The sequence below is a fragment of the Maritimibacter sp. 55A14 genome (assembly GCF_003122205.1).
Lineage (GTDB): Bacteria > Pseudomonadota > Alphaproteobacteria > Rhodobacterales > Rhodobacteraceae > QEYE01.
Map to the genome: position 1 here is coordinate 50686 of NZ_QEYE01000008.1, position 110182 is coordinate 160867.

Annotated in this window: 120 protein-coding genes and 1 riboswitch (1 of these 121 cut by a window edge); of the genes, 67 read left to right on the forward strand and 53 right to left on the reverse strand. The window is 66.3% G+C overall.

The window, feature by feature from the left end; translation table 11 throughout:
• The 35 genes from DDZ14_RS08435 to DDZ14_RS08605 all read left to right on the forward strand — a co-directional run.
• A protein-coding gene (locus tag DDZ14_RS08435; protein WP_109424522.1) for a hypothetical protein crosses the window boundary here: on the forward strand, positions 1-1035 show its 3' portion. Its footprint begins 27 nt before the window's first position; only the last 1035 of its 1062 coding nucleotides appear in the window; the start codon falls outside the window, past its left edge; the stop codon is at positions 1033-1035.
• Entirely contained in the window at positions 1032-1310 is a 279-nt protein-coding gene (locus DDZ14_RS08440) for a hypothetical protein (RefSeq protein WP_109424523.1), read from the forward strand. The genes DDZ14_RS08435 and DDZ14_RS08440 overlap by 4 nt, the downstream gene beginning before the upstream one ends.
• Positions 1307-1945, forward strand: a complete 639-nt coding sequence (locus DDZ14_RS08445; protein WP_109424524.1) for a hypothetical protein — start codon at positions 1307-1309, stop codon at positions 1943-1945. Before DDZ14_RS08440 ends, DDZ14_RS08445 begins: the two co-directional genes overlap by 4 nt.
• 172 nt (positions 1946-2117) lie before the next feature.
• The gene (locus DDZ14_RS08450; protein WP_109424525.1) at positions 2118-2699 is read left to right on the forward strand and encodes a hypothetical protein; all 582 of its coding nucleotides are present in this window, start codon (positions 2118-2120) and stop codon (positions 2697-2699) included.
• On the forward strand, positions 2696-3430 hold the full coding sequence (locus DDZ14_RS08455) for a hypothetical protein (RefSeq protein WP_109424526.1): 735 nt from the start codon (positions 2696-2698) through the stop codon (positions 3428-3430). Before DDZ14_RS08450 ends, DDZ14_RS08455 begins: the two co-directional genes overlap by 4 nt.
• Positions 3431-3740: 310 nt before the next feature.
• Positions 3741-4364, forward strand: a complete 624-nt coding sequence (locus tag DDZ14_RS08460) for a hypothetical protein (RefSeq protein ID WP_233252530.1) — start codon at positions 3741-3743, stop codon at positions 4362-4364.
• Positions 4364-6349: a phage terminase large subunit family protein gene (locus DDZ14_RS08465; protein WP_109424527.1), complete on the forward strand. Its 1986-nt coding sequence runs from the start codon at positions 4364-4366 to the stop codon at positions 6347-6349. The genes DDZ14_RS08460 and DDZ14_RS08465 overlap by 1 nt, the downstream gene beginning before the upstream one ends.
• On the forward strand, positions 6342-6563 hold the full coding sequence (gpW, locus tag DDZ14_RS08470) for a gpW family head-tail joining protein (RefSeq protein WP_109424528.1): 222 nt from the start codon (positions 6342-6344) through the stop codon (positions 6561-6563). Before DDZ14_RS08465 ends, gpW begins: the two co-directional genes overlap by 8 nt.
• Positions 6560-8158 (forward strand): phage portal protein, encoded by a 1599-nt coding sequence (locus tag DDZ14_RS08475; RefSeq protein ID WP_109424529.1) that lies wholly within the window; start codon positions 6560-6562, stop codon positions 8156-8158. Before gpW ends, DDZ14_RS08475 begins: the two co-directional genes overlap by 4 nt.
• Position 8159: 1 nt before the next feature.
• Entirely contained in the window at positions 8160-9827 is a 1668-nt protein-coding gene (locus tag DDZ14_RS08480) for a S49 family peptidase (protein WP_109424530.1), read from the forward strand.
• A gap of 72 nt (positions 9828-9899) precedes the next feature.
• Positions 9900-10274 carry a head decoration protein gene (locus tag DDZ14_RS08485; RefSeq protein WP_109424531.1) on the forward strand — a complete coding sequence of 125 codons (375 nt, stop codon included), beginning with the start codon at positions 9900-9902 and terminating at the stop codon, positions 10272-10274.
• Between the two features lie 63 nt (positions 10275-10337).
• Positions 10338-11369 (forward strand): major capsid protein, encoded by a 1032-nt coding sequence (locus tag DDZ14_RS08490; RefSeq protein WP_109424532.1) that lies wholly within the window; start codon positions 10338-10340, stop codon positions 11367-11369.
• Between the two features lie 80 nt (positions 11370-11449).
• Entirely contained in the window at positions 11450-11713 is a 264-nt protein-coding gene (locus tag DDZ14_RS08495; protein WP_109424533.1) for a hypothetical protein, read from the forward strand.
• A 12-nt stretch (positions 11714-11725) separates the two neighbouring features.
• A complete protein-coding gene (locus DDZ14_RS08500) occupies positions 11726-12046 on the forward strand; it encodes a hypothetical protein (protein WP_146193118.1) in 321 nt (106 codons plus the stop codon).
• Entirely contained in the window at positions 12043-12699 is a 657-nt protein-coding gene (locus tag DDZ14_RS08505; protein ID WP_109424535.1) for a DUF6441 family protein, read from the forward strand. Before DDZ14_RS08500 ends, DDZ14_RS08505 begins: the two co-directional genes overlap by 4 nt.
• Positions 12696-13133 carry an acyl-CoA transferase gene (locus DDZ14_RS08510; RefSeq protein ID WP_109424536.1) on the forward strand — a complete coding sequence of 146 codons (438 nt, stop codon included), beginning with the start codon at positions 12696-12698 and terminating at the stop codon, positions 13131-13133. The genes DDZ14_RS08505 and DDZ14_RS08510 overlap by 4 nt, the downstream gene beginning before the upstream one ends.
• A gap of 31 nt (positions 13134-13164) precedes the next feature.
• Complete coding sequence (locus DDZ14_RS08515; RefSeq protein ID WP_109424537.1) at positions 13165-14103, forward strand: phage tail tube protein; 939 nt, start codon at positions 13165-13167, stop codon at positions 14101-14103.
• On the forward strand, positions 14103-14552 hold the full coding sequence (locus tag DDZ14_RS08520) for a hypothetical protein (RefSeq protein WP_109424538.1): 450 nt from the start codon (positions 14103-14105) through the stop codon (positions 14550-14552). The genes DDZ14_RS08515 and DDZ14_RS08520 overlap by 1 nt, the downstream gene beginning before the upstream one ends.
• A gap of 83 nt (positions 14553-14635) precedes the next feature.
• A complete protein-coding gene (locus DDZ14_RS08525) occupies positions 14636-14857 on the forward strand; it encodes a hypothetical protein (protein ID WP_109424539.1) in 222 nt (73 codons plus the stop codon).
• A 2-nt stretch (positions 14858-14859) separates the two neighbouring features.
• The gene (locus DDZ14_RS08530) at positions 14860-16968 is read left to right on the forward strand and encodes a phage tail tape-measure protein (protein ID WP_109424540.1); all 2109 of its coding nucleotides are present in this window, start codon (positions 14860-14862) and stop codon (positions 16966-16968) included.
• On the forward strand, positions 16965-17825 hold the full coding sequence (locus DDZ14_RS08535) for a hypothetical protein (RefSeq protein WP_109424541.1): 861 nt from the start codon (positions 16965-16967) through the stop codon (positions 17823-17825). The genes DDZ14_RS08530 and DDZ14_RS08535 overlap by 4 nt, the downstream gene beginning before the upstream one ends.
• Positions 17822-18325 carry a DUF1833 family protein gene (locus tag DDZ14_RS08540; RefSeq protein ID WP_109424542.1) on the forward strand — a complete coding sequence of 168 codons (504 nt, stop codon included), beginning with the start codon at positions 17822-17824 and terminating at the stop codon, positions 18323-18325. The genes DDZ14_RS08535 and DDZ14_RS08540 overlap by 4 nt, the downstream gene beginning before the upstream one ends.
• Positions 18322-18765, forward strand: a complete 444-nt coding sequence (locus DDZ14_RS08545; RefSeq protein WP_109424543.1) for an NlpC/P60 family protein — start codon at positions 18322-18324, stop codon at positions 18763-18765. Before DDZ14_RS08540 ends, DDZ14_RS08545 begins: the two co-directional genes overlap by 4 nt.
• On the forward strand, positions 18762-21437 hold the full coding sequence (locus DDZ14_RS08550; RefSeq protein WP_109424544.1) for a phage tail protein: 2676 nt from the start codon (positions 18762-18764) through the stop codon (positions 21435-21437). The genes DDZ14_RS08545 and DDZ14_RS08550 overlap by 4 nt, the downstream gene beginning before the upstream one ends.
• Positions 21434-22408: a hypothetical protein gene (locus tag DDZ14_RS08555; protein ID WP_109424545.1), complete on the forward strand. Its 975-nt coding sequence runs from the start codon at positions 21434-21436 to the stop codon at positions 22406-22408. Before DDZ14_RS08550 ends, DDZ14_RS08555 begins: the two co-directional genes overlap by 4 nt.
• Positions 22405-22827 carry a hypothetical protein gene (locus tag DDZ14_RS08560; protein ID WP_109424546.1) on the forward strand — a complete coding sequence of 141 codons (423 nt, stop codon included), beginning with the start codon at positions 22405-22407 and terminating at the stop codon, positions 22825-22827. The genes DDZ14_RS08555 and DDZ14_RS08560 overlap by 4 nt, the downstream gene beginning before the upstream one ends.
• A gap of 27 nt (positions 22828-22854) precedes the next feature.
• On the forward strand, positions 22855-23262 hold the full coding sequence (locus DDZ14_RS08565; RefSeq protein WP_109424547.1) for a hypothetical protein: 408 nt from the start codon (positions 22855-22857) through the stop codon (positions 23260-23262).
• Between the two features lie 64 nt (positions 23263-23326).
• A complete protein-coding gene (locus tag DDZ14_RS08570; RefSeq protein ID WP_146193119.1) occupies positions 23327-24772 on the forward strand; it encodes a hypothetical protein in 1446 nt (481 codons plus the stop codon).
• The gene (locus DDZ14_RS08575; protein WP_109424549.1) at positions 24769-25077 is read left to right on the forward strand and encodes a hypothetical protein; all 309 of its coding nucleotides are present in this window, start codon (positions 24769-24771) and stop codon (positions 25075-25077) included. Before DDZ14_RS08570 ends, DDZ14_RS08575 begins: the two co-directional genes overlap by 4 nt.
• A gap of 16 nt (positions 25078-25093) precedes the next feature.
• Complete coding sequence (locus DDZ14_RS19870; protein ID WP_109424550.1) at positions 25094-26515, forward strand: hypothetical protein; 1422 nt, start codon at positions 25094-25096, stop codon at positions 26513-26515.
• A 56-nt stretch (positions 26516-26571) separates the two neighbouring features.
• Positions 26572-26949, forward strand: a complete 378-nt coding sequence (locus tag DDZ14_RS08585; protein ID WP_109424551.1) for a hypothetical protein — start codon at positions 26572-26574, stop codon at positions 26947-26949.
• Between the two features lie 120 nt (positions 26950-27069).
• Positions 27070-27576: a D-Ala-D-Ala carboxypeptidase family metallohydrolase gene (locus tag DDZ14_RS08590; RefSeq protein WP_199221315.1), complete on the forward strand. Its 507-nt coding sequence runs from the start codon at positions 27070-27072 to the stop codon at positions 27574-27576.
• A 144-nt stretch (positions 27577-27720) separates the two neighbouring features.
• The gene (locus tag DDZ14_RS08595; RefSeq protein WP_146193120.1) at positions 27721-27996 is read left to right on the forward strand and encodes a hypothetical protein; all 276 of its coding nucleotides are present in this window, start codon (positions 27721-27723) and stop codon (positions 27994-27996) included.
• Positions 27996-28319, forward strand: coding sequence for a hypothetical protein (locus DDZ14_RS08600; protein ID WP_109424553.1), 324 nt, complete (start codon positions 27996-27998; stop codon positions 28317-28319). The genes DDZ14_RS08595 and DDZ14_RS08600 overlap by 1 nt, the downstream gene beginning before the upstream one ends.
• Positions 28255-28488, forward strand: coding sequence for a hypothetical protein (locus DDZ14_RS08605; protein ID WP_109424554.1), 234 nt, complete (start codon positions 28255-28257; stop codon positions 28486-28488). Before DDZ14_RS08600 ends, DDZ14_RS08605 begins: the two co-directional genes overlap by 65 nt.
• A gap of 289 nt (positions 28489-28777) precedes the next feature.
• Here DDZ14_RS08605 and DDZ14_RS08610 read toward each other — a convergent pair whose 3' ends face one another.
• The 4 genes from DDZ14_RS08610 to DDZ14_RS08625 all read right to left on the reverse strand — a co-directional run bounded on the left by DDZ14_RS08610 (position 28778) and on the right by DDZ14_RS08625 (position 30043).
• Complete coding sequence (locus tag DDZ14_RS08610; protein ID WP_109424555.1) at positions 28778-29023, reverse strand: hypothetical protein; 246 nt, start codon at positions 29021-29023, stop codon at positions 28778-28780.
• 15 nt (positions 29024-29038) lie between these two features.
• Positions 29039-29314: a hypothetical protein gene (locus DDZ14_RS08615; protein WP_199221316.1), complete on the reverse strand. Its 276-nt coding sequence runs from the start codon at positions 29312-29314 to the stop codon at positions 29039-29041.
• A 13-nt stretch (positions 29315-29327) separates the two neighbouring features.
• The gene (locus DDZ14_RS08620) at positions 29328-29714 is read right to left on the reverse strand and encodes a hypothetical protein (RefSeq protein WP_146193121.1); all 387 of its coding nucleotides are present in this window, start codon (positions 29712-29714) and stop codon (positions 29328-29330) included.
• 77 nt (positions 29715-29791) lie between these two features.
• Entirely contained in the window at positions 29792-30043 is a 252-nt protein-coding gene (locus tag DDZ14_RS08625) for a hypothetical protein (protein WP_109424557.1), read from the reverse strand.
• 131 nt (positions 30044-30174) lie between these two features.
• Between DDZ14_RS08625 and DDZ14_RS08630 the strand changes: the two genes are divergently transcribed.
• The 4 genes from DDZ14_RS08630 to DDZ14_RS08645 all read left to right on the forward strand — a co-directional run bounded on the left by DDZ14_RS08630 (position 30175) and on the right by DDZ14_RS08645 (position 32306).
• Positions 30175-30789 carry a recombinase family protein gene (locus DDZ14_RS08630; RefSeq protein ID WP_255417496.1) on the forward strand — a complete coding sequence of 205 codons (615 nt, stop codon included), beginning with the start codon at positions 30175-30177 and terminating at the stop codon, positions 30787-30789.
• A gap of 9 nt (positions 30790-30798) precedes the next feature.
• Positions 30799-31032, forward strand: coding sequence for a hypothetical protein (locus tag DDZ14_RS08635; protein WP_109424559.1), 234 nt, complete (start codon positions 30799-30801; stop codon positions 31030-31032).
• Positions 31033-31500: 468 nt separating this feature from the next.
• Positions 31501-31842, forward strand: coding sequence for a metalloregulator ArsR/SmtB family transcription factor (locus tag DDZ14_RS08640; protein WP_109424560.1), 342 nt, complete (start codon positions 31501-31503; stop codon positions 31840-31842).
• The gene (locus DDZ14_RS08645; RefSeq protein ID WP_109424561.1) at positions 31839-32306 is read left to right on the forward strand and encodes an SRPBCC family protein; all 468 of its coding nucleotides are present in this window, start codon (positions 31839-31841) and stop codon (positions 32304-32306) included. The genes DDZ14_RS08640 and DDZ14_RS08645 overlap by 4 nt, the downstream gene beginning before the upstream one ends.
• Positions 32307-32470: 164 nt before the next feature.
• Here the strand turns inward: DDZ14_RS08645 and DDZ14_RS08650 are convergent, their stop codons facing one another.
• The 11 genes from DDZ14_RS08650 to thiD are packed head-to-tail and all read right to left on the reverse strand — an operon-like array spanning position 32471 to position 40558.
• Positions 32471-33214 carry an ABC transporter permease gene (locus tag DDZ14_RS08650; RefSeq protein WP_109424562.1) on the reverse strand — a complete coding sequence of 248 codons (744 nt, stop codon included), beginning with the start codon at positions 33212-33214 and terminating at the stop codon, positions 32471-32473.
• Positions 33211-33870 carry a TenA family protein gene (locus DDZ14_RS08655; protein ID WP_109424563.1) on the reverse strand — a complete coding sequence of 220 codons (660 nt, stop codon included), beginning with the start codon at positions 33868-33870 and terminating at the stop codon, positions 33211-33213. Before DDZ14_RS08655 ends, DDZ14_RS08650 begins: the two co-directional genes overlap by 4 nt.
• Positions 33871-33884: 14 nt before the next feature.
• The gene (locus tag DDZ14_RS08660) at positions 33885-34613 is read right to left on the reverse strand and encodes an ABC transporter ATP-binding protein (protein ID WP_109424564.1); all 729 of its coding nucleotides are present in this window, start codon (positions 34611-34613) and stop codon (positions 33885-33887) included.
• Entirely contained in the window at positions 34610-35290 is a 681-nt protein-coding gene (locus tag DDZ14_RS08665) for a TenA family protein (protein ID WP_109424565.1), read from the reverse strand. Before DDZ14_RS08665 ends, DDZ14_RS08660 begins: the two co-directional genes overlap by 4 nt.
• A complete protein-coding gene (locus DDZ14_RS08670) occupies positions 35287-36228 on the reverse strand; it encodes an ABC transporter substrate-binding protein (protein ID WP_109424566.1) in 942 nt (313 codons plus the stop codon). Before DDZ14_RS08670 ends, DDZ14_RS08665 begins: the two co-directional genes overlap by 4 nt.
• Positions 36229-36239: 11 nt before the next feature.
• Positions 36240-37226 (reverse strand): HesA/MoeB/ThiF family protein, encoded by a 987-nt coding sequence (locus tag DDZ14_RS08675; RefSeq protein WP_233252532.1) that lies wholly within the window; start codon positions 37224-37226, stop codon positions 36240-36242.
• Positions 37223-37819, reverse strand: coding sequence for a thiamine phosphate synthase (locus tag DDZ14_RS08680; RefSeq protein ID WP_109424568.1), 597 nt, complete (start codon positions 37817-37819; stop codon positions 37223-37225). Before DDZ14_RS08680 ends, DDZ14_RS08675 begins: the two co-directional genes overlap by 4 nt.
• Positions 37816-38589, reverse strand: coding sequence for a thiazole synthase (locus DDZ14_RS08685; protein WP_109424569.1), 774 nt, complete (start codon positions 38587-38589; stop codon positions 37816-37818). The genes DDZ14_RS08680 and DDZ14_RS08685 overlap by 4 nt, the downstream gene beginning before the upstream one ends.
• A gap of 1 nt (position 38590) precedes the next feature.
• Positions 38591-38788, reverse strand: a complete 198-nt coding sequence (gene thiS, locus DDZ14_RS08690; RefSeq protein ID WP_109424570.1) for a sulfur carrier protein ThiS — start codon at positions 38786-38788, stop codon at positions 38591-38593.
• A complete protein-coding gene (locus DDZ14_RS08695; protein WP_109424571.1) occupies positions 38772-39758 on the reverse strand; it encodes an FAD-dependent oxidoreductase in 987 nt (328 codons plus the stop codon). Before DDZ14_RS08695 ends, thiS begins: the two co-directional genes overlap by 17 nt.
• Positions 39755-40558: a bifunctional hydroxymethylpyrimidine kinase/phosphomethylpyrimidine kinase gene (gene thiD, locus DDZ14_RS08700; protein WP_233252533.1), complete on the reverse strand. Its 804-nt coding sequence runs from the start codon at positions 40556-40558 to the stop codon at positions 39755-39757. Before thiD ends, DDZ14_RS08695 begins: the two co-directional genes overlap by 4 nt.
• 54 nt (positions 40559-40612) lie before the next feature.
• Positions 40613-40715: riboswitch (TPP riboswitch) on the reverse strand.
• A gap of 86 nt (positions 40716-40801) precedes the next feature.
• Between thiD and mnmH the strand changes: the two genes are divergently transcribed.
• Complete coding sequence (gene mnmH, locus DDZ14_RS08705; RefSeq protein WP_109424573.1) at positions 40802-41860, forward strand: tRNA 2-selenouridine(34) synthase MnmH; 1059 nt, start codon at positions 40802-40804, stop codon at positions 41858-41860.
• 19 nt (positions 41861-41879) lie between these two features.
• On the opposite strand, the gene selD is transcribed toward mnmH, so the two are convergent.
• The 8 genes from selD to DDZ14_RS08745 all read right to left on the reverse strand — a co-directional run bounded on the left by selD (position 41880) and on the right by DDZ14_RS08745 (position 53325).
• Complete coding sequence (gene selD / locus DDZ14_RS08710) at positions 41880-44069, reverse strand: selenide, water dikinase SelD (RefSeq protein WP_109424574.1); 2190 nt, start codon at positions 44067-44069, stop codon at positions 41880-41882.
• A 100-nt stretch (positions 44070-44169) separates the two neighbouring features.
• Positions 44170-45000, reverse strand: a complete 831-nt coding sequence (locus tag DDZ14_RS08715; protein ID WP_109424575.1) for a PaaX family transcriptional regulator C-terminal domain-containing protein — start codon at positions 44998-45000, stop codon at positions 44170-44172.
• Between the two features lie 46 nt (positions 45001-45046).
• The gene (paaZ, locus tag DDZ14_RS08720; RefSeq protein ID WP_109424576.1) at positions 45047-47077 is read right to left on the reverse strand and encodes a phenylacetic acid degradation bifunctional protein PaaZ; all 2031 of its coding nucleotides are present in this window, start codon (positions 47075-47077) and stop codon (positions 45047-45049) included.
• A 22-nt stretch (positions 47078-47099) separates the two neighbouring features.
• Positions 47100-48296 (reverse strand): cytochrome P450, encoded by a 1197-nt coding sequence (locus DDZ14_RS08725; protein ID WP_109424577.1) that lies wholly within the window; start codon positions 48294-48296, stop codon positions 47100-47102.
• 3 nt (positions 48297-48299) lie between these two features.
• Positions 48300-49640, reverse strand: a complete 1341-nt coding sequence (locus DDZ14_RS08730; protein ID WP_109424578.1) for a TRAP transporter large permease — start codon at positions 49638-49640, stop codon at positions 48300-48302.
• Positions 49637-50140 carry a TRAP transporter small permease gene (locus DDZ14_RS08735; protein WP_109424579.1) on the reverse strand — a complete coding sequence of 168 codons (504 nt, stop codon included), beginning with the start codon at positions 50138-50140 and terminating at the stop codon, positions 49637-49639. Before DDZ14_RS08735 ends, DDZ14_RS08730 begins: the two co-directional genes overlap by 4 nt.
• A gap of 60 nt (positions 50141-50200) precedes the next feature.
• On the reverse strand, positions 50201-51223 hold the full coding sequence (locus DDZ14_RS08740) for a TRAP transporter substrate-binding protein (protein WP_109424580.1): 1023 nt from the start codon (positions 51221-51223) through the stop codon (positions 50201-50203).
• A 65-nt stretch (positions 51224-51288) separates the two neighbouring features.
• Positions 51289-53325, reverse strand: a complete 2037-nt coding sequence (locus tag DDZ14_RS08745) for an FAD-dependent oxidoreductase (protein ID WP_109424581.1) — start codon at positions 53323-53325, stop codon at positions 51289-51291.
• Between the two features lie 130 nt (positions 53326-53455).
• Between DDZ14_RS08745 and paaG the strand changes: the two genes are divergently transcribed.
• From paaG to glnT, 9 genes are all read left to right on the forward strand, one after another.
• Positions 53456-54247, forward strand: a complete 792-nt coding sequence (paaG, locus tag DDZ14_RS08750) for a 2-(1,2-epoxy-1,2-dihydrophenyl)acetyl-CoA isomerase PaaG (protein ID WP_109424582.1) — start codon at positions 53456-53458, stop codon at positions 54245-54247.
• Positions 54244-54687, forward strand: a complete 444-nt coding sequence (gene paaI, locus DDZ14_RS08755) for a hydroxyphenylacetyl-CoA thioesterase PaaI (protein WP_109424583.1) — start codon at positions 54244-54246, stop codon at positions 54685-54687. Before paaG ends, paaI begins: the two co-directional genes overlap by 4 nt.
• Complete coding sequence (gene paaK / locus DDZ14_RS08760) at positions 54684-55994, forward strand: phenylacetate--CoA ligase PaaK (RefSeq protein WP_109424584.1); 1311 nt, start codon at positions 54684-54686, stop codon at positions 55992-55994. Before paaI ends, paaK begins: the two co-directional genes overlap by 4 nt.
• Positions 55995-55999: 5 nt before the next feature.
• On the forward strand, positions 56000-56596 hold the full coding sequence (locus DDZ14_RS08765; protein WP_109424585.1) for a TetR/AcrR family transcriptional regulator: 597 nt from the start codon (positions 56000-56002) through the stop codon (positions 56594-56596).
• A gap of 69 nt (positions 56597-56665) precedes the next feature.
• Positions 56666-57325: an XRE family transcriptional regulator gene (locus tag DDZ14_RS08770; RefSeq protein ID WP_109424586.1), complete on the forward strand. Its 660-nt coding sequence runs from the start codon at positions 56666-56668 to the stop codon at positions 57323-57325.
• A 129-nt stretch (positions 57326-57454) separates the two neighbouring features.
• Entirely contained in the window at positions 57455-58351 is an 897-nt protein-coding gene (locus tag DDZ14_RS08775) for a glutamine amidotransferase family protein (RefSeq protein ID WP_109424587.1), read from the forward strand.
• 2 nt (positions 58352-58353) lie between these two features.
• Positions 58354-59037, forward strand: coding sequence for a GXGXG domain-containing protein (locus tag DDZ14_RS08780; protein ID WP_109424588.1), 684 nt, complete (start codon positions 58354-58356; stop codon positions 59035-59037).
• Between the two features lie 11 nt (positions 59038-59048).
• A complete protein-coding gene (locus DDZ14_RS08785; protein ID WP_109424589.1) occupies positions 59049-60386 on the forward strand; it encodes an FMN-binding glutamate synthase family protein in 1338 nt (445 codons plus the stop codon).
• Positions 60387-60448: 62 nt separating this feature from the next.
• Positions 60449-61780 (forward strand): type III glutamate--ammonia ligase, encoded by a 1332-nt coding sequence (gene glnT, locus DDZ14_RS08790; RefSeq protein ID WP_109424644.1) that lies wholly within the window; start codon positions 60449-60451, stop codon positions 61778-61780.
• Between the two features lie 32 nt (positions 61781-61812).
• Here the strand turns inward: glnT and DDZ14_RS08795 are convergent, their stop codons facing one another.
• From DDZ14_RS08795 to pcaF, 7 genes are read right to left on the reverse strand one after another with little or no spacing between them, the layout of a single operon-like run.
• Positions 61813-62574, reverse strand: a complete 762-nt coding sequence (locus DDZ14_RS08795; RefSeq protein ID WP_109424590.1) for a Phenylacetic acid catabolic protein — start codon at positions 62572-62574, stop codon at positions 61813-61815.
• Positions 62575-62584: 10 nt separating this feature from the next.
• Positions 62585-63655, reverse strand: a complete 1071-nt coding sequence (locus tag DDZ14_RS08800) for a 2Fe-2S iron-sulfur cluster-binding protein (RefSeq protein WP_109424591.1) — start codon at positions 63653-63655, stop codon at positions 62585-62587.
• Positions 63656-63665: 10 nt separating this feature from the next.
• Entirely contained in the window at positions 63666-64133 is a 468-nt protein-coding gene (gene paaD / locus DDZ14_RS08805) for a 1,2-phenylacetyl-CoA epoxidase subunit PaaD (protein WP_109424645.1), read from the reverse strand.
• Positions 64130-64888 (reverse strand): 1,2-phenylacetyl-CoA epoxidase subunit PaaC, encoded by a 759-nt coding sequence (paaC, locus tag DDZ14_RS08810; RefSeq protein WP_109424592.1) that lies wholly within the window; start codon positions 64886-64888, stop codon positions 64130-64132. The genes paaD and paaC overlap by 4 nt, the downstream gene beginning before the upstream one ends.
• Positions 64888-65172 (reverse strand): 1,2-phenylacetyl-CoA epoxidase subunit PaaB, encoded by a 285-nt coding sequence (paaB, locus tag DDZ14_RS08815; RefSeq protein ID WP_109424593.1) that lies wholly within the window; start codon positions 65170-65172, stop codon positions 64888-64890. The genes paaC and paaB overlap by 1 nt, the downstream gene beginning before the upstream one ends.
• Before the next feature lie 12 nt (positions 65173-65184).
• Complete coding sequence (paaA, locus tag DDZ14_RS08820; protein ID WP_109424594.1) at positions 65185-66174, reverse strand: 1,2-phenylacetyl-CoA epoxidase subunit PaaA; 990 nt, start codon at positions 66172-66174, stop codon at positions 65185-65187.
• A 17-nt stretch (positions 66175-66191) separates the two neighbouring features.
• Positions 66192-67394 carry a 3-oxoadipyl-CoA thiolase gene (gene pcaF, locus DDZ14_RS08825; RefSeq protein WP_109424595.1) on the reverse strand — a complete coding sequence of 401 codons (1203 nt, stop codon included), beginning with the start codon at positions 67392-67394 and terminating at the stop codon, positions 66192-66194.
• 223 nt (positions 67395-67617) lie between these two features.
• Here pcaF and DDZ14_RS08830 point away from each other — a divergent pair, with 223 nt between their 5' ends.
• Both DDZ14_RS08830 and preA read left to right on the forward strand, forming a co-directional pair.
• Positions 67618-68952 carry an NAD(P)-dependent oxidoreductase gene (locus tag DDZ14_RS08830; protein WP_109424646.1) on the forward strand — a complete coding sequence of 445 codons (1335 nt, stop codon included), beginning with the start codon at positions 67618-67620 and terminating at the stop codon, positions 68950-68952.
• Between the two features lie 72 nt (positions 68953-69024).
• Positions 69025-70326 carry an NAD-dependent dihydropyrimidine dehydrogenase subunit PreA gene (preA, locus tag DDZ14_RS08835; RefSeq protein ID WP_109424596.1) on the forward strand — a complete coding sequence of 434 codons (1302 nt, stop codon included), beginning with the start codon at positions 69025-69027 and terminating at the stop codon, positions 70324-70326.
• A 77-nt stretch (positions 70327-70403) separates the two neighbouring features.
• Here preA and DDZ14_RS08840 read toward each other — a convergent pair whose 3' ends face one another.
• Positions 70404-71027 carry a TetR family transcriptional regulator C-terminal domain-containing protein gene (locus tag DDZ14_RS08840; RefSeq protein WP_109424597.1) on the reverse strand — a complete coding sequence of 208 codons (624 nt, stop codon included), beginning with the start codon at positions 71025-71027 and terminating at the stop codon, positions 70404-70406.
• Between the two features lie 322 nt (positions 71028-71349).
• Between DDZ14_RS08840 and DDZ14_RS08845 the strand changes: the two genes are divergently transcribed.
• The 7 genes from DDZ14_RS08845 to DDZ14_RS08870 all read left to right on the forward strand — a co-directional run bounded on the left by DDZ14_RS08845 (position 71350) and on the right by DDZ14_RS08870 (position 78487).
• On the forward strand, positions 71350-72600 hold the full coding sequence (locus tag DDZ14_RS08845; RefSeq protein ID WP_109424647.1) for a Zn-dependent hydrolase: 1251 nt from the start codon (positions 71350-71352) through the stop codon (positions 72598-72600).
• A gap of 132 nt (positions 72601-72732) precedes the next feature.
• Positions 72733-73266, forward strand: a complete 534-nt coding sequence (locus tag DDZ14_RS19370; protein WP_146193122.1) for a hypothetical protein — start codon at positions 72733-72735, stop codon at positions 73264-73266.
• Entirely contained in the window at positions 73263-74726 is a 1464-nt protein-coding gene (hydA, locus tag DDZ14_RS08850) for a dihydropyrimidinase (protein WP_109424598.1), read from the forward strand. The genes DDZ14_RS19370 and hydA overlap by 4 nt, the downstream gene beginning before the upstream one ends.
• 15 nt (positions 74727-74741) lie before the next feature.
• The gene (locus DDZ14_RS08855) at positions 74742-75527 is read left to right on the forward strand and encodes an ABC transporter ATP-binding protein (RefSeq protein ID WP_109424599.1); all 786 of its coding nucleotides are present in this window, start codon (positions 74742-74744) and stop codon (positions 75525-75527) included.
• Between the two features lie 234 nt (positions 75528-75761).
• Positions 75762-76625 (forward strand): ABC transporter permease, encoded by an 864-nt coding sequence (locus DDZ14_RS08860; RefSeq protein ID WP_109424600.1) that lies wholly within the window; start codon positions 75762-75764, stop codon positions 76623-76625.
• On the forward strand, positions 76622-77461 hold the full coding sequence (locus DDZ14_RS08865; RefSeq protein ID WP_109424601.1) for an ABC transporter permease: 840 nt from the start codon (positions 76622-76624) through the stop codon (positions 77459-77461). Before DDZ14_RS08860 ends, DDZ14_RS08865 begins: the two co-directional genes overlap by 4 nt.
• Positions 77462-77494: 33 nt before the next feature.
• Positions 77495-78487: an ABC transporter substrate-binding protein gene (locus DDZ14_RS08870; protein WP_109424602.1), complete on the forward strand. Its 993-nt coding sequence runs from the start codon at positions 77495-77497 to the stop codon at positions 78485-78487.
• Between the two features lie 716 nt (positions 78488-79203).
• Here the strand turns inward: DDZ14_RS08870 and typA are convergent.
• Entirely contained in the window at positions 79204-81024 is a 1821-nt protein-coding gene (gene typA / locus DDZ14_RS08880) for a translational GTPase TypA (protein WP_109424604.1), read from the reverse strand.
• A 150-nt stretch (positions 81025-81174) separates the two neighbouring features.
• The gene (locus DDZ14_RS08885) at positions 81175-81831 is read right to left on the reverse strand and encodes a helix-turn-helix domain-containing protein (RefSeq protein WP_109424605.1); all 657 of its coding nucleotides are present in this window, start codon (positions 81829-81831) and stop codon (positions 81175-81177) included.
• Between the two features lie 103 nt (positions 81832-81934).
• Between DDZ14_RS08885 and DDZ14_RS08890 the strand changes: the two genes are divergently transcribed.
• The 3 genes from DDZ14_RS08890 (at position 81935) to DDZ14_RS08900 (ending at position 83894) form a co-directional block, all read left to right on the forward strand.
• Positions 81935-82642 carry a DUF1428 domain-containing protein gene (locus tag DDZ14_RS08890; RefSeq protein ID WP_109424606.1) on the forward strand — a complete coding sequence of 236 codons (708 nt, stop codon included), beginning with the start codon at positions 81935-81937 and terminating at the stop codon, positions 82640-82642.
• A complete protein-coding gene (locus DDZ14_RS08895) occupies positions 82639-83310 on the forward strand; it encodes a glutathione S-transferase family protein (protein WP_109424607.1) in 672 nt (223 codons plus the stop codon). The genes DDZ14_RS08890 and DDZ14_RS08895 overlap by 4 nt, the downstream gene beginning before the upstream one ends.
• Before the next feature lie 101 nt (positions 83311-83411).
• Positions 83412-83894 carry a VOC family protein gene (locus tag DDZ14_RS08900; protein ID WP_109424608.1) on the forward strand — a complete coding sequence of 161 codons (483 nt, stop codon included), beginning with the start codon at positions 83412-83414 and terminating at the stop codon, positions 83892-83894.
• A gap of 271 nt (positions 83895-84165) precedes the next feature.
• Here the strand turns inward: DDZ14_RS08900 and merA are convergent, their stop codons facing one another.
• On the reverse strand, positions 84166-85590 hold the full coding sequence (gene merA, locus DDZ14_RS08905) for a mercury(II) reductase (RefSeq protein WP_109424609.1): 1425 nt from the start codon (positions 85588-85590) through the stop codon (positions 84166-84168).
• Between the two features lies 1 nt (position 85591).
• Entirely contained in the window at positions 85592-85840 is a 249-nt protein-coding gene (merF, locus tag DDZ14_RS08910; RefSeq protein WP_199221318.1) for a mercury resistance system transport protein MerF, read from the reverse strand.
• A 115-nt stretch (positions 85841-85955) separates the two neighbouring features.
• Here merF and DDZ14_RS08915 point away from each other — a divergent pair, with 115 nt between their 5' ends.
• The gene (locus DDZ14_RS08915; protein ID WP_109424610.1) at positions 85956-86369 is read left to right on the forward strand and encodes a helix-turn-helix domain-containing protein; all 414 of its coding nucleotides are present in this window, start codon (positions 85956-85958) and stop codon (positions 86367-86369) included.
• Between the two features lie 294 nt (positions 86370-86663).
• On the opposite strand, the gene DDZ14_RS08920 is transcribed toward DDZ14_RS08915, so the two are convergent.
• The 9 genes from DDZ14_RS08920 to DDZ14_RS08960 form a co-directional block, all read right to left on the reverse strand.
• Entirely contained in the window at positions 86664-86888 is a 225-nt protein-coding gene (locus tag DDZ14_RS08920) for a formate dehydrogenase subunit delta (protein ID WP_109424611.1), read from the reverse strand.
• On the reverse strand, positions 86878-87705 hold the full coding sequence (fdhD, locus tag DDZ14_RS08925) for a formate dehydrogenase accessory sulfurtransferase FdhD (RefSeq protein WP_109424612.1): 828 nt from the start codon (positions 87703-87705) through the stop codon (positions 86878-86880). The genes DDZ14_RS08920 and fdhD overlap by 11 nt, the downstream gene beginning before the upstream one ends.
• Positions 87705-90599, reverse strand: a complete 2895-nt coding sequence (fdhF, locus tag DDZ14_RS08930) for a formate dehydrogenase subunit alpha (protein ID WP_109424613.1) — start codon at positions 90597-90599, stop codon at positions 87705-87707. The genes fdhD and fdhF overlap by 1 nt, the downstream gene beginning before the upstream one ends.
• Positions 90596-92116, reverse strand: a complete 1521-nt coding sequence (locus DDZ14_RS08935) for an NADH-quinone oxidoreductase subunit NuoF (RefSeq protein ID WP_109424614.1) — start codon at positions 92114-92116, stop codon at positions 90596-90598. The genes fdhF and DDZ14_RS08935 overlap by 4 nt, the downstream gene beginning before the upstream one ends.
• Positions 92113-92583 (reverse strand): formate dehydrogenase subunit gamma, encoded by a 471-nt coding sequence (locus DDZ14_RS08940; RefSeq protein ID WP_109424615.1) that lies wholly within the window; start codon positions 92581-92583, stop codon positions 92113-92115. Before DDZ14_RS08940 ends, DDZ14_RS08935 begins: the two co-directional genes overlap by 4 nt.
• A gap of 91 nt (positions 92584-92674) precedes the next feature.
• Positions 92675-93562 (reverse strand): LysR family transcriptional regulator, encoded by an 888-nt coding sequence (locus tag DDZ14_RS08945; protein ID WP_109424616.1) that lies wholly within the window; start codon positions 93560-93562, stop codon positions 92675-92677.
• Positions 93563-94070: 508 nt separating this feature from the next.
• Positions 94071-94865 carry a DUF2182 domain-containing protein gene (locus tag DDZ14_RS08950; RefSeq protein WP_109424617.1) on the reverse strand — a complete coding sequence of 265 codons (795 nt, stop codon included), beginning with the start codon at positions 94863-94865 and terminating at the stop codon, positions 94071-94073.
• Between the two features lie 3 nt (positions 94866-94868).
• Positions 94869-95471 (reverse strand): DUF1326 domain-containing protein, encoded by a 603-nt coding sequence (locus DDZ14_RS08955; RefSeq protein ID WP_109424618.1) that lies wholly within the window; start codon positions 95469-95471, stop codon positions 94869-94871.
• 22 nt (positions 95472-95493) lie between these two features.
• On the reverse strand, positions 95494-96360 hold the full coding sequence (locus DDZ14_RS08960; protein ID WP_109424619.1) for a class I SAM-dependent methyltransferase: 867 nt from the start codon (positions 96358-96360) through the stop codon (positions 95494-95496).
• 256 nt (positions 96361-96616) lie between these two features.
• Between DDZ14_RS08960 and DDZ14_RS08965 the strand changes: the two genes are divergently transcribed.
• A complete protein-coding gene (locus tag DDZ14_RS08965; protein ID WP_199221319.1) occupies positions 96617-97600 on the forward strand; it encodes a GlxA family transcriptional regulator in 984 nt (327 codons plus the stop codon).
• Here the strand turns inward: DDZ14_RS08965 and DDZ14_RS08970 are convergent.
• The 5 genes from DDZ14_RS08970 to DDZ14_RS08990 form a co-directional block, all read right to left on the reverse strand.
• Positions 97571-97918, reverse strand: coding sequence for a GNAT family N-acetyltransferase (locus DDZ14_RS08970; RefSeq protein WP_158275492.1), 348 nt, complete (start codon positions 97916-97918; stop codon positions 97571-97573). The genes DDZ14_RS08965 and DDZ14_RS08970 overlap by 30 nt on opposite strands.
• A 30-nt stretch (positions 97919-97948) precedes the next feature.
• Complete coding sequence (locus DDZ14_RS08975) at positions 97949-98461, reverse strand: SDR family NAD(P)-dependent oxidoreductase (RefSeq protein WP_109424622.1); 513 nt, start codon at positions 98459-98461, stop codon at positions 97949-97951.
• Positions 98458-99114, reverse strand: a complete 657-nt coding sequence (locus DDZ14_RS08980; RefSeq protein WP_109424623.1) for a pyridoxamine 5'-phosphate oxidase family protein — start codon at positions 99112-99114, stop codon at positions 98458-98460. The genes DDZ14_RS08975 and DDZ14_RS08980 overlap by 4 nt, the downstream gene beginning before the upstream one ends.
• 143 nt (positions 99115-99257) lie before the next feature.
• Positions 99258-100220, reverse strand: a complete 963-nt coding sequence (locus tag DDZ14_RS08985; RefSeq protein WP_109424624.1) for an MBL fold metallo-hydrolase — start codon at positions 100218-100220, stop codon at positions 99258-99260.
• 58 nt (positions 100221-100278) lie between these two features.
• The gene (locus DDZ14_RS08990; RefSeq protein ID WP_109424625.1) at positions 100279-100824 is read right to left on the reverse strand and encodes a carboxymuconolactone decarboxylase family protein; all 546 of its coding nucleotides are present in this window, start codon (positions 100822-100824) and stop codon (positions 100279-100281) included.
• A gap of 127 nt (positions 100825-100951) precedes the next feature.
• On the opposite strand from DDZ14_RS08990, the gene DDZ14_RS08995 reads away from it, so the two are divergent.
• A complete protein-coding gene (locus DDZ14_RS08995) occupies positions 100952-101854 on the forward strand; it encodes a LysR family transcriptional regulator (protein WP_109424626.1) in 903 nt (300 codons plus the stop codon).
• 363 nt (positions 101855-102217) lie between these two features.
• On the opposite strand, the gene DDZ14_RS09000 is transcribed toward DDZ14_RS08995, so the two are convergent.
• Entirely contained in the window at positions 102218-103162 is a 945-nt protein-coding gene (locus DDZ14_RS09000; RefSeq protein ID WP_109424627.1) for a site-specific integrase, read from the reverse strand.
• Between the two features lie 260 nt (positions 103163-103422).
• Here DDZ14_RS09000 and DDZ14_RS09005 point away from each other — a divergent pair, with 260 nt between their 5' ends.
• Positions 103423-104112, forward strand: coding sequence for a hypothetical protein (locus DDZ14_RS09005; protein ID WP_146193123.1), 690 nt, complete (start codon positions 103423-103425; stop codon positions 104110-104112).
• A 104-nt stretch (positions 104113-104216) separates the two neighbouring features.
• On the opposite strand, the gene ycaC is transcribed toward DDZ14_RS09005, so the two are convergent.
• Positions 104217-104840: an isochorismate family cysteine hydrolase YcaC gene (ycaC, locus tag DDZ14_RS09010; protein WP_109424629.1), complete on the reverse strand. Its 624-nt coding sequence runs from the start codon at positions 104838-104840 to the stop codon at positions 104217-104219.
• A 246-nt stretch (positions 104841-105086) separates the two neighbouring features.
• A complete protein-coding gene (locus DDZ14_RS09015; RefSeq protein WP_109424630.1) occupies positions 105087-105986 on the reverse strand; it encodes a LysR family transcriptional regulator in 900 nt (299 codons plus the stop codon).
• Positions 105987-106264: 278 nt separating this feature from the next.
• Between DDZ14_RS09015 and DDZ14_RS09020 the strand changes: the two genes are divergently transcribed.
• The gene (locus DDZ14_RS09020; protein WP_109424631.1) at positions 106265-107122 is read left to right on the forward strand and encodes a pirin family protein; all 858 of its coding nucleotides are present in this window, start codon (positions 106265-106267) and stop codon (positions 107120-107122) included.
• A 36-nt stretch (positions 107123-107158) separates the two neighbouring features.
• Here DDZ14_RS09020 and DDZ14_RS09025 read toward each other — a convergent pair whose 3' ends face one another.
• Positions 107159-108679, reverse strand: a complete 1521-nt coding sequence (locus tag DDZ14_RS09025) for a VOC family protein (protein WP_109424632.1) — start codon at positions 108677-108679, stop codon at positions 107159-107161.
• 163 nt (positions 108680-108842) lie between these two features.
• Here DDZ14_RS09025 and DDZ14_RS09030 point away from each other — a divergent pair, with 163 nt between their 5' ends.
• Positions 108843-109781 (forward strand): pirin family protein, encoded by a 939-nt coding sequence (locus DDZ14_RS09030; protein ID WP_109424649.1) that lies wholly within the window; start codon positions 108843-108845, stop codon positions 109779-109781.
• The last annotated feature ends 401 nt before the right edge of the window (positions 109782-110182 follow it).

The window sequence follows — 110182 nt, forward strand, 5'->3', positions numbered from 1 at the left end:
CGTCAGGCGCGCGAGCGGTGGGAGCTGATCTGCGAGGCGGTCCGGGCGACCGGGTCGGTCTACGCGGCGGCCGAGGCCATCAGCCTCGATGCCGGCGTCTTCTACCGCGAAATGCGCAAGATGGGCGTGACCGCTGACGAGATAATGGCCGGTGGCGACCAGAGCAGGGGCGGGGACATGGGCAAGGTGACATCGCGCTTGACGGATGCGGAGATCGAGGCCGCACGAGAGCGCCTGTCCGGGCTGATTGCGGACGGGCACAGTCGCCGCGATCTTGAGCATGCGATGGGCTGGACGCGCACCGTCGTGGACCGCGCGCTGCGGCATCTGGGCCTTTCCACGCGCCGCTCGGCGGTCGATTGGCGGCCGTTTCTGGAGGATGCCGCCGCGCGGGGCCTCTCGGCCACGGCGCTGAGCGAGGAAAGCGGCGTGGATTTTGCCGCGATCTGCAACGCGTCGTCGCGATTCAAGATCAAGCTGCCGCGGGCTCGCACCCGACGTGTGAAGGGCCGGCGCCTGCCCGACCAGGCGTTCGTCGATGCCGCCGCGCGCGGACTGTCCATGACCGAGGCGGCGCGCGAGATCGGGTGCATGCGCAGCACCGTGCGCAGCCGGGGTCGTGTTCTGGGGCTGGAGTTTGCCGCGCAGCGGGTCGGCCAGGCTGCACGTCACGAGGACAAGGAATTCATCGACGCCGCGCCCAGGGCCGGAAATTGGGCTGACATGGCCCGCATTGTGGGCTGCGCGGTGACCACTGCCGCGCGCCGTGGCCGTGCCTTGGGCCTTGAGCCCGGCGCATCCGCCCCGCCCGCGAAATCGCATAAGCGGCCTTCGATGCAGCGCAGCCTCCCGCGGTGCGCGCGGCGCGCGGCCAAGACCAAGCCGCCAGTGGCAACCGCACCCGCGCCCATGCGGATCATCGCGCCGGTCTTCGCCAATGGGGCGCGGGTGACGCCGCAGGTCGAGGAAGCCTGCGGGCACCGCATGTACCGGGAGGCCATGAAGGAACGCAAGGCGCGGAGGGCTCACGCATGAGCCGGGTCAGGCTGCATTTCGAGGCGCTGTCGCACGGGATGGTGCGCATGTACGTGGTGGACGCGCAGGAGCGCACGTTGGGTGCCTTCGAGTATCTGCCGCATCCGGATTGGGATGAGACTTTCGCGCGTGATGCGTTTGCCTGCGCAGCGCAGGCCTGCGCCGAGGGCGTCCAGGTGACCGCCAATTGGCCTGTCGAGGGCGACAGGGCGCAGGCCTTCCTGACCGTCCGCATCCGCAAGGTGCTCGACCAGCGCCCGGAGGTGGCCGCATGACGATGACCAGTCCCTTGCGCCCGCGCCCGGTCGATACCGACACGCTGCCGGAGTACCCGCTGACGCGCTCGGACCGGCTGGACAGCCATTATTTCATGATCTGGGAGAGGCGGCGCTGGCTGAACTCGGAGATGCGCCTGAAAGGGACGCCCGAGTGCCGGGCAATCTATTTCGATCTGATCAATGTCGCGTTCGACCAGTCGCCCATCGGCACGCTGCCCGACGACATCGAGCTGTTGTCGAAGCTGGCCCTGGTTGAGCGCGGACATCTCCAGGCGCTCTGCGCCATGCCGTATGGGCCGCTCCACCGCTGGGAGCCGTGCCTGTGCGAGGCAGAGGTGCGGCTCATGCATCCGATGGTCCTGAGCACGATCAGCGAAGCGATCTCGCGCAAGGCCGACAACCGCGCGCGCAACGACGCGGCCAATGCCAAGAAGCGCCGTCAGCGGTTGCGCTCGGCGGTGGCGGGCTATCACCCCGATCTCGCGAAGAACGACGCGGCGATATTGTGGATGGACGAATGGCTCGATCGCGAGGGCTGCGAGTACCGCGCCGCCAGCTGGATCGAGCGCGCCATATCGGGCTGGAGCGATCACATGCTTGCGCTGACGCGTGGGCGTCGCGTCAACGAATAAAACTGTCCCACACTGTCCCGGGGACACTTCAGGACAGTCTCGGACAGTCTCAGAGTGTCCCGCACGATAGGGAAAAGACAGGGAAATGAAAAAGACAGAGACAGTGTCGCCCCAATGAGACGGCGGCGCGAGGCGGAAAAAACAGCAAAAGTGCAGAGAAAAGGAAACAGGCATGGACAGCGAGGCGCAGGCAGACGGCGAAAAGCGGGTCAGGAGGGCGTTGATAGAGACGCTGGACAGGCGGGGGCTGATGAAGCCGGGCGGCATGACGACAGGTCAGTTCGAGGCCATGCGGGACGATCTGGCGCGGCGGCTGGCCTACATGAGCAGTGAGAGCCTGGCGGCGCTGGAAGAGGTCGCGGCGGCCCATCCCGGCGGCAAGGAGCGCGACCGCTTCCCGATCGCCAACGACATCCTGAAGTGGGCGGCCGAGATCGAGGCGCCGCGCGACGACGGCTCGCCGCTGATGCGCCGGGTCTTCTCGCTGCCGATGGGGCAGGACGCCATCGCCGAGGGCTGGGCGCCGGAGCTGCTGGCGCATCTGCGAAAGTACCACAAGTTCCCGTCCGCCTTCCTCGCCAGCCAGATCAGGGGCGGGGCCGGGGATGCCGTGCGCCGCATGACCGTGCTGGAAGAGCGGATGGCGCGCGGCGAGACGCTGTCGCCCGAGGATGTGGCCTTTCGCCAGCGCCGCCTGACGGCGACAGAGAAGTGCCGGCGCATCGCCGCCTTGGCGCAGGGGGTGGACGCATGAGCGTTGCACGTCTGAGCCGGGAAGATCGCGACCGGGTGGCTAGGGACGAGGCGATGCGGCTGGCCGCGTTGGCACGGGACGGATCGGCGCCTGCCGTATGCGGGCCCGCGTTGGTGCGGATCGCGCCCGCGCGCGGATTGCTGATCCCGTGGATGCCGCGCGCCCAGCACCAGGGCGCGGATGGTGAGCACCGGGCCGTGGATGACGGGTTCGACGGCCGCCATGCCGCACGGGTGGGCGATGCGTTCGATCGGATGCAGGACGCGGCCGACCGGGCGGCGGGCAAGGGCCGCGTGGCGACGCCGCTCTTCACGCCGGGGCAGGTGGCGATGGGGCGCTACTACCGCACCTTGAAGGAGCGCCACGCCTCGGCCGGGGTCAGGGGGCAGTCGCTTGAGACGGTCTCGGGCGGCGGTGGCTCGGGGGGCGAGTTCATCGACGCGGTGCTGATGGACCGCCAGCGGATCGCCGCCATCGAGGCGCGCGTGGGCAGCGGCATGGCGATGGTGATGCGACGGATGCGGCCTTCGGATCGGGGCAGCCGGGCAGCCATCCCGGACATGCGCTTGGTGGCGATGGTGTGCTTGGAGGATCAGTCCATCGGCGATGTGCTGCGCGCCTTCGGATGGTCGATCAAGGCAGAGACGCGGGCCAAGGCTCGGGCGGCTCTATGTAGTGCGCTCGACAGGATGCAGGGGTACGTGGAAGCGCGGCCACAACATCGGGCTTGACAGCTAAGTCCGCTGGTGGCACCTTCTCTGGCATCATCAGGAACTGCGCCCGCCGGGGGACACCCGCGCGGGCGCTTCGCGTTGCAGCCTTGGAGAATGAGCATGCACAAGGCCGGTCAACCCCGGCCCCGGCGGCGCCCTGCGGGGCGTCTGCCCGTGCTCCAGATATTTCCACGGGTCCTTCCCAGCCCCAAAAACGTATACGGGGCGGCTGAGCGCGGGTGTTTCGACGCTCTAAACTTAAACGAAAGCCTAAACCAGTGCCGGGTTTAGTCCGGGGGCTGGAGGGGTGTGGCCAGACCGGGAGATCATGGAACTCACAGCGACCGCGCTCGCGCAGCAGCTCAACCTGTCGAAGGGGCGCATCAGCCAGTACGTGGCGGAAGGCAAGCTCGACGGGTGTTTCGAGGGCAGCGGCCGCCAGCGCCGGTTCGACCTGGAAAAGGTCGCCGACGCGCTGGGGCGAAAGCTCGATCCCGGACAGATGATGGGCAACGGCGCGACGACACAGAAGGCGTTGCAGGGGCTCGACGGGTCCGAAGCCGCAAAGCCTGCGGGCAAGAAGCATCCTGGCGGTGCGACGCGGCTCGCCGACGATGACGGCGACGGCTACCAGCTGGCCCGCACGCTCAAGGCGCAGGAAGAGGCGCGGCGGCTGCGGCGCCAGAACGCCGAGGCGGAAGGACGCTTCGTGCTGGCCAGCGAGGTCAGCCTGCAGGTGCAGAAGATGATCGGCCAGGAGGTGGCGGAGTTCGAGACGCTGCTGCGCGAGGCCGCGCGGCGCCTGGCCGACGACCACGCGCTGGACTTCAAGACGGTGCGCAAGACGCTGATCGACATGTGGCGCGCGCACCGCGCCGGCCGAGCCGGGAAGCTGGGTGCTGTGGCGAAGACGGCCGAGATGACGGCCAAGGAAAAGGACGCAGACATCTGATGGGATTCCTCGCCCCGGCAAGCGGCGTGGTCGCGATGGCGCTGAGCCATGCGATGACCCCGCCGCCGCCGCCGGACATCACGCGCTGGTGCGTCGAGAACATCGTCTTCGACGCCCGGTCGTCGGAGGCGGGCCGGTTCAATATCGAGCGCTTCGCCTTCCTGCGCGAGATCCACGAGGTCCTGTCGCCCGAGCATCCCTGCCGTGAGGTGACGATCCGGGCCAGCGCGCAGATCGGCAAGACGGTGTCCGTGATTCAGCCCACGATCGGCGCCTGGCACGAGGCGACGCCACTCGATTCGCTGGTCGTGCATCCGACGATGCAGTCGGCCAAGGAATGGGTCGACAACAAGTGGATGCCCATGCGCCGACAGGTGGGGGTGTTGAGGGACACGTTTGGAGACGGCCGCGGCGAGAACCGCGACAACATCCTGAACCAGGAGACGCTGCGGCGCGATGGCTCGCTCAAGGTCGCCTCGGCAGGATCGCCGGCCGATCTGACCGGCACCAGCCGACGCCTGGTGATCATGGACGACCTGTCGAAGTTCGCGATGACCGACCATGGCGATCCGGAATACCTGGCCGTCGGCCGGGCGTCTGCCTTCGAGGATGCCAAGATCGTGCGCGTCTCGGTTCCGGGGCTGACCGGAAGCTGCCGGATCACGCGGGCCTACAAGAACAGCGACCAGCGGCAATATCACGTCGCCTGTCCCCATTGCGGCGAATACGCGCCGCTGACATGGGAGAACTTCCGGCAGAACCTCGATCCCGAGCGCCTGCATGCAGCCTGCTTTTCCTGCGAGACCTGCGGCGGGGTGATCGAGCACAAGCACAAGGCGGAGATGATCCGCACCGGGCGCTGGGTTGCCCACAACCCGAACGGCGATCATCCGGGGTTTCACCTGTGGCGGGCCTATTCGCCGTTCCGCGACTGGGCCTCGATCGCGCGGGAATACGCCCAGGTGATGGGCTGGACCCGAATCGAGGGCAAGTCCGAAGACGAGGCCGGGCCGAAAAGCCAGGTCGAGGCGGAGACCGAGCAGGTCTTCTGGAGCGACGTGCTGGGCCAGCCCTACGACCAGGCGACCGACGCGCCGGACTGGGAGGGGCTGCGCGACCGTGCGGAGAACGCAGCCGACGGCGACGTTCTGCCGCGCGGCGTCGTGCCGGGATGCGGCGTCCTGCTGACCGCCGGCGTCGACTGCCAGGACGACCGAATGGAGGTGACGCTCGCCGCCTATGGCCGCCAGCGCCAGCGCTGGACGGTCGACTACGTGGTGATTCCGCACCACATCAGCGACGAGGACGGGCGCACCGCGCTCAACGCGGTGTTGAAACAGACGTGGAAAACGCAGCTCGGGCTGCCGATCCGCATCGACATGCTGGCGATCGACGGCGGCACCTATACCGATGACGTGTGGAGCTGGGCGAAGACGCATCCCTGGAACCGGGTGATCATCGTCAAGGGCGGCTCGAACCAGAACGGCCCGGTGCTGGCGCCGATGAAGTTCGAGCGGCGCCAGGACGGCCGCGCCAAGCGGCGCCAGAAACGCGCCTTCATGGTGAATGTCAGCCAGCTCAAGGGCGACTTCTTCACCTGGCTGAAAAAGGAAGACCCGGCGGAGCGGGGATATTGCCAGTTCGCGCGCGGCCTGGGCGACGAGTATTACCGGCAGGTCACGGCCGAGATTTGCGTGCTCAAGCGCCAGCGCAGCGGCGTGGTCACCCGGCAATGGCAGCTGGTCGAGCCGACGCGCCGCAACGAGGGCCTGGACACGATGATCTATTCGGAGGCCGCCGCCCGCCGCAAGGGCTGGACCTCGATGACCGACGACCAGTGGGACCAGATGGAAGCCGAGCGCGGCGTGCCGCCGAAAGACGGGCAGGCCGATCTCTTCGACGCAGCACTTGCTGCGGTCCCCGAGAAGCCTGCGAAGACGAAACCCGCGCGCAAAAAGCGCCTGTCGGAGATTCTGAATGGTTGACACGGCCACGCTGACCCTGCGGCTGACCGAGGCCGAGGACGCCCTCCACGCGCTGATGATGGGCGAGCAGGCCGTGAAGGTCTCGACCGGCGACGGCAAGTCGATCGAATACACGCGGTCGAGCGAGGCCAACCTGCGTCGCTACATCGCCAGCCTGCAGCGCCAGCTGGGCACCGACACGAAGACCCGCTCAAGGACGGTGTATTTCAAATGAAGCAGAGCTATCCCCGCCTGCGCGCCGGCAGCGTGCGGATGAAGCCGCGCGCGAGCGGCTTCGGTGGCACGCCCTACCAGGCGGGCAGCAGCACCGGCGAGACGATGCTGAACTTCCATCCGCCGTTTCGGCCGTCAGATGGCGAGGTGCTGCCCGATCGCGACAAGATCGTGGCGCGTGCCCGTGACCTGACGCGCAACAACGGCTGGGCTGCGGGCGGCGTGGCCAAGGAGGTCGACAGCGTCATCGGCGCCAACTTCCGGCCGCTGATGAAGCCGGACTGGAAGGCGCTGGGGCTCGACAGCGCGTGGGCCGCCGAGTTCAAGCTGGCCGTCGAGGCGCGTTGGCGCAGCTACGCGGACGATCCGCGCAAGCTGGCCGACATCACGCGGTCGCAGACCGTGTCGCAGATGTTTGGCATGGCCTATCGCAACTACCTGATGGAAGGCGATGCCGTCGGTCTGGTCGCGTGGAAAGAGAACCGGCCGACCCATACCTGCCTGCGCATCGTGGATCCGGACCTGCTGTCCAACCCCGGCGACCAGCCCGACGGCGAGAAGCTGCGCGGCGGCGTGGAGAAGGATGCCGACGGCGCGGCGCGGGCCTACCATTTCCGCCAGGCCCACAAGGCGGCGATCTACGCCTCGGCCGCGTCCTTCACCTGGAAGCGGGTGATGCGTGAGCGGGCATGGGGCCGCCCGAACGTGCTGCACTTCTTCGACAAGACCCGCGACGGGCAGTCGCGCGGCGTCTCTCGCCTGGCCCCGGTGATCGAGAAGCTGCGCATGGAAGACCATTACGCGCGGGTCGAGCTGCAGGCGGCGGTGATCAACGCGGTCCTGGCGGCCTTCATCAAGAGCCCGCTGGGTCCGGAGACGATGGATGACCTTTTCGGCGAGGGCGAGGGCACGCCGCTGCACGACTATCAAATAGACCGGGCGCAGTACTACAAGGACCGGGACGGTGTGACGCTGGGCGGGGCGCGGGTGACGCAGCTCTATCCCAACGACGAGATCGGCGTGGTGCCGACGGCCCGGCCGGCGGCGCAGTTCGGAGATTTCGAGAGCGCGGTCCTGCGCAACATTGCGGCGGGGCTGGGACAGTCCTACGAGCAGCTGGCGGCCGACTGGTCGAAGACGAACTATTCCAGTGCGCGGGCCGCGCTGATCGAGGTCTGGCGCGGCTGGACGAGCCGCCGGATCGCGTTCGCGCAGGGCTTCTGCCAGCCCTACCTGATGGCTTGGCTGGAAGAGCAGGTGATGGACGGGCATGTGCCGCTGCCGCGCGGCGCGCCGGATTTCCACGCGCACTGGCCGGCCTATGCGCGGGCGAAGTGGATCGGGCCGGGCAAGGGCTTTGTCGATCCGGTCAAGGAGGCGCAGGCGGCCGCGATGCGCGTGTCGCTGGGTCTCTCGACGCTGGAGGAAGAGGCGGCCGAGCTGACCGGCAGCGACCACATGGAGAACATGGAGCAGGTCGAGCGCGAGATCGCCGCCATGCCCGAGGGCGTTCTGCATCCGTCGCAGGAAAGCTTCGCCAAGCTGATCGGGCCGGGCGGCGCCACGGCCACGGATTTCGAGAACGGGAACAGGTGACATGAAAAATCCGCTGATCGCGGCGCGCGTCTTCAACACGCCGCTGCTCATCCACGATGCCAAGGCGGCCGCGTTCCTGCGCGGCTTCGGCCATCGGCTGGTGGGCGACTTCGAGCCCGGCCCGGAGCTGCGCGCCACCGACGATCCGTTGCGCGCGGCCACGCCCTTTGCCTCGGTGCTGGACGGTGCGCAGTCGCGCGACCTGGTGGCGCGCGAGCGCGGCGGTCTGATGGTCAGCTCCGGCGTGGCGGTGATCCCGGTCACCGGCGTGCTGGTGCATCGCGGCGCCTGGCTGGGCGAGTCGAGCGGACAGACATCCTACGAGGGGCTGCGCGCGCAGATCGACGCCGCGGCCGGAGATCCGGAAGTGCGCGCCGTCGCGCTGGAGATCGACAGCCATGGCGGCGAGGTCGCGGGCATCTTCGATCTGGCGGACCGCATCCGAGCGGTGCGCCAGGACAAGCCCGTGCACGCCTATGTCGCGGACCACGCGCTGTCGGCGGCCTACGCGATCGCCTCGCAGGCCGACCGGATCGTGATGTCGCGCACCGCTCTCGTGGGCTCGATCGGCGTGATCATGCTGCACGCGGACTTCAGCGGCGCGCTGGAGCGCGAGGGCGTGGCCGTGACGCTGATCCGGTCGGGCGCCCACAAGGCGGCCGGCAATCCCTACGAGGCGCTGCCCGAGGGCGTGCTGGCCAAGCTGACCGGGCAGGCCGACGAGCTGCGCGACCTCTTCGCGGAGACCGTCGGCCGGGGACGCGGCGCGCGGCTCGGTGCGGCGGCGGCGCTCAAGACCGAGGCGGATGTCTTCTCGCCCGCCCGCGCCATCGAGATGGGGCTGGCCGACGAGGTGGCCGACCCGCGCGCGGCCTTCGCCGCGTTCGTCGCAAAGGTTTCGGGCGGTGCTTCGCCCAGCCAGGGGCGCCGATCCGCCCGCGCATCCGCGCGGCGCCGTGCGTCGAAACTCAATCAGAGCAGGAGGTCTGCAATGGCCAATACTTCCAAGACGAAGACGAGCCCCGCCGCCAAGGCCGGGCGCAGCTGCCCGATCACGCCCCAGGCGGGCGAGAACCTGGGCAATGTTCTCAACACCGCGATCGACGAGCAGGCGACCGAGGATCGCGATCGCGCGGCGATCATCCAGGAGATGGGTGACGCCGCCGGCATCGAGGCCAGCACCGTGAACCAGATCCTCGCGGGCGAGATCAACTGCCCGCCGCTGGAGCGCCTGGACGCGTTTGCCGGCGTGCTCGAGCTGGATGTCGACGACCTGGTCGCCGCCGCCGAGGAAGATGGCTGCGACTACTCGGACGGTGAAGGCGAGGCAGAGGCCGAGAGCGAGGGCGGTGAGGCGACCGCGAACACGCCGGTGCCCGCGCCCGCCGCCGCGGCGTCCGGCACGTCGGCGGAGCGGGAACGCATCTCGGCCATCCTGACGGCGCCTGCCGCCGAGGGCCGCATGAAGCTGGCCCAGCATCTGGCCTTCAAGACCGACATGAGTGCCGAGGACGCGGTCGCCGCACTGGCGGCTGACGACCGCAAGGCCGGCGCGGGTGCGCTGTCGGCGGCGATGGCCGGCGCGGACACGACGATTTCAGAGCCTCCGGCGGACGTGCCGCCGGAAAACCCGGTCCTGGCAGCGGTCGACAAGCGCTACCGGAACTGACCCCGCGGGCAGCGCCCGCGACAACCCGTAAGGCCGCGGGTGCGGCCCTGACGCGAGACCAAGGAGAAACCGATGACCACACTGACCGAGGGCAACACCGGTGGCGATTTCCTGCTTTTCGAGGAAGATGGCCACTACAGCCGCGACGAGGTGACGATCGCCGCGGGCGCCGACCTCGTGCCCGGCACCGTTCTGGGCAAGATCACTGCGAGCGGAAAGTACGTGCGTAGCGTCGAGACCGCCGTCGACGGGTCCGAGACCGCCGTCGCGGTTTTGCTGACGCCGGCCGCGGCCGCGTCTGCGGACGTGACCGACGCGATCGCGATCGCCCGCGAGGCGCGGGTGCGCCGCGGCGGGCTGGTCTGGGACGCCACCTACGACAACGCCACCAAGCGCGACGCCGCCGTGGCGGCGCTCAAGGCGGTCGGCATCCTGACCGACGCATGATCGACGCCCGCCCGATCGGGGCGGGCGCATCTTCCTCGACACTCTCACAGAAAGGCAGAAACCATGGCGACCATGGACATCTTCAACGCGGATGCGTTTCGCACCCGCGAACTGACGGATGCGATCAACAGCATCCCGAACCAGTGGGGCCGGATCGGCGATCTCGGTCTCTTCGTCCCGCGCGGCATCCGCACGCCCCAGTTCCAGGTGGAACAAAAGAACGGCGTGCTGCAGCTGATCCAGTCCTCGACGCGGGGCACCAACCTGCCGGGGCAAGCCCGCGGCAAGCGCGAGATGCGCAACTTCGCAACCGCGCGCTTCGGGCTGGAAAGCAAGATCACCGCCGACGACATCGACGGCATCCGCCAGTTCGGGTCGGAGACCGAGCTCAAGCAGGTGGCCGACGAGATCGCCGAGCGGCAGACCGAGCTGCGTGGGTCGATCGACATCACCCGTGAGTACCTGCGCGCCGGTGCGTTGCAGGGCCAGGTGAAGGATGCCGACGGCACGGTGCTGGTCGATCTCTTCTCGGAGTTCGGCATCTCGCAGAAGGCCGTGGACTTCGTGCTCGGCACCGGCACCACGGACATGCAGGCGAAGGTGGCCGAGGTGACGCGGCACATCAAGCTGAACCTGCGCGGCGATGTGATGACGCGGATCCACGCGCTCTGCTCGCCCACGTTCTGGGACAAGTTCATCAACCATGCCGAGGTGAAGGAAGCCTACAAGTACTTCCAGTCCGTCCAGGACCCGCTGCGCAACGACGTGACCGGCGGCTTCACCTACAAGGGCGTGGTCTGGGAAGAGTACCTGGCCGAGGGCGACGTGCCGCAGGAAGACGGCACGACCGTCACGCAGTCCTTCATCCCCGACGGCGATGCGCGGTTCTTCCCCGTGGGCACCCGCCAGACCTTCCGCCAGTACAACGCGCCGGCGGATTACATGGAGACGGTGAACACGCCGGGCCGCGACTTCTACTCGAAGGCGATGCCGGACCCGAAGGCCAACCGCTGGGTCGACGTGGAGGCGCAGATGAACACGCTGCCCATGTGCGTCCGCCCCGCGACCCTGGTGCGCGGGCATTCGTCCAACTGATCATAGTGCCGGCGACGGCGCCTGATCCGGCGACGGCCGGGGTCTGATCCCCGGCCGCGCCCTGATGATGGAGAGAGAACATGGCAGATGCGAGCGTGATCATCGACCGGTCCTATACCTACCAGCTCAATTCCGCGCAGAAGCGCACGCTTCCCGTGGGCTGGCGCGGGGCCGTCGACGCCAAGGTGGCCGAGGACATCCGGAAGCGGAAATTCGGTCGTATCGAAAAGACCGCAAAAGCCGCACCGGCAAAGGACGCAAAAGCCGCACCGGCAAAGGACGCAAAACCTGCGGGCAAGGACCCCGCGCCGCAGACCGTCGGCAAACCCGCAGACCAGGGCTGACGGGTCGCCATCGTGACCGCCGTCGCCAAGGCCATGGGCGCCGTATTCCGGGACCGCAACCTGACGGTGGCGGCAACCTGGCGGGCGCTGCCCGACGTGACGGCGGTGCCGGTGCGGCTGATCCGGCTGTCACCGGACGCGGTCGCGGAATGGAACGGCGGGCGACTCATACAGGACACGAACGTGGTCGAGCTGCTGATCAGCGCGGCGCCCAACTTGGCCGAGGGGCACAGGATCGAGATCGGCGCGGAGGTCTTCGAGGTCGTCGGCACGCCGCAGCGTGACAGCGACCGGCTGGTCTGGCGGGTGGAATTGACGGAGTGTGAGGCGTGAAACTCGGGCTTGAGATCAAGCCGAAGCTCGCGGCCGTCATGGCCGGCGAGATTGAGGCGGGCGAGCGCGCCGTGACCAAGGGCATTACCTCGACCAGCATCGGCCTGAAAACCGACTGGCGCCAGCAGATCACCGGCGCGGGTCTGGGCCGGCGGCTGGCCAACGCGATCCGGTCGGAAGTGTTTCCGAAGGGCCAGCCAAGCCTTGAGGCCGCCGCGCTGGTCTGGTCGAGCGCCAACGACATCGTCGACGCGCATGATCGCGGCGCCACGATCCGCGCCCGGTCGGGCTTCTTCCTTGCGATCCCGACGGATGCGGCCGGCCGCGCGCCTGGCGGTCGGCGTCTGACGCCGGGGCAGTGGGAGCAGCGCCGCGGCACGAAGCTGCGTTTCGTGCGGCGGCGTGGAAAGCCGAGCCTCCTGGTCACCGACGACGCGCGGATCAACACCCGCGGCGTCGCCCAGAAAAAGCGCGGCAAGCGGCGCAAGGACGGCACCCTGACCGGGGCCACGACTGTGCCGATCTTCGTGCTGATGCCGCAGGTCAAGCTGCCCGCCCGGCTGGACCTCGATGCCGACACGCGGAAATGGGACGCCCGGCTGCCCGACATGATCGTCGATGCCTGGGTGTCGCGGAAAGTAGGCGGGGAATGAGCACCAAGTCCGAGACCGTTCTGGCCGCACTGGCCGCCGCGCTGAAATCGGCCATGCCCACGGGCGTGGTCTTCGAGCGCAACGCGGCCCTGCCAGAGAAAATCGCGGCCAAGGGTCACGCGATCCTGCGCGATGGCGACCCCGGCCAACCCTCGGCGCTGATGTCGCCGGTGCGTTACATCTACGAGCACCGCGCCGAGATCGACCTGATCGTCGAGGGCCGCGACGCCGAGACGCGCGATGCGCGGTTCGACACGCTCAAGACCGCGCTCGGCACGGCGCTCGCCGCCGACCGCACGCTGGGCGGTCTGACCGACTACGTGCTGGGCGACGCGCCCGCGCCGCTCAACATCGTCGCCGAGGGCGCGGAGGCGGTGAAGGCCGCGACCGTGGCCGTCACGCTGACCTACGAGACCAGCGACCCGCTGGCCTGAGACCACACACCAAAACGAGGAGACAAAGGACATGGCACGCGGAACAGGTGCACGGTCGCAACTGGCGGCTGCGTTTGAGACGGTCTACGGTACGCCGCCCGCCAGCGGTTTCTTTCAGATGCCGTTTGCGAACGATAACGTGGGCTCGGAGCAGCCGCTTCTGGACAACGAACTGCTCGGGTTCGGCCGCGACCCGCTCGCCCCGGTCAAAGATGCGATCACGGTTGGTGGTGACATTACCGTGCCGATCGACGCCGAATCCTGGGGTGTCTGGTTGAAAGGCGCCTTCGGCGATCCGACGACCACGGGCGCCGGGCCGTTCGATCACGAGTTCCAGTCGGGCGGAGTGTTGCTTCCCAGTCTGGCGCTTGAGCTCGGCATTCCGGAGGTGCCGCATTATGCAATGTCGGCAGGTTGCGCCGTCGATCAGATCAGCTGGCAGATGCAGCGCACCGGGAACGTGACGGCGACCGTCAGCCTGATCGGACAGGGTGAAACCAAGGCCGCGACGAGTCAGGCCGGAACGCTGTCGGCGTTTGCATTGAAGCGCTTCGGCAGTTTCAACGGCTCGATCAGCCGCGCCGGTTCAGCGCTCGGCAACGTGGTGTCTGCCCAAATCACCTATGCCAACAATCTCGATCCGGTTGAGACGATTCGAAACGACGGCAAGATTGAAGGCGTGGATCCCGGCATTGCCGCGCTGACCGGCAACGTCGTGGTGCGTTTCGCAAACCAAACCCTGCTGGACCAGGCGATTAACGGCACCGACACCGAGTTCCAGTTCGACTACCTGCTGGGCTCCGGCGAGAACTTCAACCTGACCGCGCATTCGGTCTTCCTGCCCAAGCCCAAGATCGAGGTCACCGGGCCGGGCGGGATCGAGGCCACATTCGACTGGCAGGCGGCGCTCGACAGCGTCACCGGCCGGATGTGCACGGCCACGCTGACCAACGACGTGAGCGGCTACTGATGAAAAGGCTCGACCTTAACCCCGAGCCGAAATGGCTGAAGATCGACGACGAGCTGTCGATTCAGATCAGGCCCGTCACCCAGATGGACGTGCTGGAAATCCTGCGCGGTACTGCCGTGAGCGACACCGTCCAGAAGAAACTGGAGGCTGCCGGTCTGAGCGCTCTCGCGTCCGGCGACCCGAACGATCAAAGCGAGGACGAAGAAGAGATCGAGCTCAGCTTCAACCTGGACCAGGTGCATGATCTTTTCACGATTTCGTCGCGCATCTTCGAGAAACTGGTCGTCGGATGGACCGTGGTCGACATGAACGACGAGCCGATCCCGGTCAGCGCGGAAGCCGCGGCGGCGCTCGTGCGGAGTGACATGGAAATCATGGGCACGATCCTGGTGGCGGTCCTCGAAGCGGCAGATACCACAACCGAGGTCGACGCTGAAAAAAAAGGCTGAGCGCGCTCGCGGAATGGACCTGGGGCGGGGGCGACGACTACTGCCGCCACTGCCCGGATGTCTGCGACGAATGCCCGGCGCGGGTGAATGCGCCGCGGAGCTTCGAGGGCTGGCAGGTCTGGGACCTGGCGCAGCGGCTGGGCGGACAGGTCCGGGCCACGCAGGGCGCGCTGATCGGGTTTGACATGAATGCGGCGCTGGCCATGGGCCGGGCGCTGGGGGTTTCCGGGGCGGCCGTGGCCGAGCTGCTGCCGGTGATCGAGGCGGCGATGGTGACCAAGGTAAACGAGCAGGGGCGCAGGTAGGGATGGCGGATAAACGCATCACGGTCCGGCTGAGCGCGCGCGGCGCCAAGGCCGTGCGCAGCGCGCTGAAAGGCGCGGGCGAGGCCGGCCAGAAATCCTTTGCCCGCCTGCGGTCCGAGATGGACCGGGTCGGCAAGCGGATGCAGCGGTTCGAGCGCCGCATGGTGCGCGTGGGCGCCGTGGCTGCCGCCGCGTTCGCGGCGGGCGCGGCGGCGCTGGTGCGGTCCTCGCTGCAGGGCATCGACGCGCAGGCCAAGCTGGCGCAGTCTCTGGACACGACCGTGGCCTCGATGCAGGTGCTGACCCGCGCGGGCGAGCTGGCGGGCGTGTCGGCGACCGAGGCGGCCGAGGGCGTCACTCGCCTGACGCGGCGCATCTCGCTGGCCGAGCAAGGCACCGGCCCGGCGGTCAAGGCGCTGGAGCGGCTGCGCCTCGGCGCGGCCGAGCTGAACAACCTGCCGGTGGATGAACGCCTGATCAAGATCAACGAGGCGCTGGCCGAGTTCGTGCCCGAGGCCGAGCGCGCGGGCGTGATCAGCCAGCTTTTCGGCGACCGGGCGTTTGCGGCCTTTACCCGCCTCGATGCCGACGTGCTGCGCCAGGCGCGCAAGGAACTGGAAGACTTCGGCGTTCTGGTCAGCGACGTGGATGCCGATCAGATCGAGCGCACCAACGACGCGATCTCGGCGCTCGGGCTGATCACCAAGGGGCTGGGCAACCAGCTTGCCGTGGCGCTCGCCCCGGCGCTGGAGGCGGTCGCGAAGTTCATGGCGGAAGTGTCGAAAGAAGGCGGGCCGCTGAACAACGCCATGAACGTGCTGAAGGACAATCTAAGCATCGTGGCGCGGGTGCTGGCCGGGCTGGCCGTGCTTATCAGCGGGCGCCTGATCGGCATCATGCTTCGGTTCACGTTCAGCATCCAGGGCGCGGCAACGGCCTTGACGGTGTTGCGTGGTGCGCTGCTCAAATCTCTTCTCGGCGCGTTCGTTGTTTTCCTGGGCGAAGCCGCATTTCGGTTTGACCGGCTGGTGCGCGCCGTCGGTGGGTTCGGCGAGGCTTTGGCAGCGTTGAAGCGCGTGGCCGGCGAGGTTTTTGGCGGGATCGTGACCGCGGCCAAGGCGATCCCGCTCGACCTCAAGGCCATCTGGCAGGAAATCAGTGCCGACTTCCTGGGGCTTCTCGCGGAGATGGCACAAGCGTGGAGCGACTTCGTGCGTGACACGTTCGAGAACAGCTTTCTCACGCGGTCGGTCGAGAGTTTCGATCCGATCTCTGGTGACAGTGGACCCGTCGAAAGCCCCTTCGCCGACTTCTTCGACGGCTCGGGCGCGGCCGATCTGGCGGAGAAGCTGCGCACGGCCTCCGGTAAGGCTGCTGCAGCGGCGGCAGAAACCCAGAACCGCGTCGCGGCGGCGGTGACGCAGGGCTTCGGACAGGCGAGCGCCGCTCTCGATGAATTGCTCGGCATCGTGTCGCGCACAGACGACGCAACCGGCGCGCTGGGTGAAAGCACCAAGAAGGTGCTGGAGCAGATGAATGAGCTGGGCAGCGAAAGCGGCGCGGGTGGCAAGGGGGCGAAGGGCGTCGACAAGCTGGCCAAGGCGCTGGAAGAGGCGAAGCGCAAAGCCGAGGCGTTCGACGACCAGATGGGCCGGACGGTCGGCGGGATCATCCGGGGTGCCAACAGCATCAACGACGTGGTCAACCGGCTGCTCGACGGGCTTCTCAATGAGACCTTCGCGGGTCTCTCGCGCTCGCTGGGGCTGGGCAAGATCCTGGGCGGCGTCATTCCGGGCTTTGCCACGGGCGGGGATTTCCCCGGCGGGTTGCGCATCGTGGGCGAGCGCGGCCCGGAGCTGGAGGCGACCGGCCCGGCCCGCATCTTCTCGGCCGCGCAGACGCGCGAGCTGCTGGCGCGCGGCGGCGGGCGTGAGCCCAACGTCACCGTCAACGTGATCGGCGCACCGGAAGGCTCCGAGGTGCAGGAGCGCCGCGGGCCGAACGGTGATCGCGTCATAGACGTGGCCGTGGGCAATGCGATCTCGCGCGGGCGCAACACCCAGCGCGCGCTTTCGGCCCGGCAGAGCGCGCAGCAGCGGGTGCGCCGGTGACGATCTACTGGCCGCTCAAGGATGTCGGCGCGAGCATCCGGTCGAACTACGCCTTGCAGGATGGCGGACACGCGTTCGAGCCGGAGGCCGGCGCGCCGCTCTCGCGGCCCCGGACGACCGCCCGCGTCGAGGCGTGGAAGGTCGAGACCATCGCCATCCGCGAGGGCGATCTGGCGATCTTCGAGGACTGGTTCGACGACACGCTGGCCAAGGGCACGCAGCCCTTCGTGATGACGCATCCGGTCACCCGCGCGTTCCGCAAGATGCAGGTGCAGGACCGGGTCTATTCGATCACGCCGCGCCGCGGTGGGCGGTTTGTCATCGGCATGAATGTGCTGGTGCTGCCGGACGCGTCGTTCCCCGGCACGCGCAAGGGCGAGCTGGTGGAGAACGGCGATTTCCGGACCGGAGATTTTACCGGCTGGACTTCGGTGCCGTCCACTTTCGATCTGGTGCAGAACGACCAGCAGAGCGCCGATGCGATCGCGCAGAAAATCCCCGCCCCATATGCCGTGCGCATGGCGTCCAATTCGGGCACGGCCGAGAGCATGTTCAGCGCCACGGCCTTCGCGGTCGATCCGGCAAAAAGCTACCGGCTGCAATATGACGAGGTTTCGGACGCCGCCGCCGATGGCACGTTCGCGGTTGTCGTGACCTACCTGGACGGCGGCGGCACGCCGCTCGCGACGGACGGCAGCACGTTCGCGCCGTCGGGCACCTCGCAGCCAATCCACAAGTCGATCGACCTTCCCGCGCTGCCCGGCGGTGCGGTGACCGCGCAGGTCTTCGTGCGCCGCGACGCCAACGGCACGGCGGGCAACATCTACCTCACCAACGTCTCGATGGTGCCGCTGTGACCGAGCGCAGCCTGACCCCTGCGCAGATCGCCGACAGCCAGGCGCGCACGTCGCCGCACGCCTACCTGGGCTTCATGCTGATCGACCATCCGCAGCTGCCCGATCCGATCCGGGTCGTGTCGGACGTGGTCGACTACGTCTGGCAGGGCGAGACCTGGACGGCGATCCCGTTCGAGCCGCGGCCGGTGACCGACACCGACGGGCCGCCCTCGGTCGAGCTGAGCTTCCAGAACATCGACTGGCGCATCGGAGAGGCGCTGGCGCGCACCAACGTGCGGGCGCGCGTGAGCCTCTACATCCTCTCGTCGGCGGATTTCGACCTGACGGTCACGCCGCGCGCGGAGATCGGCACGCCGGACGTGATCTACTCGCACTTCAACTTCGAGCTGACGGACGTGGACGTGACCGCCGCCGCGATCTCCGGCCGGCTGCGCCTGCGCGACTTTTCATCCGAGCCCTACGGCATCGACGCCGTGGAGTTTCCGGGGCTCTTCGCATGAGCTGGTGGGGCAAATACGTGGGACTGCCCTTCACCCAGGCAAATTGCTGGGGGCTGGTCCGCGTGATCTTCGGGGATGAGCTGGGCGTGCGCCTGCCGGAGTTCGGCGACGCATCGGCGCGCTACATGGCCGCCTGTGCCCGGCTGAGGTTGCGGCAGGGCAGCAGCGCGGAGCTGCGCGCCGCACAGGCCGCCGTCGCGCAGGAGATCGCCGCCGGCCAGGGCGCGGAGTGCTGGACCGACGTAGCCGCGCCGCGCGCCTTCGACGTGGCGCTGATGACCGCCGGTGCCGACAACCGCGTGCGACACGTGGGCGTAATGATCGACGAGGCGCGCCTGATCCACTCGGAGGCCGGTGCCGGGGCCTGCTTGGTGGGGCTGACCGATCCGGTGATCCGGCACCGGCTCCGCGGCTTCCGCCGCCATGAGGCCTGCGCATGACTCTGGCCGTCCACCGCGATGCGTTCCACCTCGGCCCGGTCGGCTTCCGCGAGGTGGCTCCCGGCGCGAGCCTGGCCGAGATCGCGGCGAGCCTGGGGCTGGAGGCGTTCGACGGCGCGATCTGCATCGACGGGCACGAGGTGCCGCGGGCCGCCTGGCCTCACGTGCGCCCGAAGCCCGGCGTCTCGGAGATCACGCTGCACGGGCCGCTGCAGGGCGGCGGCGATGGCGGCAAGGACATCCTCGGTCTCGTGGCCACGGTCGCGCTGATCGCGGTCACGCAGGGCATCGCGTCGGGTACACTGCTGCTACCGAGCAGCCTAGGCACGCTGACGGCGGGCAGCAAGGTCGTGGCCGGCATCCTGGCCGCTGGCGTTGGTGTCGCGGGCTCGCTGGCGATCAGCGCGCTGATCAAGCCGCCGGCGCTGGCGCGCCAGGATAGCGCGCCGGAAGATCGCGACACGCTCGGGGTCGCTTCGGCCAGCGGCAACAAGCTGGAACCGGGCGGCACGCTGCCGCGCGTGCTGGGCACCCGCAAGGTGTTCCCGTCCTTCGTCACCGAGCCGATGGTCTATCTCGACCGCGGCGACGAGGTGGTCGAGGCGGTGCTGGCCATGTCCGGTCCGCACTCGCTGTCGGACATCCGCATCAAGGGTGCGCCGATCGAAACCATGACCGGCGTCGAGTTCGAGACCCGGCAAGGGTTTCCCGGCGACGACCCGCTGACGCTGGTTACACGATACGCCCGCACCGCGCCCCTGCAGGCTGAGCTGCGCGGGCACCGGGTGCAGGACGGCGGCAAGCTGCTGGAAAGCGCCACGGGCTCGGCGCTGGACAGCCTGCCGCAGCCGGTGGTCACCGCGACGCGCGAGGCGCCCGACGAGCTGCGCATCGACATGGCGCTGCGGCGCGGGCTCTTCAAGCAGGACGCGCTGACCGACAAGGTGCGGGTGCCGCTGCGCATCCGGATCAAGCCGGCGAACGGCACGACCTGGATCAACCTGCCGGAGCTGCACTTCCAGTCCTCGGGCACGGTGCCGCGGCGCATGACGGTCAAGCTGACCTGGGCGGCGTCGCCCGCCACAACGGTCGAGGCGGCCACGGGCGTGGGCTTCGTCGAGGCGCGCACCAGCGCGCCGGCGCAGTCGATCTCGCCGCCCGGCGGGGGCTGGCTGGCGGACGGCTATTTTCACGACGGCGCGGGCGACGTGTGGGCGTCGTCGGCCAATCTCGGCTCGACCGGCGTGCAGCATGTCCGGATGACCGAGTTCGAGGCGGAGATCGTGCTCGACACCGCGAGCTTCCCGCAGGGGCGCTGGGACGTGGAGGTGCTGCGCGGCTACGCCTTCCGCGACACGCTCTACACCGCCTCAACCTACCAGATGAACGGCGCGGTGCGCGACTTCTTCGGCTCGGAGGGCAGCCCGCCGGAGATCAACCAGTCGCGCAGCGACCTGATCGACGACGTGGAGGCGACGCGCGCGGTCTCGGTCTGGAACGCCGCCCCGGCGCCGCGCGGACGCGCCGCCTATATCGCGGTCAGGGCGCGCAATACCAGCATCGAGCAGCTGAGCGCCGTCGCCTCGGGCCTCGTGCGCGACTGGGACGGCGCCGCCTGGACCGAATGGAAAGCCACGTCCAACCCCGCGCCGCATCTGCGCGACGCGCTGGCGGGCATGCTGAACGCCCGCCGGGTGCCCGAAGAGAGCATGGACAACGTGGAGCTTGCCGCATGGCGCAGCGACTGCGCGACAGCGGGCCACGAGGTCAATGTGATCCTGGAAGGCGAGACGGTCGAGAGCACGGCGCAGCTTGCGGCCTCGGCCGGGTTCGCGCAGCTCCGCCAGGCCGACCGCTACGGCGTGGCGCGCGACTTCGATCGCGCCGCCGACAGCCCGGTGCAGCTCTTTGCCAGTGCCAACGTGCGCGACTTCGGCTGGTCGAAGGCTTTCCCGGTGATCCCGGACGGGCTGCGCGTGACCTTCGCCGACCGCGCCCGCGACTACGACCGGCGGCAGATCGTCGTCTACCGCGATCCGACACGCGAGCGCGGCGGGCTGATCGAGGCGATCACCTACGAGACCGCCGTGACCGAGGCGGAGGCGCGCTATCGCGCGCTCTACGACCTGCTGCAGATGGAGTACCGCGCGACGTTCTACAACTTCACCGCGCCCTCGTCGGTGATCCGGGGCAAGCGCGGCAGCCTGATCGCGGTCGCGCATGACAGTCTCAGCCGCCACCAGGGGCAGGGATGGACCAGCCGAATCGAGTATGACGGCGCCGGCGACATGACCGCGATCGAGCTGGACCGGCCGGTGAAGATCACGCGCGAGGCGGACTTCGCGGCGACGCCCGACATCTCGGTCGTGCCCGACCTGTCGCTGATCGGGGCCGAGGGTGGCGTGATGATCCAGCGCCAGGACGGCACGCACACGGTCCACGAGGTGGCCGAGGGCACGGGCACGCATTCGCGCCTGACCTTCCTGGCGCCGATTTCGCCCACGGGCCTGACCGGCGACCCGGAGGTGCTGGTCACGTCGGGGCTGTTTTCCCGCGTGGTGCGACGGCTTGTGGTCTTCGACGTCGTGCCGCGGTCGATCCATGAGGCCGAGGTGACCTGCGTCGACGAGGCGCCAGAGATTTGGCAGAAGCTACAGGAGCGGTTCGGATGAGCTTGCGATTGCCCACGGTCGGCGCCGCGCTGGGGTCGGATTATCAGCAGGAGCTGCAGGACAGCATCTCGGCGCTTTTCGACAGCGTGCCGCTGGTCCTGACCTCGGTTGCCGGCACCAACACGCTGACCGCCAGCGTCACACCCGCGCTGCCCGCCGGCGGGCTCGACGCCAAGATGGCCTTCTGGATCGAGCCCGCCGCCGACAACACCGGCGGCGTGACGCTGAATATCGGCAGCACGTCCGACGTGCCGGTGCTGACGGCCGACGGCTCGGCGCTGACGGCCGGGGATTTCGCGGCCGGGACGATGTACCTGATCCGCTACGACGGCACGAACTTCCGGGTGATCGGCGGGGGCTCGGGCGCAAGCGCCGCGACGGTCTTCGACTACCAGGCCTTCACGGCATCGGGCACCTGGAACAAGCCGGCCGGGCTGGACCCGAACCAGCTCGTGCTCGTAGAGGCCTGGGGCGCTGGCGGGGGGGCGGACCGGGCTGGGTCCGGCGTCGGCACCGGCGGGGGTGGTTCCTATAACTGGCGCTGGTTCCGTGCATCTGATTTGCCATCCAGTGTCTCGGTCACGATCGGCGCTGGCGGCGCTGGCGGTTTCAGGGACGGTACACCCGCTGGCGGTGATGGCGGGGATACGACGTTTGGCTCGTTGCTGACAGCACCGGGCGGAAAGGGGGCAAATGGTTCCACGGGGGGTCTCGGCGGGCGCATCCAGGGCGTCTCGGATGGACTGACCAACGGAGCAGACGGAGTCTTTAATGCCCCGGGGAACAACGCGATCTTTGGCGGTGCGAGCGGCGGTGCTAACGCTGCCGCTGCTGGAACCAGTGATTATGGCGGTGACGGGGGCGCGAACGGGGGTGCCGGGAACCCGCCGGGCGGTGGCGGTTCCATGATCGTAGCGCAGGATACAGGCGGCCCAGGCGCCCGCGGTGAAGTGAGGGTGACAGTCCTATGAAACGCGCAGAGGTGATCAGCGGGGTCGTGGTCAACGTGGCCGAGTTTGACCCGGACAACATTCCCGGCTGGGCGGCCAGCTGGCCGAAGGTGACGGACGGTGCCGGTATCGGCTGGGGCTGGGACGGCAGCGCCTTCACGGCCCCGCCGGCGCCCGATCCGGCGGAAGCGCTGGCGGCCGAGCGCGCGGGCATGATCGTCAGCAAGTTCCAGGCCAAGGTCGCGCTGTTGCAGGCCGGTCTGCTCTCGCAGGTCGAGACGGCGATCCAGTCGGCAGACGCCGTGACCCAGCTCGCCTGGGCCGAGGCCAACGAGTTTCACCGCGACAGTCCCGCCATCGCGGCGCTGTCCGCAGCCATTGGTCTCAGCGAGACGGAAGTTGACGACCTGTTCCGAGCGGCGGCCGTGATCGCCGCGTAATCCCCAACCTCGATCAAGGAGACTATCATGGCCAATGCCATTTACCCGAAATACAAGGAAGCCCTGCTGGGCGGCGGCGCCAACACCGACATGCTGACCGGCGATGTCAAGGCGATCCTCGTAGACCTGGCCGACTACACCTATTCGGCCGCGCACCAGTTCCTGAGCGACGTGCCCGCGGCTGCACGCGTGGCGACCTCCGGCAACCTGGCGACCAAGACCGTTACGGACGGCACGTTCGACAGCGCCGATTTCACGTGGACCGCGGCGACGGGCGACCCGTCGGAGGCGATCATTCTCTATATCGACACCGGCGTGGAAGGCACATCTCGGCTGATCCTCTTCCTGGATACCGGCCAGACCGGCCTGCCGGTCACGCCCAATGGCGGGGACATCAACTTCACGGTCGATGCGGCCGGCTGGTTCACGCTCTGATCCGTGCCCGCCCCGCGCCGATCCGGGCGCGGGGTTAATAACTCCAGCGATACAGGTATAAAGCATGGCGTTCGATCCCGAATCCGGGCTTAGCCTAACGGGCACATTTCCGGTTTCAAACAATATTTCCCAAGGCGCCGTAGCGCGAGATTCGCCTGCCGTTTTTGCCGTGGATTTTGTTGGTCTCGACGGATCGGCTGGGGGTTGTGTTTATGAGCAAGGCGCGTCGGGCGTAGGTTGTTACGTAGGCTTCCGCGCAAACGGTGATTTTGTCTGCCGCGCGGGTGATGGCGGCACTCCCTGGCCGGCAGCGACTGGATACATTCTGGATGGTTCCGGCGTGGTGTCAGGCGATGGAACCCTTGTGTTCGAGTTTGTTCCGGGAAGCCCGGTCACCGTGCGAGCGTGGTGGAACGGCGTTGGAATTGGGACGCCTGTTGCCAGTTCCGTCGCTGAAACGCAATGGGCCGGGACGAACGCTGGGTCGTTCATGTCGTTTGCACTTTCTTTGGTGGACGGGGAGGTGGACGCTGCAGCTGTGGCAACGTCACACTCGGACCTGCGGTACTACGCAGATCAAACCGTCCAGGCGTCCCCCGGAATTTCCGGCACGGCCCACACCGATCCCGACACGTTCGGCTCTCATCTGGTCGCGGTCGGGCCGGTCACGATCAGCGGCACGCGCGAAGTCGATGTCGACGGGTTCGGCACGGGCACGATCCGCTTCACGCTGACCGGCGCCGCCTTCGTCGATCCCGATCAGATCAGGTTCGGTGCGGTCAGCCAGGGCGGCGGGGCGCAGCAGATCACCGGCGGAGCCTTTGCCGATCCGGACACAACGCCAGGCGGCGCGCTCGATCCAGGCCCAGTTGGGGTGCAGGGTGCGGCGCATACCGATCCCGACACGTTCCGCACGCACCTGGTCGGGCGCGGTGCGGTGCAGATCGCGGGCGTGCTGCATATTGATGGCGACAGCATTCCGGGCGGGAAACTGTCGGCTGGTGTGGTGATCCAGGGCGCGCTTTTTGCCGACGGCGACGTGATCCGATCGTCCGTGTTGGTGCCCGGTGCCGTGGACGTGCAGGGCGCGGCGCACTCGGATGCGGACAGCTTCGGCGTGCATCAGATCCTCACCGGCGGCGCGCTGGCCGGCGGCCATTTCAGCGACCCGGACGTTATCCTTGGGGGCACCGTTGATGTTGGCGCAGTCGGCATCGCGGGCGCGCTCTTTGTCGATCCAGACACGCTCGGGCAAAGCGCGGCCCAGGCGATCTTTGACATGCTGGGCGCCACGCATACGGATGCCGATACGTTCGGCACGCACCAGATCAGCGCCAGCGTGGATTTGGGCGGTGTCCTCTACGTCGATCCTGATGTGATCGGGTCGGGGCGCTTCGGTTCTCCGACAGTTGAGCAGCAAGTCATCGGCATCTGGCGCGACGAGCAGATCGCAACCGGTGTCTGGAGCACTGAAATCGTGGCGGTTGGTATCTGGAGGGAAACGGGATGAGCGTGTTGGAACCTTTTGGGCATCTGGATTCGCAAACAATCAGGGTGCCCGTCAAGGTGAACACCGAAAGCGGTGCTGACAAGGACATGTCGGCGCACACCCCGCAGGTGCTTGCCGCGGACGCCGCCGGAACCGTGATCGTCGTGACGTCCTGGATCGACGCTGGAGACATCTTGATCGACGTGGCGCCCGGCACGTTCACGCCCGGCCTGTACCACGTGCAGGTCCGGGCCACGCTCGGCCAGGACACTCAGGCCGTTTTGACCGACGTGCTGGAAATCACTGAAAGCCTCGTGGCGCCGTAAACAAAGGAGACCTGACATGGCCGATCCGAAAGACCTTCTGTGGGACAGCAACAACCAGCCGGTCGCGGACCGCGAGGTCGCCGTCGCCCGCGTGCGCGCCGGCCAGCTGGAAATGGTGACCGACGAAAAAACCGGGCGCTACGTGGGCGTGCACCTGCGCGGCGGGGATTCCGTGGCCGATCCAGAGCCGGCGCCTGAGCCTGAACCGGAGCCGGAACCCGACCCCATACCTGAGCCGGAGCCTGAGCCGAGCCCGGAACCGACACCGGAGCCGACGCCCACTCCGACACCGACGCCAGGCACCGGACAGGCTGTCGCCAACGCAGCCGAGTTGAGAGCGGCGCTCGCCTCGGCGACGGGCGGTGAGACCTTCCTGCTGGCGCCGGGCGATTACGGAGACATGCCACGCCTCGGCCAGTACGCATCACCTGTCACTATCGCCTCGGCCGACCGGAAAAACCCTGCCCGATTCTCGCGCGCGATCCTGAAAGGCGTGAGCAACGTCGCGCTCGACGGGCTGCACCTGAAATACGCCTACAGTGCAGGCGACGCCGCGAGCGCCAACCGCTTCGCCGTGCTGAATTCGCAGGACGTGACTCTGACGCGCAATCTTTTCGAGGGCGCGATCGTCAACGGGGCGGGCCATGGGCGCGGCCTGCAAATCCGCGACAGCATCGGTACCAAGGTTCTGGGCAACGAGTTCAAGACCTGGTGGAAAGCGTGCAGCACCGGCGGCGCCTGCCGCGATACCGTGTTCAACGACAACGACGTGCATCATATCCGGTCGGACGGATTCGGCCCCGGCGATACCGTGGGGCTTGAGTGCCGCCGCAACTGGTTTCACGACAACGTGGCGCTTGACGGCTCCGGCGATCACAAGGACATGATCCAGTTGATGGGCGTGATCGTGAATGGCGTGTTCGCCGATAATGTCTTCGACATCGGCGTGGGCAATCTCGGGCAAACCCTGTTCAGCGGCACCGGCCAGCGCGACACCAGCACATCGGCGGGCTTCCACAAGAACCTGCTGATCGAGCGCAACATCGTCTACAACGCGCAGACCAACGGCATCGCGATCCACGCGGTGGACGGCTGCGTCGTCCGCGACAACACCCTGATTGCCATCCCGGTCTCGGACCCGAAAGCGCAGGGCGGCGTGGCATGGCCGAAGATCAACATCACCGGAACCAATATCGAGATCGCGCGCAACATCGCCGCCGCCGTCTCCGGATCGTCCGGCGCGCGGATCCGGCATAATGCCGAGCTGCTGCCCGACACCTACGCTGCCGAGTTCATCCGGCACGCGGACACCGCCGACGGCTACCACGAATACAGCCCAGCCCCCGGCGGTGTGATCGCGAGTGTCAGCGCCGCGGCCGGGCAGCCCATCGGCGCGCCGATCATGTACCGCTACCCGCTCGGACGCGGGGTGCGGTGAGAAAACGGCTGGCCTGACCGGGCCGAGGAAAAGTCGAGCAGAAGAGGGAGGCAGGCATGCCCGAAAAAGACGCGACATTCTGGCAGACGGTGCTGCTGTGGGGCGGGATCGTCCTGACATGGGCGGGCGGCGAGGCCGGGCGAGTGCTGGTGGCAGGCGCCTCCGGCGGCATCTTTCGCTGGTTTATGTCGCAGCGTCGGAGAATGCGCGACGGCGCACTCGCGGTCATCACCGGCGTGATGGCGGCCAAGTACATGAGCCCGGTCGCGCTGGCGATGATCGAAGCCACGATCGGCCCGATGCGCGACGAGACCGACATACAGGCGACGGCCGCCTTTGCCGCGGGGCTGGGCGGCATGAGCGTGGCCAAGGTGGTGATCGCCGTGTTCGAGAACCAGGCGACCCGTCTCAGGGGTGATCGCAATGACGGATAAGCAGAAGCACGATCTCAAGCAGGTGGCGAAGGAGGAGGGTCGGGTCTGGCTGATCTTCGTCGTCATCGCCGCCTGCTATTTCGTCGGGAAGTGGCTGCTGTGAAGCGGGGAGGGCGAAAGGTGACCGGCAGGATATACACGCACTACACCGATTATCCGATCACGAACTGGCGCTGGGAGAATTTCAGCCCGCGCGAGCTGGCATCGAAGGGCGAGGGCGCGCTGCTGATTCACGAGCCGTCGCTCGATCTGCTGCAAGCGTTCCGCAGCCACATGGGCGTGCCGTTCCTGCTGACATCGGCCTATCGCAGCCCGGCGCACAACGCCCGCGTCGGCGGCGCGCCGAACAGCTATCACATGAAGGGCATGGCGTTCGACGTGCGGATGGAGAATTTCGACCCGGAACATTTCGAGCGCGAGGCCACGAAGATCGGGTTCACCGGCCTGATCCGGTATCCCAACAGCGGCTTCATCCACATCGACACGCGGCCGGGACGCTACAATGCGGGCGGCTATTTTCCAAAGGGCGCAACCAATCTGCCGCTGGAGCAGGCGGACGATTCCGAGCCGGACGATCCTCCGCTCGGGTTCTGGGCGCGGCTGATCCCGGCGGTGCTGCGGCGATAGTTCAAGCAACCAACGATAGGAGACCACCATGAAGTATCTTACGGGAAAAAACGTCGCCATCGCCTTCGCGGTGATCCTCGGCCTGGCCTTTCTCGCGACGATCACATGAGGGGCGGCGGCATACAGGCGCTGATCTATGGGGCCGTGTTCCTGCTGATCTGCGTCGTCATTGCGACCGCGGCGTTTTCACATCAGTCGTTCTGCACCGCGACGGAAAGCGTGCGCGAAATGCTAATCCGCGACCGAGGCGAGAGCCGGGCCTATGTCGGCATGACGCCGCGCGGGATGATGGAGCTATGGGACAACCCTGAAACCCGATCATGGACCGTCATCCAGACAGACCCCTACGGACAAAGCTGCATCATCCTCAACGGACGCCACGCTGGGCCTGTCTTGCGTGAGCGCGGCGAGGACATGTGATGCTCACCCGCTGGGCGCTCATAGGGGCCGGCACGCTTGTTGTGCTGCTCGCTGGTGGCCTTTGGCTGCAATCGGATCGGGTGGACCGCCTGCGCACGGAGAACGCCTCCCTGACGCGCTCCGTGGCCGCCTTGCAGATGCAGGCAGAGCAGGCCGCCCTTGCCCGCGAGGTCGAGGCCGCCCGTGCCGAGCGTGACCGCGCCCGCGCAGCCGAAGCGCAGGCGACGATCGAGGCCATCCTGACAGGAGATTTCGAAGATGAACCGCTTCCACCTGGTCTGGCCGATATTCTTAACGGCCTGCGCGACCACGCCACAGATTGAATACGTCCGACCTGACATTCCGGCCGAGACGCTGACGCCCTGTCCGATTTCGGAACGCAAGGTCGAGACGGTCAAGGAACTGGCCGTGCTGGCGACCGAACATTTGCGCGCGGCCGAGTGCGCGAAAGGCAAGATCGAGACGCTGGCGGAAGTGCTGCGCCCGCGGTGACCGGCGTTAGTTGGATTGATTTGAAACGCGCTCCCATCTTGGGAACCACGTCGAAGGCTTCAGGGGGTGAAATGGCAGTTTCACCCGACGAAGCTTCACAGTCTCTATGCGCCAGTCATCGTTTGGGTACGGCCAGCACGCGGACGATCGGTATTCACCGCATCCTTCACAGTGATCCGGGAGAAAAAAAGGATCGAGGAAATCTTTGTTCTCCCGCTCCCGCGCGACGTGGCCACAGTTGGTGCAGACGGCCTTGTGGTAGACGCGATACATGGTGCCTCCGGCGTTTTCAGGATTCGGTTTCGGCGTCGATCTTGGCGCGGGCCTCGGCAAAAAGCCGGGCGTTCTCGCGCTGGCATTCGAGGTAGTGGTTGTGCTGGGCTTCGGAGACTTCGCCGTCGCCGTAGCACAGCGGGCAGGGCGCACTGCCGTAATTCTCGCAGACGCAGAGGTCGCCCCCGCAATGGCAATTGATCTCGCCCCATCCCGAGCAGCGCGGACACTGGCAGAAATCCTCATCGAAATCTTCGCACATCCGGGCCTCCGGCGTTTACTGGACCGCGCGCAGCGTGGTCATGTTGAAGTCTGCGACGGCAAAGTCGCGCTCGGCGTCTTTGTCCAGATCGACTGCCTTGAGCATCAGCCCTGGCGTCGGGTGCCATTCGGTCGAGCCGTGCCAAAAAGCGACGGGACGCAGGCGGCGCGTGGCCACCTCACCACGCCAGTTCCGGTATTCGCACTGGAATTCTACCGGGCCTTTCAGCGCGATCAGGAAGTTGGTCAGGGAGATTTCCTCGCCTGCTGTCAGGGGCTCTACTTCGGACATGCTGCCTCCGGGGTTAGCTGGACTGGTGGGGATCGTCCTGCGGCCATGCGCAGGCGGATTCGTCATTTTCGCTTGCTTCGCGCAGGTAGGTTGTCTCGATCATGTTGCAGGTGCAGAGGTCTGCGGCTTCCATGCGGTCGAGCATCTCTTTCATTTCGGTGATGTCACAATCGCTGCAGCGGCTGCCCTCGTTCCGATGAAACTCGATCATCTGTGGTTCCCAATCTTCGGGAACCGAAACGACGCGCTCGATCGTCGCTCTGATCACGACCGTGCGCTGGCGGATGACGCATCCGTCCTTGTGCTGCGATCCATGTGGCTCACCGCAATAAAAGCACTTGTCTGGTGGTCCTGCGGGGCGATTGTCACCCTCGATCACCGTCCAATTTTCTCGTTTCATGCTGCCCTCCGGGCGTTATTGGGATCAGCTAATCTTGGCGCATGGGATGCGGCCCTGGTAGGGCCGTCACCGATGTGTCAGACAATGCCTTCTTTGCGCTGCCAATCGCGCCGCTGGCGGAGCCACTGCTGTGCGACTGCCTGCACTCCGTCTGCCGTGGCCATGATCGTGCTGCCCTTGAAATCGCCGCCGTGACAAACCTGACGGCGCTCTTTGGAAGCATAGCCCCGCTCGGTTTCGATCCAAACATAACCGAGGTTATCCTCATCAGCGGCAGGCGCGGTGAATGTGGCTTTGCCAAATTCTTCGGTGCGGGTGGTGTAGGTCATTGTCTGTCTCCATTGCTTTCGAGACTCAATATAGAGACTACGGCTTGACTTGTCCATACCATGAGTCTAAAAAAGCATGAGAGGCACAATCGACTGGTAATAAAGTGGCGTCCAAATCCAACAATGAGCCTGTGCGGAAGATCGGATATGCCCGTGTTTCAACGGCAGATCAGAACCCGGATATGCAGATACAGGCACTCAAAGACTATGGGGTCTCACCAGACCTGATTTTTACGGACAAGGCTAGCGGCGGGACGATGAAGCGGCGAGGCTTCGAGCGCGCCCTGAAAACCGCGCAGCATGCCGGCACTGAGTTCGTCGTCTGGAAGATGGACCGCCTCGGCCGCGACCTGGTCGGCATCCTGGATACGCTGAAACTACTCGGCGATCGCGGTGTGCATTTTGTCAGCCTAACCGAGCGGCTGGATACGCAAGGCCCGATGGGCAAGGCGATGGTGCATATCATTGCGACCATCGCCCAGCTTGAGCGCGACCTGATCCGCGAGCGCACTCTGGCCGGCATGGCTCGGGCGCGTGAGCGCGGCGACAACCCCGGCCGCCCCAAGGCTATGACCGAGGCCCGCGAAGCCAAGGCCCGCGAAATGCTGCTGGATGGCCAGCGAGGCGTCGAGGTCTGGCGCGCGCTGCAAGAGATCGACGGTCCGCCGATCGGCCGGGCCGCATACTACCGATGGCAGAAGGCGTGGGACGAGACCTACGCCAAGCCAGATGAACAATCTCAGTAGGAGGGAAAAGTGGGCGAAGTCTTTTGGTTGGCGGCCGCTTTGGGCGCCACGTCCTTGATGGCCACATGGGTCTTGGGAGGTATGGCCGGAGCGGGGCTGCTCGGTGTTCTGATCGGTGGTTTCTATGCCGTCAATTGGCGTGGGATACGCCAGCCCAATCTACGGCGTCCGGTTCTGTATTCGGCTATTGCGCTCATCGCCATCTCTATTTTGGCCGTCTGGCTCGGCGTCCAGTCAGGGTGAGCGCGATGCTCAAGCTGATAGTCGCAAGGCAACCGCGAGGGCCGGCCGTTCTGATTTATGGCTACCAACCCTCGTCAGCGGTTAGGGAGCCGGTGCTACCGCAGAGAGCGCTGTCGTGCGTGCGGCCCGCCCCGTCGCCGCCAAAGGAATGAGTTGGAACCGAACCGCGTAACCCGTTGATTTCTCATACGCGGTCACGGTTCCAACATCTACCGCAAGCCGCTGTGATCGCGGGCATCCTTCCGGCCTCCCCGGTGCGCCATCCTCCACCTCGCAATGTCGCCGCCCCGGACATCCACTCCCGGCTAGCGCAGTTTATCGCAGGCGGGAAAACCGCCGTGATGCCGAAGGAAAACCGGGCTTCGGGGCAGGCGCGGCGAGTGTCTCGTTCGCAAAGAACTCATACATTTTGTTAGGCGAGCTCCTAAGTTCTGTTGATTTGATCGCGCTGCAAGGTTACTTAGGTGTATGGCTAAGTTTGAGGCAGACCTCGACCTGTGTTTCTCTGCGCTCGGCGACCCGACGCGCCGTGCGATCCTGCACCGTCTGGCGCGCGGCCCAGCAAGCGTTAGCGAGCTTGCTGGACCTCACGATATGGCTCTGCCGTCTTTCATGGGGCATCTGAAGAAGCTGGAAGACGCGGGGCTCATATCCTCGGAGAAACATGGCCGGACGCGTATCTGCGACATGACTCCAAACGCGTTCACGCCTGCAAGGCACTGGTTGAGCGAACAAAGTGCGATCTGGGAAGGGCGGCTGGACCGTCTTGACGATTATGTCACCAACTTGATGAAGGAGCGAAACCGATGAAACTCGACCCCAAAACCGACCTGTCCTTCACACGCACGATCGACGCGCCACGGTCACTCCTCTGGGAATGCTGGACGACGCCTGAACACATCAAGCATTTTTTCGTCCCCAGACCCCACGAGGTGGACAATTGCGAAATCGACCTGCGCGTCGGTGGAAAATTCAACACCACATTCATCGTCGATGGCAACAAGATGATCAACGAGGGAGTCTATCTCGAAGTGGTGGACGGCAAACGTCTGGTCTTTACCGATGCCTACAGCGAGGGATGGAAACCTGCGGCCGACCCCTTCATGACGGCGATTATCGAGTTCGAGGATGACGGCAACGGCGGGACCAGGTACACAGCCACAGCGCGGCACTGCTCGCCGGAGGCTCGTCAATCCCACGAGGACATCGGGTTCTACGATGGTTGGGGCACGGTAGCATCGCAACTCGAAGACTACGCGAAGTCGCTCCGCTGACGCGCAACCTTGTTTACTGGAACCGAAATCCGGTCAACGATGGCATTGTCCGCATCGCGAACACTTGACCTGCTGACCGCGAAGGACGTTCGGACCCGCGTGCCCCTTTTCTGTTTCGCGCGACGGAGAGGGCTTGTCGCACACCCCCCCCGTGCCGCCCGCCGTCAGCCCCGGTGCCGGCGCAGGAGCCAGGCCGCGGCGCGGTCCACCCCGGCGTGCAGCAGCAGCGTGAAGACCGCCAGCACGATCAGGGCCGCGAACATCAGGTCGATCTTGGCGCGGCCATTGGCCAGCAGCATCAGGTAGCCAAGCCCCCTCGACGCGCCCACCCATTCGCCGATGATCGCGCCGATGGGCGCATAGACCGCTGCCAGCCGCAGGCCCGAGGCCAGCGAGGGCAGCGCAGCGGGGATGCGGATGCGCCACATCACCTGTGTGGGCGTGGCGCGCATCACATGGGCCATGTCGAGCCAGCCCTGCGGCGTGCGCATCAGCCCGTCGAAGAAGCTGGAGGTGACCGGGAAATAGATGATCAGCAGCGCCATCGCGATCTTGGAGCCCAGCCCGTAGCCGAACCAGAGCGTCAGCACCGGCGCCAGCGCGAAGACCGGGATGGCCTGCGAGAAGACCAGCATAGGGCGCAGGAGCGGGCGCGCCAGCGGCGAGGCCGCCAGCCAGATCGCCGTGGCCGCACCCAGCAGCGCGCCCAGGACCAACCCGATCATCACCTCCGACACCGTGACCACCGCGTTCTCGGCGATGAGCGCGCGGTGGGTCCAGACCGCCTCGGCCACGCGCGCTGGTCCGGGCAGGATGAAATGCGGCAACCCGGTCGCGCTGACGATGCCCTGCCAGAGCGCGAGGCCCATCAGGACGACCGCGGCCAGGGTGAGGGCACCTCGTATCATGCGTCGGCAAACCCTGCCCAGGCGGCGTCGAAGAAGGCGCGTTCCAGTTCGGTGGCGCGCAGGAAAGTCGCCTCCACCGCGCGGCGGCGGTCCGGATCGAGCGTCTCCCATGTCCGGTCGAGCTGATCGCGGAGATACGCGACCACCGCCTCGAACCCGTCGCCGGAATGCAGCGCGATCCATTCGCCCAGCCAGAAGGGCAGGTCGTCGGGGGCGGGCGCATGCGGGGCGGCCCAGCTCAGATAGCTCCACTCCGCGACCACGAGCACAGCGAGCATCTGCTCGTAGCGGCCCGACGAAGCGGCCTCGGCCATCAGGTTCTGGAAGGCGCGCGTGGGCGATGCCGCGGGGGCGGCCTGCATCGCCGCATCGACGCCCAGTGCTTCGAAGCTGCGCTGGAAATAGGTGTTCTCCGGCCCTGTCACCAGCGCCAGGAACTGCGCGGCGGGCACGCTGTCCTCAAGACTAGGCGCATGGGCGATGGCGCTGGCCAGCAGCCGCACGAAACCGCCGATGAACTTGTAGTCCTGAACCAGGTAGGCGGCCATCTTCTCGGGCGGCAGGGTGCCCGCGGCCAGCGCGTCGGTGAAGGCGTGGCGCGTGGCCGCGTCCCAGTCGGGCCGGGCGAGATCGCGCAGGTGATCGGTGGGGCGCATGGGGAGTTCCTTTCTCAGGCAGGACTGCGGAGCCGGCGCAGCAGGCGGCCCTGCGCCTCCAGCGTGGCCCGGTCGTCGACGGGTCGCGGGGGGGCGCCGGCGGGCGGGGACAGCTCGTCCAGCCCGGTTTCGGTCAGGATGCGTATGTCGTGGCCCAGCCGGGCGGCTTCGGCCGGATCGTGGGTCACCAGCAGCACTGTGCGGCGGTCCAGCAATTCCACCGCGAGGTCCTGCATCTCGGCGCGGGTGCGCGCGTCGAGCGCCGAGAAGGGCTCGTCGAGCAGAATCACCGGGCGGTCCTCCATCAGCGTACGCGCCAGAGCGGCGCGCTGCCGCTGCCCGCCCGAGAGCGCATGGGGCTTCTTGGTGGCGTGCCGGTCCAGTCCGACGCGGTCGATCATCCGCCGCGCGCGCGCCAGGTCCGGGCGTTCGCCGCGCAGCCGGGCGCCCAGCGCGACATTGCCCAGCACGTCGAGCCAGGGGAAGAGCAGATCGGACTGCGCCATCAACGCCACCCGCCCGGTCAGCGGCAGCCCGTCATCGGCGGCGATCGTGCCGGTGAACTCCACCTCCTCGGCCAGCCCGGCGAAGAGCCGCAGGATCGTCGTCTTGCCCACGCCCGAGGGCCCCAGCAGGCAGGTCCACCGCCCGGCGCGCACGTCGAGGCCGAGCGGGCCGAAGAGCGGCGCGCCATCGATGCGCGCCGCACCCGAGAGCGACAGGGACGGGGCGGCTTGCGTCACGGTGCGAGCCCCATCTGCCAGAAACCGACCTCCAGCCGTGTGGCCTCGGTGAATCGCCGGCAGAGCGTCGTCCAGCGGGGCAGTTCATCGAAGCGCGGGCCGAGCCGGCGGGCCAGCGCCCCGTCGAGCAGCGCGCCGGCCTCGGCGCAGACCTGCTGATACTCAGCCCCGGCATAGGTTCCGATCCAGTCGGCATAGGCGTGGTCGGCGTCCATGCCATGCGCCAGCCGCGCGCCGATCTCGCCATAGCCCATCACGCAGGGGGCCAGTGTCACCAGCAGGTCCAGGAAGTCGCCGGAATGCCCGGCATCCATGACATAGCGGGTATAGGCCAGGTTCGCGGGATGCTCCTCGGCCCCGAAGAGATCGGCCTCGCTCAGCCCGGCCTCGGCGCAGGTCTTCACATGCAGGCTGATCTCGCCATTGACCAGCGCATCGACCGTGGCCGTGCAGGCGCGCATTTCCTCCACCGTCTCGGCCTTGGTCACCGCCAGCGCCCAGGCGCGGGCGAAATGAATCAGGAAGATGTAATCCTGCACCAGATAGCCCAGATAGGCCGCGCGCGGCAGCGACCCGTCGCGAAGTCCCTCCACGAAGGCGTGGCGGGTATAGTCCCGCCAGACCGTCCCCGCGGCATCACGCAGGCGCGGGAAGGTGGTGCCGTAATTGCCACTCATTGCGCCCCCAGGTCGATGGCCAGCCCCTCCACCGGGGTCAGGTCCTCGATCATGCCGGTGTCGTGCAGGAACGCCTCGAACCGGGCATAGCGCGCCGGGTCGAGCGCCGAGGGCCGCAGCGCGAAACGGGGCACCGTATCGACCCATGCCTTGGCATTCAGCTCGTCCTGCAACTCGCGTGAGGTGGCGGCGAAGATCTCCCACGCCTCCTGCGGGTGGTTGACGATGAATTGCGTCGCGCGTTCCGTGGCGGCCAGGAAACGGCGGATCACGTCGGGGTTCATGGTCTCGGAATTGGCGACATAGATCAGTTCGTCATAGGCCGGGATGCCTTCCTCCTCGATGAAGAAGCAGCGCCCCGGCACGCCCTCGATCTCCATCTGGTTCAGCTCGAAATTGCGGTAGGCGCCGATCACCGCATCGACCTGGCCCGACATCAGCGAGGGCGAGAGCGACCAGTTCACGCTGACGAGTTCCACATCGTCGAGCGTCAACCCGTGCTGGCCCAGGATGGTTGCGAGCACCACCTCCTCCACGCCCGCGACGGAAAAGCCCACCTTGCGGCCCTTCAGGTCGGCGCTGCTCTTGATCGGCCCGTCCTCCAGCACCAGCAGGCAGTTGAGCGGCGTGGCCACCAGCGTGCCGACGCGGCGCAGCGGCAGTCCGCCCTCGACCTGCATATGCAGTTGCGGCTGGTAGGAGATCGCCAGATCCGCCTTGCCGGCCGCGACCATCTTCGGCGGGTCGGACGGGTCGGCGGGCGGCACGATCTCCACCTCGAGCCCCTGATCCGCGAAATAGCCCCGCTCCTGCGCCACGATGATCGGGCCGTGATCGGGATTGACGAACCAGTCGAGAATCAGCGTCATCCGGTCGGCCGCATGGGCGGGCAGGGCGAGGCTGAGCACGAGCAGAAACGCGATGGATCTTGGAAACATGAAGGAGCCTTTCAGGATTGTGAGCGGTCGCCGAGCGCGACCAGCTTGATCTCGCCGTCCCAGACGGCACGAAGCCGCTCCGCCGCCTGCCAGGACCGCAGCCCGCTGCGGCAGCAGAGTACGGCGCGCTGGCCCGGCTCGGGCAACGGTCCGCCGGGGCCGAAATCCGTCACGCTCAGCCGCCGCGCATGGGGCGCGGCGAGCGGGCCTTCCTCGGGGCGGCGCAGGTCCACGGTGAAATCCTGCGGCGTGATCGCGGCAGGGTCGAGGAAGCCGGGCGCGCCTTCGGTTTCCGGCGCGTTGTCGAAACGGAAGGCCCCGAAGCGGAAAGCGGCCGCATCGAAGGTGACGATCCGGCCCAGCGGCGCGGGCGCCTGCCCGGTCAGCACGGCCAGCGCCATCTGCGCCTGGAGCGCGCCCAGCACGCCCACGACCGGGCCCAGCACGCCGTCCTCGGCGCAACTGCCCAACCGTTCGGGCAGGTCGGGGAAGACCGCCCGCAGGCTGGGCGCGCCGCCGCAGAACCCGCCGGCATAGCCCGCCAGCCCGGTGACAGAGGCGCTGATCAGCGGCAGGCCCGCCACCAGGCAATGATCGGATAGCGTATAGCTGGCGGCGAAACTGTCGGCGCAGTCGAGCACCAGATCGGCGCCTTCGGTCAGCGCCGCCACGGTGCCGGGATGCAGGCTGTCCTCTAGGGGCACGATCTCGCATTCGGGGTTCAGCGCGGCCATGTGGCACGCCGCGGCCTCGGCCTTGGGACGGCCGATATCGGCCTCCCGGAAAAGGGTCTGGCGGTGCAGGTTGGTGATCTCCACCCGGTCGGGATCGACCAGCGTGATCCGGCCGACCCCGGCGCCGGCCAGGTATTGCAGCGCCGGCGCCGCAAGCCCGCCCGCGCCAATCACGCAGAGCCGGCCCGCGCGCAGCGCCGCCTGCCCGGAGGGGCCAAAGCCCGGCACGGCGGTCTGGCGCAGATATCGGTCGGGTGCCGTCATCGCGTCGTCTCGACCCATTCGCGGCAGCGCGCGCCGGGATCGTCGTGGAGCGTGATATCGGTGACCACCGAGACCACATCCGCCCCGGCAGCGAAGGCGGGCGCGGCGCGCTCCACCGAGAAGCCGCCGATGGCCACCAGCGGGCGGGCGCCGATCAGTGCCTTCCACTCTGTGATCCGGTCGATGCCCTGCGGCCCGAACGCCATCTGCTTGAGCCGCGTCGGGAAGATCGGCCCCAGCGCCACGTAATCCGGATCGAGCATCAGCGCGCGTTCCAGTTCGGCATGATCGTGGGTGCTGATGCCCAGCTTCATCCCCGCGCGCCGGATCGCCGGGACGTCCGCGTCATCCAGATCCTCCTGGCCCAGATGCACGAAATCGCAGCCCGCTTCGATCGCCTCCTGCCAGTGGTCGTTGACCACGAGCTGCGCGCCGTGTTCCGCGCAAAGCTCGCGTGCCACGTCGATCTCGTGGGCCAGCCGGTTCGGCGTGGCCTCCTTGATGCGAAGCTGCACCAGCTTCACGCCGTGGGGCAGCATCCGCCCCAGCCAGGCGGCGCTTTCGAAGATCGGGTAGAAACGGTCGAGTGTCATTCCAGAAACGCCTTTCCAAGCACCGGGGTCGAGGGCGCGGCCATGTCGCGCGGTTCCATCGGGTCGGCGTCATGGCCGAGCCGCCCGGCCTCCACCGCGCGGGCGAAGCCTTCGGCCATCGCCGCCGGGTCGCCCGCTTTTGCCACCGCGGTGTTGAGCAGCACCGCGTCGAAGCCCATCTCCATCGCCGCCGCCGCGTGCGACGGCAGGCCGAGCCCGGCATCCACCACCATCGGCACATCCGGCAGGTGCGCGCGCAGGCTGCGCAGCCCGTAGATGTTGCTCAGCCCCAGCCCGGTGCCGATCGGCGCACCCCAGGGCATCAGCACCTCGCAGCCCGCATCGAGCAGCCGTTCAGCCAGCACCAGGTCCTCGGTCGTGTAGGGGAAGACCTCGAACCCCTCGCCGGTCAGGATGCGCGCGGCCTCCACCAGCCCGAACGGGTCGGGCTGCAACGTGTCGGCATGGCCGATCACCTCCAGCTTGATCCAGTCCGTCTCGAACAGTTCGCGCGCCATCTGTGCCGTCGTCACCGCCTCGCGCACGCTGTGGCAGCCGGCGGTGTTGGGCAGCAGCCGCACACCCAGCCTCGCGATCAGGTCGCGGAAATCCTGTCCGGCGCGGCCGCCACCGGCCTCGCGCCGTACCGAGACCGTCGCCACCCCCGCGCCCGAGCGGCGGAACGCCTCGGCCAGCACTGCGGGCGAAGGGTATTGCGCGGTACCCAGCATCAGGCGCGAGCCCAGCTCCACGCCGTAGAAATCGGTCATCTCAGCCCCCTTGCCGCGGCGCGACGATCTCGATTCTGTCGCCGTCAGTCAGCTTCTTTTCCGCCCGCATTGTGGCAGGCACGAAGTCTTCGTTGACGGCGGTCGCCACCTTGGATTCGCCATAACCCAACGCGATGAGCAGATCGGCGAGTGTGTCCGCCGTGGTCTCCTCCAAGGTGCCATTAACCGTGATCTTCATGGTAAAACTCCGGTCGTTGATTCTCGCGCATCACTAACCCCGCAGTCATTTTCGCCACGGCAGGCGAGAGCAGAAAGCCGTGCCGGAAGAGGCCGTTGACATGGAGCGTGTCGCCCTTGCGGGTGATGCGCGGCAGGTTGTCGGGGAAGGCCGGGCGCGCGTCGGCCCCGATTTCCATGACCTCCGCCTCGCCAAAGGCGGGGTGGAGCGCAAAAGCGGCCGAGAGCAGTTCCATCACCGAGCGAACCGAGGCGCGCCACCGCTCCTCGCTTTCGATCTGGGTCGCCCCCAGCATGAAGACGCCATCCCCGCGCGGCACGATATAGAGCGGAAAGCGCGGATGCAGCAGGCGAACGGGCCGGTTCAGGGTCACATCGGGGGCGCGCAGCACGACCATCTCGCCTTTGACGCCGCGTAGCTCAGGCAACGTGTCTTGCGCCGCCAGTCCGCGACAATCTATCACCGCGCCATCGGGCGCTGCATCGCTCTGCTCAAACCGCGCCCCGGCCTCTTGCAGCCGTTGTTGAAGATGCACGAGCGCCGCGCGCGGATCGATATGCGCCTCGTCCTCGAAATAGAGCGCGCGGTCGTGACGATCCGCCAGAAACGGCTCAAGTTCGGCCAGATCCGCGCCTGTGACCATCCGATGCGCATTGGTGCGGCGCGCAAACTGATCGAGTTCGCGGCGGTCGCGTTGCAGTGTCACGACAAGCGACCCCTTGCGCTCGACCGGCACGCCCTGCGCCTCCCACCAATCGGCGGCCTCTTTCCCGAGACGCACGACCGGCTCCTCGGCGGCGAACCCCTCGCAATAGGGGGCCAGCATACCGCCCGCCCACCACGAACAGCCATGTGCGCCGGGCGCGGCCGCGGGATCGCGCAGGGTGACGGACACGCCGCGCGCCATCAGTTCAGTGGCCACGCAGAGCCCAACGATGCCCGCGCCGCGGATGGTAATGGCCTCGCTCATCGCCAGACCTCGTGGAAATGATGCACAGGCCCGTGGCCGTGACCGATATGGAGCCCGTCCGCCGCCACGATCGCACGGTGCAGCCAGCCATGCGCGGTGTGGACGGCATCCTCCAACCCGGCGCCCTTGGCCAGTTCGGCGGCGATGGCCGACGAGAGCGTGCAGCCGGTGCCGTGGGTGTTCTTCGTGGCGATGCGCGGCGCGTCGAGCCGCAGCATCCCGTCCCGGTGGATCAGAAGATCGGTGCAGGTCGCGCCAGCGCCGTGGCCGCCTTTCATCAGCACCGCCTCGGCGCCCAGTTTCATCAGCGCGCGGCCCTGGCCCTCCATCTCCCGCGGGGTGGAGGCCTGCGGCAGGTCAAGCAGGCGTGCGGCCTCGGGCAGGTTCGGCGTCAGCAGCGTGGCGCGCGGCAGGAGCCGCTCGCGCAGCGCTGCCACCGCGTCGCCGGCCAGCAGCGCATCGCCGGACTTCGCCACCATCACCGGATCGAGCACCACCGGCCCGGCATAGCGCGACAGACCCGACGCCACGGCCGCGATCACCTCCGGCGTGCCGAGCATGCCGATCTTCACCGCGTCCACCGCGATATCGTCGAGCACCGCGTCGATCTGCGCGGCGATCACGTCGGGCGCGATCCCGGCCACCGCCGTGACGGCGCGGGTGTTCTGCGCGGTCACCGCGGTCAGGACGCTGGTGCCGTAGACGCCCAGCGCCGAAAAGGTCTTCAGATCGGCCTGAATCCCCGCGCCGCCGCCGCTGTCGGAGCCTGCGATGGTCATGGCCGTGGGTGTCGTGGTCATTGGTGCCTCGCGCGGTTTCCGGCGCGGGGTGGGGGAAAGTGGCTGGCGGGAGCCTGTCTTTCGCGCTCCGTTTCCTACGCCGGTGTGAGCCGGATCAGGTTCGATGGGTTGGCACGCGGCCTCTCAGCCCCTAGGCGGGGCACCCCAACGGATCTGCCCCTAACCTAGTGCCTGCGGCCACCGGTCTCAAGCGGATTGCGCATTTGCCTTTTCCCGGCCCGCGCCCGGCACTATGACGTGGACATGGCCGTTACGCTTTCCTCCCTCGACGATCTCGACCGGCTTGAGGCCGACGAAATCATCGACGTGCGCAGCCCCGCCGAATTCGCCGAGGATCATCTTCCCGGTGCGGTGAACCTTCCGGTTCTGTCGGATGCCGAACGCGCCCGCGTCGGCACGATCTACGTGCAGCAGGACGCCTTCCTGGCCCGCAAGATCGGCGCGGCGCTGGTCGCGCGCAATGCCGCGGCGCATATCGAGGGTCCTCTGGCAAGCCGCGACGGCGGCTGGCGGCCGCTGGTCTATTGCTGGCGCGGCGGGCAGCGGTCGGGATCCTTCGCGTCGATCCTGGCGCAGATCGGCTGGCGGGTGCAGCTTCTGGAGGGTGGCTATCGCAGTTACCGGCGGCTGGTGAAGGCGGCGCTCTACGACGCGCGCTTTCCGGTGCCGGTGATCCTTCTCGACGGCAACACGGGCACCGCCAAGACCGAGCTTCTGCACCTTCTGGCGGCGCGCGGCCTGCAGGTGATCGACCTGGAAGGTCTGGCCAATCACCGCGGCTCGCTTTTCGGGCCACGTCCGGGCGGTCAGCCGGGGCAGAAGGCGTTCGAGAGCGCGCTTGCCGCGGCCATGCGACAGCTCGATCCGGGCCGCGCCGTGGTGATCGAGGCCGAATCGAGCAAGGTGGGCGAGCGTATCCTGCCGCCCGCGCTCTGGTCGGCGATGAAAGCCGCGCCGCGCGTGACGCTGAGCGCGCCCCTGGAGGCGCGGGCGCGTTATCTCGCCCGCGCCTATGCCGACATGACCGCCGATCCCGAGCGGCTCTGCGCCACGATCGCCATGCTACGCCGGCTCCACGGCGCGGACGTCACGGAACGCTGGCAGGCGCTGGCCCGCGCCGGGGATTTCACGGGCCTCGCGGCGGAGCTGATGAAGCTGCATTACGACCCGCGCTATGCACGCCAGCGCGCCCGCACAGGCGACACCGGTGGCGCGGCGGTCGCGCTGGGCGACCTGTCGGCGGAGGGCCTGGCGCGCGGGGCGGACCGGCTGGCGCACGAGATCAGGGCGCTGGGCGGCTGAACCTTCCCCGGAGCATGGGTCACTCCACCACGATGCCTTCCTCGGCGCCGGTCAGCTTGCCGATGCAGGCTGCGGGCTCTCCCAGGCCGCGCAGCCGTTCCACGATCGTTTCGGCCCGGTCACCCGGCACCGCGGTCAGCAGACCTCCGGCGGTCTGCGGATCGAAGAGCAGGTCGTCGCGCGGACGGCCCGGACGGCGGATCTCCGCGCCGTGTTCGGCATTCGCGGCCCAGAGACTGGAGCGGATGCCCTGTGTGGCCAGCTCCTCGGCGCCGGGCAGGAGCGGCAGCGCGTCGAGCGCGATCCGCGCCCCGGTGCCGGAGGCCCGGCAGAGCCCCAGGAGATGCCCGCCCAGCCCGAAACCGGTGACATCCGTCATTGCGCGGGCCTCGGTGGCGAGCAGCCGCGCGGCGCGCGGCCCGGCGCGCATCATGCTTTCCATCGCGGCCGCCACCCAGTCGCCCCGCGCCGCCAGCGCCATCTCCGCGGCCAGCACCGTGCCGGTCCCCAGTGGCCGGGTCAGGATCAGCGCGTCGCCGGGGCGCCCGCCACCCAGGCCCACGGGCTCGCCCGCGACCAGCCCGGTCAGCGTGAAGCCGATCGTCAACTCCGCGCCAAGGCTGGTGTGCCCGCCCACCAGATCGGCGCCGGCCTCGGCCAGGACGGCACCGGCGGCGTCCATGATCTCGTCGAGCGTTCGGGCCTGGAGGCGCGGGTTCAGCCGCGGCAGGACGATGCTCACCAGTGCCGCCTGTGGCTCGGCCCCCATCGCCCAGATATCGCCCAGCGCGTGAATGGCGGCGATCCGGGCCATCGCCCAGGGGTCTTCGGTGAAGGCTCGCAGATGGTCGGTGGTGATGACCTGCCGGTCCGCGCCATGTGCCAGCACGGCAGCGTCGTCGCCGGGGCCGGACAGCACGTCGCTGCGCACAGGCGGGGGCAGGCGGCTCAGCGCCTCGGCCAGATCGCCCGGCCCGACCTTGGCGCCGCAGCCGCCGCAGAGCGGCTTGCCGTCCGACAGCGCCTCGCGCAGGCCCTCCGCCACCTCGGCGGGCAGCCTGGGCGCGGGCATGGCTGGGAGGTCGTGGAACTGGTCCATGAACTTTCGGTCGATGCGGTCCTTGAGCCGCCATAGCCAGGCCCCGCCCGCGCGAAGGCCGAACTTGTCGGCCACGGCGGATTTGGAGCCCGTGGAGATGAGCTTGAGGTAATCGCGCTGTGGCCGGAAGGCGCGGAGCCGCCCGCCCGAGAGCGCGGCGCGCAAGTTGTCGTGCAGGACGGGCGCCTCGCGCACCGCGAAGACGCCGGCCTTGGGCCGCGCGTCCCAGCCCAGATGCGCGCAGTCCCCGACCGCGAAGAGCGCCTCGTCGTCGGGGCTGCGCAGCGTCTCGTCCACGGTGACATAGCCCTTGTGGGTGGCGACGCCGATCTCCGCCAGCCAGCTCTGCGGTCGCGCGCCCGCCGCGCCGGTGACGAAATCGGCGGCCAGCATGGCGCCGCCGGCCAGCCGCAGCCCTTCGGCGGTCACCTCCGTCACCGGGCTGGAGAGGTGCAGCGTGACGCCCGCCCGCGCCAGCGCGTCCAGCAGCGCGCGCCGCGCCGCCCCGCCGATGTCGCGCAGCGCCTCCGGCCCGGCTTCGAGCAGATGGACCTGCGGCGCGGCGCAACCCACCTGCCGCAGCCGGTGGGCCATCGCCATCGACAACTCCACCCCAGCGACGCCGCCGCCGATCACCGCGACCGCGGGCGGCCGGCGCCCGGCGGCGGCCCTGGCGACGAAATCCTCCCACGCATCCGCGAAGGGGCCCAGCGGCTTGGCCGGCCAGGCATGGTCGGCGAAGCCCGGCAGATCGGGCATCGCGGAGGTCACGCCGATGTCGATCGAGGCGATGTCATAGGCGATGTCGGCGCGCCCCGGCACGGTGATCCGCCGCGCCTGCCGGTCGATGCCCTCGGCCCGGCCCAGCACAAGTCGCGCGCCCGCGAACCGTCCGAGTTTCACCAGGTCGATCTCCAGCGCGGCGCGGGAATAATGCCCCGCGACATGGCCCGGCAACATGCCCGAATAGGGCGCCGTGGGATCGGGGTTGATCAGCGTCAGCCGCACCCCGGCCAGCGGGTTCATCGCCCAGCGCCGCAGTACAAGCGCGTGGGCATGCCCGCCGCCGATCAGCACCAGGTCGCGGGTCAGGGGAAGGGGCATCTGCATCTCTTGCGGGCTCCGGACGGGTTGCGCTGGCAGGCTTACCGCAGGCTGCGGTGCTTGGCGATGGGACGCGGGCGCACATTGCGGCGAGCGTGGTGAAACATCACCGGGGGGCGGGGCCGAATGCCTCGTCGAGCCAGGCTTCGGCCGGCGGCGACAGGGCGGCGTGCAGCGCCAGCACATGTGCGCGGCATCGCTCGCCCGGCCAGCCTTCGGGAAAGAAATTCGCCGGCAGGTCCGGGTGGCGCAAGAGCAGCCGCCGCCAGCGGTGGATGACCAGCGTGCGAAGGGTGATCGCGGCGCGCGGGCAGGGCGGCGGGCCGGTCCCGAGTGCATCTCGGCAGGCCGCAAGGGCCTCCTCCAGCCGCGCGTAGTCGGCGGCGAGCGCGGCGGGGCCCAGCCGCGCGCGGACCCAATCGGGCAGCGTGTCCAGTTCGCCCCGCAGGCGCACCAGATCCGCGCCCGCCGGGGTCGAGGAGCCAGCGCTTCCCAGGTAGAGCCCCGGTGCGATCTCGATATGGCCCGCGCGGGTCATGGCGCGGGCGAGCGCGTCGCGCTCGGCCTGTGGGGCGGGTTCGGCGGCGGCAAGTTGCCAGGGGCCGTGCATCGCCGGGGCGCGGGCATAGATGCGGCGCGTCGCGGGTGCGAATTCCGCGATGCCTTCCGGCGACAGGCGGTAATAGCTGTGGCGGCCGTGCTTGGAGCGGACGATCCAGCCGTCCCGCGCCAGCCGGTAGAGCGCCACGCGTAGCGCCTCGGGCTTGATGCCCATGCGCTCGGTGATCTGTGCCAGGGTGGTCGCGGCGACCGTGCCGCCGCGCGGCAGGACGGAATCCCCGAAAATCGTGATGATGACCGACCAGACGCGCAGGTCGCCAAGTCCGGCCAGCGTGTCGATCATGCCATCGGCGGGCGCAGATCTTTTCCCCGTCATGTCAAAGCTATAGCCCGTGCAAGGGCCAAGCGCCAGATGCGCCGCCTCAGTAGGCGTTCATGGTCAGAAGCTCGTAGGCGGCGACCGGCTCGCCATCCTGGTTGGTCAGCCCGACATCCCAGCGCACCTCGCCATAGGTGTCCGTGCGCCGGGTCTTCTTCTTCACTGTCAGGCGCACGCGGATGCTGTCGCCCGGACTGACGGGCTTGAGGAATCGCAGCGCGTCGAGCCCGGTATTGGCCAGGACCGGCCCCGGCGTGGGCTCGACGAAGAGCCCCGCAGCGAAGGAAAGCAGCAGGTAGCCATGCGCGACGCGGCCCGGAAAGAACGGGTTCGCGGCGGCCGCCTCCTCGTCCATATGCGCATAGAAGGTGTCGCCGGTGAACTCGGCGAAATGTTCGATGTCTTCAAGCGTGACGGTGCGCGGGTCGGTGTGGAGCGTCTCGCCGATCTGCAAATCCGCGAAGCGCCGGGTGAAAGGATGGGCGGGGGCGGCGCGCTCGGCGGCGCCGGGCATCCAGGTTTCGCCGATGGCGGCCAGCATGTCGGGGCTGCCCTGCACGGCGCTGCGCTGCATGTAGTGCATCACGCCGCGGATGCCGCCCATCTCCTCGCCGCCGCCGGCCCGGCCCGGCCCGCCGTGCACCATATGCGGCAGCGGCGCGCCGTGGCCGGTGGCCTCGGCCATGGAGGCGCGGTCGTTGAAATAGAGCCGCCCGTGAAAGGCGCCGGCGCCCAGCGCCACCGCCCGCGCCACGGCCGGGTCATGGGTGATGACCGAGGCCACCAGGCTGCCCTGTCCGCGATTGGCGATGGCGATGGCGTGGTCGAGGTCGCGGTAGCCCATGATTGTGGAGACCGGCCCGAAGGCCTCGGTCTCGTGCACGCGGGTCGCGGCGTCGGGATCGGCGCAGTGATAGAGCATCGGCGGCAGGAAGGCGCCGCGCGCCGGATCGGCGCCCTCGACGGTGAAATCGGCGGGGTTGCCGAAGACGCGCTCGGCTTCCAGCCCGATGGTGGCGGCCTTCTCAAGTACATCGCGCTTCTGCGCGTTGGAGACCAGCGCGCCCATCCGCGTGCCCTCCAGCCGCGGGTCGCCGATGGTGGTCTTGCCCAGCTTGTCGCAAAGCGCGGAGATCATCGCGTCGGTTCGCGCCTCGGGCACCAGGATGCGCCGGATCGCGGTGCATTTCTGCCCCGCCTTGGCGGTCATCTCGCGGATCACCTCCTTCACGAAGAGGTCGAATTCCGGCGTTCCGGGCTCTGCGTCGGGCCCCAGGATCGAGGCGTTCAGGCTGTCCTGCTCGGCCACGAAACGTACGGCGTTCTGAAGGATGCCCGGTGTCGCGCGCAGCATCTGCGCGGTCGCGGCCGAGCCGGTGAAGCTGACGATATCCTGCCCGCCCAGCCGGTCCAGCAGATCGCCGGTGCCGCCCGCGACCATCTGCAAAGCGCCGTCGGGCAGCAGGTCCGACTCGAGCATCAGCCGCACGCAGGCTTCGGTGACATAGCAGGTCGCGGTCGCGGGTTTCACGATGGCCGGCACGCCCGCCAAGAGCGTCGGGGCGAGCTTTTCCAGCATGCCCCAGACGGGGAAATTGAATGCGTTGATATGGACCGCCACACCTTGAAGGGGCGTGCAGATATGCTGGCCCAGGAACTGCCCGGATTTCGAGAGCTGCTCCACACCGCCGTCGAGATAGACCTGCGCGTCAGGCAACTCCCGCCGGCCCTTTGAGGCGAAGACGAAGAGCGTACCGATGCCTCCGTCCACGTCGATCAGATGGTCGCGCTGCGTGGCGCCGGTGTCGAAGGACAGGTCATATAGCACCTGCTTGTGCTTCGACAGATGCGCGGCCAGTGCCTTGAGCATGCGGGCGCGGTCGTGGAATGTCATGGCGCGCAGCGACGGGCCGCCCCGTGTCCTGGCGTGGTCCAGCATGGCGGCGAAATCGACGCCGCCGCCGCCCGCCTCGGCGATCACCTCGCCGGTGATGGCACTTTCGATCGGGCGTGCGCCGCTGCCCGGCGCGATCCATTGCCCGGCCACGAAACTGGCGATCTTGCGAATGCTCATCTCTGTCTCCTCGGGTTCGGTGTCACGACAGGCGCGCGGGCAGGCGGGCCCAGCCGCGGAAACGCAGCCGCCCGCCGCGCACCGCGCTGCCGGTCAGGGTGTAGTCGGGATAGCGGGCCAGGAACCGGGCGAGCGCGATGCGCCCCTCCATGCGCGCCAGGCTGAGACCCACGCAGGTATGCGCGCCGCCGCCGAAGGCCAGGTGCTTGTTGGGCCGCCGGTCGAGCCGGAACCGGTCGGGCGCCTCGAAACGGTCCGGGTCGCGGTTGGCGGCGCCGATCACGAGGTGCAGGTTGGTCCCGGCGGGCAGGAAATGGCCGTGAAACTCCGTCTCCTCGGCGGTCAACCGGTTGCCCAACTGGTTCGGGCTTTCCATCCGGAGAACTTCCTCCACAGCCGAGGTCATCCTCTCGGGCTCGGCGATCAGCGCCGCGCGGATGTCGCGGTGCCGCTCCAGGAGCTCCAGCGCGTTGCCGATCAGGTTGCTCGTGGTTTCATGGCCGGCATTCAGGATGAAGATGCAGTTCTGTTCCAGCTCGTCGGGGCTCAGCGCCCCCGCACCCGGCTGCATCAGCCTTGTGAGAACGTCCGTCTCCGGATCGCCGGGGTTCGCGCGGCGGCGCTCGATCAGGTCGGAAAGGAAGGCGCGGAACTCGGTCACGGCGCGGTTGCCCTGCGCAAGCTGCGCCTCGGTCAGAGCGGGTTCCAGCGCCCCCAGGATCGCCAGCGACCAGCCCCGCAGCGGGCCGCGTTCGGCGTGGGGAATGTCGAATAGGTTGCCGATCACCTCCACCGGGATGGCGGCGGCGAAATCGGCGATCAGGTCGGGCGCGGGGTTGTCGGCCATCGCATCCAGCAGCCGGTCCACCAGCGCCACCAGCCCCGGCTCCGTCCGGGCCAGCGCGCGCGGCGTCATCGCGCCGACCATGATGTCGCGGACCCGCGTGTGCGAAGGCGGGTCGTTGAAGACCAGCGACGTGGTGTGATGCAGGTAGAGCGGGCTGCCCGGCCCGAATTTCGGCCTGAAGACGTCGTGCTTGGCGGAAATGAAGCGCGCCGCGTCGCGATAGACCCGGTCCAGGTCGGTATGGCGCGACAGGATCACCGACCCGTCGGGCTGCGGATGGACCGGCGCTTCGGCCAGCAGCCGGCGATAGACCGGATACGGGTTCTCGACGAAGCCGGCGGGGGGATTGTTGAGATCGAACGCGAATGCCATAGCTCAGCCCATCTGGTCGGGCAGATAGAGAACCAGCGCCGGCAGCGCCACCAGAAGCGCCAGCCGCAGGATGTCGAACATCCAGAACGGCGTGACGCCCCGGAAGATCGTCGCGGTGGAGACGTCGCCGACCACGCCTTTCAGGGTGAAGACGTTGAGCCCGACCGGCGGCGTGATCAGGCTGATCTCGGTGACGACCACGACGATGATGCCGAACCAGACCGCGTCGAATCCCAGCGACTGCACCAGCGGAAAGAAGATCGGCACGGTCAGCAGCAGCATCGAGAGACTCTCGAAGACCATGCCGAGCAGGATATAGACCAGCAAGATCAGCGCCATCACCATCATCGGCGAGATGGCGTTGGCGGTGACCAGGCCGACCAGATCCTCCGGTAGCCCGGCGAGGTTCACGAAGTTGGAGAAGATATGCGCGCCGATCAGCACCGCAAAAAGCCCGGCTGAGGTGAAGGCGGTCTCGCGCAGCGCCTCCAGCGTGTCGCGGACACTCAGGTTGCCGCGGAAGAGCGCGATCAGGAAGGCGCCCATCGCGCCCATCCCCGCGGCCTCGGTGGGCGAGAAAGTAAGATGGAGCGGCGCCACGTCGAGAAGCCCGTAAAGACCGCCGATCACCAGGAAGAAGAGCAGCAACACCGCCCAGACGGCGCGCAGCGCGCGCAACCGGTCAGCCCAGCCGTGGCGTTCGCCAGCAGGGCCGGCGGCCGGGTTGCGCCAGACCGTCCAGCGCACCGCGAAGAGGTAGAAGACCACGCCCAGCAGCCCCGGCACGATCCCGGCGATGAAGAGCTTGCCGATGGAGGTTTCCGTGAGCAGCCCGTAGATCACCAGGATAACCGAAGGCGGGATCAGGATGCCCAGCGTGCCGCCGGCCGCGATCGACGCGGTCGAGAGCCCGTCGGCATAGCCGTAACGGCGCATCTCGGGCATCGCCACCTTGGACATGGTGGCCGCGGTCGCCAGCGACGAGCCGCAGATCGCGGCGAACCCGCCGCAGGCCACCACGGTCGCCATCGCCAGTCCGCCCCGGAAATGGCCCAGAAAGGCGTTGGAGACGGCGTAGAGTTCGCGCGACAGCCCGCCCTTGTTGACGAAAAGCCCCATCAGGATGAAGAGCGGCACCACCGAGAGCCCGTAATTCTGTGCCGTGTCCAGGACGGTGCGCCCGACCATCGACATCGCGGCCGTGGCGCCCCGCCCGTCGGTCAGGCCGCCGCCGCGCTCGAAGATGTAGCCAAAGGTGCCCACCAGCCCCATCGCGAAGACGATGGGCATGCGCAGCAGCACCAGCAGCAGGACCAGCGCGAAACCGATCAGCGCGGCGGTCATTGCGCATCCCTCAGCAGTTTCGGGGCGATGAGTGTCAGCACGCCCACCACAAGCATCGCCAGCCCGGCCAGCGCGACGGCCAGCGCGATGAACCAGCTTATGTAGAATTGCGGGATCGCCAGGTATTCCGTCACGTCGCCATAGCTGCGCTGCCGCTCTGCCAGCACCCGCAGCCGGTCGAACGGCCAGTAGAGCATGGCGCCCGACAGCAGGTGGATCATCCCGTCGCGCAGGCGTGCGGCGCGAACGCGGTGGAAGAACGGATCGGTCAGGTCCACCGCGATGTGGTGGCCGCGCGCCGAGACCATCGGCAGAACGGAAAAGACGATGATCGCCATGAGGATGCGCGTCAGTTCGGTCGCGGCCTCGATCGGCGCGTTGAAGGCCGAGCGCAGGATCACGTCGCAGAAGGTCATCACCATCAGCGCGAAGAGCGCGCCCGAGGCGAGCAGCACCGGCAGGGCGCTCGCACGGCGCAGAAGGCGAAGGAATGCGGACATGGCGGCGGGGTCTCCGGCGGGGTGGCGGGCGGCGGAAGGCGCCGCCCGCGCATCACCGCGTCAATTTCCGTTGAGTTCGGACTTCAGGAAGTCGTGCGCAGCCTTGGCGTCCACCCCTGTCGCGGCGATCTCTTCCAGCGCCGAGCCGATGATGGCTTCGGACATCTCGGCGAATTTCGCCTGGTCCGCTTCCGAGGCCTGGGTGATCGTGTTGCCCTCGGTCTCCTTGGTCAGAGCCACGCTCTCGGCATCGCCCAGATCCCAGATCTTTCCGATCTCGCGGCTGAGCGGCTCGCCGAAGACCTTGTCCTCCAGCGCCTGACGCAGATCGTCGGGCAGGGCGGCCAGCGCGTCCTCGTTCATCACGAAGGCGAAGGAGCCACGGTAGAAGCCGCCGGGCATCTCGAAGACATGCGGGGCCACTTCCGTCAGCTTGAAGCCGCGGCGCGACTCCCAGGGCATGACCACGCCATCCGCGGCGTTGGAGGCCAGCGTCTCGTAAACCTTGGGTGCGGGCACCTTGATGCCGGTGGCGCCGAGCGCCGCGCCGACATCGCCGCCCACGCCGCCGGGCACGCGCAGCTTCAGCCCCGAGATTGCATCGAGCGACTCCACCGGCGCGGCGGTGTGCAACTGTGCGGGGCCGTGCGTATGCAGTGCCACGACGCGCACGCCGCGATGCTCGTCGGCTCCCTTCAGGAACTTCTCATAGGCGCGCCAATAGGCCACCGAGGCTTCTTCGGCGGAGCCCTCGTAGCCCGGCAGTTCGATAAGCTTGGAAGTCACGAAGCGCCCGGCCTGATAGCCGTGGAAGATGATCGTGGCATCCGCCGCGCCGTCCATGATCAGGTCCATCTGCGCGGGCGGCGGTGCGATGCCCAGCTTCAGCTCGGCCGTGACCCGGCCATCGGTGGCCTCCTCGATCATCTCGGTGAATTTCGGCCACATCCGGGAATTGATGTTGTGGGTCGGCGGCGCCCAGCTCGAGATCAGCAGCGTGTAGTCCGCCGCCTGCGCGATGCCCGCCGTCAGCGCCATCGCGGCGCCAGCCATAAGGCTGGTCAGTCCTGTCAGTCTGGTCATGATTTCCTCCCGTTCAGACCGTCTTTTCCGTACATGCCGCGCCGCGTCTTGCGCCGGTCGCGGCCTCACCCCAGAAACTTCGAAATCCGCCAGGTGCCCCGGCTCTCCTCGGCCACCGCGCGCATGGACCGCGCCACCGCGTCGGTGCCGATCTCCCCGGTATAATGCATCGGGCCGCCGCGCCATCTGGGAAAACCGTAGCCGTGGATCTCCACCATGTCGATCTCGGCGGGGCTTTCGGCGATGCCCTCCTCGACGATGAGCGCGCCCTCGTTGACCATCACCGCAACCAGCCGGTCGCGGATGTCCTCGGCCGAAAAGGCGCGCCGGTCGATCCCGGCCTCGGCGGAGTAGCCGGTGATGATCCGCTCCACCTCCGGGTCGCGTTCGGGTCTGCGGCTGCCCTCGGCATAGGTGTACCAGCCGTGTCCGGCGCGCTGTCCCAGCCGCCCCGCCTCGCAGAGCCGGTCGGCGATGGGCACGTAGCGTTCGGCGGGATCGTGCGTCGCCGCCTGCCGCTTGCGGTTGGCCCAGGCGATCTGCAACCCGGTCAGGTCCTGCAGTTCATATGGCCCCATCGGCAGGCCGAAGCCGCGCATCGCCGCATCGACCTCATGCGGCAACGCGCCGTCGGCCAGCAGGTAGTCGGCCGCACGCCGGTAGGCCGACAGGATGCGGTTGCCGATGAACCCGTCGCAGATGCCCGCCAGCACGGCGACCTTGCCCATCCGCTTGCCCATGGCAAAGCCGGTGGCCAGCACGTCCGCAGCGGTTTCGGGCAGGCGCACGATCTCCAGCAGTTTCATCACATGCGCGGGCGAGAAGAAATGCAGCCCCAGGCAGCGCGCGGGGTTCGGGATGCCGTCGAAGATCTCCCGCGGGTCCAGATAAGAGGTGTTCGTCGCCAGGATCGCCTGCCGGTTCATCGCGGCGGAGAGATCGCGGAAGACGACGCGCTTGACTTCCAGATCCTCGAAGACCGCCTCGACCGCCAGTTGCGCCGGTGCGGTATCGGCGTAGTCCGTGCTGACCGAGAGCCTGCCGCGCAGCGCCTCGGCCCCGTCATCGTCGAGCTTGCCGCGTTTCACGGCGCCGCCGATCAGGCCATCCAGATTTCCGTGCGCGCTTTCGGCCGCCGCGTCGTCGCGCTCGATCAGCGTCACCCGCAGCCCGGCCATCAGCGCCGACATCGCGATACCTGCGCCCATCAGCCCGCCGCCCACCACGGCGACATGCTTGATTTCGCGGGGTTTCGCGCCTGCTATGGCGTCGGGCCGGGCGACCTTGCGTTCCGCGAAGAAGGCGTGGCGCAGGGCGCGGGATTCGGCGGTGTCGCGCAGCGCCAGGTGCAGCGCGCGTTCCTTCGGCTGGCCCTCGGCGAAGGGCAGCTCCGCTGCCCAGGCGATGGCGTCGAGATTGTGCAGCGGCGACCGCTGGCCCTTGGCGCGTTTCTCCAGCCCCGCGCGCATATGGGCGAAATAGCCGTCGCGGACGGGATGCACGGCCCGCGCGCTGACCGGCGCGGGGCGTGGCGGAAGGTCGGCGGCCATCGCCTCGGCCCCGGCCACCGGGTCCGCGTCGATCCGGTCGAGCCCGCCCAGGTCGCGCAGGGTTTCCGCCGTCACCATCCGCCCGTTGCAGGCGATGTCCACTGCGGCCTCGATCCCCACCAGGCGCGGCAGGCGCTGGCTGCCTCCGGCGCCGGGCACCAGGCCGATGTTGACTTCCGGCAGGCCGAAGCGTGTGCCGGGCTCGGCCACCCGCCAGGCACAGGCCATCGCGATCTCGAAGCCGCCGCCCAGGACCGTGCCATGCAGCGCCGCGATGAAGGGCACCGCGCTGGCCTCGATCCGCGTGACCACGTCCGGCAGGTCGGGCAGGGCCGGGGGCTTGCCGAATTCCGAGATATCGCCGCCGGCAACGAATGTGCGCCCCGCGCAGGAGAGGATGGCAACCTCCGCGCCGGAGCCTTCGACCTGAGCCACCGCGGCGTCGAGTCCCGCACGCACCGCCTGCGAGGTCGCGTTCACCGGCGGGTTGTCGATCACCACATGAGCGACGCGGCCCTGGATCGTCACGCTGACGGGATTCTCGGCTGTCATTCTTCCCCCGCTCCGGCTCTTCCGCTGCCGCGCGCCTGAATCGGTTTCGGCGTCTGGCACCACAACATTATTGACCAACCGTTCGGTTTATGCAAATCTTTTGTCGGAATATTCTGAAACGGAACGGCGCATGAGCGATACGATTCTTTCGCGGGATCACGGCGGCTGGGTGGAGATCACGCTCAACCGTCCCGACCGCCTCAATTCCTTCAATGACGAGATGCACGGCGCGCTGCGGGGCGCGCTGGAGGGCGCCCGCGACGGCGGCGCGCGGGCAGTGCTGATCACCGGCGCGGGACGCGGGTTCTGCGCCGGGCAGGATCTGGGCGACCGCGACCCGGCCAAGATGGACAGCCCCCCCGACCTCAGCCGGACGCTGACCGGATTCTACAACCCGCTGGTGCGCCTGATCCGGTCGCTGGACTTTCCGGTGATCTGCGCCGTCAATGGCGTGGCGGCGGGGGCGGGGGCCAACCTGGCGCTGGCCTGCGACATCGTGCTGGCCGCGGAGAACGCGAAGTTCATCCAGTCCTTCGCCAAGGTGGGACTGGTGCCCGATGCCGGCGGAAGCTGGGCGCTTACCCGGCTTCTGGGCGAGGCCCGCGCCAAGGCGCTGGCGATGACGGCCGAGCCGCTGGGCGCCGTGCAGGCGGCCGATTGGGGGCTGATCTGGAAGGCGCTGCCCGACGACCGGCTGATGGACGAGGCCCGCGCCCTGGCCGCGCGACTGGCCGTGGGGCCGACCGTCGGGCTGGGTCTGACGAAACAGGCGATCCAGGCGGCCTCCGTCAACACACTCGACGATCAACTCGATCTCGAGGCGCGGCTTCAGAAAGCCTGCGGCGAGACGCGGGATTATGCCGAGGGCGTCACGTCCTTCCTGCAGAAACGCCCCGCGCGCTTCACCGGGGGCCGATCATGAGCCTGAACCCCGAGGACCGCGCGCGTCGCAGCGCCGAGGCCATGTGGGCGGGCGATGCCGCCTCCAAATGGGTCGGCATGACGCTGGAGGCGGTGGGGCCGGGCACCGCGACCACCCGGATGACCGTGGCAGGCCACCACACGAACGGCCACGGCATCTGCCACGGTGGAGTGATCTTCGCGCTGGCCGACAGCGCCTTCGCCTTCGCCTGCAACAGCTACAACCGCAGCGCCGTTGCGCAGCACAACACGATCAGCTTCATCGCGCCGGGCAAGCTGGGCGACACGCTGACCGCCACCGCGCGCGAGATCAGCCTGGCCGGTCGCAACGGCATCTACGATGTGACGGTGACCGACGGCACGGGCGCGACGATCGCCGAGTTCCGCGGCTGCTCGCGCATCATCAACGGCTCGCATTTCGAGGAGGAGGGCACGCCATGAAGGACCTCTCGCCCAGGCCGGGCGATCTGGAGCCGATCGAGACCGCGTCGCGCGACGAGATCGCCGCATTGCAACTCGACCGGCTGAAATGGTCGCTGGCCCATGCCTATGAGAACGTGCCGATGTACCGCGACCGCTTCGACGCGGCCGGGGTGCATCCGGACGACGTGACATCGCTGGCCGATCTGGCGAAGTTCCCCTTCACCGTGAAGCAGGATCTGCGCGACCATTACCCGTTCGGGCTCTTCGCCGTGCCGCGCGAGCAGATCGTGCGGGTGCATGGCTCCTCCGGCACGACCGGCAAGCCCACGGTAGTGGGCTACACGCAGAAGGATATCGACAACTGGGCCGAACTGGTGGCGCGCTCGATGCGGGCCTCGGGCACGCGGGCGGGCGACATCGTGCATGTGGCCTATGGCTACGGGCTCTTCACCGGGGGGCTGGGGGCGCATTACGGGGCCGAGCGCCTGGGCTGCACGGTCATCCCGGTCTCGGGCGGGATGACGCCCCGGCAGGTGATGCTGATCCGGGACTTCGCGCCCAGCACGATTATGGTCACGCCATCCTACATGCTCAACATCCTCGACGAGTTCCGGCGCGAGGGGATCGACCCGCGCGAGACCTCGCTTCAGGTCGGCATCTTTGGCGCGGAGCCCTGGACCAACGCCATGCGCGCGGAGGTGGAGCAGGCCTTCGACATGCACGCGGTCGATATCTACGGCCTGTCTGAGATCATGGGGCCGGGCGTGGCCAATGAATGCGTCGAGACGAAAGATGGCCTGCATATCTGGGAGGATCATTTCTACCCGGAGGTGATCGACCCGGAGACGGGCGAGGTGCTGCCCGATGGCGAATTGGGCGAGCTGGTTTTCACCACGCTGACCAAGGAGGGCCTGCCGATGATCCGCTACCGCACGCGCGACCTGACGCGTCTCATGCCGGGCACGGCGCGGTCGATGCGGCGGATGGAGAAGATCACCGGGCGCTCCGACGACATGATCATCCTGCGCGGCGTCAACGTCTTTCCCACCCAGGTGGAGGAGTTGCTGCTGGCCACCGAGGGGCTGGCGCCGCATTTCCAGATCGAGCTTTTCCGCGTCGGCCGCATGGATGCGATGCGGGTGCATTGCGAATGCCTGCCGCATTTGGCCGGGGCCGAGGCGCGCGGCGCTGCGGCCAAGCTTCTGGCCAAGAAGATCAAGGATACGGTCGGCATCTCGGCGGAGATCAGCGTCGCCGATCCGGGCGGCGTGGCGCGGTCCGAAGGCAAGGCGCAGCGGGTTGTGGACAACCGGCCCAAGGAGTAGGCCCCGTGGCGCGCACCATTGCAAAGGACCATGACGCCAAGCGCGACCGCATCCTGGCGACCGCCGCGCGGGTCTTCGCCGAGACCGGTTTCGACCGCGCCTCGATGAGCCAACTCGCGCGCGAATGCGGCATCTCCAAGGCCAATATCTATCACTATTACGACAGCAAGGACGCGCTGCTCTACGACATCCTCGACAGCTACCTGTCGGACCTCCGGGATCGGATCGCGGCGATCGACGGTACTGGCATGACTCCCGAGGATCACCTGCGCGCGGTGGTGCTGGAGGTGCTCATGGCCTATCGCGGTGCCGATGACGAACACCGGGTGCAGATCGGCGGCATGGCCGCGCTGCCGTCGGAGCAGCAGAAAGTCCTGCGCGACTACCAGAAGGATCTGGTGGCGCAGGTCGCGACGATTGTTCAGGCCCTGGCGCCCGATGTCTTCGGCAGCGACAAGGCCAAGCTGCGCGCCGCGACCATGTCGCTTTTCGGAATGCTCAACTGGTTCTACATGTGGAACCACGACGACAGCGACGCCGCGCGCGAAGCCTATGCGGCGCTGGTCTCGAACCTGATGCTGAAAGGCGTGCGGGGCCTTTGACCGGGCATGGGGCTGGAACTGCGCCGGGTCCCCGCGTATGACTGGCGGGGGTCAGCATCGGGATCGCGCATGACGAACACGAAATCCACCGGCCCCCGGCCGGAGAAACCTGCCTTCGCCCAGGATCCGCACCGCGTCCGTGATCTGTCCGAGCGCAACCTGGAGGCCGCCATCGGGCGCGAGGTGCGCGCCTCCCGACGTCAGCACGGCATGACGGTGGCCGATCTGGCGGCTGTTACTGGGCTCTCGACGGGGATGCTCTCGAAGATCGAGAACGGCGTCACCTCGCCCTCGCTGACCACCCTGCAACTGCTCGCCCATGCGCTAAGCATTCCGATCACCGCCTTCTTCCGCCGCTTTGAGGAACGCCGCGAGGCGGTGCATGTGAAGGCCGGCGAGGCGGTGGAGATCGAGCGCGCGGGCACCCGAGCAGGCCATCAGTACAACCTTCTGGGCCATATCGGCGGCAACTCCTCCGGTGTGACGGTGGAGCCCTATCTGATCACGCTCAACGAGGCGTCGGACGTGTTTCCCACCTTCCAGCATGACGGGCTGGAACTGCTCTACATGCTGGAAGGTGTCGTGGATTACCGCCACGGCGACCGCCATTACCGGCTGGAGCCGGGCGACAGTCTCTTTTTCGACGCCGATGCGCCGCACGGGCCGGACGGGTTGGTGAAGCTGCCCGCGCGTTACCTGTCGGTGATCTGCTACCCGCAGGGAGGCTGAGCGCCGGTCGTCGGGCGCCGCCGTGCGCCTGACCGTTTGATGCTTTTCGTGAATAAAATATTCCTGCCAGTTGATTTTACCTGCGCCTGTGATAGGCTCGCGCCCGCATGACTTAAGGAGTAGCGACTCATGTGCGGCATTGTGGGACTGTTCTTGAAGGATCGCGCGCTGGAGCCCCGCCTCGGCGCGCTCCTGACCGAGATGCTGGTTACGATGACCGACCGCGGACCCGACAGCGCAGGCATCGCGGTCTATCGCGGCGCGGAGCCGGGGAAATGGCTGTTGACCGTTCAATCCGCGGCGCCGGATCGGGACTTCGCGGGGCTCGCCGACGATCTGGGCGCGGCGCTGGGTGCGGCGGTCACGCTGCGCGAGAAGGACACCCATGCGGTGATCGAACTGCCCGCCGGGAAGGCCGATGCGGCGCGCACCGCGCTCAAGGAACTACGCCCCGACCTTCGCATCATGGGCTCCGGCGAGAGCATCGAGATCTACAAGGAGGTGGGCCTGCCCGGCGATGTCGCCGCGCGGTTCGACCTCGCCTCGATGTCGGGCAGCCACGGTATCGGGCACACCCGCATGGCTACCGAATCCGCGGTCACCACGCTGGGCGCGCATCCCTTCTCCACCGGGCCGGACCAATGCCTGGTGCATAACGGCTCGCTGTCGAACCACAACAGCCTGCGGCGCAAGCTGGTGCAGGCCGGCAAGAGCTTCGAGACCGAGAACGACACCGAGGTGGCGGCCGCCTATCTGAGCTGGAAGATGGAACAAGGCTCGGATCTGGGCGAGGCGCTGGAGGCGAGCCTTCAGGACCTCGACGGGTTCTATACATTCGTTGTGGGCACGCGGGACGGTTTCGGCGTGCTGCGCGACCCCATCGCCTGCAAGCCCGCCGTCATGGCCGAGACCGATCAGTATGTCGCCTTCGGCTCGGAGTACCGGGCCATGGTGAACCTGCCCGGCATCGAGACCGCGCGCGTCTGGGAACCCGAACCCTCCACCGTCTATTTCTGGAAGCACTGACGATGCAGACATTCGATCTCGAAGCCGAAGGGCTGCGGGCGCTCAACGCCTCGCTCCATGCCCTGAAGGGCGATACCAACACCACCGCCTGGGAAATCATCAACCCGCGCGGCAGCCATGCCATCGCGGTGGGCGTCGATGCGCCGCTCGACATCACCGTGCGCGGCTCCACCGGCTATTACTGCGCTGGAATGAACAAGCTTGCGACGATCCGCGTGGCGGGCAATGCCGGACCCGGCGTGGCCGAGAACATGATGTCGGGCACCGTGATCATCGACGGCGACGCCAGCCAGTATGCCGGGGCCACCGGGCGGGGCGGCACGCTGGTCATCAAGGGCAACGCGGCGTCGCGCTGCGGCATCTCGATGAAGGGCATCGACATCGTCGTGCACGGCAATGTCGGGCATATGTCGGCCTTCATGGCGCAGTCCGGCAATCTGGTGGTCTGCGGCGACGCGGGCGAGGCGCTGGGCGACAGTCTCTACGAGGCGCGGCTTTTCGTGCGCGGCTCGGTCAAGAGCCTGGGCGCCGACTGCATCGAGAAGGAGATGCGCCCGGAACATGTCGAGCTGTTGCGCGATCTGCTGGTGCGCGGCGATTGCGACGCCGACCCGTCGGAGTTCCGCCGCTACGGCTCGGCCCGGAAGCTCTACAATTTCGACATCGACAACGCGTCGGCCTATTGAGGGGCAAGGACATGAACGACCATTCGCCCAAGATCCCGCAAACCCTGCCGCGCCAGTCGGCGACCTTCACCAACGAGATCAACTCGGAGATAAGGCGCGCCGCGGCGACCGGCATCTACGATATCCGCGGCGGCGGCGCCAAGCGGCGGGTGCCGCATTTCGACGACCTGCTCTTTCTCGGCGCGTCGGTCAGCCGCTACCCGCTGGAAGGCTATCGCGAGAAATGCACGACCAACGTCACGCTGGGCACCCGCTTCGCCAAGAAGCCCATCGAACTGGCGATCCCCGTGACCATCGCGGGGATGAGCTTCGGCGCGCTCTCGGGCGCCGCGAAGGAGGCGCTGGGGCGCGGCGCGACCTTGGCCGGCACCTCGACGACGACCGGCGACGGTGGCATGACCGAGGAAGAGCGTGGCCATTCCAAGACGCTGGTCTATCAGGTTCTGCCGTCGCGCTACGGCATGAACCCCGACGACCTGCGCCGCGCCGACGCGATCGAGGTGGTCGTGGGGCAGGGCGCCAAGCCCGGCGGCGGCGGGATGCTGCTGGGCCAGAAGATCACCGACCGCGTGGCCGAAATGCGCACCCTGCCCAAGGGGATCGACCAGCGTTCCGCCTGCCGCCACCCGGACTGGACCGGGCCGGACGATCTGGAGATCAAGATCCTGGAACTGCGCGAGATCACCGGCTGGGAGAAGCCGATCTACGTGAAGATCGGCGGCACGCGGCCCTATTACGACACCACGCTGGCGGTGAAGGCGGGCGCGGATGTCGTGGTGCTCGACGGGATGCAGGGCGGCACGGCGGCCACGCAGGATGTCTTCATAGAACATGTCGGCATTCCGACGCTGGCCTGTATCCGGCCGGCGGTGCAGGCGCTTCAGGACATGGGGCTTCACCGCGAGGTGCAACTCATCGTCTCGGGCGGCATCCGCACCGGGGCCGACGTGGCCAAGGCGATGGCGCTGGGCGCGGACGCCGTGGCCATCGGCACCGCGGCGATGGTGGCACTTGGCGACAACGACCCGCATTGGGAGGCAGAGTACCAGAAGCTCGGCACGACCGCCGGTGCCTATGACGACTGGCACGAGGGCCGCGACCCGGCGGGCATCACCACGCAGGATCCGGACTTGGCCGCCCGGCTCGACCCGATTGCCGCGGGGCGCCGCTTGCGCAATTATCTCTCCGTGCTGACGCTGGAGGCCCAGACCATTGCCCGCGCCTGCGGCCATAACAGCCTGCACAACCTGGAGCCGGAAGACCTCTGCGCGCTGACCGTGGAGGCCGCGGCGATGGCCCGCCTGCCGCTGGCCGGAACCAACTGGATCCCCGGCGCCGGCGGGTACTGAAAGAATTGGCCCCCGGCGAAGACCGGGGGCGCAGGAACGAAACCAACAGGGAAAACGAGAACATGGCAAAAGACCTCGCCGCATTCGCCGCAGAGACCGGCGTCAAGTATTTCATGATTTCCTTCACCGACCTTTTCGGCGGGCAGCGCGCCAAGCTGGTCCCTGCGCAGGCCATCGCCGACATGCAGGCCGATGGTGCTGGCTTTGCCGGCTTCGCGACGTGGCTCGACATGACGCCGGCGCATCCCGACATGCTGGCGCTGCCCGATCCGGATTCGGTCATCCAGTTGCCGTGGAAGCCCGAAGTGGCCTGGGTGGCCGCCAACCCGATGATGGAGGGCGAGGACGTGGCGCAGGCCCCGCGCAACGTATTGCGCCGCCTGATCGCCGAAGCCGCGGCCGAAGGGATGCACATGAAATCGGGCGTGGAAGCGGAGTATTTCCTGCTCACCCCGGACGGCTCGGCGCTGAGCGACGAACTCGATACGGCCGAGAAACCCTGTTACGACCAGCAGGCGGTGATGCGCCGCTACGACGTGGTGCGCGAGATCTGCGACTACATGCTGGAGCTCGGCTGGGGCCCCTACCAGAACGACCACGAGGACGCCAACGGCCAGTTCGAGATGAACTGGGAATTCGACGACGCGCTGGTGACGGCGGACCGGCATTCCTTCTTCAAGTTCATGACCAAGTCGATCGCCGAAAAGCACGGCCTGCGCGCGACCTTCATGCCCAAGCCCGTCGAAGGGCTGACGGGCAACGGCGCGCATGTGCATATCTCGGTCTGGGACGCGCCGGGCGACAAGGCGAAGACCAATGTCTTCGCGACGAAGAAAGGCACCGGCCCGACAGGCGAGTTGGGGCTTTCCGAACAGGGCGCACATTTCCTGGGCGGCATCATGAAACACGCCTCGGCGCTGGCCGCGATCACCAATCCGACGGTCAATTCCTACAAGCGGATCAACGCGCCGCGCACCACATCGGGGGCCACATGGGCGCCCAACACGGTGACATGGACCGGCAACAACCGCACCCATATGGTGCGCGTGCCGGGGCCGGGCCGCTTCGAGTTGCGCCTGCCGGACGGGGCGGCCAACCCCTATCTGCTGCAGGCGGTCATCATCGCGGCGGGCCTCAGCGGCATCCGGCACAAGGCCGATCCCGGCAAGCGCTGGGATATCGACATGTATGCCGAGGGCCACAAGGTGCGCGGCGCGCCGAAACTGCCGCTCAACATGCTCGACGCGCTGCGCGCCTATGACAAGGACAAGGAGCTGAAGGCGATGATGGGCGCGGAGTTCTCTGCCGCCTTCACCAAGCTCAAGCACCGCGAGTGGAATTCCTTCGTGTCGCATTTCTCCAAATGGGAGAAGGAGAACACGCTGGATATCTAGTTTCCCGACCCCAAGCCGACCGCGCGCCTCCGTCAGCCCGGCGCGCGCAGGCCCATCTCGGCGAGCAGGGCGGCTGTGTCCGCCCGCCAGTCGGCCAGCAGTTCGGCGTTGGAGCGGTGGCGCAGACCGAAGTCGCGCTGCTGGTCCAGCCGGGTGCTGTCGGCGGCGCCGAAACTGGCGGCCACGCGCGGCCACCAGTAATCCACCGAGGCCTGCGCGGCCTCAAGCGCGCCGTCCTCCAGCAGCTTGCGCAACCCTTCCTCGCCCAGTTCAGCGTGGCGCGTCTCCACCGGCAGGATGGCGCGGAACGCCTCGGCCAGCGGCTGGTAGGAGACGCGCGAGAACTCGGCCAGTTGCACGGTGACCGCGCGGCCCATCAGCACGTTCATCACCACCGCGTCCAGCCAGCCTTCCAGCGGGTAGTGGAAGACCGAGAGCCGCATGTCCCCGCCGCTTCGCGTCGGGCCGATATCGGCATCGCGCGCCAGCCGCGCGGTCCAGGGCTGGTGGGTGGCGTATTTCGCGGTGTCGGCGCCGAATTCGGCCATCACCGCCAGCACGCGGCCCGCATGATCGGCCTTTTCGAGAACGATCCGCGCGGCGGCGATACGCTCGGCGATGCCGGGGGCCTCGTTGATGATGTCGGCGAAGCCGGCGGAACCGGCCATCTCGCTGTCCACGAAGGTCGCCATCAGGCGCATCAGCTCGGCGCGATAGCGCGGCGGCACGTTTTCGGGATTGGACAGGACCCCGCCCCGGGCGAGGTAGTCCGCGATGCTCATCGTGTCGGCCATGGCGTCCCCCTCACTGGTCATAATCGACCACCAGCCTGTCGCTCAGCGGGTAGCACTGGCAAGTCAGCACGTAGCCCCGCTCGACCTCGTAATCCTCCAGCGCGTGGTTGGCGATCATCTCCACTTCGCCTTCCAGAACCCGCGCGCGGCAGGTCGAGCAGACCCCGGCCTTGCAGGCGAAGGGCGCATCCATGTCCGCCGCGATCGCGGCTTCCAGCACGCTCTGGCCGTCCTTGGGCATGGTGAAGTTCTGCACCGCGCCGTCGAGCGTGATGGTCGCCGCGCAGGTGTTTCCCTGGCTCTGCGCTGCGGCGGAGACGGCTCTGCGTTTCAGCCGCCCCGGCTGGGCGCTGGCGAAAAGCTCGAACTTGATCTGCGCGTCGCTCATGCCGTGCTCGCGCAGCGCCTGCGCTATGCCCAGCATCATCGGCTCGGGTCCGCAGATGAAGGCCATGTCGGCGCCTTCCACGTCGATCCAGAGCCGGAAGAGCTGCGCGCATTTCGCGGCATCCACGCGGCCGGTGAAAAGGTCGATCTCCTCGCCCCCGGCCTCCAGAATATGGATCACGTTGAGCCGGCCCAGATAGCTGTTCTTGAGATCCTCCAGTTCCTCACGGAACATGATCGTGTTCACCGCACGGTTGGCATAGACCAGCGTGAAGCGCGATTTCGGCTCCCGCGCCAGCACGCTTCGCACGATCGACAGCACCGGCGTGATGCCGGAGCCGCCGGCGAAGCCCAGGTAGTGCCGCGCCGCATCGGGCGCCAGCGCGGTGTGGAAATTGCCCATCGGGGCCATCGCCTCCAGCCGGTCGCCGGGCTGAAGCGCCTCGTTGGCCCAGGTCGAGAAGGCGCCGCCCTCCACCCGCTTGATGCCGACTTGCAGCAGCCCGTCATCGAGCCCCGCACAGATCGAGTAGCTGCGCCGCAGCTCCTCGCCGTCGAAATCGTGGCGGAAGGTCAGGTACTGGCCGGGCAGGAAGGCGAAGGCCGCCGGGTCGTCGGGTTCAAGCGTGACCACCACGGCGTCGCGGATGGTCTTCTGGACATCGGTCACGGTCAGGGGGTGGAAGCGGGCCATGCGCCTCTCCTCAGATGCACTTGAAATAGTCGAACGGCTCCAGGCAGCCGCGGCAGCGCCACTGCGCCTTGCAGGGGGTGGAGCCGAACTGGCTGATCCGCTCCAGGTCGGTGCCACCGCAATGCGGACAGCGCGCGGGACCGCCCGCGGGCTGGGGCGGCGCGATGCCGTAGGCTTCCAGCTTCTCGCGCCCCTCGTCGCTCAGCCAGTCGGTGGTCCAGGGCGGCGAGAGGCGGCGCTCGATGCGAAGGTTTTCGATGCCGCGGGCGCGCAGCGCCGTCTCGATATCGAGTGCAATGATCGAGGTCGCGGGGCAGCCCGAATAGGTCGGCGTGACATGCACCACCAGCGTGTCGCCCTGCCATTCGACCGAACGCACGATGCCCAGATCGGTGACCGAGATCACCGGGATCTCCGGGTCCGGAACCTCTGCCAGCCAGTCCCAGACCTGGGCGGTAGAGGGCAGGGTCGTGCTCACCACCTCGCCCCCGGATAGGCGCGCTGCAACCACTGCATCTCGGTCAGGACATGGCCCAAATGCTCGGTATGGCGGCCGGACTTGCCGCCCTTGTGGGCAAATCCGCTATCGGGAATGTCGAGCGTGGCCTGGCTCAGCACCCGGCCCGTCAGCGCGTCCCAGTCGGCGCGCAGGGTGGACGGGTCGGGGGCGATCCCGACCTCGGCCAGCACGCAATCCACATCGTCGGCCACGAACATCTCGAGCGCGTAGGGCCAGTGCTCGTCCAGCGCGGCCTGCATGCGTGCATGGCTCTCCGCCGTGCCGTCGCCAAGGCGCACCACCAGATCGGCGGAGCGTTCCAGGTGATAGGCCACTTCCTTGGACGCTTTGGCGGCGATCTGGGCCACGCGCGTATCCGCGGATTTCATCAGCCCCGCAAGCATCAGGCTGGCGAAGGCGTCATAGAGGAACTGGCGCATCACGGTGCGCCCGAAATCGCCGTTGGGGCGTTCGACCAGCAGCAGGTTGCGGAAATCCCAGGCGTCGCGCAGATAGGCCAGATCGTCGGCGTTGCGTCCCTTGCCCTCGATCTCGCCGGCGAGGCTCAGCCACATCTGCGTCTCTCCGATGAGGTCGAGCGCGGTGTTGGCCAGTGCGATGTCCTCCTCCAGGATCGGCGCATGACCGCACCATTCCGAGACCCGGTGGCCCAGGATCAGCGTCGTGTCGCCCAAGCGCAGGCAGAACTCGAACAAGGCCTCGTCGCGGGTCATCACATCGCCCCCACGTCGTCGGGGATGTCGAAGAAGGTCGGGTGCCGGTAGACCTTGTCGTTCGAGGGGTCGAAGAGCGGCCCCTTCTCGCCCGGTGCGGAGGCGGTGATGTCGGCGGCGCGCACCACCCAGATGCTCACCCCCTCGTTGCGGCGGGTATAGACGTCGCGCGCATGGCGGATCGCCATTTCCGCATCCGAGGCGTGCAGGCTGCCCACATGGCGGTGCGACATGCCGTGCTGGCCGCGGATGAAAATTTCCCAGAGCGGCAGTTCGTTACTCATCGGATATCTCTCCTATTCCGCCGCCACCGGGCCGCGGTGCTTGGCGGCATGGGCCATCAGCCCCTCGCGCACCCAAGCGCCGTCATCCCAAGCCTTGCGGCGCGCGGCCATGCGTTCGACGTTGCACGGCCCGTTGCCCTTCAGGACCTCGAAGAACTCCTCCCAGTCGGGTTCGGAGAAGTCGTAATGGCCGCGCGCCTCGTTCCACTTCAAATCGGGGTCGGGGACGGTCAGGCCCAGATACTCGGCCTGCGGCACGGTCTGATCGACGAATTTCTGGCGCAGCTCGTCATTGGTGTTGATCTTGATCTTCCAGGCCATCGACTGCGCGGAGTGCACGCTCTCGGCATCCGAGGGGCCGAACATCATCAGTGAGGGATACCAGAACCGGTCCAGCGCGTCCTGCGCCATGCGGCGCTGTTCCGGCGTGCCGTTCGCCATCTTCATCATGATGTCGTAGCCCTGCCGCTGGTGGAAGCTCTCTTCCTTGCAGATGCGGATCATGGCGCGGGAATAGGGGCCGTAGGAGGTACGTTGCAGCGGCACCTGGTTCATGATCGCGGCGCCGTCCACCAGCCAGCCAACCGCGCCGATATCGGCCCAGGTGAGCGTGGGATAGTTGAAGATCGAGGAGTATTTCATCTTCCCCGACAGAAGCTGGCGCGTCAGCTCGTCGCGGCTGATGCCCAGCGTCTCCGCCGCACAGTAGAGGTAGAGCCCGTGCCCCGCCTCGTCCTGCACCTTGGCCAGCAGGATCGCCTTGCGCTCCAGCGTGGGGGCGCGGGTGATCCAGTTGCCCTCGGGAAGCTGGCCGACGATCTCGGAATGGGCGTGCTGGCCGATCTGGCGGATGAGCGTCTTGCGATAGCCCTCGGGCATCCAGTCCTTCGGCTCGATCTTCTCGCCCGCATCCACACGGTCCTGGAAATGGCGCTCTTCGGGCGACATCTCCTCGCGGCTCTTGATGCCGCTGCCGGTCGATTTCACCATCTGTGCATACATCTCGTGCCTCCCGGTCGTCAGACCCGTTCCAGAATGATCGCGATCCCCTGTCCCACGCCCACGCACATCGTGGCCAGGGCGTAGCGCCCGCCGCTGCGGCGAAGCTGATAGGCCGCCGTCAGCACCAGCCGCGCGCCCGACATGCCCAGCGGATGGCCCATCGCGATGGCCCCGCCATTGGCGTTTACATGGGGCGCGTCGTCGGGCAGGTCCAGTTCGCGCAGCACCGCCAGACTCTGTGCGGCGAAAGCCTCGTTCAACTCTATCACATCCATCCGGTCGAGCGTGAGCCCGGCGCGCGCCAGAACCTTTTGCGTGGCCGGCACCGGGCCGATGCCCATGACGCGCGGCTCCACCCCGGCGGCGGCCATGGCGACGACGCGGGCGACGGGCGTCAGTCCGTGAGTGGTGGCCGCCTCGCCCGAGGCCAGAAGCAGCGCCGCCGCGCCGTCGTTGACGCCCGAGGCGTTGCCGGCGGTGACCGACAGGTCGGGTCCGTTCACGCCCTTGAGCTTCGCCAGTTTCGCTGCGTCGGTACCGGGGCGGGGGTGTTCGTCGGTGTCCACGAGAACCGGCTCGCCCCGGCGCTGCGGCACCTCGACGGGCACGATTTCCTCGGCGAAGAGCCCGGCCTTCTGCGCCGCTTCCCAGCGCGCCTGACTGCGAGCCGCAAATGCGTCCTGGTCGGCGCGGCTGACATCGTAGTCGGCGGCCACGTTGTCGGCGGTCTGGGGCATCGAGTCGGTTCCGAAAGCGGCTTGCATCTTCGGGTTCACGAAGCGCCAGCCGATGGTCGTGTCGTAGATCGCGTTGGCGCGGGAGAACGCCGTTTCCGCCTTGGGCATGACGAAGGGTGCGCGGCTCATGCTTTCCACACCACCCGCTATCACCAGATCCTGGTCGCCCGCGCGGATGCCGCGTGCGGCCAGCCCGACCGCGTCCATGCCCGAGCCGCAGAGCCGGTTGACCGTGGTGCCGGGCACCTCCACCGGCAGCCCGGCCAGAAGCGCAGCCATGCGCGCGACGTTGCGGTTGTCCTCGCCCGCCTGGTTGGCGCAGCCATATATGACGTCGTCCAGCGCCGCCCAGTCCACGCCCGGATTGCGGGCCTTGAGCGCGGCGATGGGCGCGGCGGCCAGATCGTCGGCGCGCATCGACGCCAAGGCGCCGCCGTAGCGGCCGATCGGTGTGCGGATCGCATCGCAGATGAAAGCGTCCATGCCGGACTTGTCCTCCCGAATCGCAGTGGTTTCTATTCCCGACCGCATGGTCGGTGATAGCAGGTCGGGCGGCAACGAGCAAATGAAATGTTACACATAAATCTTGATGTGAAAATAATTGTAACGCTATCCGGTGACTGCACTCCCAATATTTTACCAATTGATAAAAAATAACCCTTGTGGCAGAGTTGACCCGAGGAAAAGCGAAGAATGGGAGGTGACCTTGGCCAAATCCGTATCCACGCCGGGGATCGTGGCGGGGCGGCTGAGCCCGGCCGAACTGTCCGAGAATTTCTCCGACCTTCATCCGCCCTTCGACCGGCATGAGGCCGCCGTGGCCGCGGATCGCTGCTATTTCTGCCATGACGCGCCCTGCGTGACGGCCTGCCCGACCTCGATCGACATCCCGCTCTTCATCCGTCAGATCGCCACCGGTACGCCCGAAGGCGCGGCCCGCACGATCTTCGACCAGAACATCCTGGGCGGCATGTGCGCGCGCGTTTGCCCGACCGAGACGCTCTGCGAGGAAGCCTGCGTGCGCGAGACGGCGGAGGGTAAGCCGGTCGAGATCGGGCGGCTGCAACGCTACGCCACCGACACGGCGATGGCGCGCGGCAGCCACCCCTACACCCGCGCCGCGCCGACCGGCAAGCGCGTCGCCGTGGTGGGGGCGGGCCCGGCGGGGCTGGCCTGCGCGCACCGCCTGGCCATGCACGGCCATGACGTGACGCTCTACGATGCGCGGCCCAAACCCGGCGGGCTGAACGAGTTCGGCATCGCCAGCTACAAGACCGTCGGCGGGTTCGCCGCGGCCGAGGTGGAATGGCTTCTGGGGATCGGCGGCATCACGCCGGAACTGGGCCGGCGGCTTGGCGGTGATCTGACACTGGAGGCATTGCGCGACGGTTTCGACGCGGTTTTCCTGGGAGTCGGGCTTGCCGGGGTCAATGCCCTGCGCACCGAGGGCGAGGACAGGAACGGCGTGCGCGATGCGGTGGATTTCATCGCCGAACTGCGCCAGGCGGAGGACCTGACCGCGCTGCCCGTGGGCCGGCATGTCGTCGTCATCGGCGGCGGCATGACGGCGGTGGATGCCGCGGTGCAGGCCCGCCTGCTGGGCGCCGAGCAGGTCTCGCTCGTCTACCGGCGCGGGCGCGACCGGATGAACGCCTCGCAATTCGAGCAGGACCTCGCGGCCTCCAAGGGCGTGCGGATCATCACCAACGCGCAGCCCCTACAGGTCATCGGCAACGGTGCGGCGCGCGAGGTCGAGTTCGCCCGCACCGAGGAAACCGCCGAGGGTCTGCGCGAGACAGGCGAGACCTTCCGGCTGCGTGCCGATCAGGTCTTCAAGGCGATCGGGCAGCGGCTCCACGGCGCGCCAGAGACGCTGAAACTCGACGGAAGCAAGATCGCCATCAGCGGGGCCGGGCGGACCAGCGTGCCGGGGGTCTGGGCCGGCGGCGACTGCGCTTCGGGCGGCGACGACCTGACGGTGACGGCGGTGGCCGAGGGCCGCGATGCGGCCGAGGAAATCCATGCCGCGCTGAGCGGCTGAGGCTTGGCGCCGCGGCGCCGGACACAGGCACAGGACGGCCCTCCGCGGGCCGCGCGAGAAGGAGACGCAAGAATGGCAACATTGCAGACGGACTTCATCGGCATCAGGTCGCCCAACCCGTTCTGGCTGGCCTCCGCGCCGCCCACGGACAAGGAATACAATGTCCGCCGCGCCTTCGAGGCCGGCTGGGGCGGGGTCGTGTGGAAGACGCTGGGGCTCGACCCGCATGTGGTCAATGTGAACGGTCCGCGCTACGGGGTGGTCTATGGCGCCGACCGGCGGGTGCTGGCGCTCAACAATATCGAGCTGATCACCGACCGGCCGCTCCAGACCAATCTCGACGAGATCAAGGCGGTCAAGCGCGACTGGCCCGACCGGGCGATGATCGTCTCGCTCATGGTGCCCTGCGAGGAGCAGTGCTGGAAGGATATCCTGGCACAGGTCGAGGAGACCGGCGCGGACGGGATCGAGCTGAATTTCGGCTGCCCGCACGGGATGAGCGAGCGCGGCATGGGCTCGGCCGTTGGCCAGGTGCCTGAGTATATCGAAATGGTCACGCGCTGGTGCAAGGCGGCCACGCGGATGCCGGTGATCGTCAAGCTGACCCCCAACGTGACCGACATCCGACGCCCGGCGCGCGCCGCGCTGGCCGGCGGTGCGGATGCGGTCAGCCTGATCAACACGGTCAATTCCATCACTTCGGTCGATCTCGACCTGATGGCACCGGAGCCCACGATTGACGGCAAGGGCAGTCATGGCGGTCTCTGCGGTCCGGCGGTCAGGCCGATCGCGCTCAACATGGTGGCCGAGATCGCCCGCGACGCGGAAACCGCTGGGTTGCCGGTCTCGGGCATCGGCGGCGTGACCACCTGGCGCGACGCGGCGGAGTTCATCGCGCTGGGCGCGGGCAACGTGCAGGTCTGCACGGCGGCCATGACCTACGGCTTCCGCATCGTGGAGGAACTCAAGGCCGGGCTGCTGCGCTACATGGAGGGAAAGGGCCATGACCGGATCGAGGATTTCCGCGGCCGCGCCGTGCCCAATGTGACGGACTGGCAGTATCTGAACCTCAACTACGTCACCAAGGCCCGGATCGACCAGGACGCCTGCATCAAATGCGGACGCTGCTATGCCGCCTGCGAGGACACCAGCCACCAGGCGATCGCCATGACGGAGGGCCGCGTCTTTGAGGTGATCGACGAGGAATGCGTGGCCTGCAATCTCTGCGTCAATGTCTGCCCGGTGGAGAATTGCATCACGATGGAGCGCCTGCCGGCGGGCGCGGTCGACCCGCGCACCGGGCGCAGCGTGCAGGCGGATTATGCGAACTGGACCACGCATCCCAACAACCCAGCGGCCAAGGCCGCGGAATGATGCGGCGGCGCGTGCCGCGCCATTGCCATTTCCCCATCCCCGCCGGTGGCGGGGACGGATCCGGCCGCGCGGGTGGATCAGTCCGGTCGCAGGAGTTTGGTGTAGAGCAGGTCGAGGAACGCCGCGGCGCCGGGAAAGGGATCGGTACCGGGTTCATCCAGGATCATGCCGATCTGGGCGTCGAAATCCGCGTAGTGCTGGGTCGTGGCCCAGATCGAGAAAATCAGGTGATACGGGTCGATATTGGCGATCTTGCCGGCCCGCGCCCAGCCTCGGATCACCGCGGCACGGTCGTCCACCAGCGTCTTGAGATCGCCGCGCAGGACCGCCTCGATGCGCGGCGCGCCCTGCAGGATTTCATTGGCGAAGAGCCGGCTTTCGCGGGGATAATCGCGTGAAAGCTCCAGCTTGCGCTGCACATAGGCGCGGATCTCGCCGATCGGGTCACCCGCCGGATCAAGCTCCCGCAGCGGGTCGAGCCAGGTGTCGAGCAGCCCCGCGAGAAGTTCGGCATGGATGTCTTCCTTGCTGTCGAAATAATAGAGCAGGTTCGGCTTCGACAGCCCCGCGGCCTGCGCGATCTGGTCGAGCGTCGCGCCGCGGAACCCGTAGCTGGAGAAGACCTCGAGCGCCGCATCGAGGATCGCCTGGCTGTTTTTCTGCTGAATGCGTGTGCGCCGCCGTCCGTCCGGTTTGTTCAAAAGCTCGCCTCTCGCACTTGAAACTTGACTGTCCGCTCCGGACTGATAGCGTCGATTTTGACCGAATGGTCAGAAGAAGTCCATGGGCCGCGGGGCGGAAGCTCAAGCTGCTGACGCCGCTGCGGGACGGGAATGCAGCGAGGGCCATGTGTGCGATACGGCGTAGCTGCGCATCGCGCGGGCGGCTCGGGCCTTGGCGGGCCCGAAGTCGGGCAGGGCACCTGGATGGCACCTGTTGCGCCGGCCCGCGCGCGCCATGACGGCGGAGCACGCCGGAAACGGCGGCGGCGAGGGACCACCGCATAACGACAGGGAGGACGACATGGCCGCACCGGGCGAGAACCTACGGATCAACGGCGACCGGCTCTGGGACAGTCTCATGGAGATGGCCAAGATCGGGCCGGGCGTGGCGGGCGGCAACAACCGCCAGACCCTGACTGACGCCGACGCCGATGGCCGCGCGCTGTTTCAGTCGTGGTGCGAGGCGGAGGGCTGCAGCATGGGGCTCGACCAACTCGGCACCATGTTCGCCCGGCGCGAGGGCACCGACCCGGACGCGTTGCCGGTCTATGTCGGCTCGCATCTCGACACGCAGCCCACGGGCGGGAAATACGATGGCGTGCTGGGGGTGCTGGGGGCGCTGGAAATCGTGCGCACGCTCAACGATCTGGGGATCAGGACCAGGCACCCGATCGTCGTCACCAACTGGACCAACGAGGAGGGTACGCGGTTCGCCCCGGCGATGCTGGCCTCGGGCGTTTTCGCGGGCGTGCATGAGCAGGCCTGGGCCGAGGACCGGCAGGACGCGGAGGGCAAACGCTTCGGCGACGAACTCGACCGTATCGGCTGGCGCGGCGCGGAGGAGGTGGGCGCGCGCAAGATGCATGCCTTCTTCGAGTTGCATATCGAACAGGGCCCGATCCTGGAGGCCGAAGGCAAGGATATCGGCGTCGTCACCCACGGTCAGGGCCTCAGCTGGACGCAGGTCACGATCACCGGCAAGGAGGCGCATACCGGATCGACGCCCATGCCGCTGCGCCGGAATGCCGGGCTCGGCATGGCGCGGGTGCTGGAGAAGGTCGAGGAGATCGCGCTCTCCCACGCGCCCGATGCGGTGGGCGCGGCGGGCCATATCGACATCTACCCCAACTCGCGCAACGTGATCCCCGGCAAGGCGGTCTTCACCGTCGATTTCCGTTCCCCCGATCTGAGCGTGATCGAGGACATGGAGAAACGCCTGCGCGACGAGGGCGGCAAGATCGCCGAGGAGATGGGCCTCGGGATCGAGTTCGAGAAGGTCGGCGGCTTCGACCCGGTGGAGTTCGACGAAACCTGCGTGACCGCCGTGCGCAACGCCGCCGAACGCCTGGGCTATTCCCACCGCGACCTGATCTCGGGCGCCGGGCATGACGCCTGCTGGATCAACCGCGTGGCGCCCACGGCGATGGTGATGTGCCCCTGCGTCGACGGGCTGTCGCACAACGAGGCCGAGGAGATTTCCAGGGAATGGGCCACGGCGGGGGCGGATGTGCTGATGCACGCGGTGGTGGAGACGGCGGGGATCGTGGAGTGAAACCGTATCGCAAGCCCTACTTCTCTTTTGGTTTAGGCGGAGGTGAAGGCTGCGACGGCTTCGGTCTGGGCGGTTCTCCGCGAGTATTCCCTTTGTCAATTGGTTCGGGCGGCTTTACCATTTGGGTGCTCCATGAGACAAAGTGACGAACAAACGACACTGAGTAGCGAAAAGCTACTAATGGAAGCATACCGCTTAGCCGAACAGAATGTACAGTCACAGGTTGATCTGGCACTTGCAGCAGATCAGCGCGCGGCAAGTTTCTGTGGGTTATGCATTGCTGCCATTGCCGCATTGGTCGGTTTGACGGACAATCAAAACACTGAATGGCATACCGGCATCGCGGCAGCAATGTTGTCAATTTCCGCCTTTCTTTCTGCCTTTGCGTTGCGGCCTGTGAAGTTTCATATTCGCGGACTTCCATTCGAAAACTTCAAAGAGGATATTGAGAATAAAAGGGAATTTTCTGAAGTTATAGAAGATCTTGGTCAAATCTATGACAATTTGATCTCGGAAAACCGAAAGAGGATCAAGCGTAACGCTCGATGTTTCAGGTGCGCGATTTACTGTGCGATTTTAGGACTGCTATTCATGGTTGTTCCTTTCAGCATTCAACCTTTTGTCCCGAATGACAATCCGTCAACTTCAACCGGAGGCACCCAATGACCACCAAAGTCATCAAGAACGGCACTGTCTGCACCGCCGACCGCACCTGGAAGGCCGATGTCCTGATCGAGGGTGAGACGATCAAGCAGATCGGTGCGGACCTGAAGGGCGACGCGTATATCGACGCCACGGATGCCTATGTGATCCCCGGCGGCATCGACCCGCACACCCATCTGGAAATGCCCTTCATGGGCACCACGGCGGCCGAGACCTTCGAGACCGGCACCTGGGCGGCAGCCTGCGGCGGCACCACGATGCTGGTGGATTTCTGCCTGCCGGGCGCGGACGGGTCGATCAGGAACGCGATCAACGAATGGCACCGCAAGTCGGCGCCGCAGATCTGCTCGGATATCGGCTATCACATGGCCATCACCGGCTGGAACGAGACCATATTCAGCGAGATGAAGGACGCCGTCGAGATGGGCGTCAACTCCTTCAAGCATTTCATGGCCTACAAGGGCGCGCTGATGATCGAGGATGACGAGATGTTCGCCTCCTTCAAGCGCTGCAAGGAGTTGGGCGCGCTGCCGATGGTCCATGCCGAGAACGGCGATCTGGTGGCCGATATGCAGCAGCAGATGCTGGAACAGGGGATTACGGGGCCGGAGGGGCATGCCTATTCCCGCCCGCCCGAGTTCGAGGGTGAGGCCGCCAACCGCGCCATCACCATTGCCGATGCGGCAGGCGTGCCGCTCTATATCGTGCATGTCTCCTGCGAGCAGGCGCATGAGGCGATCCGGCGCGCGCGTCAGAAGGGCATGCGCGTCTATGGCGAACCGCTGGTGCAGTTCCTGACCCTCGACGAGAGCGAGTATTTCAACAAGGATTGGGACCATGCCGCGCGGCGCGTGATGTCGCCGCCCTTCCGCAACAAGGAGCACCAGGACAGTCTCTGGGCCGGGCTGCAGGCCGGCTCTCTGCAGGTGGTGGCGACCGACCATGCCGCCTTCTCGACCGAACAGAAGCGGATGGGGCTGGGAGATTTCACCAAGATCCCCAACGGCTCCAACGGGCTGGAGGAACGGCTGGCGGTGCTCTGGACGCGGGGCGTGGAAACCGGGCGGCTTACGCCCAACGAGTTCGTCGCGGCGACCTCGACCAATGTTGCGAAAATCCTCAACATCTACCCCAAAAAGGGCGCCATCGTCGAAGGGGCGGATGCGGATATCACCGTCTGGGATCCGAAGATTTCCAAGACGATCAGCCAGGCCAACCATCATTCGATCCTCGACTATAACGTGTTCGAGGGCTTCGAGGTCTCCGCGCAGGCGCGCTACACCATTTCGCGCGGCGAGGTGATCTGGGCCTGGGGCCAGAACTCGCAACCCCAGCCCGGCCGCGGCCGCTTCGTGCCGCGTCCGGCCTTCCCCTCGGCGCATCAGGCGCTCAGCAAGTGGAAGGCGCTGACTGCGCCCAAGCAGATCCACCGCGATCCGATGAACATTCCGGCGGGGATTTAGGGAAAAGGCCAGCCAGTGAGCGAGCAACCTGTTGTAAGGGCTGAAACTCTCAGCCTCACCTTCCAGACCAACGACGGCCCGGTTCACGCCCTCAAGGACGTGAGCCTCGACGTGCAAAAGGGCGATTTCGTAAGCTTCATCGGCCCCTCGGGCTGCGGCAAGACGACCTTCCTGCGCTGCATGGCCGATCTGGAGCATCCCACCGGCGGGACGATCTCCGTCAATGGCGTGAGCCCCGGAGCCGCGCGGAGCGCGCGTGCCTATGGCTATGTGTTCCAGGCGGCGGGGCTTTATCCCTGGCGCACGATCGGCGGAAATATCCGCCTGCCGCTGGAGATCATGGGCTACTCCAGACCCGATCAGGACGCACGGGTGAGCCGGGTGTTGGAACTGGTCGATCTGACCGGATTCGAGAAAAAATTCCCCTGGCAGCTTTCGGGCGGAATGCAGCAGCGCGCCTCCATCGCGCGCGCGCTGGCTTTTGACGCCGATATCCTGCTGATGGACGAGCCATTCGGGGCGCTGGACGAGATCGTGCGCGACCATCTGAATGAGCAGTTGCTGAGCCTCTGGGACCGGACCGACAAGACGATCTGTTTTGTCACCCACTCGATTCCCGAGGCGGTTTATCTGAGCACCCGCATTGTCGTCATGTCGCCGCGTCCCGGCCGGATCACCGACGTGATCGAAAGCCCGCTGCCCCGCGAACGCCCACTCGACATCCGCGACACGGCCGAATTTCTGGAGGTCGCCCACCGGGTGCGCGAGGGGTTGCGGGCAGGGCACGCCTATGAGGGGTGACGCGGCCTTCCGCGCCCGGCCCGGCGCAGCCCCCCGCCATGCGCAGACTGGGGGCCTTCACCTTTCACGGCCATCGGCTCTCCAGCCTGTACCGCCCGGACAACGTGCCACGCAAATGGTTTCGCCTTTCCTAAAATACTCAAGGCGCGCCGCGTGGGGCGGGCGTTCCGGTGAAGAGTTTCGTGCCTCCGGCGGGAGTATTTCGGGAAAGATGAAGACCTGGGAGCAGCGCGGATGAGGTCGCTTCTGCCGATCCTGAGCGTGGTCGCCGCGATTGTCGCGATCTGGTATGCGGGTGCGGTCTGGATGAACAGCCAGTGGACGCTGGACCAGGCCGCGCGCGCGGGACAGAGCCTGAGCCTGCGCGAGGTCGTGGCAGATACGATGGTGCAGGAGCGCCCGAAACTGCCCGCGCCGCATCAGGTGGCCGCGGAGCTTTGGCAGACCACGGTGGAGAAGACGGTCACTTCCAAGCGCAGCCTGGTCTATCACGGCTGGATCACGCTCTCGGCCACGCTTTTGGGTTTTGCCATCGGCACCGGGCTGGGGATCGTGCTGGCCATCGGCATCGTGCTCAACCGGGCGATGGATATGAGCGTCATGCCCTGGGCGATCGCCTCGCAGACCGTGCCGATCCTGGCCATCGCGCCGATGATCATCGTGGTGCTGAACTCCGTCGGTGTCACCGGGCTTTTGCCCAAGGCGGTGATCTCGGCCTATCTGTCGTTCTTTCCGGTGGTCGTGGGCATGGTGTCGGGGCTGCGCAGCCCCGATGCGATGCAGATGGACCTGATGCGAACCTGGAACGCGAGCCGCGCGCAGGTTTTCTGGCGCCTGCGCCTGCCCGCCTCGCTGCCCTATCTCTTCACCTCGCTGAAAGTTGGCGTCGCGGCGAGCCTGGTGGGCGCCATCGTGGGCGAGTTGCCGACAGGCGCCGTGGCCGGGCTGGGCGCGCGTCTGCTGGCGGGCAGCTATTATGGGCAGACCGTGCAGATTTGGTCGGCGCTGATCGGCGCGGCGATCCTGGCGGCGCTGATGGTGGGCGCGATCGGGCTGGTACAGCGGACGACGCTGCGGCGCTTGGGGATGGACCGATGATCTGGCTTCTCTTCGCGGCGCTCTTCTGGGCTGGGGCGCTGGCCCTGAACGTGCGGCTGTCGCGCGGCGCAGCGGGTCGCGGCGTACGCCTGCTGGTGCCGGCGATCTTCGGGCTCACGATCGTCGTCGTCTGGGAGGCGGTGGTGCGCGGTCTGGCGGTGCCCGGCGTGATCCTGCCCGCGCCGACGGCCATCGCGGTGCGTTTCGCGGCCAGCCTGCCGGTTCTCTGGGACGATTTCGTGCAGACATTCGTCAAGGGTGCGCTGTCGGGCTATGCGATCGGCTGCGGGGCGGCGGTGGCGGTCGCGATCATGATCGACCGCTCGCCCTTCCTGCGGCGCGGGCTCCTGCCGGTCGGCAATTTCGTGGCCGCCCTGCCGATCATCGGCACCGCGCCGATCCTCGTGATGTGGTTCGGGTTCGACTGGCAGTCCAAGGCCGCGGTTGTCGTGGCGATGGTGTTCTTTCCGATGCTGGTCAACACCGTGCAGGGGCTGGCGGCGGCCGGCGCGATGCAGCGCGACCTGATGCGCACCTATTCCGCATCCTACTGGCAGACGCTCCTGAAGCTGCGCCTGCCCGCGGCGATGCCCTTCATCTTCAACGGCCTGAAGATCGCGACCACGCTGGCGCTGATCGGGGCCATCGTGGCGGAGTTTTTCGGATCGCCCACGCGCGGCATGGGGTTCCGCATCTCGACCGAGGTCGGGCGGCTGGCGCTCGACATGGTCTGGGCCGAAATCGTGGTGGCGGCGCTCGCCGGTTCGGCCTTCTACGGCGCGGTCGCGCTGCTGGAAAAGGGGGTGACCTTCTGGCACCCTTCGCAACGCCGCTGACAACATGGTCAAAACAACTGGGGAGACTGAGACATGAAACGGACGACAACAGCCCTGGGCGCGGTGGCGCTGATGCTGGGCGCGGGGGCCGCGGAGGCGGCCGACGAGGTGACGCTGCAACTCAAATGGGTCACGCAGGGCCAGTTCGCGGGCTATTACGTCGCCCAGGACAAAGGCTACTACGCCGACGAGGACCTGGACGTGACGATCAAGCCCGGCGGTCCGGACATCGCGCCGCCGCAGGTGATCGCGGGCGGCGGCGCGGATGTCATTGTGGAGTGGATGCCCGCGGCGCTGGCGAGCCGCGAGAAGGGCCTGCCGCTGGTCAATATCGCGCAACCCTTCAAATCTTCGGGCATGATGCTGACCTGCCTGAAGGAGACGGGTGTCACCGGCCCCGAGGACTTCCCGGGCCGGACGCTGGGCGTCTGGTTCTTCGGTAACGAGTACCCGTTCCTGAGCTGGATGAGCGCGCTGGGCATTCCCACCGATGGCGGCGCGGAGGGTGTGACCGTCCTCAAGCAGGGCTTCAATGTCGATCCGCTGCTCCAGAAACAGGCCGACTGCATCTCGACGATGACCTATAACGAATACTGGCAGGTGATCGATGCGGGCATTTCGGAGGATCAGCTCGTCACCTTCAAATACGAAGACCAGGGTGTCGCGACGCTGGAGGACGGTCTTTACGTACTTGAGGACAATCTGGACGATCCGGACTTCGTGGACCGGATGGCGCGCTTCGTGCGGGCCTCGATGAAGGGCTGGGAATACGCGGCCGAACACCCCGACGAAGCGGCGGAGATCGTGCTCGACAACGATGCCACCGGCGCGCAGACGGAGAAGCACCAGAAGCGGATGGTCCGCGAGATCACCAAGCTGACCGAGGGCTCGAACGGTGCTCTCGACCCGGCGGATTTCGAGCGCACGGTCGATACGCTCCTGGGGGGCGGATCGGACCCGGTGATCACGGCGCATCCCGGCGACGCGGCCTGGACCCATGCCATCACGGACCGGGCGCTGAACTGAAGGACGCAGATTCGGCCAGCGCGAACGGGGCGTCCTGCGGCGCCCCGTTTCGCGCTTCGTGAACTGCACGGCCAGATCGCACGCATTGTTGCGCGATCGGAATATCCGCCGGCAAAATGAGCGGAGAATCGCCGAGGAAAAAGCAGCCAGATCCCTGCGACCAATCCGGGCAGATTTTCGCCATGTTTTCTCCGCATTTCCCGCGCACGGTTTTGTGATGGGGGCGCCGAACCAAGGTCGTGCTGCGAGGTCTGCTCACGGCTTCCGAGCTGGAAGTCACACACGAATGGTTCCGGTCTGACGAAATGACGCGGCGATGGATCGCCGGCGCCGGATGACCTGAAACATGGCCTGATCTTCGGCAAGCATTTGAAAACGAGGAGTCGGTGTTATGGTTTTCTCCCTCCTGTTTTTCCTGGTTGCGTCCGTATGCGGTGTAATTGTCAGCGTGCTGCTGGTTCAGATCGTCCTGTCTGTGCTCTGGGCCTGCGCTCTGCGAACGCGCGATACGGCCTCGACGTGTTTCTCCTTCTTCGGGCTCGGTAGCGAGGCGCGCAAAAGTTCTGCCTGAGCGCCGGCCCCGCGGCTCGAGGTTCCGGCCGCGCTTCATTACCTCCTGACTGTACCTCATTGTCAGGTGCGCCCCCGGTTCCCGTCAGGGCCGGGGGCGTTCGTCCGACAGGGCCTTCGCGCAGGTCCCGACCGCGCCCCGAGCGTCAACCCGCCGCGCGCGCCTGCCGCTTGCGCTCATGCGGGTCAAGGAAGCGCTTGCGCAGGCGGATGGCCTTGGGCGTGACCTCCACCAGTTCGTCATCGTCGATATAGGCGATCGCCTGCTCCAGCGACATCCGCACCGGCGTGGTCAGTCGCACCGCCTCGTCGGTGCCGGAGGCGCGGATATTGGTCAGCTTCTTGCCCTTGAGCGGGTTCACTTCCAGGTCGTTCTCGCGCGAGTGTTCACCGATGATCATGCCCTCGTAGACATGCTCCTGCGCACCGATGAACATGCGGCCGCGGTCTTCGAGATTGAAGAGCGCGAAAGCCACCGAGGTGCCGTTCTCCATCGAGATCAGCACCCCCGCGCGGCGGCCGGGAATGTGGCCCTTCCAGGGCGCCCAGCCGTGGAACACGCGGTTCAGAACGCCGGTGCCGCGCGTGTCGGTCAGGAACTCGCCGTGATAGCCGATGAGCCCGCGCGAGGGCACCAGCGCGATGATGCGGGTCTTGCCCGCACCCGCCGGTTTCATCTCCGACACCTCGCCGCGGCGCGGGCCGGTCAGCTTTTCCATCACCGCGCCGGTGAACTCGTCATCGACGTCGATGGTCACTTCCTCGATCGGTTCGAGTTGCTGGCCGTCCTCGTGGCGCATCAGCACTTGCGGGCGCGAGATCGACAGCTCGAACCCCTCGCGGCGCATGTTCTCGATCAACACGCCCATCTGCAACTCGCCGCGTCCCGCCACTTCGAAAGCCTCGCCACCGGGCGTGTCCGTCACCCGGATCGCCACGTTCGACTCGGCTTCCTTCAGGAGCCGCTCGCGGATCACGCGGGACTGCACCTTGCTGCCGTCCCGGCCGGCCAGCGGGCTGTCGTTGATCCCGAACGTGACAGAGATCGTGGGCGGGTCGATGGGCTGCGCGGGCAGGGCCTCGGTGACCGAGGGCGCGGCCAGCGTGTCGGCCACGGTGGCCTTGGACATGCCGGCGATGGTGACGATATCGCCGGCCTCGGCGCGATCGATGGGCTGCTGGCCCAGGCCGCGGAACGCCATGACGCGGGTCACGCGAAAATTCTCGATCTGCCTGCTGTCGCGCGACAGAGCCCTGAGCGTGTCGCCGGCCTTGACCCGTCCGCTTTCCACCCGGCCGGTCAGGATGCGCCCCAGATAGGGATCGGCGCCCAGCGTGGTCGCCAGCATCCGGAACGGCGCTTCGATGGCGGCGGCTTGCGCCGGGGCGGGGACATGGGCGAGCACCAGCTCGAAAAGCGCGGTCAGATCCTTGCGCGGCCCGTCCAGTTCGGTATCGCACCAGCCGTTGATGCCTGAGGCGTAGAGCACCGGGAAATCGAGCTGCTCGTCATCGGCGTCGAGCGCCGCGAAGAGATCGAAGACCGCGTCGAGCGCCCGGTCGGGATCGGCGGCGGGCTTGTCCACCTTGTTGAGGCAGACGATTGGGCGCAGCCCCAGCGCCAGCGCCTTGGAGGTGACGAATTTCGTCTGAGGCATCGGCCCCTCGGCCGCGTCGACCAGCAGTACGACGCCGTCCACCATGCTCAGGATGCGCTCCACCTCGCCGCCGAAATCGGCATGTCCGGGGGTGTCCACGATATTGATGCGCGTGCCGTGCCATTCCACCGACGTGGCCTTGGCCAGGATGGTGATCCCGCGCTCGCGCTCCAGGTCGTTGCTGTCCATCGCCCGCTCGGCGACCGACTGGTTTTCGCGGAATGCGCCCGACTGTTTGAGCAACTCGTCCACCAGCGTGGTCTTGCCGTGGTCGACATGGGCGATGATCGCGATATTTCTGAGGTCCATTGGACTGATGCCTGCATCGTGAGGGGGAAGCCTGCGGCGGCGTTACCCGAGGACGCGCTGCAAGGCCAGCGCAAAAAGGTCACAGGCCGGATCCGGCCGCTTTGGCGTGTCCCGCTTGCCCCTGTGGCGCCTCGCTACGGCCGGGGCGGGTCAGGATTGACGCTCAAGCCGGAAAAGGCAGAGAAACTCCTGCGCAGCGGAAACGTCACCCTCCACGCCGACCTCGCCTCTGGCAACCAGTTCCGCCAACGGCGTGGTGCCGTAGACGGCTTTTGCCTGCACATTGCCATTTCCTGAAAGGATAAAGGGTGCTTCGGGTCGGGTGACCAGGCTGGTCTGCAACCGGCCTTCGGTCAGCCGCATCTCGAAGGCCTCGTCGCCGAAATCGAATCCCGCCTTGGCCTCGCGACCCCGGCCCGGTTCCGGAATCAGGCTCACCCGCATCGAGATCATCAGCGCCGAGGGGCTGATGAAGCGGGACGGGTCATGGCCCGGCACCATCAGCGCCCAACGGCAGAGCGCCTCCAGCACCGGCAACAGGCCGCGTCCCGCATCCGTGAGCGAGTAAACGCCCAACCTCTCATCGTGGTCGACGACCCCGTTCCGGGCGAGTTGCGCCAAACGCCCGGTCAACACGCTGGCCGAGATGCCGGGAAGGCCGGCGCGGATCATCTGGAACCGTTTCGGGGCGAACATCAACTCGCGCACCACCAGCAGTGCCCAGCGGTCCCCGATCAGGTTCAGCGCATGGGCCGCCAAGCAGCCCTCGTCGTAGCGGGGGCGGGGGATTCTTGCCTGTTTGGTCATTTTTCCATATGGACAGTTGTTGTTTCATACTACCGCTGCCACGATCGGGCTTCAAGCAGGATTCGCCTGCACCAGTTTCAGTTTGAATGAAGGGTAGTGTGATATGGCCTATTTTACGGGTGCCGTGGCGGCGGTGCCGACCTCGAACAAGGCGAAATACGCCGAGCATGTGTCGGCTGCCTGGCCGCTGTTCAAATCCTACGGCGCCACCCGCATGGTCGAGACCTGGGGTGTGGATGTGCCCAAGGGGAAGGTCACCGACTTCTATGGCGCGGTGGATGCCAAAGACGATGAAGCCATCGTGTTTTCCTGGATCGAATGGCCGGACAAGGCGGACGCGGATGCGGCCTGGGCGAAGATGCAGGACGACCCCGCGATGCCCTTCGATGGCAGCCGCATGATCTTCGGCGGGTTCTCACCGGTCTACGAAGCCGGTCAGCATAATGGCGCGGGCTACTACCAGGGCTTCCTGCTGGCGGTGCCGGAAAAGAACAGGACCGCCTACGCCCAAATGGCCGGCGAGGGCTGGAAGATGTTTCAGAAGCGCGGCGCCAAGGGCATGATCGAAACCTGGGGCGAAGACGTCCCCCGCGGCAAGAAGACAGACTTCTACCAGGCAGCCAAGGCCGAAGAGGGCGAAGTGCCGGTCTTCAGCTGGGCGGCCTGGCCCGACCGCGCCACCTGCGACGCAGCCGCCAAGGCGATGGAAGCCGAGATGGGAGACATGGATATGTCCGCAATGCCCTTTGATGGCATGCGGATGATGTGGGCGGGCTTCGAGCCGCTTTTCGACTCGGGAGAGGCCGAATGACACTCACGCTCTTTACTTATGATTGGCTGCCCGAATTCCCGCGTGGCTTCGTGCGCGACATGCGGGTGCGATGGGGGCTGGAAGAACTCGGTCGCCCGTATCGCGTCGAAACCGTTCCGGTTCATCCCAAGAGCGAAGCGCACCGGCGGATGCAGCCCTTCGGGCAGGTGCCGGTGATCCGCGACGGAGATCTGACGCTGTTCGAAAGCGGCGCGATCCTGTTGCACCTCGGCGAGGGTGGCGCGCTGATGCCCGAGCCCCGCCGGGCGGCGGTCACGCAATGGCTGTTCGCCGCCCTGAACACGGTCGAGATTGCGAGTTCGCACTGGATGCAGATGGTACTCGCGGGGCGGTTTCCGGATTTCTTCGGCCCGGCGCCTGCGGCGGCGGTCAAGGAACATGCCAGGCAGGGCATGGATGCCCGGTTGGCCCCGCTGGAGCAGGAATTGGCAGGACGGGACTGGCTGGCTGGCGATTTCAGCATTGCCGACATCGCGATGGTCGAAGTGCTGCGCGTGCTCGAAGCCGAGGGCGCGCTGGCGGACTACCCGGCACTCACAGCCTATGTGGGCCGCGGCACCGACAGGCCCGCGTTCAAGAAGGCGATGGCGGATCACATGGCCCATTGGGAGGCGGCGGATTCCGCACCCGCCGCCGGGCGGGCCTGACGGCCGGCCCGCTTCGCGCTGCACCCCATGGCAGATCCGGGAAACGCACCGGGGCCGGGACCTGTTGAGTCCGATTGGTTCAAGATGAGGATGGATAAACGATGACCGTTGCGAAGAACACGATCTGCCTCTGGTATGACAAAGACGCCGAGGCCGCTGCCCGCTTCTATGCCGAGACCTTTCCCGACAGTTCGGTAAGTGCCATCCACCATGCGCCCGGCGACTATCCCGCCGGCAAGGAGGGTGACGTACTGACGGTTGATTTCACCGTGCTTGGCATTCCCTGCCTGGGCCTGAACGGCGGGCCTGCATTCACGCATAGCGAAGCCTTCTCCTTCCAGGTATCCACGGAGGATCAGGAAGAAACCGACCGCTACTGGAACGCCATTGTCGAAAATGGTGGCCAGGAAAGCGCCTGCGGATGGTGCAAGGATAAATGGGGAATTTCCTGGCAGATCACTCCACGGGTCTTGGTGGAAGCGCTCGCGGCGGGAGGCGGCGAAGCAAAGCGCGCCTTTGAAGCGATGATGGACATGAAGAAGATCGACGTCGCCGCGATCGAGGCGGCGCGCCGCGGGCACTGACGCCTTTGTACCGCCTTGGCCGGAGGGCTGAGGCTCCGACGGCCATATCCTCAAGTGTCCTCACTGAAACACCTCAGCGAGACAAGCTTTGGAGAACACCATGAAGAATAAGTAAGTTACTGATATTCTTCTTGAAAGGGGAGATTTTGTGGAGCCAGGTAGAGCCGCTTCGGTGAAGCTGTTTCCATTCCATTTCAGGGTGCAGGTTCAAGCGAGCGGCAGCGGCGTCCGGTGCCGGGAGTGCGGTCATCCCGCGAGGTGACGGAGAAGGTTACCCCGCACAGCAGGACAGCATCGCCACGTCCTTGTCGAAGGTCTGCGCGGCGAGCTTCAGCCCCTCGACGGTGGTCAGGTACGGGAAGAGCGTCTCGCCGAGCGCCTTTGCGGTCATGCCGGCCTTGAGGGCAAGCGCCAGCGTCTGGACGCTGTCGGCGCCCTCGGGCGCAAGGATCTGGCCGCCCAGCAGGCGGTCGGTTCCCGCGTCGGCGACCAGCTTGATGAGCCCGCGCGTGTCGCGCGCCGCAAGCGCACGGGGGACCTGATCGAGCGGCAGGACCGAGGTCTTGACGTCGTAGCCCGCCGCCCTTGCGGCTTTCTCCGTCAGGCCGACGCCCGCTACCTGCGGGTCGGTGAACACCACCCAGGGCATGGCGCCGTTATCGTAGACGAAGCTGTCGCCGTTCAGCGCGTTGAGCGCGGCGATCTTGGCGCCGTAGGCGGCCATGTAGACGAACTGGTCGCGTCCGGTCACGTCGCCGGCGGCGTAGAGACCGGCCTTGGAGGTGCGCATCCGCCCGTCGACCGGGATGGCGCCATTGTTGCCGAGTTGCACACCGTTGTCTGGAAGACCGAGCCCGCGCGTGTTGGGCGTTCGCCCCGTCGCCGCCAGCACCTGCTCCGCCGTCAGCGTTTCTTCCTGTCCTTCGATCTCCACGCTCAGGGCAACGCCGCCGTCCACTTGCACAATCCGCCGGTAGGCGAGGCCGTCATGCACGGCCAGACCTTCGTCGCGCAGATAGCCGGTCAGTGCTTCCGATACCTCCGGCTCGGCCTCCGGCAAGAGGTGCGAACGAGTCACCAGCGTCACCGCCGTGCCCATGCGCGCGAACATCTGCGCAAGCTCGCAGCCGACATAGCCTCCGCCGATGACGATCAGCGATCGGGGCAGGACCGTCAGCTCCAGCGCGGTAGTGCTGGTCAGCCAGGGCACGTCGTCGATGCCGGGGATGTCCGGCTTTGCCGGCGCGGCGCCGGTCGTGATGATGGCCTTGCCTGCCGGGACGATCTGACCGTTCACGGCGATGCCGTCAGGGCTCAGGCGTGCGGCCCCGTCGACATAGGAAATGCCGGGCCAGGCGGACAGCAGGTCGACGTACTTGCCCTGGCGGAGGCTCGCCACGAGGTCGTCCTTGGCGTCCACAAGAGCTGGCCAGTCCGTCACCTGCGCCTCTCCGGCAAGGCCGGGGAAACGGCTGGCGGCGCGCGCAACATGCAGGGCCTCGGCGGCGCGGATCATGGTCTTCGACGGCACGCAGCCGACATTGACACAGGTGCCGCCGATCGTGCCGTGGCCGATCAGCGCAACATTGGCGCCCTGTTCGGCCGCCGTGATGGCGGCGGAGAACCCCGCCGAGCCGGCGCCGATGACGGCAATGTCGTAGCGCCCGCCCGACGGCGGTGTGCAGCAATCGGCCATGTTATCTGGTCTCCTTCGTTGCTTTGGTATCCGTTTCGCAGCAGGCGGCGGCCCGTTGCCGGCGCCAGAGGCCGTAGGCCGTAACGCCGACGAACACCGCCAACGTCGGCAGCAGCACATAGTCCAGCCAGCCGAGCCAGGCGGAGAGTCCGACCACGCCCAGCCCGATGACCAGCACCGGTGTGAAGCAGCAGATGGCGGCGATGACGGTGCCGATGACACCGGTCTTGATGATCGTGGCGTCCTTCACGGTTTGTGCTCCTTTGCCGGCTCGCGATAGTCGGACGTGTTCTCTGTATCGACTCCATCCAAAAACAGTCTAAGGTCTGTAGTAGCTACAGGCTCAAGGGGTCCTTGCAGAAAAGATGAGACTCGGCACGTCAGGGAAGGGATTGTACCGGGCAGCGCTTGCGCGCCGGACCGGCTGCAACCTGGAGACCATCCGCTACTACGAGAAGATCGGCATGATGCCGGAGCCGCCGCGCACGGAAGCCGGTTATCGCGTCTACGATGACCGCCATCTGGAGCGGCTGCGCTTCATCCTGCGGGCGCGTGAGCTGGGATTCTCGCTCGACGATATCCGCGGGCTGCTCGCGCTCGTCGATCACGGGACGCAGACATGCGCCGAGGTGAAGGAACGCACCGAACGGCACCTTGCCGACGTGCGTGAGAAGATCGCCGATCTCAGGCGCATCGAGCGGGTTCTGGCCGAAACGGCAGCGCAGTGTTCCGGCGACGAGGTGCCCGATTGCCCTGTGCTGGAAGCACTGACCTCTTGAGACGCGACGATGATCCCGCTCGACGGCCCAGCTTGGGCGACGCCTGTCGGCGCGGATCGTTCTAGCTATGGCTTTGATGACGTGACCGTCCTCCATTGTGGATCATTTCAGACCCACCTTGGCACACCGATGCCGTCGGGGGCGGTCACATCATCAAAGCCGGTATACCCCTACAACGGCATTGTTGCAGAACTCTGACCGCTGAGGATTCACATCAAAGTGAACAGGAGCAGCCAAGCTGGGTGCAAGGCCTTGGGATAGCTCCGACGCCGCACCGCATGGAGTTTCACCGTGTCAGGCGCGTATGTGCGTCTTCACGATCTCAGTCTCTGCCGCAATCACCAGATCGTCCAACCCCTTTCCGCCTGCATCGACATGGGCGTGAAGCTGATCCAGCATGCGTGGCTCCCAATAATCGGTCAGGTGTGCGGCGATGCGGGCGGCCTGATCCCCGCCGGGCTGGGTCTTGAAGAATGTGGCAATCTGGTTGGCCATATGAACCATTTTCTCAGGCGACATGGTGAACCTCGATGTCGATGCGGTGGGGATGGGAATAGAGATCGAACCCGCCGCCGCGGGCGAAGGCCGCGAGGGTGATGCCGGATGTCTCGGCAAGCCGAAGCGCATGTGCGGTGGGGGCGGAGACAGCGATGAGGATGGCGCAGCCTGCCACGGCGCATTTCTGCACCAGTTCGACCGAAAGGCGGCTGGTCATCACGATGGCCCCGGTTGCCGGGTCGATGCCGCCACGCCAGAGCGCGCCAACGAGTTTGTCGAGTGCATTGTGCCGCCCCACATCCTCGCGCGCCATCACCACGCCCTCGCCGGGCCGGATGAACCCGGCGGCATGGGTGGCGCGGGTCAGATCATGCAGCGGCTGGCACGCGCCGAGCGCCGCGGTGGCGCAGGCGATCTCTCGCGCGGCAAAGACCGGCCCTGCATGGATCACGGACGGCACCGCCCGCACCGCCTGTTCCAGGCTGTCGATACCGCAGAGGCCACAGCCCACCGGCCCCGCCATCTGCCGCCGTCGCGCCGTGAGCGCCTCCTGACGATCGTCGCGCAGCCAGAACCGCGCCTCGATGCCCTGATCATGCGCGGCGATCTCGAACTCCTCGATCTGGTCCGGGGCGGTCACGATCCCCTCGGTCACGGCGAAGCCATGGGCAAAATCGGCGATGTCATCGGGTGTCGCCATCATCACCGCCTGCGTCGTGCCGTCAAAAACAAAGGCTACCGGGGCCTCTTCGGGCAGGGCGCGGGTGACGCGGCGCGCCCCCTCTGCCTGCACGGAGAGGCCCGGGCGGCTTTGGGTGGGAGAAAAGCCCATCGCCATCACTCTGCCGCAGGCAGGATACGCCGCGCCTGGGCGGCCTGCGCAGCATAATCTTCCTGCCAGTCGGTCGGCCCGTTCGACAAGCTGATCTGCACCGCCGTCACCTTGTATTCCGGGCAGTTGGTGGCCCAGTCGGAATAGTCGGTGGTGATGACATTGGCCTGCGTGTCGGGGTGGTGGAAGGTGGTGTAGACCACGCCGGGGCTCACGCGATCGGTGAGCTTGGCGCGCAGCGTGGTTTCGCCCGCGCGGCTGGCCAGACGCACCCAATCGCCGTCTTTCAGCCCGCGAACTTCGGCATCATGGGGATGGATCTCCAGCAGGTCCTCCTCGTGCCAGACCACGTTGTCGGTGCGCCTTGTCTGCGCGCCGACATTATACTGGCTCAAGATGCGCCCGGTGGTCAGCAACAGCGGGAAACGCGGGCCGGTCTTTTCATCCGTCGCGACATATTCGGTGACGATGAACCGCCCCTTGCCGCGCATGAACGCGTCGATATGCATCAGCGGCATGCCCTCGGGATGCGCCTCGTTGCAGGGCCATTGTACGCTGCCTTTTTCCTCCAACAGCGCGTAATCCACCCCGGCGAAGGACGGCGTCGTCGCCGCGATTTCCTCCATGATCCGGGCCGGATGCGCATAGGTCCACCCCGCGCCCATGGCATTGGCGAGCATCTGGGTGATCTCCCAGTCGGCATAGCCATTGAGGGGCGGGATCACCTTGCGCACGCGGTTGATGCGGCGCTCGGCATTGGTAAAGGTGCCGTCCTTTTCCAGGAAGGTCGAGCCGGGCAGGAACACATGCGCGTAATTCGCGGTCTCGTTGAGAAAGAGGTCATGCACGATGATGCACTCCATCGCCGCCAGCCCCGCCGCCACATGCTTGGTGTCGGGGTCCGATTGCAGGATGTCTTCGCCCTGACAATAGAGCCCCTTGAAGGTGCCATCCACGGCGGCGTCGAGCATGTTGGGAATGCGCAGGCCCGGTTCCGCGTCGATCTGAACGTCCCATGCCTCTTCAAAGACCTTGCGGACCTCGGGGCCTTTGACGTGGCGATAGCCGGGCAATTCGTGCGGGAAAGAGCCCATGTCGCAGGCGCCCTGCACGTTGTTCTGACCGCGCAGCGGGTTCACGCCGACGCCGGGCCGTCCCATGTTGCCAGTCAGCATGGCCAGATTGGCGATGCCCATGACAGTGGTGGACCCTTGGCTATGTTCGGTCACGCCAAGGCCGTAGTAGATGGACCCGTTGCCGCCGGTGGCAAAGAGGCGGGCGGCGGCGCGCAGCTCTGCCGGATCGACGCCGGTGAGCATCGCCGTTGCCTCGGGCGAGTGGCGGGGGTTGCTGATGAACTCGGCGTAATGCTGGAATTCATCCCAATCGCAGCGCGCGCGGATGAACTCTTCATTTATCAGCCCCTCGGTCACGATCACATGCGCAAGGGCGCTGACCACGGCGACATTCGTGCCGGGACGCAGCGGCAGGTGATGCGACGCCGCGACATGCGCCGATTTCACCAGATCAATCCGGCGCGGATCGACCACGATCAGCTTTGCGCCTTCGCGCAGCCGTTTCTTGAGGCGGGAGGCAAAGACCGGGTGCCCGTCGGTCGGGTTCGCGCCGATCACCACCACCACATCGGTCTGCTCGACAGAATCGAAATCTTGCGTGCCCGCAGAGGTGCCGAATGTCTGACCCAACCCGTAGCCGGTGGGCGAATGACAGACCCGCGCGCAGGTGTCGGTGTTGTTGTTGCCAAAGACCGCGCGGGCCAGTTTCTGCACCAGATAGGTTTCCTCGTTGGTGCAGCGGCTCGACGTGATCACGCCGATGGATTTCTTGCCATATGTCTCCTGAAGCCCGCGCATCTTGCTGGCGGCAAAACTCAGCGCCTCGTCCCACTCGACCTCGCGCCAGGGATCGGTGATCCGGTCGCGGATCATCGGCTTGAGAATGCGGTCCTTGTGATGGGCGTAGCCATAGGCGAACCGGCCCTTGACGCAAGAATGCCCGCGATTGGCCTTGCCGTGCTTGTAGGGCACCATGCGCACCAACTCGTCGCCATTCATCTCGGCCTTGAACGAGCAGCCAACTCCGCAATAGGCGCAGGTGGTCACGACCGACCGGTCGGGCGTGCCCATCTCGATGATGGATTTCTCCTGCAAGGTCGCGGTCGGGCAGGCCTGCACGCAGGCCCCGCAGCTCACGCAATCGGAGGCGAGGAAATCATCGCCCGCATTACCCGCCGACACCCGGCTGTCAAAGCCACGGCCCTGAATGGTCAGCGCGAAGGTGCCCTGCACCTCTTCGCAGGCGCGCACACAGCGGTTGCAGACGATGCATTTGCTGGGATCGTAGCTGAAATAGGGATTGCTGTCGTCTTTGGGCAGCCATTCGGGATTGGCTTCGCCGCTCGTGTTGCGGGCCTCGAAATGGTTGACCATGCCGCCATTTTCCGGGGCCTCATAGCGCACGTCGCGCAGGCCGACGGCGCCGGCCATGTCCTGCAATTCGCAATCGCCATTGGCCGAACAGGTCAGGCAATCCAGCGGGTGATCGGAGATATAAAGCTCCATCACGCCCTTGCGGATCTTGCGCACCTTGCTTGAGCCGGTGTGGACCACCATGCCGGGGGTCACGGGCGTGGTGCAGGAGGCGGGTGTGCCGCGCCGCCCTTCGATCTCGACCACGCAGAGGCGGCAGGAGCCGAAGGCCTCAAGGTTGTCGGAGGCGCAGAGCTTGGGGATCTGGATGCCAGCCTCGGCCGCCGCGCGCAGCACCGAGGTGCCTTCGGGCACGGTGACGGCCATGCCGTCGATCTCGAGTGTCACCGGCGCGCCGGTCTTGGCGGGTGTGCCCATGTCGCGGTCGTTCGGAATGATTAAATCCTTCATTCGGCGGCCTCCTGTTGGGTGGCGAAATCATTGGGAAAATGCGTGAGCGCGGACATCACCGGCAGGGGCGTGAACCCGCCCAGCGCGCAGAGCGAGCCGTCTTTCATCGTCTCGCAGAGATCGGTCAGGAGCGGGATCGCCGCTCCGTCGCCCTCGGCGATCCGGTCCAGCGTCTCGACGCCGCGCACAGCACCAATCCGGCAGGGAGTGCATTTGCCACAGCTTTCTACCGCGCAGAATTCCATCGCGAAGCGGGCCATTTGCAACATGTCGGCGGCGTCATCGAAGACCACCAGCCCCGCATGGCCCAAGAGACCACCCTTGGCGTCCAGTTCCTCGTATCCGAGCGGCGCGTCGAAGTTGGACACTGGGATATAGGCCCCGAGCGGCCCGCCCACCTGCACCGCCTTGACCGGGCGGCCCGAGGCGGTACCGCTGCCGAGATCGTTCACCACCTCCCCGAGGGAGATACCGAAAGCCGTCTCGAAGAGCCCACCGCGCGCCACGTTGCCTGCGATCTGCAAGGTCACGGTGCCGCGTGAGCGGCCCAGCCCGAAATCGGCGTAATACTGCGCGCCCTTCTCGAAGATCACCGGCACGGTGGCCAGCGAAATCACGTTGTTCACCACAGTGGGTCGCCCGAGAAAACCCTCCAATGCAGGCAGCGGCGGCTTGGCGCGCACCACGCCGCGCTTGCCTTCGAGGCTGTTCAGCAGCGAGGTTTCCTCGCCACAGACATAGGCCCCGGCACCCACGCGGATTTCCATTTCGAAGGCGCGGCCAGACCCCAGCACATCCGCGCCCAGCACCCCCGCCCCGCGCGCGATCTCGACCGCGCGGCGCATCACCCGGATGGCGTCGGGATATTCCGAACGTAGATAGACGTAGCCCTTGGTAGCGCCCACGCCGAGACCGGCAATCGCCATGCCCTCGATCAGCGTGAAAGGGTCGCCCTCCATGATCATCCGGTCGGCAAAGGTGCCGCTATCGCCCTCATCGGCGTTGCAGACGATGTATTTCTGCGGCCCTGCAGCATCATGCACGGTTTTCCACTTGATGCCGGTGGGAAACCCGGCCCCGCCACGCCCGCGCAAGCCTGACTTGGTCACCTCTTCGACGATTCCCGCCCCGTCCATGCCGATGGCGCGCCACAGACCGGCAAGCCCGCCATGCGCCTCGTAATCGCTCAGGGAAAGTGGGTTGATCACGCCGACGCGGGCAAAGGTCAGCCGCGTCTGCCGCTTCATCCAGTCCAGTTTCTCGACCGGGCCAAGCGCCTTGGCGCTGTCGCCCGCCAGAATATCCGCCACATCGCCAACCGTGGCCGGGCCATAGCCGTGGCGCACGCCGTCGATCTCGACCTCGACCAGCGGCTCCAGCCAGATCATCCCGCGCGTGCCATTGCGGACAAGTTCGATTTCGATGCCCCGTGCCTTGGCCTCTGTGCGGATCGCCGCGGCCACATCCTCGGCACCCAGTGCCTTGGCCGCGCTGTCCATGGGTACGTAAATCTTCATGCGCCCGCCTCCGCCAGGAGGGTATCCATCCGGGCGTTGTCCACCCGGCCGACCACCCGGTCATCCAGCATCGCGGCGGGCGCGCAGGCACAGAGCCCGAGGCAATAGACCGGCTCGACCGTCACCGCCCCGTTTATTGTCGTACCGTGCCAATCCAGCCCCAGCTTGGCCAATGTCGCCTCTGCCAGCGCCGTGCCGCCCACCGCCTGACAAGCCTCGGCACGGCAGATTTTCAGCACATGCCGCCCGACGGGGTTCTCGCGGAAATCGTGGTAGAAACTGATCACGCCATGCAGTTCCGCCCGGCTGATGTTCAGGGCCTCGGCGATGGGGCGATGTGCCGCCTCGGGAATATGGCCAAAACTGTCTTGCATGGCGTGAAGGATCGGCAATAGCGGTCCTTCGAGATGCGAATATTCTGCGAGGAGGGTATCGATTTCCTCAGATGTGGGGACGGTTTCATTCATGGCTGGCCTCATGCGGTTGCTGAGGTCAGTCAATCAGGTATCACCATGGCAAATCAATATCGCCATCCGGTCAATTGATAGATATTCTCTATCAAGACTCGGCTGCCAATCGGCGGGCCTCGCGCAAGAGGCTCTCCAGAACTGGGGTATGCGGTTCTCGCCAGGGGGCAACCAGCCCGACCGAATGGGCCGGTTCGGGACCGGTCAACGGGACCAATCGCACCGGTTTGCCAATCGCATGAAACCGCGCCGAATCCTCGGGTAAGACCGTCACCCAGCCCCCGGTTTCGACCGTGGCCATCAGAACCACGGTGGAATTCGATTCGATCCACGCCTCGGGCGTCACATCGACGGCGGCGAAATTGCGATTGATGATCCGGCGGTTCTGCATGTCCGGCGTCAGCAGGCACAGCCGCTCTTGCACCAGTTCTGCCCACCCCACCGACTCGCGTTCGGCAAACCGCGAGCCCTCGGCGCAGACCAGCATATAACGCTCCGCATAGAGCGGTTCCGTACTGACCCTGCCCATCGGCTCGTTGTCGAGATATGAAATGCCCGCATCCACATCGAGATTATCCAGCATCGATAAAATCTCGACCGAGGTGCGCGACAGGATGGTAAAGCGCACATTGGGGTGCTTTGCGTTGAACCGGTGACACAGCCGCGCCGCCCATGTCAGCGCCGTCGGGATCGCCGCGATCCTGAGTTGCCCGGACAGACCATACCGCTTGGCGCGCATCTCCTCGCGCAATTGGCGGGCATCGCCAACGATCCGCCGCGCCCAGACCAGCGTCGCCTGTCCTTCCGGGGTGAGACCGCCATACCGGGAGCCACGAAAGATGAGCTGCACGCCCAACTGTTGCTCAAGCTGCTTGATCCCTGCCGAAAGCGATGGTTGGGTGATCCCTATGCTGATCGCCGCGCGCCCAAAATGACCCTCCTTGGCCACGGCGATGAACATCTCCAGCTTGTCCAGCATGATTGGTCACTACAATTACAATTCGGCAATCCGATAGAAATCAGCAATGCCGTCGGTATGGCAACCCTGTTTTCTGATTTCGTTCTCGCCCCTCTCCACTCCTCGCAAGCCAATCTGAACGCTACTCTCGTGCGGTGTATGGCCGCTTTCGTGAGGTTCCACTCCCCATTTCGCGCTCGCAGCGAACGGCCGCTCTCCGCCCGACATTGAGCATTGTAAGAGCATGGATCCTGACGGATGCTTCCCTCCTGGTGTCCAACCGGAGTCTGCCCGATAACGACAGCCGCACTCGGGGATTCGCCGAAGAAGCATGGCGAACAGTAAGCCATTTCACCTGCCTCACACCGTTAGAGAGACACCGGGACGAATGCGCGCATCAATTCACGGCTGTTTTTGGGAAACTGGTAGCGGAGGAGGGTACTGGGCGGAAACCCAATTGCCTGATCCTTTACCCTTTCCGGGTCGAACGTCCGTGCGTGGCTGAGATCCATGATCGTTGCATCATGCGTCACGTCACCTGCGCGGCAACCATGACGATGCCCAGAACGATCAGCCCCAGTCCGATCGGCCGCGCAAGCCGGTCACCGCTGGGAAGGGTCTTCTCCGCCGCCATGATCAGTCCCAGAAGCAGCATCCAGCCCACGCTCGCGGTGCCGGTCACAAACATCAGGAGCATAAGCGCCCAGCAGCAGCCAACGCAGTAAAGCCCGTGGTCGAGCCCGATGGCCAGCGCGGACCGGCTCGGATGGGGACCACGCCAGTGCCGCAGTACGAAGCCCATGGGTGCTCGGCAGCGCTCGAGGCAAAAGTCCTTGAGCCGCGAGAACTGGAACAGCCCGGCCAGTGCGATGACGCCCGCCCCGATGGCCCAGCCGTTGAAGACCAGCCAGTCGACCTTTGCCACGCCCCAGTGCACGGCGATGTCCAGCAGATGCGCCAGCACGCCGAAGCCCAACCAGACGGCCAGATAACCGCCGACCAGCAGCGCCATCAGTCGCCGGCCGTCCCCGCGCGGCCGGGTCATGACCCGAAACCGGTGAATCAGCGGCAACGCCGTCGGCAGCATCATCGCCGCCGACATCAATAGCCAGCCACCTGCATAGAGCAGAAGCGGGAGCAGCCACTGCCCAGCAGGCAGGCTGGCGCAGAGGCTCTGTGCGATTCCCGCCTTCGTCCAGTCGCCGTGGTCCAGGTAACGACCCCATGCCGAATGTTGCGAGACCCAGAGTGTTGCCCAGGCCAGGGCGAAGATCGCGCTCCAGAGCACAAGGAACATGCGGGGATGGAGGGCGGGCAGGCGCATGGATCACGCCTCAAAGGCGAAGCTGCCCTGGATGGCATTGTGGCCTGAAAGATTGATATCGAGGCCGAGCTTCGGATTGTTCATCCGGAACTTCGGTGCCTTGCCGACGAAGGCGGGCGAACCCGGGATGGTCGAAAAGACGCTCTCGTTCAGTGTCGTCAGCTCACCGGTCGCGCCGCGATAGGGCTCGATCTCGGCGTCCACGACGTCGCCGACCTTGTAGCGACCCTTGCCTTCGGTCACGTCGAAGGTGATCCGCGCGCGTTCGAACTCCACGATCTCACCGTGAAGCTGCGCGAGATCGGCGAGCGGTCCGCCCTTCTCGCCGGTGAAGGCACCGCGGATCGCTTCCATCTGTTCGTCGGTCGCCTCCTCAGAGACGAAAACCGACAGCCGCCAGTTGCCATCGAGCACGTTGCCTGGAATGTGGGTCGATCCCGCGACGGTCAGCCCGGACACGTCGATGCCGTCGATCTCGCCCTTGTCGAAATGGTAGGCCAGCGACGCCTCGCAGGTCTTGCCGTCCGGGTCCTCGCCGATCCAGCAGGGGCAAAGCACCTTGCAGGTGCAAACTTCCAGCAGGCGTCCTTCAAGTTTGTAGGTCATCGTAAACTCCTTTCGTATTGGGTTACTCGGGATTTCGGGCGTCGATGCGCCAGGAACTCGACGCCATGACGACGCCGTTCTCCGTCCGGTAGGGGGCGAGAGCCTCACCCAGCCGCGCGACAATCTCCTCGTGCCGCGCTTCGGCCTCCGCGCCGGCTTCGCGATAGGTCTCGCCTGCGGGACCAAGGGCAAGCTGGAAGGCTATGGCCTCCTCGACCGTGTCGCCCACGGTCCAGGGCGCGTCGATACGTGTGAACCGGATGTCCTCGTAGCCCGCCGAGCGAAGTTGCCCGCTCACCATCTCCTCGCCGGCCATCGAGAACGGGCCGGGGCCGCAGCTCTGGGCGTCCTCGCCCGGCTCGGGCAGCATGTCGCGTACCACGTCGCGCGGCACCTTCAGACAGGGATTGTCGTCAATGGTGCGCCAGACCATCATCGTCATGCCGCCGCCAGGCTTGAGAGCGCGGCGCATGTTCTTCAGCCCCGCGACCGGGCTGGCGAAGAACATCGTCCCGAAACGCGAGAAGACGAAATCGTATTCGGGCGCGAAATCGCAGGTCTGGGCGTCGGCCTCGCGGAAGTCGATATTGCCGATCTGACAGAATTCCGCGTGTTGCCGCGCGGCGGCGAGGAAGCCGGGGCAGCAATCGAGACCGGTGACATGACCGCCGGGCGCGACCCTCTCCGCGAGGTCGGCGGCCGTATCGCCGAAGCCGCACCCGACATCGAGCACCCGGTCGCCGGGCCGCAGATCAAGTTGCGGGATCACCTGGTCGCTGTGCAGGCTCAGCCCGCGAGTCAGCGGCTTGCGGAACCGGGTGAACTTCGGTTCAAGCGTGTCGTTCCAGAAATCGACGAGTTCGCGGGACGGGTCCCTCTGGTCGAGCATCGGATCCTCCTTTCGCTGTTGCTGGTATCGGGGAGGATTTTGACGGCGCATGCGGTGGTCTGGTAAGAGACAGAAGCGCCGAAGTCGGGGCGATCGTGCCATCGGTGCGTGAAATATCCTGATCGATGGCCCTGTTGTGCCCCGGATATTCGTGGGAAGTGCCGTCGGCTCCGGCTTCTCCCCCGCCCGAACGCACTCGCGCAGGAGGGATACCATCGCGACGAATAACCGCCCGCTTCACGTTTCGATCCTCGCCGTGCCGGACGCGATGCTGTCCACGGTCACGGGAATCTACGACGTGTTGAACTCCATGGCGGTCCTGGCCCGCGCCGTGCCCGACCTGCCACAGACCCCGCCCTTCACCGCCGAGGTCGTGACCGAGACGGAAACCCGCGTGAAAGTCGTCAGCGGCCTGTCCCTGTCCGGCCGACCCGCGAGCGAGGTGCAGCGGACAAACATCATCATCGCACCGTCCCTCATGCCGGCCAGCCTATCCTGGGAGAAGGGCCGCCACGAGGAACTTGTGCGGTGGATCCGGCGGATGCACGAGCAGGGCAGCGTTCTGGTTTCGGCCTGCACCGGGCTTCTGCTCTTGGGAGAAACGGGGCTCTTTGACGGTCGGCAGGCGACCCTGCATCCGCAGCTCCTGGAGATCTGCCGGCAGACATATCCCGAAATTGACCTGCGCCCGGAACACGTGCTGGTCACCGACGGCGCGAGAGAGCAATTCGTCTCATCTGGCGGCGCGACCACCTGGCACGACCTCGTGCTCTACCTGATAACGCGCTACACCAGCGCCGCCGCAGCGGTCGAGATGGCCCGGTTCTTCGCGCTGAAGGCGCATGACGAAGGGCAGGCGCTATACTCGGTCTTCGTCCCGCCATTCGACCACGGCGACGCAATGGTGCGGGACGCGCAGCACTGGCTGGCAAGACACCTTGCCTGCGAGACGCCCGTCGAGGCCGTCGTCGCCCATAGTGGCATGGCGCCCCGCACCTTCAAGCGCCGGTTTCGCGCCGCCACCGGCTTCAGCCCGATGGGCTACGTGCAGCGGCTGCGCGTCGAGGAGGCCAAGCGGTGCCTGGAACGGACCCGCGACCCGGTCGAGGAGATCGGCGCACGCGTCGGTTACGTCGATCCGGCCTTCTTCCGCCGCCTCTTCAAGCGCGTGACCATGGTTTCCCCCGCGGTCTACCGCCAGCAGATGAAGCTACCGGATCCCTACCGCCACCGGCAATGAGACCGGCAGGTCATGCGACTTAGGCCGGTTGCCAAGCCTGCCGCACGTGTGTACGCGTGTCACACCCATCTCGCGGGCGGCATGGAGCCGATAGGCGAGATTGGCGCTCTGCACGCCGCGTTTCCGGAAGACCGGGTCGGTGGCGGCGAAATCGGTGAACGCCGCCTCGCCCGATAGAAAGAGCGCAGCGCAGCCCGCGGGTTCGTTTCCATCCCAGGCTATGTAGGCGTGCCAGCCCTTCGCTTCCGGCAATCGGGCAAGCCATGGTTCAGCCGCTTCACAGAGATCGAAGCCTGCGCATACGATGCGGGCAAACACGCCGCCTTCCCCGGAGGCGGCTTCGCGGATCTAGAACCCCATGTCGGTATCCGGCAATTCGCCTGCAATCTCCCTTTCGAACTTCTGCCAGGCGCGGGCTGGCTTCAGGCCGGCCGCCTTGCAGAGCGGGCTGACGAGGTCGTCGGACAGGCTCCCCTCGAGTCGCCGGATCGCCCGAGCTACGGCCTGGGTGAGGAAGAAGGTGCCACGATTGAGGTCCAGGTAGCGGTCGTAGTCTTCTTCAGCGTGTTCGAGAAAGGGCTTCGGCAGAAAGACACCCGCCCCGTTCACGAGTCCGGTGAGATCGGGAAATTCAGTGGGTATACGGGCAGAAAAGGCCCTCACCGCCGCCGGCTCGGCGAGGTCCAGGGCTGCGATCTCGACCCGGCCGGGATGCGCCAGGTCCTGCTGCGCGACCTCAAGCCTGTTGCGCTGCCGACCGACCAGCACAACACTGCCGCCATCTTCAAGCAGCAGGCGGGCGGTTGCCTTGCTCATGCCGCTGGCGCCGCCAACGATCAGGGTGCGGGTCTTGGAAGTCATGGTGTATTCTTTTTCGATTGGTCTGAGGTCTTCGCCGAGGACCGCGACGCCGGGCGCCCTGCGAGCTCGGCTTCGAGTTCGGCGATCCGTGCTGCGAGCGGCGCGGTCACGGCGTTCACGTCAGCAAGAGTGTAGCGCTCGGTTATGTGCTGCGGGCAATTCCAGTCGAAGCCCTCGACCCTGATAATAATGCCCCGCTCGATCCGGGCGCGGTAGTCCGAGATCTCCAGCCTCGACAGTGCTGTGCGATCCTCGAGATCGATAATCCGGGCGCGGCCGAAGAGCTTCAGTCGGGTCTTGTTCGGATAATCCATGAAGAACAGCGACACCCGGTCGTCGGTCGTCAGGTTTCCTACACTGACATATTGCCGGTTGCCTCGAAAATCCGCGAAACCGATCGTGCCTTCATCAAGCACGCGCACGAAACCGGCCGGCCCGCCACGGTGCTGGATGTAGGGCCAGCCCGTCTCGCTGACGGTCGCCATATAGAACGAGTCCCGTGCGGCGATGAACCCGGCCTCGGCTTCGGTGAGCTGTCGGTTCAGTGGCTCCGGCGCAGTCTCCATCCGGGCATATGCGCTCCGGCTTCCCTGCGCCTCCTGCACCTTCTTGACCGTCGGCGTGAAGGCGATCTTCGCGAAATGATGTGGCATGATTTCCTCCTGCGGGCCCTTGCACCGCGCCCTATAGGCCGAGATCCGAATGGCCCGCGTGGTCCGCTGGACGAGGCCCCTGCGGCCAATCGAGTCTCCTTTCAATGTTGAGGCACCGGCGCGGCATCGCGCCGGTGCTTCGATCAGTCGACGTAGGACCAATCCGCTGGCAGCCACTTCAGCGCACCGCCGTCCTTCACGATCCTGCCGACGCCGGGGAATGGCATATGCGTGGCCGCAAGAAGCGCCTTCTCCTCAGCCGCCTGCGGGAAGAACCGGGCGCGGGACGCGTCCGCCGCCTCCTTGTCCATCTCGAAGATGATGCCGAAGCCGGGAAGTGCCGGATGCGCGGCCGGGTGAAAGAGCATGTCCGCGACGAGGTTCAGAACCTGGCCGCCATCCTCGATCTTCACGCCGATCTGTCCCGGCGTATGGCCCGATAGATCAAAAACCGAAATGCCGCGCGTGATCTGGCGGTCGCCGTCGATCTGCTGAAGCCGGGGATACAGCCGGACGAGTTGCTCAGTCGCCGCGAAGCTCGACTTGGTGATCTCCGGCGCCCGCGCCTCAATCGACGGATCGGTGAAGGTCTGCACGTCCCGCCTGTGGATATAGACATCCGCGTTCGGGTAGTTGTTCCGGTCGCCGGTCACCATGCCGCCGATATGGTCGACATGGGCGTGTGTCAGGATGACGGCGTCGATATCCGTCTGCTTCACCCCGAGAGCCTCAAGCGTGCCCGGCAGATAGCCCGAGGTCGTGCTGACGGTCCCGGCCGGGCCGCTGTCGACAAGAACATAGCGCTTGCCGTCGTTAATCAGGTAGGTCGCGAAGTTGCCGCGCACACCGTTGTTACCCGCAGCGAAGACCGCCTCGGCGGCCTCGCGCGCCTGATCCCGCGTCACGCCCGTGAACATGTCGTAGGGAAAGTCGATATACCCGTCCGAGATCACGGTCACTTCGAACCGCCCGATCTGGTAGCGGGCGGTGACCGGAAGCCGCGCCAGCGGGCCGGCGGACCGCGCCTGCAACGCGGGCGCCGTCGCCGCCAGGAGGGGCAGCGCAAAAAGGGGTGCGGCAAGGCCGCGACGATACAGGTCAACCATGGGATGGTGCCTTTTCGAGGGACCCCGCGTACCACGCGGGGCCAATTACGGATTGGGCTCAGCCTGCTCTGTTCAGGTCGATCTTCGGGAAATCGATCTCGACCTGGGTCGCCTTTCCAAGCAGGTTGGTGAAGATGTTCATCGCGACATGGGTGATGATCTCGATGATCTCGCCGTCCGAATGGCCGGCGGCACGCACGGCCTCGAACTCGGCCCCACTCACCTGACCGGTATGCTCGACAAGCGCGCGGGCGAAGGTCAGCGCCGCTTCCGCCTTGGTGTCAGCCGAACGGCCCATGCGGTTTGCCAGCATCTCCTGGTTGTCGAGGCCGACCTTGCGACCGATGGCGGTATGGGCCGAGACGCAATATTGGCAGGCATTCTGTTCGGCGACGGCCAGCGCAATGCGTTCGCGAGTCTTCTCTTCCAGAAGGCCGGAACCAGCGATCCCGTGCAGCCCGAGAAAGGCGCTCAAGGCTGCCGGGGAATTGGCGAGCACACGGATGAAGTTGGGCACCATGCCTAGGCCGGACTGGACGGCGTCCAAGAGCGGCTTGGCTTCGTCGGAGGATGTTTGGGGATCGATGACGGCAACGCGGGCCATGGGAGGAATCCTTGTCTGGTTGAACGGGCGGAGCCATTGGGCACCGCTCGCCATGACATGGCCTTATCGCGATCTTGAAAGAATACTCGTTCCATGAAATTCATTATTCCCCAGAGAGGAATAACATATGGATCGCCTGCACCAACTCGAGGTCTTTGTCGCGGTTGCCGACGCTGGCGGCTTCGCAAAGGCCGGAGCCCGTTTGCGGCTCTCGCCCCCCGCCGTCACTCGGGCGATTTCCGCGCTCGAAGCGCGTCTTGGCGCCCGCGTCTTCAACCGGACGACTCGCAGCCTGTCGATTACCGATGTCGGAGCGCGATTTCTCGAAAGCGCAAGACGCATCTTGGCCGATCTGGAAACGGCCGAGATGGACGCGGTCGGCGCGACCGCGATCCCTCACGGGCACCTGACCATCACTGCCTCCGTCACCTTCGGCCGCTCGGCTTTATCCCCGGTGGTGTGCGACTTTCTCAGCCACTTCCCCCGCGTCACGGCGTCGGTTGTGCTCGTGGACAGGGTCGTCAACCTGGTCGAGGAGGGCATCGACGTGGCCGTTCGGATTGGCCCCTTGCCAGATTCCAACCTCATCGCAAAGCGGATCGGATCAGTGCGCCGGGTTCTCATCGCCAGCCCCGGCTATCTGGCCCATCGGGGGACACCCGCCGCACCCGCGGAGTTGAAGCTTCACTCGGTTATCGCGTTCACCGGTCTGATGCCCAACCGCGAATGGCGTTTCAAAGACTCACAGGGCCAAAGCAGCGTCGCGCTGAGGCCGACCTTCGAGATCAACGATGCGGTCGCCGCGATCCAGGCGGCGGAGGAGGGTCACGGGATCACGATTGGCCTCTCCTACATGGTCTCCGAAAAGATCCGGGATGGCAAACTGGTTCCGGTTCTCGACCACACCACGCTGCCACCTCAACCCGTTCATCTCGTCTATGCGCAGTCCCGACTCGTGGCGCCCAAGGTCCGCGCCTTTGTCGATTTTGCAGCGCCTCGCCTAAAATCCGCGCTTGACCAGCTTGCTTAATTGCGGCGCGCATGAGAGGTGCTCACCTGAACGGTCGCTTTCGCGATGCCCCACGGTGAGATTGCGCCCGCGGCAAAAGCGCGGAATCCGTCCTCATTGAGCATTGAAACTTCATGCACCTTGACGGGCACTTCCCCTCCGGGTTTTCAACCGCGGTTTGTGTGATAGCGACAACCGTGATCGGGGAGGCGCCGAGGGAGTGCGGCGAACGGTTAGCCCTTCATCTGCCTCACACCTTAAGAGAGACGCGGGGACGAACGCGCGCATCAGTTCACGGCTGTACATTCGGGAAAATGGTAGCGGAGGAGGGACTTGAACCCCCGACACGCGGATTATGATTTTCCCTTGAATCAATGGTTTGCGCTATGCTGCGAGCAGATCGCTCTCCATCTTCGCAAACAGCTCGAGATCGTCTTCCGGGTTCTCGAAGAGATGCCCATAGACATCCATGGTCATGGTGATCGACGAATGGCCCAGGATGGACTGGATCTTCTTCGGGGGCCAACCCTGCTCGATGAACAGGGATGCCGCCGCATGCCGCAGGGCGTGGAAGCTGAACTTCGGTTTCCCGTCTTCATAGACGATGCCGTTGTTGACCAGCAGCGGAACAAACACCCGGTTGTGGATGTTCGAGTGGTTCTCGACGTTTCCCTTGCCATTTGGAAAGACGAGCGAAAGCTCTCCGTTCGGGCATTTCAACTTCCATGCCTTGAGCGTCGACACCACGGTCGGCGCCATCGGGATGACCCTCTTGCTGGTCCGGCTCTTCGGCCTGCCCATCTCATTGAACCGGTCGGCGCGCTTTTCCACCCGGATCACCGTCTTGTCGAAGTCGACGCAGTCCCATGTCAGCCCGCGTAATTCGCTGATACGCATGCCGGTGAACAGGGCGGTCACGATCAGGGGCCGGTGCTGATCCGGGGCCTTGTCAATCATGGTCCGGATTTCGTCCTTGGTCGGGATCGTGCGCTCCTCGTCCTCGCGGCGGTTCCGCTTGAGCTTGACTTCGCGGGCCACGTTGTGCGCGACCCATTCCCTCTCGACGGCCTCCGAAAGAGCCGACCGGAGACTGGCAAGGACCTTCTTCGTCATCGATCGCGAGACACCCGCATCCTGCAAGTCATGGACGAATTCCCGCACATCGCGGCGGCTGATCTCGGTGACCAGCAGACTACCGATCTTCTGGTCGATGTGATGCATGACATGACCGCGATAGCTGCGGATCGTGGCCCGTTCGAGCCCGTTTCGCTCGCAGGTCTTGAGCCAGCTTTCGCAAGCGTCACGGATTGTTTTCCCGGAACTTCTCATACCGTTTTCCCCTTATGTTGTCGTCTGATCGCATTATACGACAAGCGGAGTCGCCCGTCGGGCATAATCCCACGTCCTTGAGCGGGAAAATGGTTCCTAAACAGCGGGTTGGAATGCCTTGTATCCAGGCAAGCTGCCTGGTGACTGGTTCCGAATGCCAAGAGTCCCGTGCTAAACCCGTGCCAAACCCGTAAGGATTCGATGGTTTTCTTACGGGGGTTGCGGGTGAAGATACACACGCGTAGAAACAACGTGTGTGCATGAACAAGAAATCTGCCCTCGGATATCTGCTGCTGAGCTATGGCCCGCGCCACAATGGTCCCGCCGAAACGAAACCCGCCGCGCAAAGCCAGGTGCGGCGTATCTCGGCGTTCCTGGGGCCCGAATACGAGATCACATGGGTGTCCGATTATGCGCGGCAAGTCGGTTCACTCGACGACCTGCCGGGATTGAAGCGTGTCCTTGTGGAACTCCAGCGATCGGGAAGCAGGGCGGCCATAGCCATCGACGAACTCCGGCGTGTGTTTCGCCGCGTCCCGGACGAGCATGCTTTGAACCTTCTCAACGAGCTCCTCGTATTTGGAGATCACATCCTGGATGTCAGCTATGGCCGTCGTCTGAGCGACATACCGGCATCGAGCCAAGAGTACATCGCAGTGACGACCGCCCGAAAGGAGACGCTGCACAGACTCGAGAGAAGCGTGACAGCGGGCGAGAAGCTGAACAGGAACACGAAGAAGGCTACGCAGGTGTCGGCCAGGGCCAAGGCGAAGCGAGCCGACAGAACCGCGCGTTTGCTTGATGACCTGCGCAAGGAACTGGCCAACAGCAACTCCACTCCGTCCCTCTCAGAGCTGGCGCGTGTTGCCAACGAACGCGGGCTTCGAACGGCCACGGGAAAGGCATGGACCGGCTCGACCGTGGGACGGATGCTCAGGCGGCTTGAGTGATCATATTAAAGACCACAGTTGTCGGCTGAACAACACTATCGCGGTGAAAGCCTGCTACTTGAGACGCGCGACCCTGCCCCGGCGGGGCAGGGTGGGGGGACATGTCAACCGGCGTTGTTGACCGTATAGCTGGAGATCAGGTTTCTGTAATCGGGAATGTGATTCGAGAACAGCGCGCCAAGACCCTCGACATCATTGCGCCAGTCGCGGTGCAGTTCGCAGGCGGCACCGAACCATGTCATGAGCTGAGCACCCGCTGCCGACATCCGGTCCCATGCGGCATCGCGGGTAATCGGATTGAATGTGCCCGACGCGTCGGTGACGACAAACACCTCGTAGCCTTCCTCGATTGCGGAAAGTGCCGGGAACGATACGCAGACCTCTGTCACGACACCGGCGATAATCAGTTGCTTCTTGCCGGTGGCTTTGACGGCTGCGACGAATTCTTCGTTGTCCCAGGCGTTGATCTGCCCGGGACGCGCGATGAAGGGCGCTTCGGGGAACGTCTCCTTCAACTCGGGGACGATCGGTCCGTTGGGTCCGTCCTCGAAACTCGTCGTAAGAATTGTCGGCAGGCCGAAGTATTTGGCTGCATCGGCGAGAGCGAGAACATTGTTCTTGAACTTGTCCGGGTCGACATCCCGCACCAGCGAGAGCAGCCCGGCTTGGTGATCGACGAGCAGAACGGCTGCGTCGTCCTTATTCAGGCGATTGTATTTGAAAGACATTCGCGTTCCCTCCGATTGTGGGGTCTGCAATAGCCCCGAACATTCCTGGTGACGCGCGTGATTGCAGCGGTCGGATACCATCGGACCTGCGCCCCCAAGCGACACCCGACAGAATAACGACCGTGCGCCGGGTGGCCATCTCACCCGGCGCGAACTTCGGGTTCACGATTTGCGAACGCTTGTCGGTCCAAGGCGTCGGCGTTGTGGGTTGCGGTGTGCCGGTCCTGTCGGCCCAAAGTGGCCCGCTCACTCCTGCAGCCAGGGCGGTGTTTCCCCGAATCTCTCGACGAGGTGATCGATGAACAGACGCAGCTTTCGCGGCATCGGTTTCACCGGAGGCCAGACGACATTGATCGGCAGCGCGTTTGGCCGAAGCTCGGGCAGGACGGGAACCAACCGGCCCTTTTTGATTTCCTCGTGCACGATAAACATGGGCAGCAGCGCGATGCCCAGCCCTGCAATCACCAAATCGCGCATGGCTTCGCCGTTATTGGTGGTAAGGCGGGACGGTTTTGGGGGCGAAACCGGCTGGTCAAGCCGCCAAATCTCGCCAATCCGCTTGTTCAGGTAGCAGATGGTGGCATGGTTCGAGAGCTGGGCCGGTTTCGACAGCGGGCCGTGGCGTTCGAGATAGTCCGGGCTGGCAACGATTGCCCGCCGGTCCTCGCAAAGCTTGCGCGTGACCAATGTGCTGTCGTCCATCTCGCCCAGCCGAATTCCGACATCGAAGCCAGCGCGTGCCAGGTCGGTGATTGCGTCGTCGTACTCCAGAACGACTTCAAGCTCGGGATGCGCGCAAGCGAACTCTGCGATGATCGGCCCGAGATGTTGAATGCCGAAACTCATCGGCGCTGATATGGTCAACCGTCCGCGTAACGCCGCGTCTCCCGATGCGACGCTTTCGGTTGCGGCCACCAGTTCGGCAAGCGCCGGCCGTAACCGTTCGGCAAGAGAGATGGCCGCATCTGTCGGCGTGATTCGACCGGCGTGACGGGTGAACAGCGCAGTGCCGACCGACGCCTCGAAATCGCTGATCCGCTTGCTGACCACGGATTTCGACACATCTGCACGGATCGCGGCGCCTGAGATCGACCCCACATCCATGACCAGCAGGAAGGTTTCGATTTCGCTGATGCTCCACTGCATTTTTCGTCCTTACGCCAAGCATTGAGCGTTCGAAGTTTTCGAACCCACACTTTGAAGCCGGTGCGTCTGCCGATAAAGATGCCTGTGCGCCGCTGGCGGGCGCAAGACGGAAACCCCAATTCCATACAGTAACGCCGAACAGAGGTCTCTCGATACTGCGAACCCGGTCACGTGGAACCCAGCGTTCTTCCAGGCCGAACGGATGTGATGTTGATCGTTCTTCATTCTACCCCAACTTTGCCCTGAACGCGGCCAGTCCGAAAATCCAGGAGGTTCCAATGAGACAGATCATTTCCACCACGAAAGCCGGCTCCGGCCACTGGGTCGGCGATGGCTTCCCGGTGCGCTCCCTCTTTTCGCATATGGGCGGCGGCGACAGCCACGATCCGTTCCTGATGCTGGACTATGCCGGTCCGCAGTATTTCGAACCGGCGAAGAAGCCGCGGGGCGTCGATGCCCACCCTCACAAGGGGTTCGAGACCGTGACCATCGTCTATCAGGGCGAGGTCGAGCACGGCGACTCCACCGGTGAGGGCGGCGTGATCCGCGAAGGCGACGTGCAATGGATGACCGCTGGCGACGGGATCCTGCACAAGGAGTTCCATAGCCGCGCATTCACCGCACGCGGCGGCACGCTCGAAATGGTTCAGCTCTGGGTGAACCTGCCCGCTAGGCACAAGTCCGCCAAACCGGGGTATCAGGCGATCACCGATGCGCAGATTCCGGTGGTGGACCTGCCCGACAGCGCCGGTCGCCTCCGGGTGATCGCGGGGGACCATGACGGGACCGAGGGCCCGGCACGGACATTCACGCCGATCGAGGTCTGGGATCTTCGCCTGAACGCCGGAAAGCAGGTCGAACTGACACCGCCTGAGGGCCAGAACGTGACGGTGGTGCTGCTCGAAGGGACGGCAACGCTCAACGGGGCGGAATCCCTGAACGGCGCGGCGGTTGCCCGTCTTGACGACAAGGGCAGCTTCACCGTCGATGCGTCGACCGATGTCAAGCTGCTGGTCCTGGCCGGCGCGCCGATCAAAGAACCGATAGCGCCCTATGGACCCTTCGTCATGAACACCGCCGCCGAAATTCACGAGGCCATCGCGGAATTCCAGGCCGGTAAGTTCGGTGCCCTGTAAACCATGGGCACGGGGCGGCGGATCAAAACGCCGCCCCTATCGCATCAGCCATTCCCGCGCGGCGTTCAGATCTTCGGGTGCGATTTCGTGCCCCGCCGCGGTTCGGTGCATCTCGCAATCCGCGCCGCGATTTGACAGCCATTGCGCCAGCATCGGGGCCTTCTCACCGAACGGATCCTCCGCGCCGCTCAAAATCAGCACCTCTGTTCCAGCCAGATCGACCGGCGGTAAAATCTCAAGAACCGGGATCGCCCGAACCAGAACGACGCGGCGGATCACACCCGGATGAAGCGCCATAACCGCGGCGGCGAAATTCGCGCCGTTGGAATACCCCAGAATTGTCAGCGCGCCGGAATCTAGCCCGTATCCCCGCATGGCGTCCTTAATGAATGCCGCAAACGCATGTGCCTCGGCCGCAATGTCCTGCTGGTCGAAAGCCGCCTCCGAAAACCGCCGAAAAAAGCGAGCAACCCCTTCTTCCGCCGCCCGCCCGCGCACCCCCAGAAGCGTCGCCCGTGGATTGAGGCGCGCGGCAAACGGCATGAGACTTGCCTCGTTCCCACCCGTCCCGTGCAGCAGAAGGATCACGCTGCCATCCGGGTCCTCCGGTAGGCGGAACCGATGCACGAAGGGCAAATCCCGCTTCGGCATCCGGTCATCCCCGGGCCGTGCGAATTGCGGCAGCATTACGCGCAGATCCTCGACCCGCTCGCGGTCGCGGTCGGGAATGAGCAGGGTTTCTCCCAAACGGTCCGCCGGTTCATCCACGGCAAATCCCGGCGCATCCGTTGTGTATTCGAAGAGGATTCCCGCCGGCTCGCGGACATAGAGCGACAGGAAGTACTTCCGGTCATGAACGGCGGTGGGCTTATAGTGCTGCGCCAACCTCAGGCGCATCGTCCGCACTGCTTTCTCATCCGGCGCACGGAACGCCACATGGTCATACACTCCCGTTCCAGGAATGCTGCCCACGAAACCGCGCGTGTCGCGTATATCGAGGACATCGGTGTCCGACACCATGCGCCGCACCTGCCCCTCCGCCGTGCCGTCCCGGTAGCCGAAGTCCGCGGCAAGGTTGGCGGTGCCCGCCGCGTCCTCGGTAAACAGGGTTACTGCCCTCAGCCGGGTCGGAGCAATCGCTTCTGGAAGCGGATGCACGGCCGGCAGATCGGCTCCGACCAGCTTGACGATCATGTTGTCGGGATCCTTGAGCCGAAGCACGGTTTCGCCGAACTCGCGCGTCGGGCGCTCGGTCGGCACCCTCGCGTCTATAGCCCGCCGCATCCACTCACCGATGCTGTCCGGAGGGACTGCAATGGCGATCTCGCCGACCTGACCGTGTCCCACTCGCCCTGGTGCACCGTCCTCCCAGACGAGAAAGCTCACCACTGAACCAGGCGCGCCCTGTTCGTCGCCGTAGAACAGGTGCAATTGCTCGGCGTCCTCGTATCCGCCCGTCTGCTTGACAAGCCGCAAGCCGAGAAACCCCATGTAGAAATCCACATTGGCTTGCACATTCCGGGTGATCCCGGTTACGTGATGAATGTCCGTCGTCATCGCCGCCCCACTACGTTGGTCGCCCGAACATATCCGCGGCGGCAATCATGTTGAGCACCCTCTGCGCGAACCTCGCATTCGCCTGAGACGAACGCCCTCGTGGCTGGCGCTGTTCCGAGAATGCCATATCTTTGGGCCAAACAATACTGCAATGGAGGACGGCATGAGTTGGAACCCTGCACTCGACCCCGGCTGCCCGGAAGATATCGGTGTGGACGCCATCGAAACCCTGATCATTCCCCGGGCCCGGGATCTCGGCGGCTTCGAGGTCCGCCGCGCGCTGCCGGCACCGAAACGTCAGATGGTCGGCCCCTTCATCTTTTTCGATCAGGCTGGACCGGCGGAATTTCTCACCGGGACGGGCGTCGATGTCCGCCCCCACCCTCATATCGGCCTGGGCACGGTGACCTATCTCTATCAGGGCGACTTCCACCACCGCGACAGCCTCGGGACCGACCAGATCATCCACCCCGGTGCCTTGAACTGGATGGTCGCCGGCAAAGGTGTCACCCATTCCGAGCGCACCTCCTCAGCCGCTCGCGGCGGCCCGCACTCACTTTTCGGTATACAGACCTGGATGGCGCTTCCCGAAGATCACGAGGACATGGACCCCATGTTCGAACACCACGGAAAGGACACGCTTCCCGAGATCGCATCCGACGGGGTCCGTGCCCGGCTCATTCTCGGCAATGCCTATGGTGAAGCAGCGCCGGCGACCCTCTTCACCGAGACCTTTTATCTTGACGTCATCCTTGAACCTGGAGCCCGTTTCCCGCTGCCCGACGACCATGAGGACCGAGGCCTATACATTTCTCGGGGCTCCATAACGATCGGAGGGCAGGTGTTCGAGGCCGGCCGGATGATGGTGTTCCGCCCCGGTGATCGGATCACTGTCACCGCCGGTCCCGAAGGGGCCCGCCTGATGGCGCTCGGCGGCACGACCTTAAGCGGGCCACGCTACATCTGGTGGAACTTCGTCGCTTCGAGCCAGGACAGGATCGAGCACGCCAAGGAGGAATGGCGCGCCGCGAAATGGGGTTCCGGGGCGTTCGACCTGCCCCCCGACGACCGCGACGAGTACATCCCGCTGCCTGAGCGTTGAGGCCAAATCAACAGGAGCACGCGACTGAATACTCCTTCGAAAGGTAAAGTTACCCGACTGCCGAACTGAAACAGTCGCTCAACTCGTACGCAGCGAATGGTCGGCTCGAAGTTGGAAACTCCAAGGAACCGTTTAAGTGCCGGTCGAGGGAGGGGGAGCCCATGCCTGTATAAGGTTCAGGTCTGTGCCCATGCCGCGTGACTTCGTAAGCTCCCTGAATATGCCGGGCTCTTATAGAAGGCGTCTGGAAGGAGGCGGCGTCCGGAGGATCAGACAGGTCCCGGCGCGTGCTGCCCTATGGTCTGGATTGCAGTTCAGGAATTCGAACTGATCGTTGACTTGAGTCAAGGTGCGTCCAACGCAAAGGCAACATACTGAAATCAAGCGTAACCACATGCTTT

Coding starts and splice junctions, on each gene's coding strand:
- DDZ14_RS08575 (WP_109424549.1), top strand. CDS start 24,769: ATGAGCGTGTTGGAACCTTTTGGGCATCTGGATTCGCAAACAATCAGG.
- DDZ14_RS08945 (WP_109424616.1), bottom strand. CDS start 93,562: ATGCTGGACAAGCTGGAGATGTTCATCGCCGTGGCCAAGGAGGGTCAT.
- DDZ14_RS08565 (WP_109424547.1), top strand. CDS start 22,855: ATGGCCAATGCCATTTACCCGAAATACAAGGAAGCCCTGCTGGGCGGC.
- DDZ14_RS08455 (WP_109424526.1), top strand. CDS start 2,696: ATGAGCGTTGCACGTCTGAGCCGGGAAGATCGCGACCGGGTGGCTAGG.
- DDZ14_RS08625 (WP_109424557.1), bottom strand. CDS start 30,043: ATGACCTACACCACCCGCACCGAAGAATTTGGCAAAGCCACATTCACC.
- DDZ14_RS08610 (WP_109424555.1), bottom strand. CDS start 29,023: ATGTGCGAAGATTTCGATGAGGATTTCTGCCAGTGTCCGCGCTGCTCG.
- DDZ14_RS08475 (WP_109424529.1), top strand. CDS start 6,560: ATGAAGCAGAGCTATCCCCGCCTGCGCGCCGGCAGCGTGCGGATGAAG.
- thiS (WP_109424570.1), bottom strand. CDS start 38,788: ATGAAGATCACGGTTAATGGCACCTTGGAGGAGACCACGGCGGACACA.
- DDZ14_RS08730 (WP_109424578.1), bottom strand. CDS start 49,640: ATGACCGCCGCGCTGATCGGTTTCGCGCTGGTCCTGCTGCTGGTGCTG.
- DDZ14_RS08770 (WP_109424586.1), top strand. CDS start 56,666: ATGACGAACACGAAATCCACCGGCCCCCGGCCGGAGAAACCTGCCTTC.
- DDZ14_RS08915 (WP_109424610.1), top strand. CDS start 85,956: ATGAGACTCGGCACGTCAGGGAAGGGATTGTACCGGGCAGCGCTTGCG.
- DDZ14_RS08480 (WP_109424530.1), top strand. CDS start 8,160: ATGAAAAATCCGCTGATCGCGGCGCGCGTCTTCAACACGCCGCTGCTC.
- DDZ14_RS08940 (WP_109424615.1), bottom strand. CDS start 92,583: ATGAATGAAACCGTCCCCACATCTGAGGAAATCGATACCCTCCTCGCA.
- merA (WP_109424609.1), bottom strand. CDS start 85,590: ATGGCCGATTGCTGCACACCGCCGTCGGGCGGGCGCTACGACATTGCC.
- DDZ14_RS09000 (WP_109424627.1), bottom strand. CDS start 103,162: ATGAGAAGTTCCGGGAAAACAATCCGTGACGCTTGCGAAAGCTGGCTC.
- fdhD (WP_109424612.1), bottom strand. CDS start 87,705: ATGGCGATGGGCTTTTCTCCCACCCAAAGCCGCCCGGGCCTCTCCGTG.
- DDZ14_RS08955 (WP_109424618.1), bottom strand. CDS start 95,471: ATGACCTACAAACTTGAAGGACGCCTGCTGGAAGTTTGCACCTGCAAG.
- DDZ14_RS08515 (WP_109424537.1), top strand. CDS start 13,165: ATGGCACGCGGAACAGGTGCACGGTCGCAACTGGCGGCTGCGTTTGAG.
- fdhF (WP_109424613.1), bottom strand. CDS start 90,599: ATGAAGGATTTAATCATTCCGAACGACCGCGACATGGGCACACCCGCC.
- DDZ14_RS08530 (WP_109424540.1), top strand. CDS start 14,860: ATGGCGGATAAACGCATCACGGTCCGGCTGAGCGCGCGCGGCGCCAAG.
- DDZ14_RS08485 (WP_109424531.1), top strand. CDS start 9,900: ATGACCACACTGACCGAGGGCAACACCGGTGGCGATTTCCTGCTTTTC.
- gpW (WP_109424528.1), top strand. CDS start 6,342: ATGGTTGACACGGCCACGCTGACCCTGCGGCTGACCGAGGCCGAGGAC.
- DDZ14_RS08685 (WP_109424569.1), bottom strand. CDS start 38,589: ATGACCGATTTCTACGGCGTGGAGCTGGGCTCGCGCCTGATGCTGGGT.
- selD (WP_109424574.1), bottom strand. CDS start 44,069: ATGCAGATGCCCCTTCCCCTGACCCGCGACCTGGTGCTGATCGGCGGC.
- DDZ14_RS08520 (WP_109424538.1), top strand. CDS start 14,103: ATGAAAAGGCTCGACCTTAACCCCGAGCCGAAATGGCTGAAGATCGAC.
- DDZ14_RS08570 (WP_146193119.1), top strand. CDS start 23,327: ATGGCGTTCGATCCCGAATCCGGGCTTAGCCTAACGGGCACATTTCCG.
- DDZ14_RS08555 (WP_109424545.1), top strand. CDS start 21,434: ATGAGCTTGCGATTGCCCACGGTCGGCGCCGCGCTGGGGTCGGATTAT.
- DDZ14_RS08895 (WP_109424607.1), top strand. CDS start 82,639: ATGACACTCACGCTCTTTACTTATGATTGGCTGCCCGAATTCCCGCGT.
- DDZ14_RS08460 (WP_233252530.1), top strand. CDS start 3,741: ATGGAACTCACAGCGACCGCGCTCGCGCAGCAGCTCAACCTGTCGAAG.
- paaG (WP_109424582.1), top strand. CDS start 53,456: ATGAGCGATACGATTCTTTCGCGGGATCACGGCGGCTGGGTGGAGATC.
- DDZ14_RS08735 (WP_109424579.1), bottom strand. CDS start 50,140: ATGTCCGCATTCCTTCGCCTTCTGCGCCGTGCGAGCGCCCTGCCGGTG.
- DDZ14_RS19370 (WP_146193122.1), top strand. CDS start 72,733: ATGAGACAAAGTGACGAACAAACGACACTGAGTAGCGAAAAGCTACTA.
- DDZ14_RS08650 (WP_109424562.1), bottom strand. CDS start 33,214: ATGATACGAGGTGCCCTCACCCTGGCCGCGGTCGTCCTGATGGGCCTC.
- DDZ14_RS08860 (WP_109424600.1), top strand. CDS start 75,762: ATGAGGTCGCTTCTGCCGATCCTGAGCGTGGTCGCCGCGATTGTCGCG.
- DDZ14_RS08890 (WP_109424606.1), top strand. CDS start 81,935: ATGGCCTATTTTACGGGTGCCGTGGCGGCGGTGCCGACCTCGAACAAG.
- DDZ14_RS08800 (WP_109424591.1), bottom strand. CDS start 63,655: ATGGCCCGCTTCCACCCCCTGACCGTGACCGATGTCCAGAAGACCATC.
- DDZ14_RS08585 (WP_109424551.1), top strand. CDS start 26,572: ATGCCCGAAAAAGACGCGACATTCTGGCAGACGGTGCTGCTGTGGGGC.
- hydA (WP_109424598.1), top strand. CDS start 73,263: ATGACCACCAAAGTCATCAAGAACGGCACTGTCTGCACCGCCGACCGC.
- DDZ14_RS08495 (WP_109424533.1), top strand. CDS start 11,450: ATGGCAGATGCGAGCGTGATCATCGACCGGTCCTATACCTACCAGCTC.
- DDZ14_RS19870 (WP_109424550.1), top strand. CDS start 25,094: ATGGCCGATCCGAAAGACCTTCTGTGGGACAGCAACAACCAGCCGGTC.
- preA (WP_109424596.1), top strand. CDS start 69,025: ATGGCAACATTGCAGACGGACTTCATCGGCATCAGGTCGCCCAACCCG.
- DDZ14_RS08865 (WP_109424601.1), top strand. CDS start 76,622: ATGATCTGGCTTCTCTTCGCGGCGCTCTTCTGGGCTGGGGCGCTGGCC.
- paaI (WP_109424583.1), top strand. CDS start 54,244: ATGAGCCTGAACCCCGAGGACCGCGCGCGTCGCAGCGCCGAGGCCATG.
- paaB (WP_109424593.1), bottom strand. CDS start 65,172: ATGAGTAACGAACTGCCGCTCTGGGAAATTTTCATCCGCGGCCAGCAC.
- DDZ14_RS09030 (WP_109424649.1), top strand. CDS start 108,843: ATGAGTTGGAACCCTGCACTCGACCCCGGCTGCCCGGAAGATATCGGT.
- DDZ14_RS08640 (WP_109424560.1), top strand. CDS start 31,501: ATGGCTAAGTTTGAGGCAGACCTCGACCTGTGTTTCTCTGCGCTCGGC.
- DDZ14_RS08620 (WP_146193121.1), bottom strand. CDS start 29,714: ATGAAACGAGAAAATTGGACGGTGATCGAGGGTGACAATCGCCCCGCA.
- DDZ14_RS08665 (WP_109424565.1), bottom strand. CDS start 35,290: ATGAGTGGCAATTACGGCACCACCTTCCCGCGCCTGCGTGATGCCGCG.
- DDZ14_RS08990 (WP_109424625.1), bottom strand. CDS start 100,824: ATGGCCCGCGTTGCCGTCATCGATCCCCAAACATCCTCCGACGAAGCC.
- DDZ14_RS08995 (WP_109424626.1), top strand. CDS start 100,952: ATGGATCGCCTGCACCAACTCGAGGTCTTTGTCGCGGTTGCCGACGCT.
- DDZ14_RS08740 (WP_109424580.1), bottom strand. CDS start 51,223: ATGACCAGACTGACAGGACTGACCAGCCTTATGGCTGGCGCCGCGATG.
- DDZ14_RS08560 (WP_109424546.1), top strand. CDS start 22,405: ATGAAACGCGCAGAGGTGATCAGCGGGGTCGTGGTCAACGTGGCCGAG.
- DDZ14_RS08785 (WP_109424589.1), top strand. CDS start 59,049: ATGAACGACCATTCGCCCAAGATCCCGCAAACCCTGCCGCGCCAGTCG.
- DDZ14_RS08675 (WP_233252532.1), bottom strand. CDS start 37,226: ATGACGGCACCCGACCGATATCTGCGCCAGACCGCCGTGCCGGGCTTT.
- DDZ14_RS08465 (WP_109424527.1), top strand. CDS start 4,364: ATGGGATTCCTCGCCCCGGCAAGCGGCGTGGTCGCGATGGCGCTGAGC.
- DDZ14_RS08450 (WP_109424525.1), top strand. CDS start 2,118: ATGGACAGCGAGGCGCAGGCAGACGGCGAAAAGCGGGTCAGGAGGGCG.
- DDZ14_RS08795 (WP_109424590.1), bottom strand. CDS start 62,574: ATGGCCGACACGATGAGCATCGCGGACTACCTCGCCCGGGGCGGGGTC.
- DDZ14_RS08510 (WP_109424536.1), top strand. CDS start 12,696: ATGAGCACCAAGTCCGAGACCGTTCTGGCCGCACTGGCCGCCGCGCTG.
- DDZ14_RS08985 (WP_109424624.1), bottom strand. CDS start 100,220: ATGGTTGACCTGTATCGTCGCGGCCTTGCCGCACCCCTTTTTGCGCTG.
- DDZ14_RS08550 (WP_109424544.1), top strand. CDS start 18,762: ATGACTCTGGCCGTCCACCGCGATGCGTTCCACCTCGGCCCGGTCGGC.
- DDZ14_RS08615 (WP_199221316.1), bottom strand. CDS start 29,314: ATGTCCGAAGTAGAGCCCCTGACAGCAGGCGAGGAAATCTCCCTGACC.
- paaK (WP_109424584.1), top strand. CDS start 54,684: ATGAAGGACCTCTCGCCCAGGCCGGGCGATCTGGAGCCGATCGAGACC.
- paaZ (WP_109424576.1), bottom strand. CDS start 47,077: ATGAGCATTCGCAAGATCGCCAGTTTCGTGGCCGGGCAATGGATCGCG.
- DDZ14_RS08775 (WP_109424587.1), top strand. CDS start 57,455: ATGTGCGGCATTGTGGGACTGTTCTTGAAGGATCGCGCGCTGGAGCCC.
- DDZ14_RS09025 (WP_109424632.1), bottom strand. CDS start 108,679: ATGACGACGGACATTCATCACGTAACCGGGATCACCCGGAATGTGCAA.
- DDZ14_RS08605 (WP_109424554.1), top strand. CDS start 28,255: ATGAACCGCTTCCACCTGGTCTGGCCGATATTCTTAACGGCCTGCGCG.
- DDZ14_RS08920 (WP_109424611.1), bottom strand. CDS start 86,888: ATGTCGCCTGAGAAAATGGTTCATATGGCCAACCAGATTGCCACATTC.
- DDZ14_RS08695 (WP_109424571.1), bottom strand. CDS start 39,758: ATGAGCGAGGCCATTACCATCCGCGGCGCGGGCATCGTTGGGCTCTGC.
- DDZ14_RS08745 (WP_109424581.1), bottom strand. CDS start 53,325: ATGACAGCCGAGAATCCCGTCAGCGTGACGATCCAGGGCCGCGTCGCT.
- paaA (WP_109424594.1), bottom strand. CDS start 66,174: ATGTATGCACAGATGGTGAAATCGACCGGCAGCGGCATCAAGAGCCGC.
- DDZ14_RS08935 (WP_109424614.1), bottom strand. CDS start 92,116: ATGAAGATTTACGTACCCATGGACAGCGCGGCCAAGGCACTGGGTGCC.
- ycaC (WP_109424629.1), bottom strand. CDS start 104,840: ATGTCTTTCAAATACAATCGCCTGAATAAGGACGACGCAGCCGTTCTG.
- DDZ14_RS08975 (WP_109424622.1), bottom strand. CDS start 98,461: ATGACTTCCAAGACCCGCACCCTGATCGTTGGCGGCGCCAGCGGCATG.
- DDZ14_RS08600 (WP_109424553.1), top strand. CDS start 27,996: ATGCTCACCCGCTGGGCGCTCATAGGGGCCGGCACGCTTGTTGTGCTG.
- DDZ14_RS08670 (WP_109424566.1), bottom strand. CDS start 36,228: ATGTTTCCAAGATCCATCGCGTTTCTGCTCGTGCTCAGCCTCGCCCTG.
- DDZ14_RS08490 (WP_109424532.1), top strand. CDS start 10,338: ATGGCGACCATGGACATCTTCAACGCGGATGCGTTTCGCACCCGCGAA.
- DDZ14_RS08845 (WP_109424647.1), top strand. CDS start 71,350: ATGGCCGCACCGGGCGAGAACCTACGGATCAACGGCGACCGGCTCTGG.
- DDZ14_RS09020 (WP_109424631.1), top strand. CDS start 106,265: ATGAGACAGATCATTTCCACCACGAAAGCCGGCTCCGGCCACTGGGTC.
- typA (WP_109424604.1), bottom strand. CDS start 81,024: ATGGACCTCAGAAATATCGCGATCATCGCCCATGTCGACCACGGCAAG.
- DDZ14_RS08725 (WP_109424577.1), bottom strand. CDS start 48,296: ATGGCATTCGCGTTCGATCTCAACAATCCCCCCGCCGGCTTCGTCGAG.
- mnmH (WP_109424573.1), top strand. CDS start 40,802: ATGGCCGTTACGCTTTCCTCCCTCGACGATCTCGACCGGCTTGAGGCC.
- DDZ14_RS08950 (WP_109424617.1), bottom strand. CDS start 94,865: ATGCGCCTGCCCGCCCTCCATCCCCGCATGTTCCTTGTGCTCTGGAGC.
- DDZ14_RS08655 (WP_109424563.1), bottom strand. CDS start 33,870: ATGCGCCCCACCGATCACCTGCGCGATCTCGCCCGGCCCGACTGGGAC.
- DDZ14_RS08545 (WP_109424543.1), top strand. CDS start 18,322: ATGAGCTGGTGGGGCAAATACGTGGGACTGCCCTTCACCCAGGCAAAT.
- paaC (WP_109424592.1), bottom strand. CDS start 64,888: ATGACCCGCGACGAGGCCTTGTTCGAGTTCTGCCTGCGCTTGGGCGAC.
- glnT (WP_109424644.1), top strand. CDS start 60,449: ATGGCAAAAGACCTCGCCGCATTCGCCGCAGAGACCGGCGTCAAGTAT.
- DDZ14_RS08445 (WP_109424524.1), top strand. CDS start 1,307: ATGACGATGACCAGTCCCTTGCGCCCGCGCCCGGTCGATACCGACACG.
- DDZ14_RS08645 (WP_109424561.1), top strand. CDS start 31,839: ATGAAACTCGACCCCAAAACCGACCTGTCCTTCACACGCACGATCGAC.
- DDZ14_RS08900 (WP_109424608.1), top strand. CDS start 83,412: ATGACCGTTGCGAAGAACACGATCTGCCTCTGGTATGACAAAGACGCC.
- DDZ14_RS09015 (WP_109424630.1), bottom strand. CDS start 105,986: ATGCAGTGGAGCATCAGCGAAATCGAAACCTTCCTGCTGGTCATGGAT.
- thiD (WP_233252533.1), bottom strand. CDS start 40,558: ATGACCACGACACCCACGGCCATGACCATCGCAGGCTCCGACAGCGGC.
- pcaF (WP_109424595.1), bottom strand. CDS start 67,394: ATGGACGCTTTCATCTGCGATGCGATCCGCACACCGATCGGCCGCTAC.
- DDZ14_RS08680 (WP_109424568.1), bottom strand. CDS start 37,819: ATGACACTCGACCGTTTCTACCCGATCTTCGAAAGCGCCGCCTGGCTG.
- DDZ14_RS08960 (WP_109424619.1), bottom strand. CDS start 96,360: ATGCTCGACCAGAGGGACCCGTCCCGCGAACTCGTCGATTTCTGGAAC.
- DDZ14_RS08980 (WP_109424623.1), bottom strand. CDS start 99,114: ATGCCACATCATTTCGCGAAGATCGCCTTCACGCCGACGGTCAAGAAG.
- DDZ14_RS08885 (WP_109424605.1), bottom strand. CDS start 81,831: ATGACCAAACAGGCAAGAATCCCCCGCCCCCGCTACGACGAGGGCTGC.
- DDZ14_RS08870 (WP_109424602.1), top strand. CDS start 77,495: ATGAAACGGACGACAACAGCCCTGGGCGCGGTGGCGCTGATGCTGGGC.
- DDZ14_RS08780 (WP_109424588.1), top strand. CDS start 58,354: ATGCAGACATTCGATCTCGAAGCCGAAGGGCTGCGGGCGCTCAACGCC.
- DDZ14_RS09005 (WP_146193123.1), top strand. CDS start 103,423: ATGAACAAGAAATCTGCCCTCGGATATCTGCTGCTGAGCTATGGCCCG.
- DDZ14_RS08715 (WP_109424575.1), bottom strand. CDS start 45,000: ATGACGGGGAAAAGATCTGCGCCCGCCGATGGCATGATCGACACGCTG.
- DDZ14_RS08440 (WP_109424523.1), top strand. CDS start 1,032: ATGAGCCGGGTCAGGCTGCATTTCGAGGCGCTGTCGCACGGGATGGTG.